The organism is Hymenobacter edaphi, from assembly GCF_003258365.1.
Lineage (GTDB): Bacteria > Bacteroidota > Bacteroidia > Cytophagales > Hymenobacteraceae > Solirubrum > Solirubrum edaphi.
On the sequence record NZ_QHKM01000002.1, the window covers coordinates 1 to 115343 of the forward strand.

Here is a 115343-nt window from a genome sequence, read left to right on the forward strand (position 1 = left end):
AAGCCCCGGAGCGCCTATGGTACTGCCTTCGCCGGCGGGAGAGTCGGTCGCCGCCAACCTTATCACGCCTGCAGCCCCGCTGGTCCCTTACCCGGACCGCGGGGCTGCTCGCGTTTACAGCCCCCCCCCGCGGCCCGCCTGCCGGCGTAGCGCCCCGGGCCCCGCCGGCGGGCGGCCCGCCTACGCGCACTCCTCCCGCGTCAGTTGCTCGTTGCAGCTGATGCCCGCCTGCGCCCCTTCCGCTGCCGCAATTATGGCTTGTTGGGCGGCGGGGGTGGTATCACCGGCGGCGTATACGCCTGCTACGGAGGTCTGAATGCGCTTATCGACCCAAACGGCACCGCTACGCTGGAGCAGGCGACAACCTAGCTGTGTGGCCAAGTCGCTTCGCTGCTTTTGGCTGGAGTGAATAAAAAGGGCAGCACTGGGCAGAGTACTAGCATCTTTGAATTCGATGTGGTGCAGCTGGTGGTTGCGGCGGCCTACCAGCTCCCGGATGGGCTGCTCGTAGATAGCAATGCCGTGGCGTTTGAGGCGGTGGCGGGCGTGCTCCGACATGCCGGTCCAGCCATCGGTGCAGACGGTGACGTCTTTGGACCAGCGACTGATCAGTAGCGCGAAACCGGCAACGGACTTATCGGTGCCGTAGACGGCGACGGGCTGGTCGCAGATTTCGAAGCCGTGGCAGTAGGGGCAATGCAACACGCCGCGGCCCCAGAGCTCGTGCATGCCTTTGATGGGTGGAAGGATATCGATGACGCCGGTGGCGAGGATAATCTTGCGCGTGGTGAGTGCACGACCGGAGTCGAGGGTGAGGTGAAAGATGCCGGTTTCGGGGTCTTTCGTAGCCGTAGAGACGCAATTTTGCCGTTGCTCGACGGTGGGATAGGGTTTGAGCTGCTCGTGGCCGATGGCCAGCAATTCGTGGGGCCTGATTCCGTCGCGGGAAAGGAAGCCGTGGACGGCGGGGGAAAAGTGGTTGCGCGGGCGGCCGCCGTCGCAGAGCAGAACGCGGCGCCGGCAGCGGCCCAGGAGCAGGGCCGCACTCAGACCCGCCGCTCCGGCCCCGACAATGACCACTTCGTAGTCGGTGGCAGGGACGTGGCGCGGGCGTTTGAAAGGGCGGCGTTTGGATACGGGCATCAGCAAAGCAGTAAGGGTAGCTCAGGAATACCGCTGGCAGGGGCGTAGGGTTGTGCCAGCGGCTGAGGGGTAGTTGAAGGAGTTCAGGATTTTCTGGTACTTGGCCTTCCAACCTTTCCCCACTGCCTATGCGACACCTTATACTTCTGCTGGCGGCCTGCGGCCTCAGCACCGGAGCCCTGGCCCAACTGACGGGTACCAAAACGATTGATCCGGCGGGCTCGGGCCCGAACAACTACCTCACGTTTGCGGCGGCCGTGCAGGCGCTGAACGCGGGCGGGGTGGGCGCCGGCGGCGTCACGTTCCAGGTAAAGGCGGGGGCCACGTTCACCGAAACTATTCCCGCCATTACCGCTTCGGGCACGACGGCCAACTCGATTCGCTTCAGCAAGAGCGGCCGCGGGGCCAACCCGGTGCTGCAGCTGGTGGGGGCCGGCGCCAATGACGCCGTGCTGACCCTGGACGGGGCCGATTACGTGCGCCTCGACAGCCTGACGCTGCGGGAAAACCTGGCCAATACCACGGCGGCGGAAATGACGGAGTACGGCCTGTGGCTGAAGAACGGTGCCAGCAACAACACCGTGCAGGGCTGCAGCATCGAGCTGAGCCGCAGCAACGCCAATAAATCGTACGGGGTATACCTGCTGGATGGGAACAACAGCGCCAACCGGTTTTACAACGACGCGGTGAGCAATTGCACCAGCGCCTATTACCTGGCGGGCGCCACCGCGACCTACGACGCGGACAACGAAATCGGGACGCTGCCGGGCGGGCGCAGCCGGGTAACGCAGATCGGGCTGTCGGCGACGGGCGGGCCGCCTACGACCACCATTGTGTACGCGGTGTATCTGAAGTCGCAGCAGCGGGTGAAGGTATTCGGGCTGGAGCTGACGGACGTGCAGGGACCGGGCAGCGTGTACGGGCTGTACTCAACGGGCACCAGCAACTCGGCGGACCTGACCGACAACACGCTGCGCAACGTGGTGAGCAACGCCACGGGCACGGGCATCGTGGAAGCCATTTACATCGACGGCGGCACGACCTCGAACATCTTTCGCAACCGGCTGGACGGGGTGCGGGCGGGTGGCTCGACGGCGTTTGCCGTAGGCATCGACGTAACGGGCGGCTCCACCAGCAACGTGGTGAACAACTTCGTGCAGAACGTGGCGGCGCCGGCCAGCACGGCGGGCACGGCGGTGCGGGCCCTGAGTTTGCGCGGCGGCACCAATAACAACGTGTTTCACAACACGGTGCTGGTGGAGTACGCCGCCACGGTGGCCAGCAACAAGAGCGGGGCCTTCTTTATGTCGGGAGCCAACACGCCGGCGTATCTGGTCAACAACATCTTCGTGAACCGCGTGACGGGCCTGGGCACGGGCGGCATCGGAGCGGCTTTCTTCAAGGCCACGAACACGCTGACGACGCTGTCGGCCGGCTCGGGCAACAACCTGTACTACGCCGGCGCGCCTTCGGCCGAGCACCCGATTTTTTACGGGGCCAATGCCACGGCGCCCGCGCTGGCCGTGACGCTGACCGACTTCAAGCAGCTGGCTGCGCCGGCCGAGCAGGCTTCGGTGACGGAAAATCCGCCCTTCGTGAGCAGCACCGACCTGCACCTCAGCGCGACGACGCCGACCCAGGTGGAAAGCGGCGGGCAGAGCCTGGTGGGCGGTACCGGCGTGGGCACCGACATCGACGGGGAGGCGCGCAACGTGGGCACGCCGGATATCGGGGCCGACGAGGGCAGCTTTCAGCGCAGCGACCTGGCCGGGCCGGCCATTGTGCTGACGCCGCTGGGCAACACCAGCAGCCTGACGAGCCGCCCGCTGACTGGGGTGGCCATTACCGACGCCAGCGGGGTGAACGTGGCGGCGGGCACCAAGCCGCGGCTGTACTACAAGAAAGCTACCGACGCCAGCAGCTTCGCGGCCGCCAACGACGCCACCGGCAACGGCTGGAAATGGACCGAGGCCACCAACGCTGCCTCGCCCTTCAGCTTCCTGCTCGACGTGGCAAAGCTGCGCACGGCCCCGGCGGCCGGCGACTCCATTCAGTACTTCGTGGTGGCCCAGGACCTGGCCGCGACGCCCAACGTGACGGCCAGCCCCGGCGTGGGCTTTGCGGGCACTTCGGTGGCCGCCATCAGCAGCGCCCCCACGCGGCCCTACGTGTACCGGGTGCTGGGCTTTATCAGCGGGGTGAAGACGGTGGGCACTTCGGCCGCGGCCGACTACCCCACGCTGACGGCCGCCGTGGCCGACCTGAACCGCTCGGAGCTCAGCGGCAACCTGACCTTCCGCCTCATCGACGCCAGCTACGCGGGCGAGACGTTCCCGATAACCATCAACGCCAACCCCGGCACCCGGCCGACTCCGGCCACCGTGCCGCGGGCGGTGCTGATTCAGCCGGCGCCGGGTACGGGCCCGGTGCTGCTGCGCGGCACGGCCACCACGCCGCTGCTCATCATCAACGCCAGCTACGTGGGCATCGACGGGGGCACGGCGCAGAACCGGCGCCTGCGGCTGCGCAACGACGGGACGGGCGCGGCCAGCGGCGTGGTTTTCGCCTCGGGGCGCAACGTGGCCATCAGCAACACCGAGCTGGTAGCGGGCAGCAGCACGACGGGCTACGGCGCGGCGTTTGACGCCGTGGTGGCGGGCCGGCTGGCCAACTGCCTGGTGCAGCGCGCCAACGTGGGCGTGCAGCTGCAGAACAACTGCGACTCGGTGCAGGTGGTCGGTAACGTCATCGGGGCTACCGCCGCGGCCGAGAAAATCGGGACGACGGGCGTGGTAGTGCTCAGCAGCCAGCACTTCGACGTGCGCGGCAACACCGTGGCGGGCGTGACGCGGGCCAGCAGCCCGGCCGTGACGGGCGTGCAGGTGAGCGGCACCTCCCGGGAGGGCTTCGTGCGCGGCAACAGCATCAGCGACATCACCCACACCGGCAGCACCACGGCCACCGCGTACGGCGCCGTGGGCATCCGCCTGGCTTCGTCGGATGCGGCTGCGGCCATTCGGGTCGATAACAACATGGTCCGGGGCGTGCTCAGCTACGGCGACGACGGCTTCAGTTTTGCGCCGCACGGCATCCTGGCCAGCAGCGGCGGGGGCTACGCCATTGTATACAACACGGTGGCGTTGAGCGGCACGATGAGCGGCGGCGCGACGCCCCAGACGTCGGCCCTGCTGCTGAACACCGGCGTGACCAACGCGGCGGTACTCAACAACATTCTGGTCAACAACATCACCAGCACCCCGGCCGGCGGCAAAACCTACGCGATGCTGGTGGCGGGCCCGGCCGCCAGCACGCTGCTGACGAGCAACAGCAACGACTACTCCGTGAGTGGCCCGCAGACCGCGCTGGCCAGCATCGGCGGGACGGACGCGGCTACCCTGCCCGCCCTGCGCACCGCCACCGGGCAGGACGCCCGCAGCGTGTCGGTGGCCCCGGCCTTTGTCGCCGCCACCGACCTGCACCTGACCACCCAGAACTGCGCCCTGGTGGGGGTGGGCACGCCGCTGCCCAACGTGCTGACGGACATCGACGGCGACGGGCGCAGCACCACGGCGCCCGTCATCGGGGCCGACGAGGCCAGCATCTGCATCACGGCGGTGGCCCAGGCCCAGGCTGGCTGGCAGACCAGCGTGTACCCGAACCCTTCCGCCGGCCTGCTGACCGTGGCCGTGCGCGGCGCCCAGGGCGCGCTGACGCTGGAAGTGGTGGATGTGCTGGGCCGGCCCGTACACCGACAGCTGCTGCCCGCTGGATCGGAGGTCAGCCAGCCGGTGGACCTGCGCGGGCAGGCAGCGGGCGTGTACCTGCTGCGCCTGAGCAACGGGCGGGAAGTGAGCAGCAGCCGCTTGGTGCTGCGGTAGGCGCCTCGCCCTCCGGCCCCCTCTCCCTTGGAGAGGGGGAGCCGGACGATTCGTTTGTAAGCAACAAGCGCGGCGTCCCGGATGTGGGGCGCCGCGCTTGTTTGTTTCTGCCAGCTGCGTCGGTTAGTGCACCGGGCCGCGGCCGCTTTGCTCGACCAGCTCTTTGATCTGCTGGTTGAACGCTGACTCCTGCTTCAAGTCTTCGAGCGGGATGTGGAAGCGGTACTTCCAGAAGTGCTCAGGGTTGGCGGGCACGTTGATCTGCTCGTCCTGCGGGTTCGGGCGGCGCAGGGCCGGGTCGAGGGCCACCAGGTCCTGCAGGGGGAAGATGGCCCACATGGCGGGCGAGTAAAGGTGTTGCACCGTCATTTCCTTGGCCACCCAGGGCTCGGCGAAGTAGGGCGCCGTCTGGCCGCGGTGGCCCAGCAGCTGCTCGAAGAAGCGCTGGGTCCGCTCGTGGTCTTCTTCCCACCAGCCGCGCACGGTGCTCATGTCGTGGCACGAAGGGGACACCACGGAGAGGTAGGCCGCGTCGTTGGGGTGCGAGAATTCGATGCCGGTGGCGGCGGGCATGCGCTGGATGTTCAGGCCGAGCATGCCGAGCTGGCGCATCACCCCGGGCACCGAGGCGGGCACCATGCCCAGGTCTTCGCCGCAGATGAGCATGTCGGTGGCGTAGCGCACGGCGGGCAGCTTCACCAGGCCCTGCTCGCGCCAGAACTCGTCGTGGCGGCGGAAGAAGAAGTCGACGTAGAGGTCGTTCATGCGCTGGCGGGTGTGGTCGTCCAACTCGCGGAAGCTGCGCGACTTGTCCACCGTGATGCGCGGGTGCCAGAACTCCCCGTTCGAGCCCTCGGCCTCCACGAACAGCACTTCGGTGAGCAGGCGGTAGAGGCCGGTGCGCTGGCGCGTGAGCCGCTCCAGCTCGGCGCCCTCCGCAAATTCCAGGCGCGCCTCAAACACGGCTTCCACCTTGCGCTGGGTACTGACGGCCTCCTTCAGGCGGAAGGCCCCGTGGCCGATTTCGTCCAGGAATTCCTCGCGCACGGCGTGGGCGTCGGCCCCGAACAGCTCCTCCAGGATGTGCCAGCGGATGTAGGGTTGCGTCAGGCGCTGCCAGTCCCACCAGCCCAGCCGGTCGCGGATTTCGTCGCGGTGCAGGGGCAGGGCGGGCGAGAAGTGACCAAGCAGGCCCTCGACGGCGTGGTTGGGAATTTCCCAGATGCGGAAGAAGCCCAGGATATGGTCGATGCGCAGGGCATCGAAGTAGCGGCTGAGGTGGCCCATGCGCTGCTGCCACCACTGGTAGCCGTCCTCGGCCATCTTCTCCCAGTTGTAGGTGGGGAAGCGCCAGTTCTGGCCCGTCACCGAGAAGTCATCCGGCGGGGCGCCGGCCTGCTGGTCGAGGTGGTAGAGCTCGGGCTGGGTCCAGGCCTCCACCGAGTGGCGGTAGATGCCGATGGGCAGGTCGCCCTTGAGCACTACGCCGCGCTGCCGGGCGTACGCCACGGCCTCGCGCAGCTGCTTGTCGAGGTGAAACTGAATGAAGAGGTGTAGGCCGAACTCGTCAAACTCCTTGTGCTTGGGGTCGAGCAGGGCATCGAGCCAGGCGCCGGGCTGCTGAAACTCCTGGGGCCACTGGCGGAAGTCGACGGTGCGAAACCGGTCGCGCAGGCCGCTGAACACGGCGTAGGGCGCCAGCCAAGCCTGCTGCTCCTGGTAGAACTGCTGATATTCCTTGTCGGCCAGGAAGGCTTTCTTTTCCTGCTTATAGAGGGCGCGCAGGAACTTCCACTTAGCCTCCGTCACCGGCTGGTAGTCCACGAAGTCGCGCGTGTTGAGCAGCTCACGGGTTTCGTCCAGCTCCTTCTGCAGCGCAGCGTCCTGGAGTCGGGCAATGCGGTCGAGGTTGACGTACTGCGGGTGCAGCGCGAAAACGGAAATGGCCGCGTAGGGGTAGGAGTCGACCCAGGTGTGGGTGGCGGTGGTGTCGTTGATGGGCAGCACCTGCACCAGCTGTAAGCCGGTTTCGACGGCCCAATCGACCAGCAGCTTCAGGTCGGGAAATTCGCCCACGCCCAGGCCCTGCTTGCTGCGCAGGGCAAACACCGGCAGGGCCACGCCCGCGCCGTGCCAAGCGCCCTCGGGGTGGCGGTACAGCTCGTCGTGGCGCCAGCGTAGGGTGTCGCGGCCCTGCAAGGGCGGCAGCACGCGGTCGGGGCCGCCTTCCAGGTCGATGCACTGCTTTTTCGCCGGGTCGTAGAGGCCGTACTTGTAGATGACGGGCTTCTCGGCGTCCGCCAGCACCACGTCGGCCGACCAGGTGGGGAAGGTGGCGTCGGAGAGGACGAGCGGCCGGCGGTTGTCCCAGGCGCCGAGGGCTTCGTCGGAGCCGAGCACGCACAGGCACTGCCCGGGCGCGATGCGCGGGGCCGTGAGCGAAAAGCGCGTGGTGGCGTCGGCGGTGCGGGCCCGGGCCTTCGTGGGCTGGTGGCAGGGCGACTCGGCCGGGCGGCGGAAAATGGCCTGGGTGAAGGCGTTGGTTTGCAGCTCGTACTCGGGCAGCTCGGGCTGGTGCCAGAACTCGTCGACCACCACTGTGGTGTAGGCTTCGCCGGCGAGGCTGAGCGTACGGTCGGGGCCGCCCTCCCAGGTCACGGCGCCCGTGGTGTCGTCCACCAGCACGTATTTGTAGCGCAGCGCCGCGGGGTCGGCGGGCAGCTCCGTTTCGCCTTCCCAGGTGTTGGTGCCGGGGTAGTAGGTCAGGCGCAGGGCGTGGGCGGGGTGCCAGTCGCCGAGGGCGGGGCCGGTGCCGCGCACTTCGAGGCGCTGGCCCCAGGTCGTGAAATAGGGAATGCGGAAACGGAGGCGCATAAAAAAACGATGCAAGAAATCGGAGGGCAAAAGTCGGATATTTAGCCGATTCTACCGCAGATTAGAGGCAGAAGGTTTGCGCGGGCGAGTGAGGGTTTACTATACGCCCGGCCAAGGGCCCGGAACGGGCTCAGCGGGGCTTTTTACGCCGCGGGCCCGGGCGGCACGGAAGAAAGTCGAGCGGCCGCGGGAAGGTTTAGGGCAGCGCAGAAAGCCCGCAACAAATCGGGGCGCCGCCCAAGCCGGCGGGCCCACAAAAAAGGGGCCGATGTAACATTCTGGCTTCGTTGTTCGTCCGAAAGGGCTCAGTAGCCGTTCTGCTTTCGGGCGCACGGCACTCAGCCCTTCTCTCTCGCTTGGCAAACTCTACGAATACTACTCCACCCGCGGCGCCGGCTCCCCAGCCCGCGCCGCGCCACCGGCTGCCCGGGCCCCTGCGCTGGCTGCTCTGGGGCCTGCTGGGCCTCGTAGGTCTGATTGTCCTCGTGGCCATCGGGCTGTATTTCGCACTGCAGGTGCCCTCGGTGCAGGACTGGGCCGCCCAGAAAGCGGCCGGCTACCTGCAGGGCAAAATCGGCACCGAAGTGCGCATCAATAAATTCCGCACCGACTGGCGCCACGGCGTGGCCCTGGAAGGCGTGTACCTGGAAGACCAGAAGGGCGACACCCTGCTGTCGGTGGGCAAGCTGGCCGCCGGCATCGACCTGTGGGCCCTGGCCAAGTCGCAGATCAACGTGAGCAACGTGGAGCTGACCGACGGCACCGTCCACATTGCGCGCACCCTGCCCGACTCCACCTACAACTTCGACTACATCCTGGCGGCCTTCGCCACCGGCGACACCACCACCGCCACCCCGGCCGACTCCACCGGCGGCTTCAAGTACGACATCGGCGAGGCCCACCTGGCTCGCGTGTACCTGACCTACGACGACCAGGTGGACGGCATGAACGTGCGCGGCCGCGTGGGCGACCTGGCCGTGGCCATGAAGGAAGTGGACGTGGACCGCAGCATCTACCGGGTGGAAACGGCCAGCCTGAAGAACACCGGCATCAACATCCGGCAAACCAAGGTGCCGCCGGACACGCCCGCCGAGCCGCTCACGCTCACCTTTGGGCTGGGCCAGGCCACCCTCGACAACGTGGCCCTGAACTACGCCAATGACCCCTCCAAGCAGTACATCAAGACGCGCATCGGGCAGGCGCGGGTGACGGCCGACAACATCGACCTGATCCGGCAGCGCATCAACCTCAACTCGCTGGTGCTGCGCAACTCCGATATCAGCTACGCCCAGAACTCCACGGTGCCGGTGGAGCAGCGCGTGGTGAACCCGGCCGAAGCGGTGCAGAAAGTGGATTCGGCGGTGGCCCAGACCACCGGCGCGCCCACCAGCTGGCGGGTGGCCCTGCGCAACTCCGACATCAGCGGGGTGCGCTTCGCCTTCGACAACCTGGACGAGAAGCGGCAGCGCACCCGCCTGCCGGCCATGGACTACAACCACTTGCTGTTCGACTCGCTGGCCCTGCGCACCCGCGACCTGCTCTACACTGAAAACCGCACCACCGGCCGCATCGACCTGCTGCGGGGCCGGGAGCAGAGCGGCTTCCGGGTGGATAAGGCCCAGGCTGACGTGGTGTACGACTCGGTGCAGATCCGCCTCGACAACCTCGACCTCATCACGCCGCACACCCGCATCCGCCGCACCCTGGCCATCGGCTTCGACTCGCTGGGCGCGCTGGCTGACTCGCGTACCCTCGGCAAGACGCGCATCGAGGCCAACCTGCAGAACACCCGCCTGGGCTTCCGCGACATTCTGTACCTGGCGCCCGACCTGATTACCGAAAAGCCCTTTACCAGCGGCCCGAACCAGTCGGTGCTGCTGAGCGGGCAGGTAAACGGCCGCCTCGACAACTTCGCGCTCAACAACGTGGAAATCGTGGGGCTGCGCAACACCATCGTGAAGGCCTCGGGCCGCATCCAGGGCCTGCCGAATACCGACCGCCGCCTCTACACCGACCTGAACATCCGGCAGCTGACCACCACCCGCCGCGACCTGAACGACATCCTACCCGCCGGCACCATTCCGCAGGACGTTATCGAGCTGCCGGAGCGGGCCACACTTAGCGGTACCATCAAGGGGCGGCCCACGGCCAACGACCTCGCGCTGAACCTGAAGGCCAATACTTCCTTCGGCGGGGCTACCATTGCGGCCAATCTGCGGCCGGGGCCCACGGGCAAGGAGCCCATTGATGCCCGCTTCAACCTGCAGAACTTCCAGCTCGGCCGCTTGCTCAAGCAGCCCGACATCGGGCCGGTGACGGGCTCGGGCACGTACAAGGGCGTCGGCTTCGACCCCGAGACCATGCGCGGGCAGCTGACGGCCAAGCTGCAGCGGGCCCGCTACGGCAACTACACCTACCAGAACATCGACGCCAACGTGGGCATCACCGGGCAGCGCTACGACATTGCGGCGCGCAGCACCGGCGACTCGAACGCGGCCTTCAACATCAAGGGGGTGGTCGATCTGAGCAACCCGAATGCCCCGCAGTACTCCTTCGGCGGCTCCTTGCAGGGGCTGAACCTGACGGCGCTGGGCTTCTACTCGGGCGGGCAGCTCAGCCTGAAGGGCGACCTGGACGCCAACCTGCGCGGCTCCGACCTGAACTCTCTCAACGGCACGGTGAAGGGCGACAACGTGGTCATCAACCTCAACGGGCAGAGCATTCCGCTTGACTCGCTCGACGCCCGCATCCTGCAGCAGCCCGGCCGCACCGAGGTGGACTTCACCTCGCGCATCCTGCAGGCCACGCTGCGCGGCGACACCCGCCTCGGCGACATTGCCACCGAGCTGCAGCGCCACATCGACCGGTACTTCGACCTGCCGGACGTGCAGTACCGGCCCTCGGCGGTGGCGCGGCAGTTTACCTTCGACGTGAACGTGCCCAAGACCGGCGCGCTGCTGCTGCCGCGCTTCGTGCCGGGGCTCACCCGGATTTCGCCCTTCAAGCTGGCCGGCAGCTACGACAGCCGCGCCGCCAACCTGACGGTGCGCACCGACATTGCCCGCCTGCGCTACTCCGGCACCACCGTCGACTCGCTGAAGCTGCGCGTGACCTCCGACCCGCAGAAGCTGGACTACGGCCTGCTGATCGACCAGGTGCGCCAGGATACCACGCTGCGCATTCCGAACCCCTCGCTGACCGGTAGCATTGCCAACAACCAGATTGGCACCCGCCTGCGCATTGCCGAGTCGGACTCGGTGCAGCGGCTGAGCCTGGGCGGCACCTTGCAGGTGCTCAACGGGGCGCAGACCTACCAGTTCAGCTTTGCGCCCGACATCGTGCTCGACAACAAGCAGTGGACCGCCGCTCCCGGCGGGGTGGTGCGCTACACGCTGTCGACCGGCAACATCGATGCCCAAAACGTGCGCATCTCGCGCAGCCAGGGCGCCGCCGACCGGTTTCTGGCCCTGCAGACGCTGCCCGGCCCGCGCAACCCGCTGCAGGTGCAGCTCGGCAACCTCGACCTGAACGGCCTGGGCCGGGCCGCCGGCCTGCAGGATTCGCTGGTAGGCGGCACCCTCAACGGCCAGGCGGTGGGCTACAACCTGGGCCGCACCGGCCAAGCCTTTACGGCCGACCTGACGCTGGGCGGCTTTGCCTACAACAAATACGTGCTCGGCGACCTGCGCGCCCAGGTGCAAAACAATGTGGCCGACCGCTACGACCTGAACGCTCAGCTGACCAAGGACGACGGCACCGACGTGCGCGTGACCGGTAATTACCGCACCAGCGGCGCCATCGACGTGGTGGCTAACATCGCGCAGTTCAATCTGAAAGCCATTGAGCCCTTCTCGGCCGGACAGATTCAGGAGGCGACGGGCGCCCTGACCGGCCGCTTCACGGTGACGGGCACCACCGCCAACCCGCAGCTGCGCGGGGCGGCCCGCTTCCGCGACGGGGGCTTTACCCTGACGCAGCTCGGGGCCCCGTTCCGCCTTTCTGACCAGGAACTGACCCTAACCGACCGCGGCCTGCACTTCGACCAGTTTGCCATCATCGACTCCTTGGGCAGCCGCGCCATTGTGGATGGTTACATCGTGCCGGCGCGCCAGTTGGCGCAAGTGGGCCAGTACCGCCTGCAGCTCGACGTGAATACCGACCACTTCCTGGCCGTGCAGAGCACCCGCCGCGACAATCCGCTGTACTACGGCAAGCTGTTCGTGGACTCGGACAGCCAGGTGCGCGGCAACCTGCAGCGGCCCAACGTGCGCACCCGCGCCACCGTGGCCGAGGGCTCGAACCTGACCGTGGTGGTGCCCACCGACGAGGCCGTGGCCGTGGAGCGCGAGGGCATCGTGGTGTTCGTGGACAAGGACGCGCCCAAGCCCAACGCCGACTCGCTGCTGACGGCCATGGCCGACGACATCGACAGCGCGGCCGTGGCCACCGGCTACGACGTGCGCGCCAACATCACCGTCAACGACAACACGCCCTTCACCATCGTCATCGACGAGGCGGCCGGCGACAACCTGAAAGTGCGGGCCGACGGCACCCTGAACGCCACCCTCGACGAGCGGGGCGCCCAGACGCTTACCGGCCGGCTCGACGTAACCCAGGGCCAGTACGTGCTGAGCCTCTACGATTTGGCCGAGCGCAAATTCGATATTGCGCCGGGCTCGTTCATTACCTGGAGCGGCGACCCGTACAATGCCCAGCTCAACGTATCGGCCATTTACCGGGTGCGGGCCGTGGCCGCCGACCTCATTGCCAATCAGCTCGACGCGGGCTCGGAGCTGAGCAACCTCTCGCGCAACCGCCTGCCCTTCGAGGTGTACCTGAACGTGACCGACCAGCTGCTCAAGCCCACCATCGGCTTCGACATTCGGGTGCCCGAGGGCACGACCAGCCCGGTGGCCGAGCCGGTGCGCGCCAAGCTGGAGCAGCTGCGCCAGCCCAGCAACGTGAACGAGCTGAACAAGCAGGTCTTCTCCTTGCTGGCCCTGAACCGCTTCATCGCCGAAAACCCCTTCCAAAGCACCGCCGGCCCGGGCACCTTCGTGGGCAACCAGCTGCGCGGCTCGGCCAGCCAGGTGCTCACGGACCAGCTCAACAACCTCACCGGCGAGTACCTGGCCGGTCTGGGTCTGGAGCTGGGCGTCGACTCGTACACGGCCGTGACGGGCACCGGGGCCCAGCAAAACCGCACTGACCTGAACGTGGCCATGCGCCGGCAGCTGTTCAACGACCGTCTCTCGGTCCGCCTCGGCACCGACGTGCCGCTGGGCGGGGGCAGCAACGGCACCCAGGCCACCTCGGGCACGGCCGCCGCCAGCCAGTTTGCCGGCGACGTGAGCATCGAGTACAACATCCTGCCCGACGGCCGCCTGCGCCTGCGCGCCTTCCGCAACAACGCCTACGAGGACATCGACGGCCAATTCATCCGCACCGGCACCGCGCTCATCTTCCAGCGCGACTACAACTCCCTGCAGGAGCTGTTCCAGAAAGTGGCGCCGGAGGTGAAGCAGGCCGTGAAAACGGACCGCAAGGAGCGCAAAGCCGAAAAGGCCGCCGCCCAGGATACGCTTAAAAACAACGCCCTGAACTAGGACCGCAGATGTCAGAACCTACCCCGACGACGCCGATGCGGACGACTCACCCGGTGCTGCGCGCCGCCACGCTAGCGGGCTTGCTGCTGCTGGCCGGCTGCAGCGGCACGCGCTTCATTCCCGAAAACGACAAGCTCTACACCGGCTCCGCGGTGAAGGTGACTTCGCCTTACCCCATTGCCGACGAAGCTGCCCTGACCACGGAGCTGGAGTCGATGCTGACGCCCAAGCCCAACGCCTCCATCCTGGGGCTGCGGCCCAAGCTGTATTTCTGGCACATGGGCGCGGGCAAAACCAAGGGCCTGGGCAAGTGGCTGGCCGACAAGTACGGCGAAGCCCCGGTGCTGCTCAGCCAGGTGGACACGCAGAAGGTGAAAAACCTGATGCTCAACCGCCTCTACAACAACGGCTTCTTTGCCAATCCGGTGGTGCAGAGCAAGGTGACGGCCAAGGGGCGCACCGCCACCGTCGACTACACGGCGCGGGTGCAGAAGGCCTATACCATCAAGGAAATCCACTTCCCGGACCGCGACACGCTCATCGACCGCGACATCCGCAAGACCCAGGCCGGCTCCCTGCTGAAAGTGGGCGACCCGTACAACCTCAACCGCCTAATCGACGAGCGCACGCGCATCGACAACGAGCTGAAGCAGACCGGGTATTACTACTTCGCCCCCGATTACCTGCTCTACGAAGTCGACAGCACCGAGCACAACACGGTGGACGTGTACCTGCGGGTGAAGGGCAGCATTCCGAAGCGCGCCAGCAAGCCCTACGTGCTCAACCGGGTGACGCTGAACACGCGCTTCGGCCTGACGGACACCACCGAGAGCATCAAGCCCATCATCTACCAGAAGTTTCGCTACGTGCCTGATGAGGAGGTGTTCAAGGCCAAGGCCATTACCCGGGCCACCTTCCTCTACCCCGACTCGCTGTACCGCCGCCACCGCCAGGACCAGACCCTGAGCCGCCTGATGAGCCTGGGCACGTTCAAGTTCGTCGACATTCAGTTCCGGCCGGCGCGGCAGAAGCCCGACTCGGCCGGCTACGGCTTCCTGAACGCGCAGGTGCGCATGACGCAGCTGAAGAAGAAGTCCCTCCGGGCCGAAATTCAGCTGGTGCAGAAAACCAACGGCTTTACCGGGCCCGGCTTCACGGCGCAGTTTCGCAACCGCTCGGCCCTGCGCGGCGCGGAGCAGCTGATTCTGAACTTCGTGGGCACCTTCGAAACGCGCTCGGCCCCGCCCAAAGCCACGCCCGACGCGCCGGTGCTCGGCCTCTCGTCGGTGGAAGTGGGCGTGAACGGGCAGCTGCTGGTGCCGCGCTTCATCGCGCCCTTCGACATCCGGCTGCGCGAGTCGGACTTTCAACCGCGCACCACCTTCGGGGCGGGCTACCGCTACGTGGAGCGGCGGGAGTTTTTTCAGGAAGACTTCTTCAACCTGAACTACGGCTACAGCTGGAAAACCAAGATTACCAACGAGCACGAGTTCCGGCCCGTCGATCTGCAGTACATCCGCCTGGCCAACACCGAGCAGGCGTTCCGGGACCTGCTGGTGCAGCGACCCTTCCTGCGCCTGAGCTTCGAGCAGCAGTTCATCCCGGCCTCCTCGTACCGCTACACCTACAACACGCAGGTGTATGAGAAGCGCCGCGAGCAGGTGTATTTCAGCGGCGGGCTGGAGCTGGCCGGCAACCTGGCCAGCGCCGTGAGCCGGCAGAGCAGCACCACCGCCGACGGCCGCACCCAAAAGGAAATCTTCGGGCAGGCGTTTTCGCAGTATTCCAAGCTCGACCTGGAGTTTCGCAACTACTACCGCATCACCCAGAACCCGACCAGCGGCAACAAAATAGCCACCCGCGTGCTGCTGGGCCTGGGCACGCCCTACGGCAACTCCCGCGTGCTGCCCTACCTGAAGCAGTACGGCATCGGCGGGCCCAACAGCGTGCGGGCCTTCGGGGCGCGCTACGTGGGGCCGGGCACCTACCGCCCCACCGGCGCCAATCAGATCAACAACCGCTTCTACGACCAGGTCGGCGACATTCGCTTCGAGGTCAACGCCGAGTACCGGCAGGATCTGTTTCCCTACGTGAAGGGCGCCGTGTTCGTGGATGCGGGCAACATCTGGCTGGCCAACCCCGACCCGAGCCGCACCACCTTCGACAGCAACGGCAACCCCGACGGCAAAAACGGGCAGTTCCAGCTGAACTCCTTCTTCAAGGAGCTGGCCGTGGGCGCCGGCGCCGGCATCCGCGTCGACGTGCAGTTCCTCGTCATCCGCCTCGATTACGCCGTGCCCATGCGCGTGCCCTACTCTACCACCAACATTCCCTCGGGCGAAGAAGACACCATCCCGCGCGTCGGCAGCTTCGCCGACGGCCGCCTGAACCTGGCCATCGGCTACCCCTTCTAAGCGGTGAAATGGCGAGATGGTGAGTTTAACGTTCTGGCTGCCCTGAATGCACAAACGGCCCCGGCAACATCTGCTGCCGGGGCCGTTTGGCTTTCTTGATTTGAGCAGGTGAAATGGTGAGGTGCCGCTGGCACGTCAACTCACCAGTTCACCATCTCGCCATTTCACTGTTCCTCCGCTTCCGTCTTGCTGTGGCCGAGGAAGCGTTTGGCGCGGGTGGCTTTTAGAAAGTCCTCCAGGCCGGCGGTGATGCGCTCGGCCATCTGCTGCTGAAAGGCCGGGTCGAGCAGGCGTTTTTCGTCGTCGGGGTTGGATATGAACGCGGTTTCGACCAGCGCGTTGGGGTATTCGGTGGGGCCGTTCAGGCCAAAGTTGAACGAGCCCACGTTGCCCCAGGGCGCCAGGCCGGTCTGCTGCATCTGCGCGTAGATGGCCGACGACAGCGGCCGGAATGCCACGTAGCGGTAAAAGGCCGCCGTGCCCTTGGCCTCGGCCGAGCCGGTGCTATTGACGTGCACGCTCACCAGCAGCTGCGGCATCAGCTTGCGCAGGCGGCGGATGCGCAGCTCATTGCCCACGCTCACGTCGGCGTCGCGGGTCATGAGCACGGTGGCACCGGCCTTTTCCAGCTCGGCGCGCAGCTTCTGGGCAATGCTCAGCGTGAGCGTCTTCTCCATCACCCCGGCGCTGCCCACGGCGCCCTGGTTGTCGCCGCCGTGGCCGGCGTCCACGGCCACGGTGAGGCCCTTTAGCTCCAGCCGGGCCGGCGGGCGCCGCACCCGGATGGTCAGCACGTTGTTCTGGTAGCCGATGGCGTAGCCCCAGCTCTGGCGGTGCTTCAGGTCGATGACGATGCGGAACACGTCGGGCTGGGGCTGCTCGTAGTACACGTTGGTGATTTCGCGCAGGCCCGTCCGCTGGGTTATCCAGTTGGTATTCGAGGTGGCCCCGAATACGTCGACCACCAGCCGCGTGGGCTCCAGTTGCAGCTGCGAGCGGTAGGGCAGGCGCTCCTGCAAGGGCACGCGCACGTAGTCGTACTGCTCGTCGCCGCTCACGCTCCACGAGCCGGTGAGCGACTGGGGCACAAAGCCGCCGGGCGGCAGCAGGCGCACGGTTTCGTCGGGCACCCAGGCGGTCTGGTTTTCGGCCAGGCGCACGCGCAGGTACTCGCCCACGCGGCCGGTCACGTGCAGCAACACCAGGGAGTCGAGGTAGCCGATTTTGGCCCCGCCCAGGCGGTCCTCGCCCAGGCCGTAGTTCAAGTAAGCCAGCGAAGTACTGGTGCGTGCCAGCTGCGGCAGGGCCGGGTTGAGCAGGCGCACGGTGGTCTTGGTGAGCAGCGAGTCGCGGCGGCCGTCGGGCAGCTTCAGGCGCACCAGCAGCGGCCGGCCGGCGGCGGTGCCCAGCGTGGTATCGGTAGCCTGCACCACGTAGCTGAGCTGGTAGACGCTGCTGCCGCGCTTGCCGTCGGCGGCGGGCAGCTCGGTCAGCGGCACCTCGCGCAGCACTTTGGTGGGCTTGCCGTCGGGGCCGGGTAGGCCGGGCATCAGGGTTTGCAGCACGCTCACGCGGGCGCCGGGCTGGGCCTTCACGCGCAGCTGCAGCCGGTCGCCGGGCTGCAGCCACTGGTCGCGGGCCGGCACCGTCTCCGCCGATTCGAGTAGGCGCTGGGCCGCGGCGGGCAGCGCAGCGAGCAGGGCAACGAGCAACAGCAGCGGGCCAACAAGCCGGCGCGGGCGAAACCAGGGAGCATTCATGCTGCAAAGAAACGGCCCCGGCCGCGCCAGGATGCGCCGGGAGGCTACAAATGCAGCACGCGACGCAGCTGCAGGCCCGCCGTCAGGCTGGCCATGCGCGAGTACACCTGCACCGGCACTTGTTCCGCGCCGTTGTGGTACCAGCTCACCGTCAGCTGATCGGCCCCGCGGCGCCCCACCGGCCGGGCGGCGTAGACCAGCTGCAGGCCCAGCAGGGTGCGCCGGCTGATGCGCGCCTCGATTTCGCCTTCCGCCTGCATCAGTACCCGCCAGCGCCGGGGCAGGCGGTAGCTCAGCGAGAATTCGGAGTAGTCGTCGGTTGGGGTGGAGCTCATCAGGGTCACCCGGTCGCCAAACGACTCGGGGCCGGTGTAGTGGTGCAGCACCGCGCCGGCCTTGGCCGCGAGGTAGAGGCGGTCGGGGCGCAGGGCCCAGCGGCGGCCGCCCAGCAGCGCCCAGGCCGTATTGGCCGGAAAGCCCGACAGCTCGGTGGTGTGCTGCGGCGCCACCATGAAGCGCGACTGGTTGCGGGCGCCCCGGGTGGCCGGGGCCGCCACCGTGGGGTCGATGCTGAAAAACAGCGGCACCCAGGCCGTTTGCGGACCGGCTTCGGCCAGCCAGCCGGGCGCCCACTGGTAGCCCAGGCGGGCCGAAAACACGGGTAGGGCCACGTTGGCCGCGGTGCTTTGCTGCGCCGGGTCGCCGCGCTCCTGCCGGGCCAGCGCCACGCCCATGCGCAGGCCGGTGCTCAGGTACAGGCCGTGCGCGGGCAGCGGCTGCCACGCCTGGCGCGCTGCCCGCCGGGACTCGTAGGGCGCCAGGCCCAGCTCCTTTTTCCGCAGCTGCCAGTGGTAGCCCAGGCTGATTTCGGTGAAGCTGGCGCGGGTGTCGTAGCTGGCGCCCAGGCGCAGCGGGCCGCCCGGCGCGGCAAAATCCGCCTCGCTGGTGGTACGGTACACCGAACCCAGGCCGTACTGGTGGCCCACTTCCAGGCTGAGCACGTTGTGGCGGCGCAGCTCCCGCGTCAGGCCCAGGCGCAGGCTCAGCAGCCCATTCACCTTGTGCAGGCGGGTCAGGGATTGGGTGGTGGCGCCCCAGGCTGGGCGGTCCGACAGCGTATCGGCCGGGCCGCTGTACAGCTGACTGGGCGAGCGGGCCAGCAGCAGGCCCAGGCCGGCGGCGCCCAGCACGCGGGTGCGGCCATTGGCGCCCAGCGGCCAACTGCGGCCGCCTTCCAGGCGCAGCACGGTGGTGCGGGCCACCGGCCCCGAGCGGTAATGCCAGGTGGTATCGGCGCGGCGGGCCCGGAAGCCCACCGCGGCCGAAAGCGGCAGGCGGTTGAGCGAGGCGCGGGCCAGCCAGCCGCCGGCGAAGGTGCGCTGCACCAGCAGCGTGGGCACGAGGCGGCCGGTGCGCGGCCCCCGGTAGTCGATGCCGGGCAGCTCGGCGGCGCTCCGCTGCTGCCAGGACGTGGTGGTGTGGCCCAGGCGCAGGCCGATTTGCCAGCCGGGCGTTTGTTGGGCCCGGGCGGGCAAGGTGGCAAGGCAGAGCCCGGCGAAGAGGATGTAGCAACAACGCATAGCAGCGGAAAAACGAAGTGGGTAGCCCCGGGCCGCTGATGGCGCAAAAAAAGCCGGCAACGCCCGCTAAAGAGGAGCGTTGCCGGCAGGCAAACGTTGTATGAGGCGGGCGCCGGGCGGCTAGCGCGCGTTGGCAGGCTTGTCGCGCACGGCCTCGCCGAGGTCTTTCAGGTCGCGGGTGGTTTCCAGGGTTTCAAACTCGGCCTGCAGGGCCTTGATGTGAATTTCCTGGCGGGCCGGCAGGTCCAGGCGCAGGGCGCGGTAGCGGGCGTTCAGCCGGTCGAAGATGCCGGTGGCGTAGTCCCAGTCGCGCTGCGTCCACTCCCGGCGCTTGGCGCGCGTCTGGCGCAGCAGCTGGGTGTAGGCCGGGTCGAGGTTGGTCACCGTCAGCGTGCTCACGCTGGCGTAGGGCCCCAGCAGCTCCTGGGCAAACGCGGCCGAAGCCACCGTGTCGAGGGCCTGGCCGTTGCGCACGCGCGAGGCAGAATCCCAGCGGGCGGCGCGGTGGCCGATGCGCTCAATGGCGGTGCCGGCTTTATCGGCTAGGCTATCGATTTCGCGGGCACTGTTCTTCACGGCGTCCTGCCGCTCGCGCGGGGTGGAGTCGCAGGCGGTGAGGAGCAGGCTCAGGGCGGGGGCGGCCAGCAGCGTGGTTGCCAAACGGCGGCGAAAAGCGGCGGTAGGTTTCATGGCAGCAGTTTACGCAAGCCGGCGCACACAAGATGCTCCGGCTTGCGGCTACTGCCGGGCAATGCGGAACGTGAAGGGCAGCTCGTACTCCACCGGCACGGCGCGCCCGCCCTTGCGGCCCGGAATCCAGTCGGGCGGGATGGTGCGGGCCACGCGCAGGGCTTCCTCGTCGCAGCCCGCCCCGATGCCGGTCAGCACCTTGTGGTTCTGGGCCACGCCCAGGGTGTCGACCACGAAGCTGACCACCACCCGGCCCTGCACGTTCTTCTGGCGGGCCTGCTCGGGATAATTCAACTGCCGCATGTAGGCCGAGAGCATGGGCTCGCCGCCCACGTACAGCGGCGGGCGGTCGAGGTAGCCCACCTGCCAGTCGGCGCCCTGCTGGTGGCGGTAGGGGTGCTCGTCGGGCTTGCGGTAATAGAGCAGCTTTTTCTGGTCGTAGTCGTAGCGCTGCACCAGCACCTTGCGGCCGCTGGCCGTCATGGCGTAATACGACCAAGGGCCGAGTTTGCGGCCTTTTTCCACGCGGCCACTGTCGAGGTCGGTTTGGCGCACCTTGCCTTGGGCGTGCAGCGTGAGGGGCGCGCAACAGCAGGCGCCGCAAAGGAGCAGTAGAGGTAGTCGCATGGGGGGAATGCAGCCGGAGCGGGCGTGGGGATGCCGTTCCGGGGGGATTGGTGGACAGTCGGACGAGAGCAGTATGCGACTGGATTACCGGGATAATCCAATCACAAACATAAACTTACGAAAATATCTTGCGAAGTTCTTCGTGTTTTTCTCCGAAAATTCCAGCAGCCCTATCTATTGTGCATCCGAGTCGTCGAGGCGGCGCTGCAGGTCGTGCAGCTGGGTTTGCAGGCCCGGCAGGTGGGGGCAGAGCTGGCTGAGGCGGCGCAGCGTGCGCAGCGCGCCCCGGTCGTCACCCACCATGCGCAGGATGGTAGCCCGGCCCGACAGCGCCCCGAAGTGCCGCGGCTCCAGGCGCAGCGTGCGGGCAATGTCGAGCAGGGAGGCGCGGTACTCGCCGCGCAGGTAGTGGGCGGTGGCGCGCTTGTTCCAGCCCTCGGCGTAGGCGGGGTGCTGCGCCACAATCCAGCCAAAATCGGCAATGGCGCGGGTGTAGTCCTCCGCCGAGAGGGCGCGCATGCCGCTTTCCAGGTGCTTGTTCAGCGCCACGTCGTCGGTTTCCAGCCACAGCTGCCAGATGCCTTGCTGCAAGGCCTCGATTTCGAGCGGGGCCGTGGCCGTCTGCAGGCGCTGAAAGAGCTCATCAAGCTGTTGAGGACGGTCAGGCATGGAGGAAAGCGGTTGGCAACGCATCATTAAACGAACCGCAGCAGGCAACGGACAAGGTACGCCAATAAAAACGGCAGCCGACGACCCGAAGGCTGCCGGCTGCCGTTGCGCCTGGTGGCTGGTGGGCCTAAAACAGGGCCGCCGCCACCCGCCGCACGCTCTCGGCCTTGCCCATGCTGTAGTAGTGGAGCACGGGCACGCCGTGGGCCATCAGCTCCCGGCTCTGGTTGATGCACCACTCGATGCCGATTTCGCGGGCCGCTGCGTTGTCGGGGGCCAGGTGAATGGCGTCGACCAGCTCGTCGGGCAGGTTCAGGAAAAAGGAGCGGGGCAGGGCTGTCAGCTGGGCCTTGGTGGTGATGGGCTTCAGGCCGGGAATGATGGGCACGTTGATGCCGGCCTCGCGGCAGCGCTTTTCGAAGCTAAAGAACTGCTCGTTGTCGAAAAACATCTGCGTGACGATGTAGTCGGCGCCGCGGTCCACCTTGTGCTTGAGGTAGCGCAGGTCGGCGGCGTGGCTGGGGGCCTCGAAGTGCTTTTCGGGGTAGCCGGCCGTGCCGATGCAGAAGTTGGTGGCCCAGGTATCGTCCTGCTCCTCGTCGAGGTAGGCGCCCTTATTCAGGTCCGAGACCTGCCCGATTAGGTCGCAGGCGTAGGCGTGGCCGTCGGGCTCGGCCACGAAGCGGCCCTCCGACTTGATCGGGTCGCCGCGCAGGGCCAGCACGTTGTCGATGCCGAGGAAGTGCAGGTCGATGAGGGCGTTTTCCGTTTCCTCCTTCGAGAAGCCGCCGCAGATCAGGTGGGGCACGGTGTCCACGTCGAAGCGGTTTTTGATGGCGGCGCAGATGCCGACGGTGCCGGGGCGGCGGCGCACGGTTTTCTTTTCCAGCAGGCCGTTGGGGTGCTGCCGGTACACGTACTCCTCGCGGTGGTAGGTCACGTCGATGAAGGGCGGCTTGAATTCCATCAGCGGCTCGATGTTGGAAAACAGCGTCTGAATGTTCTCGCCCTTCTTGGGCGGCAGCACTTCAAAGGAAAACAGCGTACGGCCGGTGGCGCGGGCCAGGTGCTCGGTAACTTTCATGGGTAGCGCAAGCCGTGAGGCTGCGTGTCGGGGCTCGTGAGGAGCTAGAATGATTGGAGTGTATGGGCCCGGTCATTCGGCACGTCATTCCGAGCGCAGTCGAGGAATGACGTGCCGAATCAATTGTTCTGGTCACCCGGCTGCTACCGTTGCCGGCTCGGCCGAGGGTTCGTAGTTCAGGTTCGGCGACAACCACCGCTCTAGCTCCGCAAACGGCATCCCCTTGCGCCGGGCCAGGTCCTGCACCTGGTCTTTGCCGATGCGGCCGAGGCCGAAGTAGCGGGCGTCGGGGTGGGCGTAGTAGAAGCCGCTGACGGCGGCGGTGGGGTACATGGCCAGGTTTTCGGTGAGCGTGATGCCCGTTTGCCCGGGGCCGCCCAGCAGCTCAAACAGCACGATTTTCTCGGTGTGGTCGGGGCAGCCGGGGTAGCCGGGCGCCGGGCGGATGCCGCGGTACTCCTCCTTGATCAGGTCCTCGTTGGAGAAATGCTCCTGCGGCGCGTAGCCCCACAGCTCCCGGCGCACCCGCTCGTGCAGGCGCTCGGCCAGGGCTTCGGCGAGGCGGTCGGCCAGGGCCTTGGCCAGGATGCCGGAGTAGTCGTCGTGCTGGGCGTCGAACTCGGCCACCAGCTCATCCAGCCCGATGCCGGCCGTGACGGCGAAGCCGCCCAAGTAGTCGGCGCGGCCCGAGTCTTTGGGGGCCAGGAAATCGGAGAAGGAGAGATAGGGCAGGCCGGCGGCTTTCAGGCTCTGCTGGCGCAGGGTGAAGGTTTCGGCCCGCAGCTGCCGGCGGGTGTCGTCCTGGTAGATTTCGATGGTGTCGGAATCCACCGTGTTGGCCGGCCAGAAGCCCACCGTGGCGCGGGCCGTCAGCAGCTTTTCGTCGATGATGCGCTGCAGCAGCGCCTGCCCGTCCTCGAACAGCTTGGTGGCCGCTTCGCCGTACGTCGCGTCGTCGAGGATGCGCGGGTAGCGGCCCTTCAGCTCCCAGGCGTGGAAAAAGGGCGTCCAGTCGATGTAGGGCAGCAGCTCGGGCAGGGGGTAGTCCTCGAATACCCGGGCGCCGAGGAAGCTGGGCTTCACCAAGTCGGCGGCGGCCCAGTCGGCTTGGAATTTCTGGCGGCGGGCTTCCTCGATGGGCACGTAGTCCTTGTTGCGCTGCCGGCCGGCGTGGTCGTCGCGCAGCTGCAGGTATTCCTGGGCTACGTCGTTGGCAAAGGCGTCGCGGCCCAGCCCCAGCAGCTGCGAGGCCACCGGCACGGCGCGGGAGGCGTCGTTGACGTGAATTACCGGCCCGTTGTAAGCCGGCGCGATGCGCACGGCCGTGTGCAGGCGGGAGGTGGTGGCCCCGCCGATGAGCAGGGGCACGCGCAGCCGGCGCTTTTCCAGGGCCTGGGCCACGTACACCATTTCATCGAGCGAGGGCGTAATCAGCCCGCTCAGCCCCACGATGTCGGCCTGCAGCCGCTCGGCTTCGCTGACAATCTTTTCCAGCGGCACCATCACGCCCAGGTCGATGACCTCGTAGTTGTTGCAGGCCAGCACCACGCCCACGATGTTCTTGCCGATGTCGTGCACGTCGCCCTTCACGGTGGCCAGCAGCACCCGGCCGGCCGTCTGCCGGGCCTCGGTGCCGCCCGACAGGGCCGCCGCGTCGCGCTCGGCCTGCATGTAGGGCTCCAGCCAGGCCACGGCCCGCTTCATCACCCGGGCCGATTTCACCACCTGGGGCAAGAACATCTTGCCCGCCCCGAACAGGTCGCCGACCACCGTCATGCCGGCCATCAGCGGGCCTTCGATGACGGCCAGCGGGCGGCCCAGGCGCTTAAGCGTTTCCTCCGTGTCGGCCTCGATGTGGTCGGTAATGCCCTTCACCAGCGCGTGTTCCAGGCGCTTTTCCACCGGCCAGCTGCGCCACTCTTCGGCCTCCACTTTCTTGGCCGCCGCGCCGCCCTTGGTCAGGCTCAGCATTTCGCCCAGCTGCACCAGCCGCTCGGTGGCGTCGTCGCGGCGGTCGAAGAGCACATCCTCCACGGCTTCGAGCAGGAGCTTGGGCACCTCGTCGTACACGGCCAGCTGGCTGGGGTTGACAATGCCCATGTCCAAGCCGGCCTGAATGGCGTGGTAAAGGAAGGCCGCGTGCATGGCCTCGCGCACCACGTCCTGGCCCCGGAAGGCGAAGCTGATGTTGCTGACGCCGCCGCTGGTGAGCGTGCCGGGCAGGTGCTGCTTGATCCAGCGCACGGCCTCGATAAAGTCGATGGCGTAGCGGCGGTGCTCCTCGATGCCGGTGCCCACGGTGAGGATGTTCGGGTCGAAGATGATGTCCTCGGCCGGAAAGCCCACTTCCTCGGTCAGGATGCGGTAGGCCCGCTGGCAGATGTCGATGCGGCGCTGGTAGCTGTCGGCCTGGCCCTGCTCGTCGAAGGCCATGACGATGACGGCCGCCCCGTAGGCGCGCACCAGCCGGGCGTGGTGCCGGAACACGTCCTCGCCCTCTTTCAGCGAAATGGAGTTGACGATGCTCTTGCCCTGGGTGCATTTCAGGCCGGCTTCGAGCACCTCCCACTTCGAGGAGTCAATCATGATGGGCAGCCGGGCCACGTCGGGCTCGGAGGCCAGCAGGTTCAGGAAGGTGGTCATGGCCTCCACCGAATCGAGCAGGCCCTCGTCCATGTTCACGTCGAGCACCTGGGCCCCGCCTTCCACCTGGGCGCGGGCCACGGCCACGGCCTCATCAAACTGCCCGGCCCGGATCAGGCGGGCAAAGGCGCGGGAGCCGGTCACGTTGCACCGCTCCCCCACGTTCACGAACAAACTTTCGGGGTGGATATTCACCGGCTCCAGCCCGGCCAGGCGCGTGGCCTGGGGCCGCGTTGGCAGCTGGCGCGGGGCGTACCGGTCCGTTAGCTTCGAGGCCTCGGCAATGTGCAGCGGGGTGGTGCCGCAGCAGCCGCCCACGATGTTCACCAGGCCTTCCTGCAGGTACTCCTCCAGCACCGCCGCGAATTCCTGGGCCGATTCATCGTAGCCCCCGAAGGCGTTGGGCAGGCCCGCGTTGGGGTAAGCCGACACGTAGCAGTCGGCCAGGCGGCTCAGCTCCTGCAGGTACACCTTAAGCTGCTTGGCCCCGAGGGCGCAGTTCAGGCCGATGCTCAGGATGGGCAAATGGCGCATGGAGTTCCAGAACGCCTCCACTGTCTGCCCGCTCAGCGTGCGGCCCGAGGCGTCGGTAATGGTGCCCGAAATCATGATGGGCACCACCCGGCCGCCCTCGTCAAAGAAGCGCTGGGCCGCGAACAGGGCCGCTTTGGCGTTGAGCGTGTCGAAGATGGTTTCGATCAGCAGCGCGTCGGAGCCGCCGTCGATGAGGCCGCGCACCTGCTCGTGGTAGGCCTCGGCCAGCTCGTCGAAGGTAATGGCGCGGAAGCCGGGCCGGTTTACGTCGGGCGAGAGGGAGGCGGTACGGTTGGTGGGCCCGATGGCCCCGGCCACGAAGCGCGGCCGCTCCGGCGTGCTGTACTCATCCGCCGCTGAGCGGGCCAGGCGGGCGGCCTCGTAGTTCAGCTCGTACACGATGTGCTCCAGGGCGTAGTCGGCCTGGGCCACGGTGGTGCCCGAGAACGTGTTGGTTTCGACGATGTCCGCGCCCGCGGCGAAGTACTCGGCGTGAATGCCGCGCACCACGTCGGGGCGCGTCAGACACAGCAGGTCGTTGTTGCCGCGCAGGGGCTTGGGGTGGTCAGCAAACCGGGCGCCGCGGAAGTCTTCCTCGGTGAGCTGGTGGCGCTGAATCATGGTGCCCATGGCGCCGTCGAGCACGAGGACGCGCTGGCGGAGCAGGTCGGCGAGGGGAGAAGCGGGCAGAGTCGGCATGTGGCTTTCGGAGTCTAGAGGTGCGCAAGGCGCTATCCAGAAAGCCCCGGCTACTTCGGAAAGTGCCGGTTTCGCTCATCTTTTCCGAACGCGGGCACGCCGCCTCGGATGGGAGTTAGCACCTCTGCCGCAATGGCCGGTTGCTAAGACGTCACAGGGCCCAGTCCCTCGGTCTTTCTGGATAAGCAGTAGCGAAGATAAATCAGCGGGCACGGAATAACAAACCAGAACAATAATCTATGAAAAAAATCATATGGGCATAACCGGCTTACTACTTCAGCCCCACTACATTTGTGCGATTTTGGGCGGGCTTGCACCGTGCCGGGAAGCCGCTCTTCAGCCCCAACTAACGCTTCCGTTTATGACGATACTTCGACGCGCCATCAGTTCGCTTCTGCTCACCGCGGCCGGCCTGGCGCCGCTGGCCGCCGCCCACGCGCAGGCCGGCAAAAACGGCGCCCTGGCCGTCGGCACGGCCAACGTGGTGGTGAACCAGTATACCCCGCTGGGCGCCAACGCCGCCGCCGGCAGCACCGCCGTCAGCGTGGCCAGCGCCGCGGGCCTGGGCGCCGGCGACCTGGTGCTCCTTATTCAGATGCGGGGCGCGCTGATCAACAACTCCAACACGGCGGCCTACGGCGACATCGTGAATCTGCGCAACGCGGGCAATTACGAGCTGGCCGTGGTGCAGGCCGTCAGCGGCACCACGCTGAGCCTGAGCCAGCCGCTGGCCCGCGCCTACACGGCCGCCGACGGCGCGCAGGTGGTGCGCATCCCGCGCTACACCACGGTTACCGTCGGCAACGGCGGCTCCATCACGGGGCAGGCCTGGGATGGCAGCAGCGGCGGGGTGGTGGCGCTGGAAGCCCAGGGCAGCATCACCGTCAACGGCAGCATCTCGGCCACCGGGCTGGGCTTCCGCGGCGGGGCTTTCGTCAACAACGGCGTGGACAACAACGCCAACTACCTCGGCTCGGGCAGTACCGGCGGGGAAAAGGGCGAAGGCGTGGCCGGCTACGGCAGCAGCTACACGGGCGGCAGCCGCGGGCGCGGGGCCGCGGCCAACGGCGGCGGCGGGGGCAACTCCGTCAACGCCGGCGGGGGCGGCGGGGCCAACGGCGGCAACCCGGCCGTGTGGACCGGCACCGGGCGCCCCAACGTGAGCACGCCCGGCTGGGCCACCGCCTGGAACCTGGAGGGCGCGGGCTTCGCCAACAGCGCCTCGACCGGCGGCGGGCGCGGCGGCTACGGCGTGTCCGACAACGACCTGGATGCCCTCAGCGTCGGGCCCGGGCAGGGCAGCTGGGGCTCGTACAGCCGGCCCAACACCGGCGGCATCGGCGGGCGGCCGCTCAGCTACGACGCCGGACGCCTCTTCCTGGGCGGCGGCGGCGGCAGCGGCGACGGCAACACGGCCGTATCGGGCGCGGGCGGCAACGGCGGCGGGCTGGTTTACCTGCTCGGGGCGGCCATCGGCGGCAGCGGCAGCGTGGTGGCCGACGGCGCGGCCGGCGCCACCTCCAACGGCGGCAGCTCCTTTGCCGACGGGGCCGGCGGCGGGGGCGGTGGCGGGGCCATCGTGCTGGCGGCCGGCACCGTGAGCGTGGCCGCAAGCGCCAACGGGGGGGCCGGCGGCAATACCATCAACACCGTCATCAAGGCCTACGGGCCGGGCGGCGGCGGCGGCGCGGGCTACATCGGCGTAACCAGCGGAGCCGAGCTGACGGGCTTCAGCTACAGCCTCAGCGGGGGCCGCGGCGGCGTATCGACTTCGCCGGGCCTGGCCGAGTTTCCGCCCAACGGCGCCACCGACGGGGGCGTGAACACGCTGGTGTTTCGCACCAGCGGCACGGCGGCCCCGCTGCCCGTCAGCTGGGCGCGCTTCGGGGCGGTATACGCCGGTTCGCGCGTCGTGCTGAGCTGGACTACGGCCCAGGAGAAAAACAACGCGTACTTCCAGCCCGAGCGCAGCCTCGACGGCCGCCGCTTCACGGCCTGCGGTGAGCGGGTGGCGGGGGCCGGCCACAGCAGCAGCGCCCGCCGCTACGTGGCCTACGACGCGCAGCCGCCCGGCGGCACGGTGTACTACCGCGTGCGGCAGGTCGACTTCGACGGGCAGTCGGCCACCACGGCGGCCGCGGCCGTGCGCTGCGGCGCCACCAGCCCGGCGGCTTACCCCAACCCCGTGCGCCGCGGGGAGCTGCTGCGCACCGCCCTGCCCGCCGGCACCGCCGTGCAGCTGTTCGACCTGCTGGGGCGCCCGGTGGCTGCCCCCACCGCGGCGGCTGAAAGCGGGCTGACCATCGATACGCATCAGCTGCCGGCGGGCCAGTACTGGCTGCGCGTGGCCGGCGGCAAGGCCCTGCGCCTCGTGGTGCAGGACTAGCAACGGCCTGGCCGATATCAAAAAAAGCCCTTGCCGCGACTGGCAAGGGCTTTTTTTTGATCTGAACAGGACCGGATTACGGAATCAGCAGGCGGCGGTGCAGCTGCAGGCCGTTCTGGCCGCGGCATTCGAGCAGGTACACCCCGGCGGGCAGCCGGTGCAGGTCGAGCGGACGTTTGGCGGCCTGCACCTGCGCGAGGGTAGTTTGGTGCACCAACTGGCCCGTCACGCTGCGCACCTGCACGCGCACGTCCTGGCGGGCGGGCAGGTTCAGATCCAGAGTGAAGCGGCCGTCCTGGGCGGGGTTGGGGTACACGTCGAGGGCGGCCAGGGCGCGGGCGGGGGCGGCGGCCAGGGCCTGCGTCACCGAGAAGCGCAGCTGGGCCTGGCAGCCGAAGTCGCCGCTGATGGTGCTGAGCACCGCGTTGTTCAGGCCCAGCAGGCGCATGCTGCCGTTGCCGGCGTTGGGGTTGGCCCACCACGCCAGCCCGTCGCAGCCGGTATCGTTGATGCTCAGCGTGTAGCAGCCCGGGGCCAGGCGCAGCGTGTCGGCGTAGGCCGTGCTGGGCAGCGCGCCGGTGCGGCTGGCCACGGGCTGGCCGTTGGCGTCGGTCACCGTCCACGAGGTCTGGCTCAGGCCGCCGGCAATGGTCGAGCCGTTGGTGGTCATGTTCACCACGAAGCTCGGCGGCAGCACGCTCACCGGGGTAAAGCGGGTGCTCAGCGTGTCGTTGTAATGGTTCTGATCGGGCTGGCCGTTGGGCGTCATCACGTAGACCTTAAACACCGACTGGCCCGCAAAATCGGCCGGCACGGGCGGCAGCGTCACGTCGGTCTGGGCCAGGAAGGCGAGGCTGCCGGTCCACTGGTAGGTGCGCCAGGGGCTGCTGCCCACCCGGTAGCGGATGGTGGCCGCCGTGAGCGGGGCCGAGCCGGTGTTGCGCAGCGTCACCCGCGGGGCGTCGCAGATGGGGTTGTCGCGGCGGAAGTTCGGGTCGGTGCTGGGGGCAATGATGCGCTCCAGGGCTGCATCGGCGGTGAAGTTGGGGGCGCTGTAGCTCACGGCCTGGGTTTGCCAGATCCAGCGCGCACTCACGTTGTTCTGGTTGGAAATCAAGTAATTGGCCATGTCGATGTCGACGGTGCCCGCGCCGCCGCTCAGCCCGGCGGTGATGTCGTGGTAGAGCGGGGCCACGGCGCTGCCGGGGCACCAGTTGCTGCGGTTGTACACCCAGGTGCCCGTCTGCGGCGACACCGGGTTCAGCCCGCAGTCGGCCCGCCAGAGGTCGGTGGTGGCCACGGCCGTGCCGTTGAGCTTCAGGGTGTAGTTTTTGCGGCAGAACTCGGCGCAGTTGCGCACGTCGGCCCCGTGGCCGGTGATAAAGCTTTTGAGCAGGGTGCGGCTGCTGCCGGCGGGCGCCGTCACGGTCTTGGCCGAGAGGTGGCTTTCCAGCAGGTCGGTGGCGCTGCCGTAGACGAAGTTGCCGTCGTACACGTTCTTCACCGCCAGGGCATCCTGCGGCGGTACGCCCTCGATAAACTCCAGGTACAGCGTGAGGGTGAAGCCCCAGGAGTAGCCGTCGTAGAGGAAGCGCAGGCCGCGCTGGCCCTTGAGCAGCGGGGCGTAGTCGGTCACGTCCTGCACGAAGTCGTGGCGGCGGTTCTGGGCCAGCCAGTCGGTGGCGTAAGGCGTGATGATGCGGGCCAGCTCCACAGTATCGTTGGCCGGCGGCATCAGCAGCACGCGGGTGGTGTAGTCCCAGGAGCCGCAGTACTGGGTACCGGGCGGGCAGGCGTAGCGTCCGAGCACGTAGTGCAGCAGGATTTTGCGGTAGCGCCCGGCCGCGGGCAAGGTGGCCGTGGTGTCGTAGTTGCCGTAGCGCGTGAGCGGGCGGTTGCTGAAGAGCAGCACCCGGGTGGTGTCGCCGGTGGCCGCGCGGGCGGCGGGCAGGGCCGCCAGGCCGCCCAGCAGCAGCGCCAAAAACAGGAGTAGACGTTTACCCATTCGGTAGTGAGGGGGTTGAGGTGGAAGGAATTAACCAGTGGGTGGGAGGTCGTGGGGGCTAAAGTACAAGCGGCGGCCCGCCGCGCCGCTTCGGCGCGCTTTCTTTAGGGAAATTCAGGCACAGAGCGGCCGCCCGGCGGCCCGGCCGGCCGCCGGACACGGCAAAAGCCCCGCCGGAAAATCCGACGGGGCCAGGCGTGGGTCCGGTAGCAGAACGCGCTTCTACTGCTCGCGCTTCACCGTGATGTTCTCGGTGCGCTGATTGGTCACCAGCTTCACCACGTAGCTGCCCTGGGGCAGGCTCTGCCGGGGCTGCCAGCTCAGCACCTGCGTGGTAGCCTGCTGGCCGGGCACCTTCACGTGGTCGACGACGCGGCCCAGCAAATCCACCACGGTCAGCTGCTGCACCGTTTCGCCCTTGCGCAGGTGCAGGTTGAAGTTCACGGCCGACGACGAGGGGTTGGGGTAGGCCTGAATCACGCCGTTCGGGCTGATGCTCGGCAGCGGAGTGCCGGCCGGGCGCTGCAGGGGCCCGTCGCCCGCCTGCGCGCTGGAATGGCGGAAGGAAAGCTGCGGAATGGTCTTGTCGTAGAACAGGTAGGCCGTGGCCCGGTTCTCGCCGGAGTAGCGGCCGGCTACGCTGGGAATGATCTGCTCGCCGTCGGCCTGCTCGTTTACCCGGCTGTAGCTGTTGCCGAACGTTAAGCTGCCGGCCTTGAGCGTGGTGCTCCACACATCGATTTCCTTGCCTTCGTCGGGGTAGTTCAGGCCTTCCCACGCCACCACGTATTCGTTCGAGAATTCATCGCCCTCGGTGCCGACAAAGGCCACTACGGGATTGGCCACGGCGTAGCCGTTATCGGTGGCCACCGTCGGAATGCTCACCACCGTCGGGCTGGGGCGCCAGGCGCCACCGCTGCGGCCCCAGTTGTGGATTTCGTAGTAGGCGCGCGTGCCGATGCCTTCCAGGCAGGCCCCGCCCGACCAGGCCATCACCACCTCCACGTCGGATGCCTGGTCATTGGCCGGATTGCCGGTTGCCGCAATGCGCGGTGCGCCGTGGTTGCCGGGCAGGCTCCAGCTGTAAGTGGGCAGGGAAAAGCCCGGGCCGAACGCGCCGCAGTCGGCCACGTACTGCTTCACCACCAGGCTGGTGCCCGAGGTAACGGGGGTGCTGGTCGGGTCGGCCGACGAGGAAATGTAGCAGAAGGAAAGCACGCCGTTGGGCGACACGGCAATGTCCGGCAGCAGGGTCTGGTTGAACAGAATGGGCGGGTTGGGGTTGGAAGGCGCGGCAATGCGGGCGGCGTTGGTCCCGCGGGGCACCGTGCAGGGAATGTTGGTGCCGTCGATGTTGCCGCTCAGCACGTAGCTTTCCGCGAAGCGCACATCCTGGGTGAACGTGTAGCCGCTAGGCCCCGGATACGACGGCGAAATCACGCGGATCTGGGCCGTTTCCACGCTGGTTTCCTGCCACACGACGCCCATGGTGCCGTTGGCGTTGGCGTCGATGTTGGGCGAGGAATGAATGCGGTTGGCCGTGCCCGTGCTGTTGCTGATGCCGGCCACGCCCAGCGCCAGCGGATTACCGCTATTCTGCGGGTTGTCGCGCTGGAAGGAGCTGCCGTCCCAACGGTAAATATCGAGGTAGGTGCGCACCGTCGCGTTGGCACCCAGGTTGACGTTTTTGGCCAGGTATACGACGGCCGCGTACAGTTCGTCGTTGTAGTACGCCGTAGTGACGTCCGGGTCGCTCAGTACCTGCGTGCCGGTAGGCGGCTGCACTTCCAGAAAGTCAGTGGAAGAGGGCGCCGAGTTGAAGCTCCAGGCCAGGTAGATTTTGCCCGTGCTGGCGTTGTCCCACACCATGGTCTGCAGCCGACCTTTTTTGCGTTCCACTATCACGTCGGTGCCGGTGTGCTCCGTTGCGCTGGCAGTAGTGCCGTTGGAGCCGGGCGCCGCGAGGTCGGTGCTGGAAGGCGGGAAATACTGTGCAAAAGCCGGGGAAGACAGGGCCAGGGCGGCCGCAAGACTCAGAATACGGTACTTTTTCATGAAACTGGCAGAAAAGAAAGAGGCCGTGGATGGTTTAAACCGTGTTCCGGGAACGGCTGCCCGGCACGGATTAGCTGGCGGTGGTTGGGTGGGCTGAGCGGATCGGCCCGCTGCTTAGTAGGACTTTTTACATAGGCAAAAGTGGGGTAGGCGCTGCCAGCAACCCCGGCGGCTGCAAAATCAGCCGGGGCGCTGGCGGGCAGTGAGAAATGGGAGGTGGTCGACGGTAAAAGCCTCAGGCAGAGCTCGGGCAGATATGGGGCCCGGAGAAAATATGCGCTGAAGGGTGCGCTAACGGCCGCATAGCGCGGAATTGCCATGGACGCACGGCGAGGCCGCACCTCGGGGCCTTAAAAATTGGCTTATGCCGATAAAGCCGGGCTCTTCAGGCCGAGTTGCCGGAACATCGGCTGCCGGGAGCCGCTACGGGCCAACTGGTCCGCACGCGCCGCAAAGCCCCGATAGCCTTGTTTTTTTGATCCGACAAGATTGTCAAGCGCCTGGCTTTAAGAAGCTTGCTGTGCGGCGTGGCGGCCCTGCCAAGAGTAGTAGGGAAGGCTGCAGTTTCGGCGCCGGCCAGCAAATGCGGCCGGTTGAGCGGGTCGGTGGCGGCCATTGCCGCCAAGCCAACGAGCCCGGGGCGCCCGCCCGGGGCCAGCAGCCCCGCAGACAGCAGGCCGAGAAGCCGCCAGATGGCAATAAGTAGTGGTTGGGTCATAGCTGGTGAACAGAACGGAAGACACGAATAACCCGGGACTGGACACGACGAGGCGCGCCAGCCGGCCCGGCGTAAGCCGGGCGGACGGGGCAGGGCACGAAATGCCCTGGCAGGATGCAATAGGTAGGTGTGGATGGCGGAGCGGCTAAAAGGCCGAGGCGCCGGGGGCGGGGTGGAGCGGGTATTCAGGGCCGGCGCGGGCGGTAGGGGCTTAGCACCCCGGGCCGCCGGAATTCACCGGAAAGAAAGCTGAATCACAGTAAAACCACGGGATGTGCACCGTGGGCCCGGCCAGAACAGCAGGGCGGGGCAACAAACTACGTACGAAACGAAACCGGACGGTCCAAAACGGAGCAGCGCCGGCTGGTTGCGGTTATTGGTCGGTAAGTAAAGCAACAACTTGTAATTCCCAAAAGAGAAACTGAAAAAAATAGCCGGCAAGCCGACGTCGGGCCCACCCAACAAATCCAATCTTCTGTTCAAAAGCCAATGCCGCTTCGCGTCTGCCAGTGGTCCGCCGGATCCAGCTGCGCGGCCGCGCGTGGAGCTCCCGCCGGTCCGCCGAATCTTTGCCCAAAAGCCGGCGGGGCGCTGGAGCGCCGGGGATGTGCCCGCTGCCCGGGCGCTCTAGTTTTTTACCCGCCGGATCATCCAATATTGTCGTTTGATGCCGTTGTTTGGGCATGAAACGTTTTGGGCTGTTACTGGTATGCTGCAGCGGCGTTTGGGCGGGCCTGGCTCATGCCCAGACGCCCGGCCGGGCCCGGCCCGCCGGTACCGGGCTGCAGGCGGCGTATTACAACGGCACCAACTTCGAGCAGCTGGTACTGCGCCGTCAGGACGCCAACATCGACTTCGACTGGAAAAAGAAGCCGCCCGTTGAGGGGCTGGGGCCGGAGTTTTTCTCGGTGCGCTGGGAGGGCTACCTGCTGGCGCCCACTACGGGCGAGTATGAGTTTTCGACGGTGATGGACGACGGGCTGCGCGTGTGGGTGGGCGGCAAGCGCATCATTGATGCCTGGCGCGAGCAGGACCACGTGCCCGCCACCGTGCGCCTGCGCCTGGAGGCCGGCCGCTACTACCGCCTGCGCGTCGATTATTTCCAGACCATCCTCGACAGCCGTGCCGTGCTGCGCTGGCGCCTGCCCGCCGCAGCCGCCCTGCAGCCCGTCGGAGCCACCTATATGTTTGCGGCGCTGCCGGCCTCGGCCAAGCCGGTGCCGCCGCCCGCCGCCCGCCCGGTCACGCCGCCCGTCACCGCCGCGGCACCGCCACCCGTGCCCGCGGCCCGCCCGGTCGTGGCCGCCGCTACGCCGCGGACCGGGCGCTCCGCCCCCGCCCCGCGCCCAGCAGTGGCCCGGCCGGCGGCCCGTCGCCCCGAACCCGCCGGGCGCCGGGCCGCAGTGCCGGCGGTAGTGGGCCTCGGCGACTCTTTGCCCGATCTGACCAAGCTGCGCCGGGGCGAGGCGGTGGCGCTGAAGCACATCTATTTCGTGCAGAGCCAGGCCCGGCTGCTGCCCAGCTCCGGCCCGGAGCTGGCCCGGCTGGTGCGCGTGCTGCGCGAAAAGCCGGCCCTGCAGTTTGAAATTGCCGGCCACACCGACAACGTGGGCGACCCGCAGAAAAACCAGCAGCTCTCGGAGCAGCGCGCCCGGCTGGTGCGGGCCTACCTGGTGCAGCGCGGCATCGACTCGGTGCGCCTGACGGCCGTGGGCTACGGCGGCACCCGCCCCGTGGCCGACAACCGCGACCCGCACCAGCGCCCGCGCAACCGCCGCGTGGAGCTGGTAGCGCGGTGAGTCAGCGAGTTAGCGACTTAGTGATGTAGTGAGTTCTTGAACCTCAATTCACTGAAAGCTTCTACCTAAACCTCTGCACAGCTTTGCATCAAGAACCTGGATCTGCTTTCTGAAAGCCGGAAGCAGGTTTTGTCAGGGACTCTAAGTCGCTAGCTCACTACATCACCCCCTGCCGGTTTCACGGAGTATACCGAGCAATGTGGGCCGAAGTCATAACCGGGAAGGGGAATCAGGGGTTAGACAGCCATTGCGCCCAAAGCCGGGCGGCAATCAACCCAGAAAAAACGCCATTTGCTGGCGCCAACCCTCTTTTTTGCCATGAGCAACATCACTCCGAAGCTGTTTTCGCCCTTCACGCTGGGCGCCATTGAGCTGCCCAATCGCCTCGTCATGGCCCCGATGACGCGCAGCCGCGCCACCAACCCCGAAACCACCGCCACCGACTCGGTGGTCAAGTACTACGTGCAGCGCGCCACGGCGGGCCTCATCATCACCGAGGGCACCCAGGTGTCGCCGCAGGGCGTGGGCTACATCAACACGCCCGGCATCTACTCCGAGGCGCAGGTAGCCGCCTGGAAAAAAGTGACTGAGGCCGTGCACGAGGCCGGCGGGCGCATCTTCGCCCAGCTCTGGCACGTGGGCCGGGTGTCGCACCCCTTCTTCCACAACGGCGAGCTGCCGGTGGGACCGTCGGCCATCAAGCCCGAGGGCGCCAAGGCCTTCACCGGCCAGGGCTTCGAGGAAATACCCACGCCGCGGGCCCTGGAGCTGAGCGAAATTCCGGGCGTGGTGGACCAGTTCCGCCAGGCTGCCCGCAACGCCAAGGCCGCTGGCTTCGACGGCGTGGAAATCCACGGCGCCAACGGCTACCTGCTCGACCAGTTTCTGCAGGACGGCGCCAACCAGCGCACCGACGCGTACGGCGGCTCGGTGGAAAACCGCAGCCGCTTCGTGCTGGAAGTGGTGCAGGCCGTGGTGGATGAGCTGGGCGCCGACCGCGTGGGCATCCGCCTCTCGCCCCAGGGCAGCGCCAGCATTCAGGACTCCGATGCGCTGGGCGCGTTCAGCTACGTCACCGAGCAGCTGAACCGCTTCGGGCTGGCCTACCTGCACGTGCTGGAGGCCCTGCCCGGCCACCCGATGGCCCGCCCGGAAGGCAAGCCCGCCATCGGACCCGCGCTGCGCCGGATTTTCAAGGGCACCCTCATCCTGAACGGGGGCTACACCCAGGAAACCGCCGAGCTGGCCCTGGCAAACAACGAAGCCGACCTGATTGCCTTCGGCGTGCCCTTCATTGCCAACCCCGACCTGGTGGCCCGCTTCGAGCAGGGCGCGGCCCTGAACCAGCCCGACTTCGCCACTTTCTACGTGCCCGGCGACAAGGGCTACACCGACTACCCCACGCTGCACGAAGCGGCGCAGGAGCAGGCTGCCGAGTACCAGAGCAACTAAGCCCCGACGGCCCGCCCCGGCCCGCGCAGCCCCGGTTCCGTACGACGGAGCCGGGGCTTTTTGCGGGCGGCCCGGCGGCCCGGTATGCTGAACGTCACTGGCCAAGCTCGGCTTTTCGCGGCGCTTTTGCGTAAGGCCTAGAGCATCACCACCACCGACGCCCGTTCGCTATGGCCGCCAAGAAACCCGCCACCAAAGCCGCTCCCGCCCGCCCCGCTCCCCCGACCCCCGACGAGCCGAAACCGGCCAAAAAGACCGCGCCCAAGGCGGCCGCCACGAAAGCCCCGGTGCCCAAGCGCGAAAAGCGCCCCACGGCCGCCCAGATGAAGGAGCACGCCCAGAAGCTGCCCTACCCGGCCAAGCAGGCCGACATGAAGCTGCAGCCCGACTCGAACCTCTCGGGCTACCTGCCCGCCGGTAAGCTCAAGGGCAAAATCGCGCTGATTACCGGCGCCGACTCGGGCATCGGGCGGGCCGTGGCGCTGGCCTTTGCCATGGAGGGCGCCGACGTGGCCGTGCTCTACAACGAAAACGACGTGGACGCGCGCGAAACCCAGCGCTTGGTGGAAGGCCAGAAGCGCCGCTGCCTGCTGCTGAAGCTGGACGTGCGCGACCCGGAACAGTGCAAGCAGGCCGTGCGCCGCACCACCAAGGAGCTGGGCGGCCTGAACGTGCTGGTCAACAACGCCGCCTTCCAGATGGCGCAGGAGAAGTTCGAGGACATTTCGGAAGAGCAGATCCGCCGCACCTTCGACACCAACATTCTGGGCTACATCTGGATGGCCCAGGCCGCCATTCCGCACCTGCGCAAGGGCGACAGTATCATCAACACCGGCAGCATCGTGGGCCTGACGGGCATTCCGCTGCTGATTGACTACGCCAGCACCAAGTCGGCCATTCACGCCTTCACCAAAAGCCTGGCGCAGTACCTGGGCGAGAAGGGCATCCGCGTGAACTGCGTGGTGCCCGGCCCGGTGTGGACGCCCAACATCCCCGGCACCATGCCGCGCGAGGAAATCGAGAAGTTCGGCCACGAAGTAGCCCTCAAGCGCCCCGGTCAGCCCGAAGAAATAGCTCCCGCCTACGTGCTGCTGGCCTCCCAGGACGGCTCTTTCATGACCGGCTCCCTGGTCCACGTAACGGGCGGTAAAATGAGCAGCGACCAGTAGGTGAGATGGTGAGGTGGTGAACTGGTGAGTGCCGTTCTGCTTGCGCAAGCTGCGCAGTTCCGCGCCTCCCGAACATCAAACTCACCAGTTCACCACCTCACCATCTCACCACATGAAATATCCCCCCGGTACCGTGCGGGCCCTGCTCGATACGCCCCACGTGAGCGACGTCACCCGCGCCGCTTTGCAAGCGCGCCTTGATGCCCCGGCCTACGAGCCGCAGTTTTTCGATGCCGACAGCTACCGCCTGCTCGGGGCCGTGTGCCAGCGCCTGTTGCCCCAGACCGAGCGCGGCGCCGAGGCCATCGACCTGCCCGCCGGCATCGACCGGCGCCTGTTCAGCGGCCAGGCCGACGGCTGGCGCTACGATGTGCTGCCGCCCGACCGCGAAGCCTACCGCCTCGGCCTCGGAGGCGTTCAACAGACGGCGCAGGCACAGTTTCAGCAGGATTTTCTGCTGCTGAGTGCCGCGCAGCAGGACCAGGTGCTGGCCGCCGTGCAGGCCGGCACGGCCCCCGGCGACCTGTGGCTGAAAGTTGATGCCCGGCGCTTCTTCGAAGAGCTGCTGGCCGAAGCTACCATCCTCTACTATTCCCACCCGCTGGCCCAGGAAGAAATCGGCTACGTCGGCATGGCCGACCTGCCCGCCTGGACGCGCATCGGCCTCGATGAACGCGAAGAGCGGGAGCCGCAAGAAGTGAAATAGTGAGATGGTGAAATGGTTAGTTTGGCGTTCTGGCGCCACTCCATTTTACCATGCTGCCGCTCACTAGTTCACCATTTCACCATTTTACCATCTCACCACACCGTGCCCGACGAAGAAGAACTCATTGAAGAAGGCGTGGTCAGCCCCGTGCAGCCCGAGGTGCAGGACCCGCTGCTGCGGCAACTGCTGCAGGACGCGCCCGCCGCGGCTGATACGCCCGAGCCCCAGCCCGCCAAGCTGCCCGAGCCGACCGACGTGGTCGACTGCGTGGTAATCGGGACCGGGGCGGGCGGGGCGCCGCTGCTGGCCCGGCTGGCTTTGGCCGGGCTGCGGGTGGTGGCCCTGGAGGCCGGCCCGCGCCACGAGCCGCGCCGCGACTTCGCCACCGACGAGCAGGCCCAGGCGTTTCTGTTCTGGAACGACGAGCGGCTCTCGGCCGGAAAGCACCCTCTTTCCTTCGGCAACAATAACTCCGGCACAGGCGTGGGCGGCAGCACCCTGCACTACACCGCCTACACTCCCCGCGTGCAGCCCGACGACCTGCGCCTGCGCACCGAGTTCGGCCGGGGCCAGGACTGGCCCCTGAGCTACGACGACCTGGCGCCCTACTACGACGAGCTGGAGTGGCTGCTGGGCGTGTCGGGTCCCTCGCCCTACCCCTGGGGGCCCGAGCGGCAACGTGGCTACCCGCTGCCGCCGCTGCCGCTCAACGGGGCTGCCCAGCTGATGCAGCGGGCCTGCGAAAAGCTCGGCATCCGCACCTCGCCGGCGGCCAACGCGGCGTTGTCGGCGCGCTACTACCAGGAGGGCATCGGCTGGCGCGAGGCCTGCACCAACCGCGGCTTCTGCCAGGCCGGCTGCTCCAACGGGGCCAAGGCCAGCATGGACGTCACTTTCATCCCCCTGGCCGAAGCTCACGGCGCCGAGGTGCGCGCCGACTGCTTCGTGACGGAAATCGAGCGCGACGCCCAGGGCCGCGTGACGGGCGTGGTGTACCAGCAGCACGGGCAGGAGCAGCGCCAGCGGTGCCGCACGCTGTTTCTGTGCGCCGGCGCGGTGGAAACGCCCCGCCTGCTGCTGCTCAACGAGCTGGCGCTAAGCAGCGGGCACGTGGGCCGCAACCTGATGGCCCACCCCGGCCTGCAGCTCTGGGGCACTTTCGACGAGCTGGTGCGGCCCAACAAGGGCATTCCCGGCGGGCTGATTTCCGAGGACACCCACCGGCCCAGGGACGCCGACTTTGCTGGCGGCTACCTGCTGCAGAGCATCGGCGTGATGCCCGTGACCTTCGCCAGCCAGGTGGCCCGGGGCCGCGGCCTGTGGGGCCCGCAGCTGCGCGAGTACATGAGCCAGTACAACCACGTGGCCGGCATCAACATCCTCGGCGACTGCCTGCCCCACGCCGACAACTACCTCGAACTCTCCGACGAAAAGGACGCGCGCGGGCTGCCCAAGCCGCGCATCTACTTCACCAACCAGGAAAACGAGCTGCGCATGAACGCCCACGCCGAGCGCGTGATGCGCCGGATCTGGGACGCCGCCGGCGCCCGCGACGTGTGGGCCTTCCCGCGCTCCGCCCACGTTATCGGCACCTGCCGCATGGGGCTGAGCGGCGACGACGCGGTGGTCGACGCCGACGGCCGCTGCTTCGACGTGCCCAACCTCTACATCTGCGACAACTCCGTGTTTCCCAGTGCCCTGAGCGTCAATCCGGCCCTGACCATCATGGCCCTCAGCCTGCGCACCGCCGATAGATTCCTGGAAAAGCAGCGCCGCCGCGACCTGTAGCCACTCCACCTGTCATCTGGTGTACGGGCAGCCGAAGGCCCTTGCCACGCGTGAACGACTAGCCTTAGGGACTGCTGCCTGAGGTGATAAGGGCCTTTGCTCCGCTTTGCCGCGCTCCGGATGACAGGATAAACTGCCGCCACCCCAACCACACCACATGCCCCAGAACTTTCTCTCTCACATCAAAGCCAGCTTCGGCGACGGGCACTACGCCGGCGACGAATTCGGCGGGGCAGCCGGCCACGACGGCCGCGGCCTGCCCACCGGTTCGCCCAGCAACTTCATGTTTGCCACCGGTATCGAGTGCTCCTACCCCACCATCGACCACGGCCGCACCCGCCGCGACCAGCTGGCCGAAAGCTACCACTACGAGCGGTACCAGGAGGATCTGGGCCTGGTGCGGGAGCTGGGCCTGAAAGTGCTGCGCTACAACCTGCCGTACTACAAAATTCACCAGGGGCCGGGCCGCTACGACTGGGAGTTTGCCGACCTGGCCATGGCCGAAATCCAGCGCCTGGGCCTCACGCCCATCCTGGACCTGATGCACTTCGGCGTGCCCGACTGGGTGGGCAACTTCCAGAACCCCGAGCTGCCGGTGCACTTCGCCGAGTACTGCGGCGCGGTGGCCCGGCGCTACCCCTGGGTGCGCTTTTACACGCCCGTCAACGAGATTTACGTGACGGCCCGCGCCTCGGCCAAGGACGGCATCTGGAACGAGCAGCTCAAGGACGACCGCGCCTTCATTACCGCCATGAAGCACATCACGGCGGCCAGCATCATGGGCAACCAGCAGATTGCCAAGTACCGGCCCGACTGCGTCATCGTGCAGAGCGAGTCGGCCGAGTACATCCACGAGATGCGCGCCGTGCAAAGCCCCGACATCCGGCTCACCAACAAGCTGCGCTTTCTCTCGCTGGATTTGCTCTACGCCCACACCATCGACGCGGAAGTGCTGCTTTACTGCCTCGACAACGGCATGACTCGGGAGGAGCTGCAGTGGTTTATGGCCGGCGAGCCGCCCGGCTACCAGATCATGGGCAACGACTACTACGGCCGCAATGAGCGCATCATCAAGCCCGACGGCAACTGGTGCTCGGCCGAGGACGTGCTGGGCTGGTACACCATGACCAAGCAGTACTACGAGCGGTACCGCAAGCCCGTCTTTCACACCGAAACCAACAGCTTCAACGCCAAGGAGGCCGAATGCTGGCTCTGGAAGCAATGGGTCAACGTCACGCGCATCCGGCAGGACGGCGTGCCCGTCGTCGGCTTCACCTGGTACTCCCTGCTCGATCAGCTCGACTGGGACATCAGCCTGGCCGAAAAGCGCCTCGCCGTGAACCCCTGCGGCCTCTACGACCTCGACCGGAAAATCCGCCCGGTGGGGGAAAGCTACAAGATGATGATCCGCGAGTTCGGGCAGATTACCATGGTGCCCCACGGCGAGCTGTTCGAAATATCCCCGCGGCCGGCCTCGCTGAAAGTGGATATCTGAGCCTGGCCCCGCGCACCGCGCACAAAAAAAGCCTGCCTCCGGACGGAGGCAGGCTTTTTTGTGGGGCGGAAATCCGCCGGTCTTACTTGGTCAGCGAGAGTTGACGAATGGTGTAGTCGTTGCCCACTTTCACTTTCAGCGTGTACACGCCGGCCGAGAGGTGCGAGAGGTCCAGCTTGTTCTCGAAGTTGTCGCGCAGCTGGGTGTTGGTGTACACCGTCTGGCCCAGCGTGTTGGTTACCTGCACCTGCAGGCCGCCCTGGGCGTTGGCGCCGCGCACGTCCAGCGTTACCACGCCGTTGGTGCTCGGGTTCGGGTACAGGCTGATGGCGCGGTTCAGTGCGGCCGAGGTGCCGGTGGCAACGTCCGCCGTGGCTTCCACCACGAAGATGCCGAAGCCTTGGGAAGCCGCATCGGTGAGGGTGCCGCCGGTGGTAGCCGAGAAGGGGCTGATGGTGTAGAACGTGCCCGGGCGCGTGGGCGTCTGCGGCACGTAGCTCATCGGGAAGTACTGGGTGCTGATCGAGGGGGTTTGCACCAGGCCCACGAAGAAGTCGCCGACAGCCACGTTCACCGGGGTGGTGAGGGGGAAGGTACGGCGCTGGTTGACGTCAGCCGTGGTCACTACGTAGTTGGCCGAGCGGCCCAGCACGGCGCCGGTCGAGCTTACCACTACCCCGTATACGGTGTTGCCCACGGAAGCCGGGTCGCCGATGTTGGCAACTACCGACGTGAGCCGGCGCGCAACGGTGGTGTTGTAGCGCACCACGAAGGCGGCCGTAGCCGTGGCGCCGAAGCCCACGCTGTTGTTGGCGTTGATCGTGGCCGTATTGCTGACGTAGCTGAACGAGTTGGTCGTGATGAGCTGGCTGTACGTCTGCGTGTTGTTGGTCAGGTTGTCGTCGGCCAGCAGCGAAACCGTCAGCGTGTTGGTGCCCGTGGCCGCAGCCGGAATCGTGTAGTTGGTGAACGTTACGGTTGCCGTGCCGCCCACGGGAATGTTGCCCGTCAGCTGCGAGTTGTTGAAGGTGGTGGCGCCGGTTACGGCCAGCGTCACCGGTACGCCGGACAGGGGCGTGGAGCCGGCGTTGCGGATAACGGCTTGCACCGTCTGCGGCGTGCCGGCCGGGGTCTTGCCCAGGGCGTAGATGGCCTGCACTTCCGCGTCATTGGCTGCCAGCGCCGTTACGCAGGCGGTGATGGCGCCGTTGGTCGGGGCCGCGCTGCCGTAGGCGTAGTAGCGGGCGTAGTAGGTGCTGCCAATCGTGAGGCCGGAAAGCGTGATGGATTCCGAGCTGTTGCTCACGTTGTCGTCGGCGCAGCCCATGCTGGCCAGCGTGGTGCAGGAGCCGCTGAAGGCTTCCAGCACGCCGTCGAAGGCGCTGCCGATGGTGATGGTGTGGGCGGCGCTGGTGGCAGTGAACTTGTACCACACGTCCCGGGCCGTCGACGAGGTAAAGCCGTTGCAGGCAATGGGCGCCTGGCTTTGCGTGGCGCTGGCCACCGTACCGGCCACGGTGGTGCAGGTGAAGGCCGGCGTCAGGGTCACGGCCCCGGCGCAGTCATCGTTGGCGGGGGCCTGGGCCCAGGCGGCGGGCGCCAGCAGCACGGCGGCGGCCAGGGTCGTCAGGCGTGCCCAGGCTTTTTTCGACAGCCCGGAAGCGGAAGAGTAGTTGTTTGGGTGCATGTAGCAAAAGTTGGAGTGGAAAGAATGTGCAGGAGTAAGGCGGGAAAACCCCAGCCCAAGGTAGCAAGGTTTTGGGAAGCGTTTGGCTTCCCGGTGGCTAATAGTTGGGCTTGATAGACGTAATCCGGCGGCGGGCGTTGTCCGTTTACGAAAAAAGCCGGCCCCTCACGGAGCCGGCTTAACATGCGCCGGGGCGCCTTGCGGTGCTTCTACCCTACACGGCGGCGGCCGGGGCGTGGTGCGTGGGCACGGTCACATCCAGGCCCAGCCCTTTGGCAATGGCCAGGCCCAGGCCGATGTCGGCGCGGAACCAGTGGCAGAGCTGGCGCTGCAGAATTTCCTCGCGCTTGGGGCCGCTCACCCCGCTCATGGCCCCCACGATATTCTGCACGGTGCTCTGCTGGGCCGCGGGCGTCAGCAGCCGGAACAGCGCGCCGGGCTGGGAGTAATGGTCGTTTTCGCCGGGGGCGTTGCGGTCGTAGCGGTCGGCTAGGCCGTGCAGGGCCTCGGCCGGTTCGCCCACCGTCGGGTCTTCCTGCGGGCCGGCAAAGGAATTGGGGAAGTAGTTCGGCCCGCTGCCGCCGTTGTCGCCCAGGGCCATCTGCCCGTCGCGCTGGTAGTTCGAGAAGCCGAAGGGGCAGCGGTTTACGGGCAGGTGCTCGTAGTTGGTGCCCAGGCGGTAGCGCTGCGCGTCGGGGTAGCCCAGCAGGCGGCCCTGCAGCATCTTGTCGGGCGAGTAGCCGATGCCGTCGACCACGTGGGCCGGGGCGAAGGCGGCCTGCTCCACGTGGGCGTGGTAGTTCACCGGGTTTTCGTTCAGCTCCAGCACGCCCAGCTCCTGCAGCGGGTAGTCGGCATGGGGCCACACCTTGGTCAGGTCGAAGGGGTTCAGGTGGTAGGTGGCCGCGTCGGCCTCCGGCATGAGCTGCACCTTCAGCGTCCAGCGCGGGAAGTTGCCCTGCTCAATGGCCTCGAACAGGTCGCGCTGGGCGAAGTCCGGATCGATGCCCTTCATTTCGGTGGCTTCCTCGGCGGTAAAGTTCTTGATGCCCTGCTCGGTGAGGAAGTGGAACTTCACGTAGAACCGCTCGTTCGCGGCGTTGATCAACGAGAAGGTGTGGGAGCCGAAGCCGTGCATGTGGCGGTAGCCGTAGGGCGTGCCGCGGTCCGACATCAGGATCAGCACCTGGTGCAGGCTTTCGGGGTTCAGGCTCCAGAAGTCCCACATGGCCGTGGCCGACTTGCAGTTGGTCTGCGGGTCGCGCTTCTGGGTGTGGATGAAGTCGGGAAACTTCACCGGGTCCTTCACGAAGAACACCGGCGTGTTATTGCCCACCAGGTCCCAGTTGCCATCCTCGGTGTAAAACTTCACCGCGAAGCCGCGCGGGTCGCGCTCCGTGTCGGCCGAGCCTTTCTCGCCGCCCACGGTGCTGAAGCGCAGAAACACCCGCGTCTGCTTACCGACGGCTGAAAATACCTTGGCGCGGCTGAACTGCGTCAAATCGTGCGTCACGGTGAAGGTGCCGTATGCCCCCGAGCCCTTGGCGTGCACCACGCGCTCCGGAATCCGCTCCCGGTTGAAGTGGGCCAGCTTTTCGTGCAGCAGGTAGTCCTGCAGCAGGACCGGACCGCGCGGCCCGGCGGTTTGCGAGTTCTGGTTGTCCCAGATGGGGCGGCCGGCGGCCGTGGTCAGGCGGTTGGGGTGCTGTTGTTCAGACATCGTAGGCAGCAGTTGGTTCTGTTGAGGTGCTGCAAAGGTGGGCGTTCGGGGATTATCAGTAAAATCGATAATTTTGATGGTAGTATTGATGATGTCTATATGACCCTGCAGCAACTCGAATATCTCGTCGCCCTCGACACCCACCGGCAGTTCGTGCTGGCGGCCGATCGGTGTTTTGTCACCCAGCCTACGCTCAGCATGCAGATGCAGAAGCTGGAAGACGAGCTGGGCGTGCTGCTGTTTCACCGCACCAAAAGCGGCATCGAGCCCACGGCCACGGGCGCCAAAGTGGTGCAGCGCGCCCGGGAGGTGCTGCGCTCGGTGAAGCAGCTGCGCGAGGTGGTGCAGCTGGAAAAGGGGGAGCTGGTGGGCGAGCTGCGCCTGGGCATCATTCCCACGCTGGCGCCCTACCTGGTGCCGCTGTTCTTGCTGGAGCTAGTGCAGCAGCATCCGCAGCTGCGCGTGCAGGTGGAAGAGCTGCAGACCGAGCACATCGTGCAGCGTCTGAAAGCCAATCAGCTCGACGTGGGCCTGCTCGTCACCCCCCTCGACGACCGCGCCCTGCAGGAAATTCCGCTGCTGGAAGAGCCTTTTCTGGCCTACGTGGCCGACGACCACCCCCTGCGCGCGCAGCCTGCCCTGCGCCCCACCGACCTGCAGGCCCACGATAATATGTGGCTGCTGCAGCAGGGCCACTGCTTTCGGCAGCAGACGCTCAATATCTGCACCGCCGCCGCGGCCAACGAAGCCCGGCCCTTCACCTACGAAAGCGGCTCCATCGAAACGCTCAAGCAGCTGGTGCGCCAAAACCACGGCTACACCCTGGTGCCCGAGCTGTCGGTGCTCGACGAGCTGGACCGCAACCCGATGATCAAGCGCTTCGAGGCGCCCGAGCCGGTGCGCGAAGTCAGCCTGGTGGTGCACCACAGCTTTGTGCGCCGGCCCCTGCTCACCCTGCTGCGCGACACGATTCTGCGGCGCACGCCCGAGCGGCTGCACGCCCGCGGTGCGGGGCAGAAAATTCGCTGGAAGTAAGCCGGCGGGCCTAGTGCCGCTCCAGGTGGCGCCGGTCCCAACGGGCCAGGTTGGCGGCGGCCTCGTAGCTGCTCTGCAGAAAGTCGAGCACCAGCCGGCGCGGATCAGCGGCGGTGCGCACGGCCTCGTAGGGCAGCAGAAACTCGCCCAACTGCTCGCTGAAGGCCGCTTCGGCGGGCCGGATGGGCGCCTGCGCGAAGCCCGGCGGGGTGGGGTAGGCGTAGCTGTAGAAGGCGGCTTCCTGCCCGTTGCCGCCGGGCCACCAGCCGGCGCTGCTCACCTCGGCCGAGTAAGCTTCGCGCGTCACCCAGTCGGCCAGGTTGGGCACGCCGCCGGGGTGCGCCGGCGCCGGCCGGCCCGAAAAGCGCGTGACGGCCAGATCAAACGAGCCCCAGAAGAAATGCACCGGGCTGGCCTTACCGGTGAAGTGCCCGCGAAACTCGCCCAGCAGCTGATCGGCGCGCAGCAGAATCTGCCAGAAGCGCTGCACGGCGTCGGGGTCGTAGCTGTGGTGGTGCTGGTCTTGGGAGAAAGGCGTGGCATCCTCCACTTCCACCGGCACCGGCCAGATGGGGGCCGCCACGCCCGCCGCGCGCAGCAGGCTGCGGTATTCGTGGTAAAAATCGGCCACGGTGCGCGGGGCCAGCGCCATGCGGCGCACTTCCCCGTCGCTGGTGTAGAGCTGCAGCTCGTGGTGGTGAAAGTCGAACACGACCTCGCAGGCGCCGGCGGCGTAGGGCATCGAGCCGGTGGAGAGGCCGCGGGGCGTCACGTACAGCGGCACCTGCCACCAGTGGTTCAGCATGGGGCACAGCGCCAGCCGCGTCTTGCCCACTATCTGCGTCCACATGTGCAGGGTTTGGCGGGTGGCGGTCCAGGAGTCGGCCGGCAGGGCGGGCCAGGGCGAAGGGGCGAGTGGGGTGGACATCGGTGTGCGGGCAACGGGTGAGACTAATGATAATCAGAATTACAGTACCGGGCTTGCCGGAGACGCTGTTGGCTGAAGCGCAAGGCAGAAAAATGGCCTCACAGCATCCGAAAGCGCATTTCGCAACGAGGAGTCAGCTGGCTGGTAATAAAGCTATTCAGGACGGGGCATCCTTCGCTGCGCGTCTGCCAGGCGAAGCATGACTGGCGCTCAACCCGAACCTGACTGCCTACGCAACGGCAATACCGCCCTGGCTCCCAGCCACTCCGGAGCCGCTTTCCCGTAAGCAAGTCGGTGTTGTTCACCGCGTCTCCGCTTATGTCCGCTGCTCCTGCGCCCGTTACCCTGATTTTTCTGCACTACTGGGCCGGCTCCGGCCGCGAGTGGTCGGCCGTCGTTGAGGCGCTGGGGCCCGACTACCATTGCCTCACGCCCGACCTCGGCGGCTTCGGCGACGCACCCGCCCCCAGCCGCGGCTACTCCGTGGAGGCCTACGCCAGCGAGGTGGAAGCCCTCATCAACCGCCAGCAGCTCGCCGATTACGTGCTCGTGGGCCACAGCATGGGCGGCAAGATTGCGCTGGACGTGGCCGCCCGGCAGCCGCCTGGCCTGCGCGGCGTGGCCTTGCTCACGCCCTCGCCGCCCACCCCCGAGCCCATGCGCGAGGAGGAGCGGCAGGCCAGCCTGCGCAGCTACGGCGACCCGGCCGCCGCCGAAGCCACCTTCGAGCACATCACGGCCCGGGCCCTGCCCGATGCGCTGCGCCAGCAGGTCATTGCCGACAACCTGCGCACCAGCAAAGCTGCCTGGGACGCGTGGCTGCTGCAGGGCAGCAAGGAAGACATCTGCGCCCTGATGCCCCGCGTGCAGGTGCCCGTGTTCCTCCTTGCCGGCACCGCCGACGCCGTGCTGCCCCCGCAGGTGCACCAGCGCGAGCTGCTGCCCTGCCTGGCCGAAGCCACCACCTTCCACTTCATCGAAGGCGCCGGCCATCTGCTGCCCCTCGAAGCGCCCGGCGAAGTGGCCAGCGCCCTGCGGCAGTTTCTGGCCGAGCTAGCGGTGGGGTAAAGCAAAATGTATATGTGTATAAAAGGTCAAAGACTACTTTTAGCCACTTCAACTCAACCCCATTATCATGGCTTTTTTAACTCTTAACCAAGTAGCAGCCGAAGGCACACACGCTACTTCTGGTGTCGGAACTACCGATGCTGTATTTGATGTGGTTACGGCCAACGGCATAGAGTGCATTCGTTTGCGAACCTACGCGGAGGGTCAGGGCGTCGCCGGAGGGGTAAAACAGACGGTGCACCTTACGGCAAGGCAGTTGAGCGAAATGCTCCACACAATGCTGTCCGCCGTATAAGCATCTTGACGAGAAGCCTCGCTGCAGAAAGCGAGGCTTTCTTTTACCAGTTCTCCTCTTATGTGCGGCCGTTACACCATCATCACTCCCGATTCGGGCCTGGCCAAGCGCTTTGATGCCAAACCGGCCGCCCCCACGGCGGCCAACTACAACGCCGCGCCTTCGCAGCGCATGCCCATTATCACCAACCTCGCCCCGCACGACATTCAGGCGGTGCAGTGGGGGCTGATTCCGGGCTGGGTGAAGGACGTGAAGCAAGCGCCCAAGCCCATCAACGCCCGCGCCGAGACGCTGCCCGAAAAGCCCTCGTTTCGGCAGCTGCTGCAGCGCCGCCGCTGCCTGGTGCTGGCCGACAGCTTCTACGAGTGGCAGCAGACGGGCCGCGGCAAGATTCCGCACCGCATCCTGCGCCAGGACGAAGCGCCCTTCGCCTTTGCCGGCCTCTGGGACGAATGGACCGACCGCGACACCGGCGAAGTGGTGCCCACGTTCACCATCGTCACCACCGAGCCCAACGCCCTGATGGCGCAGCTGCACAACCGCATGCCCGTCATCCTGCCCGACCGCGCCGCCGAGCTGGCCTGGCTCGATGACCGCACAACGGCCGCCGAACACCAGGCGTTGCTGCGCCCGCTGCCCGACGGCCTGCTGAAGGAGTATGCGGTGACCACCCTGGTCAACTCGCCGGCCCACAACGACCCGGCGGTGCTGCAGCCCGCCGCGGCCTAGCGTGGGCAGTTAGCGGCCCAAGCCGAACAGGCCGTGGCGCTTGCTGCGACGCATGCCGCCACGGTTCTTCTTCCGCTTTTTGCGCTTGAACTTATACCCGCCGCCGAACGCGTCGTGGCCGGCCGGGGTGAGTGAGGTGGTTTCGGCCACGGGCGCACCAGCGAAGGCAGCCTCGAAAGGGGCGCTGGCCAGCACGGCAAGCAGCAGGGAACAGCAGAGCGTTTTCATAGCGGTGGAGCAAGAAGAAGTGGAGAAATCCTAGAATCGTTTGACGATGCAATTCTACGTCGACTATGCGGCTGCCCAAAAAAAACGGCCTCACATGAAGATGTGAAGCCGTCGGCTGACGTAGCTCAGGGCCGCGTCGAGAGAACGAAGATGGGTGATATTAGGGCTTGATTGGCAGATTTTTACGCCGAAAAAGCCGGAATTTTACTGCCCCAAAGATGCGAGGCTAGCGCCGACGCCGGCCAGCGCGGCGCTTCTTGCGCTTTTTGCGTTTGGCCACGCTGCTGGCGTGACTCGCGTCGTCTGCTTTCAGAATGGCGGTGGTCGAGGCTGCCGGGGCTATGGACTCGGCGTAACTCTCGTCGGGTACGGCCGCGCCGCCCAGAATCAGTGCGGCCAGGGCATAGTAAAGCTGCTTACGCATAGGGGTAAGTGATTGTGTTGGTGGAAAAGAAACGAGCGAGTTGAGTGGCAATAATAATTGAAATGTACCGAATTATGCAATAAATAATACGATTTATCATAGTTAATAGTATTCAGCAAAACGCAGTCCGTCTCAGGTAGAAACGGACTGCGTCGGCTGGTAGGGTCCGGAAAGCGCGGCTATTTGCCGGCCGGCTTGGCGTCCTTGGCGGGCTCCGGGGCGTCGTCGCCGTCGGTGAAGTCCTCAATGGCGTCCTGAATCTGGTCGGAGTACTTGGTCAGCACCAGCACGGCGCCGGCGGCCAGCACGGCAATGCCGAGTACGAGCTGGGTGGGGGTGAGGCGCTGGCTGGCCTTGCGCAGCAGGGCGCCGCCGTGGCGGAGCAGGTCTTCAACGTGCTCGTTGTCGCCCTTAATCACGTGGTAGGCGCTTTCGAAGGTGCGCGCAATGTCCTCCGGGAGAATGTCTTCCAGCTGTTTTTGGATCTGGTTGTCCATGACGGAACGGATGAGGTAGTTAGGGGGTCGGAACAAACGCCCGCTGGCGGAGGCCGGCGGGCGTGTTTGGGCATTACGCAAAACTCCCCGCCAAGGCTACGCCCGAGCGGGGAGTTTTTCAAGTTTTGATGGTAACGGTTGAGGTTGGCCGGCAAATTCGGCGGGCCAAACCCTTACTCCACCACCACCAGCCGGGTGCTCAGGCGCGAGCCTTCCTGCACGTGGCAGTAGTAAGTGCCCGCCGCCAGCGCCGTGGCATCGAGCGGGAGCTGCTGCGGGCCGCGGGGCAGGGCGCGGTCCGCCAGGCGACTGATTTCGCGGCCGGTGCCGTCGAAGAGCAATACCTGCACGTGGCCGCCGTCGGCGTCGAAGGTGATGGTGGCCCGCTCGCGCACGGGGTTGGGGTACACGCTGAAGTTGGGCACGTTCACGTCGGCGGCCGCGGTGGTGCCGGTGGCCACGCCGGCGCGCAATACGGGCACGTAGGGGAAAGCGCGGCCGAACAGCGCGCTGAGCGTGGCGGCGGGTACCGAGAACCAGTCCTGCAGAATGGAGGCGTACACCGAGCGGAAATCGTACTGCATCGGCACGTTGTCGTTGACGCCCGCGTTGGCCGGCACCTGCACGTTCTGGCCGTGGATGCGCGGGTTCACGCTGGTGCCGAACACCAGCAGCGGAGCCGCCGCGCCGTGGTCGGTGCCCTTGCCCGAGTTGGCCTTGATGCGCCGCCCGAACTCGGAAAACGTCAGGCCCACCACGCGGTCCTGCACGCCGAGGCGGCGCAAATCGTCCTGGAAAGCCTCGACGGCCTGCGACACCTTGCCCAGCAGCGTGGCGTGGGTGCCGGTGGCGGTGCTGCCGGTGGCCGGCACCTGCAGGGCGTGGGTGTCGAAGCCGCCGAGGTTGACGCAGTAGATGCGCGTCTGCAGCCCGCCGGCAATCAGCTGGGCCACGATTTTGAGCTGGTCGGCCAGGGCATTCTGGCCGGCGGTGGGCCACATGGGCGAGAGGTTGCTGGCCGCCCGCGCCGCCCGCTGAATGGCCGTGGTGTACACCTGTGTCTGCTGCACCACCTGCCGGATAAACGTCAGCTCGTGGCCCGCCGGCGTGTTCGGGGCGGTATCGACGGTGCCGGTGAGCAGCTGGTAGAACGAGCTGGTGCTGGCAATGGCCATGCCCATGTTCACGGCGGGGCCCTGCACGCAGTTGCTCACCACCGAGCCGACGGTAATGGCCAGCGGGTCGGGGTTTTGGGTGCTGGGGTAGCCGGTGGGAAAGCCCGGAAACTCGCCGTCGAGGTAGCGGCCGGCCCAGCCGGTGTTCCAGGTCACGTTGGAGTCGGAGGCCGAGGTCCAGATGTCGGTGGCGCGGAAGTGCGAGAAGTTGGGGTTGGGGTAGCCCACGCTCTGCACCACGCCGATTTTGCCGTTGTCGTAGAGCGACTTGACGCCCGTCATGGCCGGGTGCAGGCCGGTGAGCGTGGTCAGCGGCAGCACCTGGGCCTGCGGAATGGCAATGTCGGGCCGGGCCGTCATCAGCCCGCTGTACTGGTCCAGCGGAATGACCATGTTCAGCCCGTCGTTGCCGCCGTTGAGCTGCACGAGCACCAGCACGCGGTCGGTCTGAATGGAAGTGTTGACCAACGCCGCCAGCACCGCGTTTTCCTGGCCATAAGCCGCCACCGGGAAGCCGTTCAGCAGCACCGGCAGCACCGCCCCCGCCGCCGCGGTCTGGATAAATTCTCTGCGTTTCATCAGAAGATGGTCAAATGGTGAGGTGGTGATTGGTGAGGTTGATGTTCCGGAGGCCAGCACTGCGCAGCTTGCGCAATCAGCACGGCACTCACCAGTTCACCACCTCACCATTTCACCACTTAGCTGAGTTGGTATTCGGCCTGGCTGAGCATGGCCTTGAGCAGCGCGCGGAGCTTGGTGGCCACGGCGTTTTTCTTGGCCGTGTTGGTGGGCGCGGCCAGGTACTGGTTCCACTCGTCGGTCCACTCGAAGTCGGGCAGGCCGGGCAGCAGCGTGTCGTTGAGGTAGGCCAGCTGGCTGGTGGTCAGCGCGAAGGGCATCAGCACGTCGACAAAGGCCTGGATGAGCAGGTTCGGGTCCTGGGCGGTGGCGGCGGGCAGGCTCTGGGCCCAGGCCACCGGGTCGACGATGAGCTGGAAGCCCGAGCGGGTGACGCCGGTGCTGGTGAGCAGCGCGTCGGATACCTGGGTGCGGCGCGGCAGCGTCACGGCGTTGATCCACAGTTCGTTGAACTGCGGGGTCTGCCAATAGGCGGGCCAGCCGGCCACGTTGGGCGGGTCGCCCAGGTACTGCTGCTGCAGGTTGGTCAGCCCGTTGAAGTAGTCCCACACCGCGTACTGCTGAGCCACGTTGGCGGAAGTGGGCTGGGCTACTTCCAGCTGGCGCAGCAGGCCCAGGCTGAAGTCGAGCGGGCTTTTGATGTAGCAGCCCACGTTCACCGCGTCGAAGAAGTGCTCGGAGGCCAGCAGCGTGCGCAGCACCGGCCCGATGTTGTAGCCGTTTTGCTGCAGCTGGGTGGCCAGGGGCTGGATGATGTTCTGCTCGGTTGTCGCGTCGATGACGTAGTACACAAACCAGCGGTAGAGCTTGCGCACGAGGTGGCGGGCGGTTTCGGCCTGCCCGAAAATCATGTCGACCAGCGTCTTGTACTCCTGGTCGCCGCCGTTCGGAATGGCCTGGTTCTGAAACGCGCCGCTGAACTGCTTGACCGTCGTGTCGTGGCGCGAAGCGGTGTAGTAGCCGGCAATGGTGGTGGCGTTGTCGCGCCAGCCGGTAAGCACCTTGGCGGCGGCCTGCACGTCGGCCTCGGTGTAATTGGTGTAGTTGCCGGTGCCGATGAGCGGGCCTTTGCCCACCGTAAACAGTTCCAGCAGCTCGCGGCCGTAGTTTTCGTTGGGGGCGGTGGCGGTGCTCTGGTTGCCGTTGAGGTAGCGCAGCATGGCCGGGGCCACGGTCACGTCCTTGCACAGCTGCTTCACGTTGCCCAGGGCCTGCCCGCGCAGCAGCTCGGCGTAGTGGTAGCCGTAGCGCGCGTCGTTGATGTCGGCCAGCTCAACGACGAAGTGGTTGTGCCAGAACAGCCACATCTTGCCCTGCAGGGTACTGCCCTGCAGCAGCTGGCCCAGCCACCAGGCCCGCAGCGCGGAGCGTCGCACGCCCTCGAAGTTCTGGTCGAAAGCCTGCGTCACCCAAGTCTGCCCGATGGCCACGCTCGTGTCGGTGGCCGAGACGTTGACCGGCGGCGCGGGCGTCGCGGGGGCCGTCAGCAGCGTGGTCAGCACCTGCGAGAGGGTGGAGCTGGCCGCCGCCGCCAGTTGCGCCCGCGTGGGCCCGAACAGGCAGCGCCGCAGCAGGTGCGCCGCCTGCGCCGTACCCCAGGGGCCGGCATAGGCCGCCAGGCCCGCGTTGGTGCGCGGCAGCACCGGCAGCGTTTTGTTGGCGTAGGGGCTGAGGGTTTCGCCGGGCGGATCGGTTTGCGGCACTAAAGGCCCGGCCGGCACTGCCGCCGGGGCCGTCAGTGCCGAAGCCGGTTTGCGGAGAAAAGCTCTACGGTCCATAGGCAGGGGTTTTGGTCGGAAGAGGCCGGTTGACCGGCGCGTGGTTGACTTGCGGGCCGGTTGTAACCCCTAAGATGCGTAGGAATAGTGAAAGTTTAATGATGGGTATACTTCAATTTTAATTTTATTTTAAGCTGACTGCCGTGGTCCTGCGCCAGCGTTCCGGGTGAAGTGTCGAAACGGGCACCCGACGATGGCCGGCGCCGAGGCTGTACCAGCGGAAGCACGGCCCGGCTTCAAACCGGAAGCCGCGTCAAATGCAACAGGCCGCCGTGCTACGCGCAGCACGGCGGCCTATTGGCTTACTGTTGTCTCAGGCCGGAGCCGGCAGTTGTTGCGGCTTCCGGGGCTGCAGCGGTAGGACTTACTCCACAATCAGCCGCTGGCTGGCCGGGCCGCAGCGCAGCACGTACACGCCGGCCGGCAGCCCGCGCAGGTCCAGCGTGGTTTCGGCCTTACCGCTCACCGCGGGGTAATGGCGCACGGCGCGGCCCAGGGCATCGAGCAGGACGGGCTGGGCGCCGGCGGCCGGGCGGTGCAGGATGACGTGGGTGCGGGCCGGGTTAGGGTACAGGGCCAGGGCTGCGCGGCTGCGGCCCGGGGTCGTGGCCAGCAGCAGCGGATCGGAGAGGACGCCCAGGGCCGCCACGGCGACACCCTCGGGGCTGCTGACCACGAGGCTGCCAAAACCGGCCAGCGGCGTGACGCTGCCGCCCACCACCACCTGCCCGCCGGCGTCCAGCGCCAGCGCCCGGAAGCTGTCGGGGCCGAGGCCCCCGGCGGCCCGGGCCCAGCGTACGCTGGCGGTGCTGCCGTTGTCGTCGAGGCGCAGCACCAGGCCATCGGAGCTGCCGGCGCTGCGCAGGGGCGTGCCGGCGTAGGTTTCGGTGCCGGCCAGGGACGTCGCGGCGTACAGGCCCGTGCCGTTCACGGCGGTCTGGTACACCGTGCTGTTGAGCAGCTGCACCCAGCCGAAGCTCAGGTTGCCGCCGGTGTCGATGACTTTCGCCACGAAGCCGAGGCCGGTGCCGGCAACGGTCGCGCCCGTCCAGGCGGCCGCGCTGCCGTTGCGCCCCGCCACGTAGAGTGTGCCGCCGGGGCCGGCCGTCAGCCCGAACACAAACTCGCTGCCGGTGCCGCCCGCCCGGATGGCGCCCGTAAAGCTGGCCGAGGTGCCGTTGTCGATCAGGCGGGCCACGGCCACGTCGCCGGGGCCGTTGGCGCCGCCGGCCGCCGATACGGTGGTGCTGCCGAAGGTGACGTTGCCGTAGAGCACGCCGCTCACGTACACCGTCGAGCCGCTGACGCTCAGGCCATACACGTTGACGGTGCTCAGGTTGCTCGCGTTGGCATTGCCGATGCCCTTGATCCAGTTGCAGGTGCTGGTGCTGCCGTTGTCGGTGAGGCGGGCCACGTAGCCGTCATCGAGGCTGTTGTTGACGCCCAGCGTCTGGTTGCCAATGGTGAGGGCCGCCCCGAGAAAGTCGCCGCCCACGTACACGTTGTTGCCGCTGGCCGCCAGGGCCTCCACGTACACGCCGGAGCCGTCGTCGAGCATCTGGGCCCAGGTGAAGCTGCCCGAGGTGCCCGCGTCGGTGAGCTTGGCCACGTAGCCGTTCAGAAACGACTGCCCGGCCGTCAGGGTCGTGCCGCCAAACGTGGCCGTCTGCGTGTAGAACTGGCCCGCCACGTAGATGTTGTTGCCGCTCACCACCAGGCCGCCGTAGGTGTCGTCGGTGCTGGTGCCGCCGGCCCGTACGGCCCAGCTGTAGGTGGCCGTGGCCGGGTCGAACTTGGCCACGAACACGTCGGTGCCGCCCGCGCTGGTGAGCGTGGTGCTGCCCAGCGTGAGGCTGCCGCTGAATTCGCCGGCTACCACCACCGAGCCGTTGGCCATGGGCGCGGCCCAGCGCACGAGGCTGGCCGTATTTGCCGTCGACGCGCGCTGCCAGGCCGGGGCGGAGTTGTTGGCGGTCAGCACGGTGTAGCTCACCAGGCCGTTGCTGGTGCCGCTGGCCGTGGTCACGTTCACGGGGCCCGACTGCGCCCCCGCTGGCACCACCACGCCGCTGATCTGCGTGCCGCTGGCGTTGACGGTGAAGCCCGACGTGACCACGTTGTTGGCGCTGCCGCTGAAGGCAACGGCCGTCGTGCCGGTCAGGCCCTGGCCGTAGAGCGTCACGGTCGAGCCCGTCAGCCCGGCGTTGGGCGCCGCCAGGGTCAGCAGCGGGGCCGGGTCAGACAGGGTGGCCACGTAGCCGGGGCGCACCCCGGCGTTGGTGCCGATGCTGAAGCCGGTGCCGAAGGCGGCGGGCGTCGTTACCTGCCCGGCCGCGTACCAGGTGCGGGTATCGAGGCGCCCCACGCTGCTGGCGTAGTCGGCCCCGGTGCCTCCGGCCTGCTGCGCCCCCACGAAGCTGCCCGTGCTGCCCGCGTCGGCCACCTTGGCCACCAGCACGTCGCTGCTGCCGGCGCTGGTGAGCGTGCGGCTGCCGAAGCTGGCCGTGCCCCCGAAGGTGCCGGCCGCGTACAGGCTGGTGCCGTAGAGGCCCAGGCCGTTGATGCTGTTCGAGGCATCGGTGCTGGTGCCGCCGTTTTGCAGGGCCCAGGCAAAGCTAGCCGAGCTGCCCGCGTCGGTGAGCTTGCTCACGAACAGGTTGGCCACGCCGCTGTTGGTGAGCGTGGTGCTGCCGAAAGCGGCGCTGCTGCTGCGGTAGCTGCCGCCCACGTACACGCTGCTGCCGGCAGCCAGCAGGCTGCGGGCGTAGTCGTCGCCCGGGCCGCCGGCCTGCTGGGCCCAGAGCTGGGTGGTGAGGTTGAGGTAGTCCAGCTTCAGCACAAACGCGTCGCGGCCGCCGGCACTGGCCAGGGGGCCGCCGGGCATGGTATTCGCGGCGTTGCTGAAGATGCCCGCCGCGTACACGGCCCCGTTCAGGTACTGCAGGGCCGTTACTTCTTCGCCCGCCGGCACCACCGGCGCCGGGCTGGCGGGCATGGTCAGGTTGACGGGGTAGTAGCGGGCCACGAAGCCGCCCGCGTCGGGCAGCGTGTAGTTGTCGAAGGTGGCGCTGCCGCCGCTGGTGCCGCCCAGGTAGAGGTAAGTGGTGGCAAAGTTGCTCAGGGCGTTGGCGTAGTCGTTGGCGGTGCCGCCGGCCCGCTTGGCCCAGTTCACCGAGACCGTGTTGCCCGTTTCGATCAGGCGCATCAGAAAGATGTCGCTGTTGCCGGCCTGGGCGTTGATCAGGGCCGGGCGGGTGCCCAGCGTCAGGCTCTGGCTCACGAAGTTGCCGGCCACGTACACGTTGGTGCCCGATAGGGCAATGGCCGTGGCCAGGTTGCGGCCGGTGGTCGTGGTGCTGGTGCCCTTCAGCGCCCAGGCAAAGCCGCTGTTCGGGTTCCACTTGGCCACGAACAGCTCCTGGCCGTTGGGCGTGTTCAGGGTGGTGCTGCCCAGCACCACCGTGCCGGCAAAGCCGCCGGCGAGGTATACGTTGCCGGCCGCGTCGGCGGCGGTGGCCTGCACCTGCACGTCGCCGGCCAGGGCTACGGCGGTCTGCCAGTCAGGAGTTTGGGCCCGGGCGGCGCTGGCCAGCAGGCACAGCAGCGCGGCCAGCAGGTTGTTGAGGTTGAACCGTAAAGGGTGTCGCATAAAATGAAAAAAGGATTGAGGACGCAAATTAATTAGCCAGTCGGGTAGTATCGACCGCCCAACGCGGCGCCGGGGGCCGGGCAGCGGTCCGGCCAGGCGGCCGGTGCGCCTCCGACGCCACGCGGCCGGTCTTCAGCGCTGAAGACCGGCCGCGTGGCGTCGGGGCAGGAAGCGGAAATCTTATCGGCCCTGAAACGCGGGCTTGCGCTTTTCGCTGAAGGCCAGCACGCCCTCCTTGTAGTCGGCGCTTTCGCCCGCTATCTGCTGGCAGTAGGCTTCGTAATCGAGCATTTCGTCGAGCGAGGCGGCCCCCGACTTGTTCAGCATCTGCTTGATGAGGCCGATGGCCTTGGTGGGCGCGGCGGCGTAGCGGGCCGCCAGGCCGTAGGCGGCTTCGTCGAGCTGCTCGGGCGCCACCACTTGGTTCACCAGGCCCAGGCGCAGGGCCTCGTCGGCGGGCACCTTCGAGCCGAGGGCACACAGCTCGAAGGCCTTCAGGCTGCCCACGAGGCGCGGCAGGAAGTACGAGGAGCCCGAGTCGGGCACCAGGCCAATGTTGATGAACACCTCGATCAGCGAGGCGTCGGTGGAGGCCACAATGGCGTCGCAGGCCAGGGCCAGGGAGCAGCCGGCGCCGGCCGCCACGCCGTTGAGGCGGCAGATGATGGGCTTGGGCAGCCCGCGCATGGCCCGGATGATGGGGTTGTAGCGCTTGTGCAGCGAGTCGTAGAAGGAGCGGCTGCCGCCGTCGGCCTCGGCCTGCTGCGAGGCCTTCAGGTCCTGGCCCGAGCAGAAGGCGCGGCCGGCGCCGGTCAGCACCACGGCCCGCACCTGCGCGTCGCGGGCCACCTGCTTGAAGGCGTCCTGCAGCTCGTAGCTCTGCGCGTCGTTGAAGGCGTTGAACACCTCGGGGCGGTTCAGGGTGATGGTGGCCACGCCGTCGGGGCGCACCTCGTAGAGCAGGCTGGAGTATTCGGGCATTTCCAGTAGATGAGTGGGTGAGTGGATGCGGAAGCGTAAAAGTAGCTACGGCAGCTCACCCTGCCGTCATGGCGAGCGGAGCGAGGCAACCGCGGGAAGGCGCAGCCAATCCTTCCCCTCGCGGCACGACGGCACAACTGGCAATAACCGAAACCAGCACCGCCCGAACCGGTAGATGCCCGTTTCGGCCGGGCTCCTGGTACGGTTAGCTCGTTAGCCGGAGCCGATTGACGACGCCTTCCGGCGGGTGCTTGGGCCACGCCTCGCCATGTCAACCGGCAGCACCGCCAGCCGGTGCTACCCCAGCAGCGCTTCGGCCAGCAACAGGTCCTCCGGCGTGGTGATTTTCAGGTTGCGGTAGTCGCCCGGCACCAGCTGAATCGGGTGCAGGTCTTCCACCACGCTGGCGTCGTCGGTGAAGGTGGGCAGCTCGGGCAACTGGTAAGCGCGGCGCAGCAGCTCCAGCTCGAAGCACTGCGGCGTCTGCACCAGCCGCAGGCGCGCGCGGTCCAGGGCGTAGGAACCCGTCGCCGAGAGGCCGCGCACCGAGTCCTTGGGCGCCACGGCGGCCACGGCGGCCCCGTGCCGGGCGGCGGCCGCGTAGGTGTTTTCGATAACGCTGGTGGGGGTGAGGGGCCGCACGCCGTCGTGCACGGCCACCACGCCGGCACCGTAGTCCTTGAGCTGCGCCAGCCCCTGCCGCACCGAGGCCCAGCGCGTGGCGCCGCCCGTGGCCACCGTGAGGGCCAGCTCCGGCGCGTAGCGGGCGTGCAGCTCCTGCCACACGCTCAGCTGATCGGCGGGCAGCACCAGCACGAGGCGCGCCACCTTCAGACTCGGCTCGGCGAAGCGCCGCAGCGTGTGTACCAGCACCGGCTCCCCGCGCAGCTCCAGGAACTGCTTGGGGCGGTCGGCGCCCATGCGCGTGCCGCTGCCCCCGGCTACGATGATGGCCAGGCGGGTATCGGGGGAGGAAGTGATGGAAGCGGGAGCGGAGGACACGGGGAAGAAGGCTAAGCTGGCAAACAAAGGAGGCGTAAAAGTAAGCCCCCAGCGGCCACGAATCGGCCCGCAACCTCGGCGCCGGGGCTGCGTCTTAACGAGTTCAGGTTTTTCACCTTACGCTTTTCGTCATGAAACGAGCCGCTGAACATGGCGCCGGCGAAGCCGCCGGCACCACTCGCATACGCCGTCAGGCCATCGGGGCGCAGGCTACGGGCGCTTCGGCCATTGGCGCGCAGGCCACCGGTGCCGGGGCACGCGGGGCCCTGGCCATCGGGGCAGCGGCCATTGGGGCGCTGGCCGTCGGGGCCTTGGCGGTGGGTGTGGTAGCCATTCGGCGGCTGAGCGTGGCCCAGGCCCGGCTGCAGCGGCTGGAAGTCGGGGAGCTGACCATCCGGCGGCTGCAGGTCGACGAGCTGGTTGTGCGTAAAACCCTGAGCGTCCCCGGCTCATCGGCCGAGCGTAACCCGGCCGAATAACCAGGCAGGCGCCCACAAAAAAGCCCGGCTGCGGTTGGCTGCCGGGCTTTTGGGTAGAAGATAAGGCTACCGTGACTTGTTACGGGTCACCTGTTGCCTCATCACCTGCTTACAGAATCAGCATGGCGTCGCCGTAGCTGAAAAACTTATACTTCTCCTTGATGGCCGTCTGGTACGCCTCGATGAGCAGGTCGTAGCCGGCGAAGGCCGAGGCCAGCATCATCAGCGTGCTTTCCGGCATGTGGAAGTTGGTCAGCAGGCAGTTGGCAATCTTGAACTCGTAGGGCGGGAAGATAAACTTGTCCGTCCAACCCTCCGTGGGCTTCAGGCGGGCGTTGGCCGACACCGACGACTCCATGGCGCGCATGGAGGTGGTGCCCACCGCGCACACGCGCTTTTTCTGGTCGAGGGCCCGGTTCACCACCGTCGCCGACTCGGCCGGCACGATGAAGTTTTCCGAGTCCATCTTGTGCTTGGTCAGGTCCTCCACGTCGACGGGGCGGAACGTGCCCAGGCCCACGTGCATGGTCACCGGTACCATTTCCACGCCTTTGATTTCCAGGCGCTTGATAACCTCGCGGGTGAAGTGCAGCCCGGCCGACGGCGCGGCCACGGCACCCGTGTGCTTGGCGTAGATGGTCTGGTAGCGCTCCTTGTCGGCCGTTTCCGGCTCGCGGGTAATGACCTCCTTGGGCAGCGGTGTCTCGCCCAGGTCGTGCAGGGCTTTGTAGAAGTCCTCCTCCGGGCCGTCGAACAGGAACTTGATGGTCCGGCCGCGCGAGGTGGTGTTGTCGATGACCTCGGCCACCATCACGCCGTCGTCGTCGAAGTACAGCTTGTTGCCGACGCGGATTTTGCGGGCCGGGTCCACCAGCACGTCCCAGAGGTGGAGTTCCTTGTTCAGCTCGCGCAGCAGGAACACTTCAATCTTGGCGCCGGTTTTTTCTTTGTTGCCGTAGAGGCGGGCGGGAAATACCTTCGTGTCATTTACCACGAATACGTCGCCGTCGTCGAAGTATTCAATGATATCTTTGAAGGTGCGGTGCTCGATGCGGCCACTGTCGCGGTGCACCACCATCAGGCGCGACTCGTCGCGTTGCTTGGCGGGGTGCTGCGCTACCAGGGACTCGGGCAGTTCAAACTTAAACTCAGAAAGCTTCATGGCCGGCGTTGGGGACAGGCAACAATGCGGGGAGAATACGCATTTTTTTCGAGTTGCAAAAGTACGGAACCCGCCCGGATATATCGTTACCTTCCGCCCGAAAAAGGTGAAATGGTGAGATAGTGAACTAGTGAGTGCTGTTCCGAATGCCCGAACGTCAAACCTACCAATTCACCAACTCGCTAAGTCACTAAGCCACTAAGTCTCTGCTGCTATGAAAACCCTGCGCCTCACCTTTGAAAGCTTCCGGTTTGCCTGGCAGGCCCTGCAGGCCGATTTGCTGCGCACCATTCTTTCCCTGCTGGGCGTCACCATCGGCATCTTCGCCATCATTGCCGTCTTCACCGTGGTCGACTCACTCGAGGCCAGCATCCGGCAGAGCATGAGCTTCGTGGGCGACAAGGTGATATACGTGGCCAAGTGGCCCTGGGCCTTCGGCGGCGACTATCCCTGGTGGAAGTACTTCAACCGCCCCAGCCCTACCACCCGCGACTTCCGCCAGCTGCAGCGCCTGCTCACGCCGGAAAACCACCGGGGCATTGCCCTGTTTGCGGCCCGGGGCGGCAACACGCTCAAGGCCGGCTCCAATAGCCTGGAAAGCATCGCCCTGCAGGGCGTCACCTTCGATTACCGCCTGGTGTCCGACGTACCGGTGCAGGAAGGCCGCTATTTCACGCCTCAGGAGGTGGAGGCGGCCCGCAACGTGGCCGTGGTCGGCTACGACATTGCCCACAGCCTCTACCCCAACGGCTCGGCGGTGGGCCGCGAGTTTCAGACGCACGGCCGGCGCTTCGTCATCATCGGCGTGATGGAGCGCGAGGGCAAAAAGCTGATCGACACGCCCAGCAACGACACCAACTGCCTGTTGCCGCTGGGCGCCTTCACCAAGATTTACGCCCTGAGCACCGGCGGCATGGGTGGAGCGCAGGGTACCATCGGCATCAAGGGCTCCGACGACGACCCGGGCCTGCTCAACCTCGAAGCGGAGGTGCAGGGGGCCATGCGCACCATCCGCGGCCTGAAGCCCCGCGAGGAAGACGACTTCGCCCTGAACCGTCCCGAAATGCTGGCCGACGCCATTACCAAGCTGTTCAGCGTCATCGGCGTGGCCGGGGCGCTGATCGGCGGGCTGGCCACGCTGGTGGGCGGCTTCGGCATTGCCAACATTATGTTCGTGTCGGTGAAGGAGCGCACCAGTCTGATCGGGATTCAGAAGTCGCTCGGCGCCAAGAACTACTTTATTCTCTCGCAGTTTCTGTTCGAGGCCGTGTTTCTGTGCCTGCTCGGCGGGGCCGCCGGCCTGTTCCTAGTGTGGCTGGTCACGCTGATTCCCCAGGATTCCTTCCGCATCTTCATGACGCTGAACCGCATCATCCTGGGCCTGGGCCTGTCGGTGCTCATCGGCATCATCTCGGGCATCGTGCCGGCCGTGGTGGCGGCCATGATGGACCCCGTGGACGCCATCCGGGCGAAGTAAGAACGAACTGTTATGTCGAGCAACGCAAGACATCTGAGTAGACTCGTCCAACGAAGTCAACCCAGATGTCTCGCGTTGCTCGACATGACAGGCATGGGTAACCATAACAAATTCGCCATACTCGCTGGCTGGATGTTAACAAATTGTTAACTTGGGCGCCCATACTTTTGGTCGTTCCGCCGCGCAGGCGTCGAACGGCCTTTCTTTTGCCCCCTCATACATTCCCATTTCTCACTTCCCGGCCCGCCGTGCCTGAACCTGTGCGGTAGCATCAGCCCTTGACGACGAAGGCGGCCCGGCCCATTACCATCAGCGCGGCTATGACCAAACTGAAGAAAACCAGCAAAACCAAGCTTCAAGAAGAAGCCCACAACGTCGGCAGCGGCAAGACCATCGTGCAGCCCGACGTCAACGACAACAAGATTACCACCATCAGCGACCTGCGCGAGCAGGCCCACGGCGAGCGGACCACCCAGCTCGACGACGAGCACCGCATCCGCAAGGCCTTCGTTGACAAGGACTGGAACGAGATTAAGATTGCCGACTCCTGGCAGATCTTCAAGGTCATGGCCGAGTTCGTGGAGGGCTTCGAGAAGATGGCCAAAATCGGACCCTGCGTATCGGTGTTCGGCTCGGCCCGCACCAAGCCCGACAACCCCTACTACCAGCTGGCCGAGGAAATTGCGGCCAAGCTGGTGCGCCACGGCTACGGTGTTATCACCGGCGGCGGCCCCGGCATCATGGAAGCCGGCAACAAAGGTGCCCGCTCCGAGGGCGGTAAGTCGGTGGGCCTCAACATCGAGCTGCCCTTCGAGCAGACCCATAACATCTACATCGACCCGGACAAAGTCATCAACTTCGATTACTTCTTCGTGCGCAAGGTGATGTTCGTGAAGTACTCGCAGGGCTTCATCGGCATGCCCGGCGGCTTCGGCACCCTCGACGAGCTGTTCGAAGCCATTACCCTGATTCAGACCCGCAAAATCGGCCGTTTCCCCATCGTGCTGGTGGGCTCGGCCTACTGGAACGGGCTGTTTAAGTGGATCGAGGAGGTGATGCTGCACGAGGAGCACAACATCTCGGCCGAGGACATGCAACTGGTGCAAATCGTGGACGACGCGGCCTCGGCCGTGAAAATCATCGACGACTTCTACCAGAAGTACCTGCTCTCGCCGAACTTCTAACCGACTGCGGCGCAGCTGCGCAAAGCCTCCGGCCCGGCCGGAGGTTTTTTTAGTTTCTGCCGGGTCCAGGTTTGGTTATATGATATTATTTCAGTTATATGAAGTCGTGTTATTGTGCCGAAACGGATTTCGGCCGTTTTTCCTCACCCACCCTTCCTTATGAATCCCACCAAACACGTCTACATCATTCCGCGCTGGGGTGGTAACTCGGGCAGCGACTGGTACCCCTGGCTGAAGCAGCAGCTGGAACAAGCGGCGGCTGAGGATGGCTACCGCTACGAAGTGCATCCGCTGGACATGCCCGCCTGGGACGTGCCCGTTATCAGCCAGGCCGTGGAGCACCTGGCCCAGCTACTGCCGCCCGCCAAGCTGGCCGGGCAGGAGGTGTACTTGGTGGGCCACAGCGTGGGCTGCCTGGCTATTCTGCACTACCTGGCCGACATCAACCGGCAGGCCCCCGGCGCCCGGGTGGGCGGGGTGCTGTGTGTGGCCGGCTGGTTTATGGTCGATAGCCCCTGGCAGGACATCCTGCACTGGATGAACGCGCCCATCGACTACGAGCAGGCCCGCCAGGCTATTCCCGAAGACAAGCTGATGGTGCTGCTCTCGGATGATGACCCGTACACTTCGGCGTACCAGCAAAACGAAAAGCTGTGGCTGGAGCGGCTACAGGCCCGCGTGAGCATTCTGCCCGGTCGGCAGCACTTCAGCTCCCAGCTGGACCTGGACGTACGCGACGCCGTGCGCGACCTGGCCGGTGCCTTCGACCACACCGAAACGCTGCGGCAGTAGCCGCCCAAACCCTGCGCCGCCCGGCTTAAGCGCCGCCTTTCAAAGCAAGCCGGTGCAGGTACTTTGGCTGTTGATTATCAGTGCTTAGCGCAGCAGATGGTATTGTCTCAAAATGAGAAACCCCGGTACCTGCCGGGGTTTCTCATTTTGAGAAACTAAGACCATTTTGAGAAGATGTAAGTAAATAAGGCTCCGGCGTTTATACTTAGCCAATAATCAATGGGCCGGCAGAGCAGGCGCCGGGCCGGGCACGCAAATTATCTGGCATGGTTCCCGTCAAACACGTCTACATCATTCCGCGCTGGGGCGGCAATTCGGGCAGCGACTGGTACCCCTGGCTGAAACAGCAACTGGAAGCCTCCTCCGCAGAAGACCAGTGCTACTACGAAGTGAAGCCGCTGGACATGCCCGCCTGGCAGATTCCCACCGTCAGCAATGCCATCGACTACCTGGCGGAAATGCTGCCGGCGGAGCGGCTGCGCCAGGAGGAAACCTACTTGGTGGGTCACAGCGTGGGCTGCCTGGCTATTCTGCACCACCTGGCCGAAATAAACAAGCAGGACCCGCAGCTGCAGGTGGGCGGGGTGCTGTGCGTGGCCGGCTGGTTTCTCATCGACAACCCCTGGCAGGATATTCTGAACTGGATGAACGCCCCGGTGGACTACGACCGGGCCCGCTGCGCCATTCCGGCCGATAAGCTGGTGGTCATGCTCTCCGACGACGACCCCTACACCACTGGCTACCAGCAGAATGAAAAGCTGTGGCTGGAGCGCCTGAAGGCCCGCGTCAATATCCTGCCGGGGCGGCAGCACTTCAGCAACGCCCTCGACCCGGACGTGTGCGACGCCATCCGCGACATGACCGGGGCTTTTCTGCCGCCCTGGCTGGCTCGCGCGTAGCCCCGCCGGCCCGGAATCCGTAGCTTGGGGCGGGGCCGGAACGTCGAGGTCCCGTCACGCTACGTTTCCACCGATTGGAGCCCGAATACGATTACTTACTGGCCGGCAGCGGCGCGGCCGGCCTGAGCCTGGCTTACCACCTCAGCCAGGAACCCCGCCTGCAAGGCAAGCGGGTGCTGCTGCTGGAGCCCGCGGCCAAAGACCAGAACGACCGGACCTGGTCGTTCTGGACCGACCAGCCCACGCCCTACGACGCGGTGCTGGCGGCCGAGTGGCGGCAGCTGGTGTTTCGCAGCCCGCAGTTTGCGGCCGTGCTGCCGCTGCGGCGCTACCGCTACTGCACCCTGCGCGGCCTTGATTTTTACCGCTTCGTGCAGGCGGCCCTGGCAGCCCGGCCGGCGCAGTTTACGCGGGTGCCGGCCCACGTCGAAGAGCTGACGAACACGCCCGGCGGCGTGCGGGCCCGCACCTCGGCCGGCGAGTTTACGGCCCGCTACGCCTTCGACAGCCGCCCGCCCCAGCCCGTGCCGCGGCCCGACCGGCGCTACCTCTGGCAGCACTTTCTGGGCTGGGAGGTGGAAGCCGACTTCGACGCCTTCGACGCGGCCACGCCGGTGTTCATGGACTTCACCGTCGAGCAGCGGCAAGAATGCCGCTTCGTGTACGTGCTGCCCTTTGGCCCGCGCCGGGCGCTGGTGGAGTACACGCTGTTTTCGGGCCAGCTGCTGCCGCCGGCCGAATACGAGGCCGCATTACGGGACTACCTGGCCACGATGCTCAGCGGCCGGCCCTACCGCGTGGTGGAAACGGAAACCGGCGCCATCCCGATGACCGACCACCCTTTTGCGGCCCGCGACGGGGCCAATATCGTGAACCTGGGCACCCGCGGCGGGCGCGTGAAGGCCAGCACCGGCTACGCCTTTCTGCGCATGCAGCAGCAGGCCGCCCGTCTCACCGCGGCCCTGGCCGCTACCGGCGCCCTGCCCGCCGACCTGACCGGGGACCAGTGGCAGTTCCGCTTTTTCGACACCCTGCTGCTCGACATTATGCAGCGCCGGGGCGAGCAGACGCGCGACATTTTCGCCGAGCTGTTTCAGCGCAACCCGGTGGAGCGCATCCTGGATTTCCTGGACGAGCGCACCTCCTGGCCCGAAAATCTGCAGGTGATGAACTCGGTGACGCCCTGGCCGTTTCTGCGCTCCATCGGGCAGGTTTTGATTGGGCAGCCGGGAAAGCGGGCAGACAGGTAAGCAGATGAGCCAAAACAACGTCATCCTAAGCCTTAGCCAAGGACCTTCGGTTCGCTGCGCTCAGGATGACGTCCTTTTCTATTCACCTACCCCTCTACCTGCCTACTCCATCCTCGCCAGGCTCGCCTCGTCCTCCAGCCACGCGCGGGCGGCGTCGACAGAGGCGCGGCTGAGGGGCTGGAGCTGCGGCTCGGGAGCCGACATGTTCAGCAGGTAGCCGGGCATGGCGGGCAGCTGCTCCAGGTCGTGGGTGATGCAGAGGATGGTTTTGCGGTATTCTTGGCCCCAGCGGCGCAGCAGGCTGAACACGCGGCGGCGGTAGTACACGTCGAGCTGCTGGGTGGGCTCGTCGAGCAGCCAGAGGGCGGCGTCCTGCAGCCGCAGCTGGGCCAGCCACACGAGCTGCTGCTCGCCGCCGGAGAGCAGCGTGAAGTCGCGGTGGGCGAGGTGGGCGGCGCCCACCTCCCGCAGGGCCGCATCGGCCTGGGCGTAGTCGGCGGAGGTGTAGCCGGCCAGCAGGCCGCGGTGCTGCCGAAAGCGGCCCATCACCACCAGCTCGCGCACCTCGATGGGGAAGCCGACCACGTTGCGCTGCGGCAGGTGCGCCAGCAGGCCCTCCACGGCCGGACGGCGCACCGTGCGCAGGTCGCGCCCGGCTATTTCAACGGTGCCCTGGTAAGGCAGCTGGCCCGTCAGCACCCGGAACAGGGTGGTCTTGCCGGCGCCGTTGTGCCCCACGATGGCCACGAACGCGCCTTCGGGTACCGACAAAAAAAGGTTGCGGAGCAGAACGCGTCGTTCGTACCCCGCAACCAGATCGTCCGCGCGCAGCGCGAGAGGAGAATTGGCAGTTGTCAGTTGCGAGTTGTCAGTCGATAGACTCATCAGGCAGGCGGCTTGGGCCGGTAAAGATCCTGACAACTACTAACTGGCTCCTAATACTCGTCTTCGTTGAACATGAAGTCCTCCTTGGTCGGGTAGTCCGGCCATACTTCCTCGATGCTTTCGTAGGGCTGGCCGTCGTCTTCGAGGGCTTGCAGGTTTTCCACGACTTCCATCGGGGCGCCCGAGCGGATCGAGTAGTCGATCAGTTCGTCTTTGGTGGCCGGCCAGGGAGCGTCTTCCAGGTACGAGGCAAGTTCCAGAGTCCAGTACATAGTCAGGGTGTGCGTAAAAGGGGGGAAGTTGAGAAAGGGTATCGGGCGCGCCGCCCGCAAAAATCCGGCCGAGGGGTGGCCGGGCGACAAGGCGTCAGGAGAGGGCCGCGTATTGGGCTGACAACGCAAATGCGGCCGAAATGTTGGCTACTGCTGGTAGCGCAGGCGCAGGAACTCGATGAGGTCGTTTTTGGTGCGGATTTTCCGTTCGAACGCCCGGATTTTGCTCTGCAGCATGCTGCGGAATGCTTCGTTGCCGGGCGTGTCGGTGAGCTTGCCCAGGTTTTCTTCCAGCACCGATTGTTCCTGCCGGTCGTACTTGATGAAATCCTTGAGCGCGGCCACGCGCTGCGCGTACTGCTCGTCGGCCGGGGGCTTGGGGCCTTCCTGGGGCTGGCGCTTCCGGATGTAGTGCTCCAGCGAGCTGAGCTCGAACACCCGGTCGCAGGCGGAGAGGAACTGCTCCCACACCCGGTCCGACTCGGGGCCGCGCACGGGGCCGACCTTTTTCCAGGCCGTCTGCAGCTCCTTGGCGCGGGCCACGGCCTCGTGCATGGGGCGCTCCACCAGGGCTTCGGCCTCCTTCACCAGGTCGCGCTTGCGGGTGAGGTTGTCGTCCATGTAGTGGTCCTTGGCCTCGCTGCGCTTGGAGCTGATGTGCTCCTTCAGGCGGTCGAAAAAGCGGTTGTGGGCGGCGCGGAAGCGCGTCCACAGGTCGTTGGCCGTCTTGCGGGGCAAGGAGCCGCCCACTTCCTTCCACTGCTGCTGTAGCTCTTTGAGCTGGGCCGTGACGCCTTCCCAGTCGTCGGAGTTCTGCAGGGCTTCGGATTTGTGAATGAGCGACTTGTACTTCTCAAACGCCCGGTTGGTCATGGCCTTTTTATCGGCCTGGAACGCTTTCTTGCGGGTGTAGAAGTCTTCGACGGCAGCCTGGAAACGGTTTTCCATGTCGTCGGTCAGCTCCTTGGCCACCGGGCCGGTCTTGATCCAGGCCTGGCGCAAATCCTTGAGCACCTCGGCGCCGCCCTGCCAGTCCACGCTGGTGTGCAGGGCCTCGGCTTCCTCGATGATTTTGGCTTTGGTGGCGAGGTTTTTCTCGCGGTTGCGCGAGACGAGGGTGCGAATCTGCTCCTCGGCCTCGGTGAGGCGCTCGTGCAGGGCGGTGAAGTCGCCGAGGCCGTCGTAGGCCCCGATCTGCTCCTTCAGGTGCAGGGCCTTCATCAGGAACGAGCCCTTGTTCTCGGATTCGGTGATGCGCGCCAGCAGGTCGTCGACCTTGGTGCGGAAGCTCTCGAAGCGCTGGGCGAAGTAGATGAGGGCGGCGTCCTCGGTGTCTTTGACCTGCCCAACCTGGCGGGCCGGAAATTCCATGAAGGGACGCAACCAGACCTGGTCGCCTTCAATGTAGCCAAACTGACGGGCTTGGGTGAGCAGCTGGGTTTGCTGTTCCATACGGATACTAACCTACTGAATAGGTGCGGGGTGGTGGGTGGCGGAAAACGTCAAACGCACAAGTTTACGGGTTTCGTAACGACTTGGCGGTACGTAGGCGGACGAGCTTGGTTAGGCAATAAAACGAATGCGCGGCAGTCGGCGCCGGCATCCGCTGCCGGAAGTTGCATTATAACCTATATATGACGCAAGTAAACTTGTCAGGCTGTTTTCTGTAGCGCGGCTGGCGTAGCTTTGCGGAGGCGGGCGGCAAGGCGGCAGAACCAAGCCAGCCGTTTCGCCAGAACGTCATGTCAAGCGCAGCCGCAGCCTCTCGCGGGCGTCGTTTGCCTCACATTGAACGTCGTTCCGAGCTTGTCGAGGAATCTCGCGTGCTGACGTCCAGGCGTAACCTGCTCGTTGAGTTTACTCTTCAGCATCAGCACGCAAGATGTCTCGACTTCGCTCGACATGACGAACGCACGAAGCGGTAGAGCTGCTTCGGTAAGGTTCGCATGACGTTCTACAATTCCCTTTTGACTCCAACCCACAAGTTCTCTGCATGAGCGACCAGCCCACCATTATTTTCTCCATGGCGGGGGTAACCAAGGTGTACCCGCCCCAGAAACAGGTTCTCAAGAACATCTACCTCTCGTTTTTCTACGGCGCCAAAATCGGCGTGCTCGGCCTCAACGGCTCGGGTAAGTCCTCGCTGCTGAAGGTCATTGCCGGCGTCGACAAGCAGATCCAGGGCGAAGTCGTCTGGTCGCCGGGCTACTCGGTGGGCTACCTGGAGCAGGAGCCCCAGCTCGACCCGGCCAAGACGGTGCGCCAGGTGATTGAGGAGGGCGTGGCCGAAACGGTGGCCCTGCTCAAGGAGTTCGAGGAAATCAACGAAGCCTTCGGCGGCGAAGACCCCGACTTCGACAAGCTGCTGGAGCGCCAGGGCGTGGTGCAGGAGCGCCTCGACCAGCTCGACGCCTGGAACCTCGACAACAAGCTGGAGCGCGCCATGGACGCGCTGCGCACGCCCCCCGAAGACGCCCTCATCGGCAACCTCTCGGGCGGGGAGAAGCGCCGCGTGGCCCTGTGCCGCCTGCTGCTGCAGGAGCCCGACGTGCTGCTGCTCGACGAACCCACCAACCACCTGGACGCCGAATCGGTGCTGTGGCTGGAGCAGCACCTGCAGCAGTACAAAGGCACCGTCATTGCCGTAACCCACGACCGGTACTTCCTCGACAACGTGGCCGGCTGGATCCTGGAGCTGGACCGCGGCGAGGGTATTCCGTGGAAGGGCAACTACTCCTCGTGGCTGGAGCAGAAGTCCAACCGCCTGGCCCAGGAGGAGAAAACCGAGAGCAAGCGCCAGAAGACGCTGCAGCGCGAGCTGGAATGGGTGCGTATGGCCCCGAAAGCGCGTCAGGCCAAGAGCAAGGCCCGCCTCGCCGGCTACGACAAGATGGTGACGGCCGACGCCAAGGAAAAGGAGCAGAAGCTGGAGCTGTTTATCCCCGACGGCCCGCGCCTGGGCGCCCAGGTGATTGAGGCCGAAGGGCTGAGCAAGGCCTTCGGCGACAAGCTGCTGTTCGAGAACCTCTCGTTTGCGCTGCCCCAGGGCGGCATCGTGGGCATCATCGGGCCGAACGGCGCCGGCAAAACCACGCTGTTCCGCCTTATCACCGACCAGATGCAGCCCGACGCGGGCACCTTCGTGGTGGGCCCCACCGTGCAGACGGCCTACGTGGACCAGCAGCACGACACGCTGGACCCCAACAAGTCGGTATTTGAAACCATCTCGGGCGGCACCGAAACCATGCTGCTGGCCGGCCGGCAGGTGAACTCGCGCGCCTACGTGAGCAACTTCAACTTCCGCGGCGGCGACCAGGAAAAGAAAGTCGGCTCGCTCTCGGGCGGGGAGCGGAACCGCGTGCACCTGGCCACCACCCTCAAGCAGGGCGCCAACCTGCTGCTGCTCGACGAACCGACCAACGACCTGGACGTTAACGCCATCCGCGCCCTGGAAGACGCACTGGAAAACTTCGCCGGCTGCGCCGTCATCATCAGCCACGACCGGTGGTTCCTCGACCGCCTGGCCACCCACATCCTCGCTTTCGAGGGCGACTCGCAGGTGGTGTGGTTCGAGGGCAACTTCTCGGATTACGAGGAGGCCAAGAAGAAGCGCCTGGGGGACGTGGAGCCCAAGCGGGTGCGGTACCGGAGCTTGGGGTAATACCCGATATGTAAATGCAAAGCGGCTTTTGCTTTGCAGATGCTCGGCCTTATGTAAAGAAGACGCATGTTTTCTCTACATAAGGCCGTTTTGCTAGTATTAATATTCTTCGCTTTACGCCTACTACCTCTGCTCGTACCAGTGTATTTATCAGCTATAGGCACGCCGACAGCCAATGGCTCCGCCTGCTGAACACTCACCTCAAACCCTTGGTTCGGGACCAGAAGCTGGAAATCTGGAGCGACAAGGATTTGCGCAAAGGGGAGCGGTGGCGTGACCGTACAATGGCAACTAGGATGCGAACAACTCGGAGGTTGATGGCGACAACTCAGAGCACGGCGGCGACGACTCGGAGATTGATGGCGACGTACTGGAGCAGCGTGGACTGTCACCGAATGCTTGCTCTCTGCCCCGGGCGCGCACCGCTCCAATCCCGCCTTTACTGCTTGGCCTGCGCCGTCGTCGGCACGGCGAAGCGCGGCGGCCGGGAGCCCCGCCCCGGCGGCTGCCCCCGGAAACGTCGCCGCCCGACCAGGCGTGAAACCTGGTCGGGCGGCGGCTGGGGGCTACCCGGAAGGTGCTAGCGAATCTTGCCCGTGTTGCTGGTCTTCTTGATGCGCCCGTCCGACTTGAACTTGGTGCCGGGCAGCGGTTCCAGGGTCACGTCCAGGGGCTGGCAGTTGGCCAGGGGTTGCTCCAGGCTGGTGTAGCCGGCGGCGGTGATGAGCAGCACCACGTCGCGCGGAATGGGCTTCTTGGAGGTGACGAGGTAGCGCCCCTCGGCGTTGGTGCTGAAGGCGTCGGTGACGAAAGCTTTGTCGCGGCTGCGCAGCATCACGGTGGCCCCGGTCAGGGGGTAGGCAAAGGCATCGGTGACGCGGCCGGTGAGCGTGGCGCATTCCAGCGTAGCGGGTGCCGCCGGCGCGGCGACGGTCTGGCTGCTGTCGGCGCGGGTAACGGTCGGCGGGGTTTGGGCCGCGGCGGCCAGGGGAAGCAAGCCGAGAACAAGAGTAGCTAGTTGTTTCATAGCAGGGGCAACATGCGGAGTAAGTGGTCGGGCCGGGGGCGGGCCCGGCCGGGGCTCAAGCGGTGCTTTCAGAGGGAAACAGGGTTGGAAGAACCGGCAAGCATCGGTGAAGATAACGAACAATTGGATTGGGTGTTGCGGCCCGGTGGAAAGATGATTGTAAGATAATTTGTATAACGCCGCCAGGCGCGGAGTCAGGGCGGGTATTAATTGCACTATTTATTAAGCGCCTGCGGGCTAGCTAGGGCTGTTTTTTGGATATTACCTGCAGGACTTTGGAAAGTGGCCGGGCCGGGCGCGTGGGAGCCGGAGGCTGGGGCCGGGCCGCGTCAGGGCGAAACCCAGCCCTTGCGTACCGCCTGGGCCACCAGGCCAATCAGGCTGCGGGCCCCGGTTTTCTGGAGCAGGGCCCGGCGGTGGCTTTCCACGGTGCGCACGCTCAGGCACAGCTGTTCGGCAATCTGCTGGTTGTTGCAGTCGCCCACTACCAGGCGCAGCACCTCCAGCTCCCGGGGGCTGAAAGGCGTAGGCGGGCCTGCAGGCTGGGCGGCCGCGCCCGGCAAACCGGGGCCGGCGCCAGCGGGGCTAAGCCAGGGGTGAATGGTTTGCACCAGCTCCTGCGGCGACGAATGCCGGGGCAGCAGGGTAGTGGCGCCGTGCAAAATCTTTTGTCGGCTGCGGGACGCGGGGCCTTGGGCCGTGAGCACCAGTACCGGCTGCTGGGGCCGGAAAGCGCGCATCTGGGCAATAAGTGTCAGCAGATCCTGACTGACGGCCGAACTGTCGAGCACGACGAGGGTGAATGCCTGCCGGTGAACCAGGGCCGGCACCTGGGCGGCGTCGAGGGCAAGGGTTAGCTCCAGCGCGGGCCAGGTGGTTTGCAGGGTAGCAAGCAGGCCTTGGCGGTAAAGGGTCGGGGGCGCCCCCACCAGAACCGAGCCCGGGGCGGCACTTGTGCAGGAAAGCATACGGGTAGCGGTAGGGTCATACGGAGGGGAAAAGCGTGAAACAATAGGTGCGTACGAAGCAGAAGGGCGGCAGCGGGGTGCCTGGAGCGAGTGACAACAATATGCAGGATATATACGATGGATACAATATAAATTATGATAAAACATCAACCGAGAACCGCGGGCTGGCCGGGCGCCGTGCGGTTGGGGCGCGGGCGTGCCGCCGGGCCCGGCCGGCGGCCGGGCGGGCGAAGCCGTCGGGGCTTTTGGGCTGATGCGTTACCTTGCGGCCTCGACGTGCTATTGCCATGCTGTTATTGCCCTCGCCGGAGTTCCTGCAGATTGTTTACCGGGTTGAGCTGAACGTGCTCGTTGGGCGCTGGATGCAACCCGTGACGGCCGACGAGCTGCGGGGCGGCTACCTGGCCTTGCTGGAAGCGGCCAGCACGCGCCAGTGCCGGTGGTGGCTGGTTGATGGCCGGCGGCGGCTGCACTCCCACAAGGCCGACTCGCGCTGGATGATGGACGAGTTCTTCCCGCAGCTGGCGCCGCGTCTGGGCGGCAAGGTGTACCTGGCCTACCTCTTCACGCCCACGCACCTGGAGGAGCTGCAGGCCGATGCCAGCGTGCCGAAGCTCACCTATTTCGATGACCGGCCCTACCAGGTGCAGCGCTTCATCGAGGAGCAGGCGGCGATGCGCTGGCTGGCCCAGCAGCAGACACCGCCGATAACCAGCGCCTAGGCTGTGCGGGCTGGCTAAACGCTTACCCAAGCTGCTACTGTCCACACACCCTGGAGGACGGGTGCTGTGCCAGCCACGCTGCCTGGCCGCATCGGCCAGCCGCCCCACGCCGCGTGACGAGCCGGCAAGCAGCAGGACATCATTTTGAGGTTAATGCCGGTCCGGCGCCTGGCGCGGCTATTCCTCTGCCCGTCCGACGGCCAGCAGCTTGCCGTTGTGGCGGCCGCCGTGCTTGATGCGGGTGCCGGGCAGCAGCTGTAGCGTCACGGCGTTGGGAGTGCCCGGGCGCACGGCCAGCTCCGCCTCGGTGTAGCCGAGCAGGCTCACGCGCACCTGCTCGGTGGGGCGCGTGCTGGGCAGCGAGAACAGACCGTCGGCGTTGGTGCTGCACACGTGCCGAGTGCCCTTGATGATGATGGTGGCGCCGGGCAGCGGCTGACCGTCTTCGTTGATAACCTGCCCTCGGATAACCTGGTCCGCCTGGTTGGCGGGTAGGCCCGGGGCCACGGGGCTGGCGGGTAGCGAGGGCGCGGTTTGGGCAAAGGCAGCCGCCAGCGGAAAAGCCAGGGCCAGGGCGGTCAGAGCGAGGGTGGGGCGCATGATAATATGGTGTTTGTGGTTTATTGTTGAATAAAACTAATCTTAATAACTATTATATACAAATAAAAATTAGATAAAGTAAAAAAGTGCAGTTCTGCGTTTTTCCTGAGCCGGCCCTTGGCCCGGGGTTTTTCGGCAACGGCAGCGCTTGGCCCGTCAGCCAGGCCAAGCGCCCGGGCCGGTCGGGCGGAACTCATCAGGTACGGAAACGCGCCTTGCCAAAGGGACAGCAGCGGTCATCCGCCGGCGGCCCGTCCCGCCGAACGCGCAACCGCCCCGGCCGGTGGGGCGCCCGGGGCGGCTGATTACACGATGGCTTTTTCGGTAGTGGCCTCCACTGGCACGGGCTCCCGGGTGCGGCCGATGATGTAGCGCCGGCCCTTGTCGAAGGTGAAGTAGCTCCACGTCCAGTTCAGAAACACGAACAGGCGGTTGCGGAAGCTGATGAGCGACATCAGGTGGACGAACATCCAGATAAACCAGGCGAAAAAGCCCTGGGTCTTGAGGTCCTTGCCGAGCAGCTTGATGTCGGCCACGGCGTGGTTGCGGCCGATGGTGGCCAGGGAGCCTTTGTCGTCGTAGCGGAAGGGCTGCAGGGGCTGGCCGGCCAGCAGGCGCTCCAGGTTGTGGGCCAGCAGGCGGCCCTGCTGCAGGGCGGGCTGGGCCAGCATGGGGTGCCCGTCGGGGTACTCGGCCGACTCCATGGCGGCAATGTCGCCGATGGCGAAGATGTTGGGGTGGTCCTGCACCCGGTTGCAGGCGTCGACGGCGTAGCGGCCGCCCTTGCGCAGGCACGCGGGCGGCAGGCCCGCCACCGGGGCGCCGGCCACGCCCGCGGCCCAGATGAGCGTGCGCGTGACGAGCGTTTCGCCGGTGCTGAGCGTGACGGTGTAGCCGTCGTAGGATTTCACGCGCTTGTTCAAGTGCACCTGCACGCCGAAGCGCTCCAGGTATTCCAGCGACTTGCGCGAGGCCTCGGCCGACATGCCCTTCAGCAGCAGGTCGCCGCTCTGGATCAGGTGAATGTCCATCTGCCGGAAGTCCAGCTCGCGGTAGTCCTTCGGGAAGACGTGCTTGCGCAGCTCGCTCAGGGCCCCCGCAATTTCGACGCCGGTGGGTCCGCCGCCCACGATGACGAAGTCGAGCAGGGAGTTGAGCTGGTCTTCGTCGCCGAGCTGCAGGGCTTTTTCGAAGTTCGACAGCACCGTGTTGCGCAGCTCGATGGCGTCCTCCACGCTTTTCATGGCAATGGCGTTGCGCTCCATCTGCGCGTCGCCGAAGTAATTGGTGGTGGCGCCGGTGGCCAGCACCAGGTAGTCGTAGCGCACCAGCCCGATGGAGGTTTCGACCACCTGCCGGGCCGCGTCGATGCGCTGCACCTCGGCCAGGCGGAAGTAGAAGTTGTCCTGCTCGTCGAGGATTTTGCGGAAGGGCGACACCACCGTGTCGACCTCCAGGCTGGCCGTGGCCACCTGGTAGAGCAGGGGCTGAAAGGTGTGGTAGTTCTGCTTGTCGATGAGCACCACCTGCACCGGGGCGTGGCGCAGGGCCTTGGCCAGCTCCAGGCCGCCAAAGCCGCCGCCCACGATAACCACGCGGGGTTTGCCAAGGTCTTCGATTCGGGCCAGGCCTTCCATAAGCAGCGGGGGAGTAAGTGGTGAGGTGGGCAATGATACGGCCCGGCCGCGGGAAGGGCTGCACCGGCGCGGCTTCGGCCGCCGAATGCGGGCGAAATGAACCGGAAATCATGCAAGCGCCTTACAGTAGTACAATGGCCGGCTGACAGGTGTGCCGGCCGGCCGCTACCTTTACCAGCGGCCGCTTCGGCCGCTTTGCTCCCGCCCATGCGCTTTCTGGTTGATACTCCCGGGCTGGTCATCAGCCACGACGCCGCCAACGACTGGCTGTACTGCGACTGGCGCGGGCAGCACGATCAGGAGTCGTCGCAGGCGGCGTGCCTGCTGATGCTGGAGGCGCTGCGCGGGCAGCCCTGCCGCAAGATTCTCAACGACAACTCCGGCGTGACGCGGCAGACCATGCAGCTCACGCTCTGGGGCGCGTGGTGGCTGGAGGAAATGACCGCCGCCGGGTTGCAGTACCTGGCCTGGGTGTTTCCGCGCGACTTTATGATGCGGCAGCACACCGAGCAGGCCCTGCAGCACATGCAGCGGCCGGTGGTGGTGGCCTTCGACGACGTGGCCTCGGCCTACGTGTGGCTGCAGCAGCGCCCGTAGCGGACCGCCCACCTCGGCCGGAACCCCGCCCGGGCACGTACTGCTAAGCCTGCACCCACGCCGCTTTGCCATGCCCCTTGCTCCCGGCCGCTACCGCAACCCCGTCCTCGACGCCGACTTCCCGGACCCGACCATCATCCGCGCCGATGACGGCTGGTACTACGCCTACGCCACGCAGACCAAGCGGTTTGGGGGGCGCATCGTGAACCTGCAGGTGGCCCGCTCCCGCGACCTGGTGCGCTGGGACTACCTGGGCGAAGGCCTGCCCGAAAAACCCCGCTGGGCGCATACCACGCAGGAAATCTGGGCCCCGCACGTGAGTGCGCACGACGGCCGCTACTACCTCTACTACTCCGCCGAGCCCGACCACGGCCCCGGCCTGTGCCTGGCCGTGGCTACCGCCGCGGCGCCCGCCGGCCCGTTCGTGGACAGCGGCCGGCCCTTGCGGCAAACCGGGCTGCCGGGCTTTGCCGACATCGACCCGATGGCCTTCGACGACCCCGCCACCGGCCGCCGCTGGCTGTACTGGGGCTCGGGCTTCGGGCCGCTGCGGGTGCAGGAGCTGGCCCCCGACCGCGTGAGCTTCCTCGTCGGCAGCCAGCCCCTGGAGGTGCTGCCCGCCCGCCCCGACGACGCGCACCACTACCAGCGCCTGATCGAGGGCAGCTGGGTGATACGGCGCCACGACTGGTACTACCTGTTTTACTCCGGCGACAACTGCTGCGGCCCCGACGCGCACTACGGCGTGCTGGTGGCCCGCGCCCGCACGGCCACCGGCCCGTTCGAAACGCTGGCCGAGGCCACCGGCGGCCCGGGCACCATCCTCGAAGGCTCCCGCGACTGGCACGCCCCCGGCCACAACTGCGTGGTGACGGACGCGGCCGGGCAGGACTGGCTGGCCTACCACGCCATCGACCCGGCCCAGCCCACCTTCAACGCCATCGATGCCGACCAGGGCTACTCGCGCCGCGTGATGCTTCTCGACCGGCTGGAGTACTCGGCCGACGGCTGGCCGCGGCTGAGCACCGGCGGCGTGGCCTCGCGCTGGCCCGTGGCCGGGCCGGCGCCCGCGGCGTAGCGCGAACTTGCCGTTTGCGTATCGTTGCTGATGTGGTTATGCCTGGCGTCCGGTCGACTGTCGTTCGAGGATACGCGAACGGCAAGTTCGCGCTACGACGCGGGCGGCTCTGACCCCGTATTCCTGTCTTATGACCCGACTCGCTCTTTCCTGCCTGACCCTGCTGCTGACCGCGCGAGTGGCCCTGGCGCAGCCTTCGCCGCGGCAGCTGTACCCCACCCTGTTCGAGGCCGTGCAGCTCGGCGGCGTGTTTGCCGACAGCAAAACCTTCGTGGATGCGCGGCCGAAGCTGGCGCCGGCCGATATCGAGCGGGCCTTTGAGCAGCAGCGCGGGCAGCCGGGCTTTCAGCTGCGGCGCTTCGTGGAGCAGCATTTCGCGCTGCCCACCGCGCCCACCGACGCCTACCGCAGCCGCCCGCAGGCCGGCCTGCGCCACCACCTCGACACGCTCTGGACGGTGCTTACGCGCCAGCCCCAGGACTCGGTGGGGCGCTACAGTTCGCTGCTGCCGCTGCCGCGGCCCTACGTGGTGCCGGGCGGGCGCTTCCGGGAGGTGTACTACTGGGACTCGTACTTCACCATGCTGGGCCTGCGCGAAAGCGGCCGCACGGCGCTGATTCGCGGCATGGTCGACAACTTCGCCAGCCTGATCGACCGGCAGGGCTTCATCCCGAACGGCAACCGCACCTACTACCTCACCCGCGCGCAGCCGCCGTTTTTCGCCTCGATGGTGGAGCTGCTGGCCCAGGTGCAGGGCGACTCGGTGCGCCTGCGCTACCAGCCCCGGCTGCTGCGCGAGTACCAGTACTGGATGGCCGGGGCCGACTCGCTGCGGCCCGGTGAGGCCGCGCGCTGCGCCGTGCGCCTGCCCGGCGGCGAGGTGCTGAACCGCTACTGGGACGCCGGCGACTACGCCCGCGAGGAATCCTACGCCGAGGACGTGGCCACCGCCCGCCAGAGTCCGCAGCCCGCGCCGCAGTTCTACCGCAACGTGCGCGCCGCCGCCGCCTCGGGCTGGGATTTCAGCACCCGCTGGTTTGGGGCGGGCGCCGCGCTGGCCGGCATCCGCACCACCGAGCTGGTGCCCGTCGACCTGAACTGCCTGCTCTACGGCCTCGAAACGACGCTGGCCGCGGGCTACCGCCGGCAGGGCGACCCGGCGCAGGCCCGGGCTTTCGAGCAGCGGGCCGTGGCGCGCAAAAAAGCCATTCGGCGCTACTGCTGGGACGCCCGGCAGCAATGGTTTGTCGACTACGACCTGGCGGCCCGCCGGCCGGCGCCGGTGCGGACCCTGGCGGCCGCGTTTCCGCTGTACTACGGCCTGGCTTCCCCGAAACAGGCCCGGCAGGTGGCCGCCGGCCTGCAGCGCGACTTTCTGAAGCCCGGCGGCCTGGTGACAACGCTCACGCGCAGCGGGCAGCAGTGGGACGCTCCCAACGGCTGGGCCCCGTTGCAGTACGTGGCCATCGAGGGGCTGGAGCGGTACCGGCAGCGGGAGCTGGCGCGCACCGTAGCCACGCGCTGGGTGGCGCTGAACGTGCGCGTGTTCGGGCAAACGGGCAAGCTGCTGGAGAAATACAACGTGGAGGATGCGGCCCTGACGGCCGGCGGCGGCGAGTACCCCACCCAGGACGGCTTCGGCTGGACCAACGGCGTACTGCTCACCCTGATGAATCGGTACCACATCGGGCCGGCAAAGTAGCCCTGCAGGCCGCGGCGGGTGTGGGTTGGGGCCGGGTTAGGCGGTCCTTCACCCGAGCGTCAGGCCTACCGCCCGGCGGCGGCCGGCGCCCAGCGGCGGCCGGGCCAGTTGGCAGGGCGGACCGGGGTGCAGCGCCGAAATTCGATGGCGGCCGAACTGTCGCCGGCCACGGTGGTGGTCAGCGCGCCGCCGGGCACCTGGAACTGCACGCGGTCGAACAGCACCTGGCGGGTGTCGAGCAGGCTGAGGCGTGCGTCGGTGGTCTGGATGCGGGCGCGGCGCACGGTGAAGCCGCGCACGTCGGCGGCGGTAAAGAGCTTCTGGGCGCGGATGTCGAGGTTTTCGAGCAGCACGTCGCGCAGCGGCGTTTCGGGAATGGCTTCCACCTTCACAAACTGGCTGGCCTGCTCCACGAGGATGTCGCGGGCGGTGATGTGGGCGAAGTGCGGCGTGAGGGCCGTGACGGGGCGGGCGGGCAGGCGGCTGGCCAGGCCGCCCACGTGCGTCGCGCTACCGAGCATGTCCCAGTGGAAGGCGGTGGCCTTCAGGTTCATGCGGATTCGCTCGTAGGTCAGGTTTTCGCCGCCGCCGCCGCGGGGCCGGCGCGTCTTGAAGCGGATGCCCACGCCGGTGTTGTCGAATACGCAGTCGTGCACGTAGAGGTTGCGGATCATGGCGGCCGTTTCGCTGCCGCAGGTGATGCCGCCGTGGCCTTCGCGGGCCAGGCAGTGGCGCACCACCACGTTTTCGGTGGGCCGGTTCACGCGCAGCCCGTCCTCGCCCCGGCCGGCCTTGAGGGTGAAGCAGTCGTCGCCGGCGCTGAGGGTGCAGTACTCGATGAGCACGTTGCGCGAGGATTCCACGTCGATGCCGTCGCCGCGCTGAATGCCCACGGAGTTGACCGTCACGCCCCGGATGATGACCCCGTCGCAGTACACCGGCACGATGTTCCAGAAAGCCGTATTTTCCAAGGACACGCCCTCGATGTACACGTCCCGGCAGTTGATGGGCGAAATGAACATGGGCGGGAAGATGATGCCGCCGTCGTGGCCTTCGTACACGCGCTGGGCCACCGGCGTGCGGGCCAGCACCACGTTTTCCACCACGTCGTGGGTCATCGTCTGCCGGCGCACCGAGCCGCCCTGAGCCGGCCCGATCAGCCGGCCCCGGCCGGTCACGGCAATGTTCTGCTGGCCGTTGGCGTAGAGGCACGCGCCCAGCGACATCACCTCCACGCCCTCGGTGCGGGTAAACACGGCCGGGCGGTAATCTTCCACGGCGCCGCTGAAATACAGCTCGGCGCCGTCCTCGAAGTGCAGGTTGACGTTGCTTTTCAGGCTGATACGGCCGGTGTGCCACTGGCCGGCCGGCACCACCACCGTGCCGCCCCCGCGCCGGCTCACCTCGTCGAGGCAGGCCTGAATCTGCGCGGTGACTTGGCCGCCGGGTTGAGCGCCGCGCTCGGTGATGCGCAGGGTGTAGGCCGGAAACGTGGGCTTGCGGAACGGCGGCATGGCAAACGGCGCCTTCACCGGGGCAATGTCGGCGGGCAGCCGGGCGGCGCCCACCTGCTCCCGGGTGGGAATGGTGGCGGAGAGGCCGGCGGGCGGGCCGGGGCGCAGTGCGGCGCAGGAAGCGGCCAGCAGCAGCCCGGCGAGGCAGACGACCAGGGAGGGGAGCCGGCAAAGCCGGGGCGGGTGGGAAGACATGCGGTGGGGCGTGGGCGCCGCGCCCCGGCTGCCCGGCCCCGAAGGAGCAGCCGGACGAGCAGGGGCGGGGCGGCGGTGGGAATACGCACGAAGCGGCGCGGAAGTAAACCAACGGCCCCGGCGGGGCAATACCGTCCTGCACCATCCTGACGCCCGCCCGCGAAAAGCATGCGGGCCGCGCTCCGCCGCCACGTGGTGCAGGAGCGCGGCCCGAATCAGCCGGCCGAGAGGGGCGGCTGGCTTACAGGTTTTTCAGCCAGGCCTGGCGCAGGGCCAGTTGCTGGGGCGTGGCCTGCGGATCGACGGCGAAGTAGAAGCGCTTGGTTTCGTCGCGCTCCACCGTGCGGCAGCGCACTTTCTTTTCCTTGCCCTCGCGGCTGATGGTCAGCTCCACTTCCTCGCCGGGCTTGCCCGACTGCATGGCCATGATGGTCTGGCGGAACGTTTCCAGGGTAAGCGGCGCGCCGTTGTAGGCCACGAACTGGTCGCCCGGGGCCACGCCGCAGGCCTGCAGCGTGGCACTGACCTGGGCAAACGCCAGCCCGCCGTTCTTGGGAGCGTAGCCGTTCAGGCCGAGGGAGCCCAGCTTGCGGCCGGTGCGGTACACGGGGGCGTACTGCACGCCCACCTTGCTGTAGTACTCCTGCAGGGGCAGCGGCTCGGCGTTTTCCACGTAGCGGCGGAAAAAGTCGCGGATTTCGGGGTAGGTCAGCTTGGTGAAGTCGTCGAAGAAGTTCTGCTCGCTCACCGGCTTGCTCGGGCCGTACTGCTTGGCCAGCTCCAACAGCACCTCGCGCAGCCCGCGCTTGCCGCCCGACAGCTCCAGCAGGCGCAGGTCGAGCAGGGCGGCCGTCATGGCCCCGCGCTGGTAGATGTTGCCGTACTGCTGCTGGCCTTCGTCGGAGAAGGAGTTCAGGCCCAGCTTTTTCAGCGAGTAGGTGGTGTCGGCGCGCAGGTGGTCGTAGGCCACTTTTTCCTGCAGCGTCCGCAGGTAGTCATCCAGGGAAATCAGCCCGCCGCGCAGCTGCATCATGTGGGCGGCCCACTCGGTGGTGCCCTCGTACAGCCACAGGTGCTGCGAGCCGGTGGGCTGCACGAAGTTGAACTGCTCGATGATTTCGGAGTGGATGTTGAGCGGCGTCACGATGTGGAAAAACTCGTGCGCGGCCATGTCGGTGATGCTCTGCGCGTACTCGGGCGTGAGCGGCTGCTCCTTCAGGGTGTACTCCGAGCTGTAGGAATGCTCCCAGGCGCCCTGGCTCTGGTCCTCGAAGTGGTAGAGGAAGGCGTAGCGCTTCACCGGCAGCTGCACCAGGAAGCTCTGGGCGGCGCCCAGCATCTTCTGCATGGCGCCCAGCAGCGGCTCGGCCTTGATCTGGTCGGTTTTGGAGTAGCAGTACAGGGCCACTTCCGCGTCGCCGAGCTTGGTGGTGGCCTGCGTGAGGCGGCCCAGCAGAATGGGCGAGTCCACCGCGTGGTCGTAGTTGTTGGCGTGGTAGTAGCCCTGCGCGTCGGGCGTGAGGGCCGAGCCGGCCTGCCAGCCGCTGGGGTAGTTGATTTTCAGCCGCAGCGGGGCGCTCTGCATGCCCTGCGGGTAGCCCAGGATGGTCTGCCCGTTGAGTAGGGCGTGGTCGGCTTCGAGCGAGGAGCCGCACATGCGGTAGATGCGGTGCTCCTTGACCGGCGTATCCCAGGTTTCGGCAATGGTGTAGCGGATTTCGCGGGTTTTGTCGGGCTGGGCCAGCTGCCACTGGTTGGTGCTGAGCTGCTTGCTTTCCAGGGGTTTGCCCTTGGCGTCGAAGGCCTGGAAATTGCGCACAAAGCGGCCCATGTCCATCACCTGGTAAGTGCCGGGCGCGGTGGAGGCAAACTGGTAGATGGTCTGGTCCTTTTTGAGCTTCTGGGGCAGCTGCAGCGTCACCTGAAACTCGTCGGTGGATTTGGCCGGGTCGATGGTCACGGTGTAGGTCAGCTCCTTCGGGGCGGCCTGGGCCGCGAGGCCGGTGGAAAGCAAAGTGGCCAGCAGGCCGGCGCGCAGCGCGTGTTGCATGAGCAGGGGAAGAATGGGAAACGGGTGCAAGGATGCAAATTCGGCGGCAATGTTGCGCCGAAGCGGGCCCGCGCGCAGACGGAGCCTGCCGCTGGGCCTGGCCAAGCCGGATTCGGCCCGGCTCCGGCCGCCCGCCCTCCGGCATGCCCCTGCTTCGCCCGCGGCTAACCGGCGTCCGGCCGCCCGGCCGCCCGGCGCCTTTGCAACGCCCGCGGCGGAACGTCGAACGGGCCGTGGCACCGGTAAAAGCCCCTGGAATAAGCCGGCATGCTGCCCAAACTGCCGCGGCTGCTCTGCTGGTCAGTAGCTTATCGTGATTTTGTAACTATCGGAAGAATGAGGGGGCGCGGGTGTGAAAGCAGTAAAAATGGTTGAGTACAAAAAAATGGCCTGGTCAGGGCTGCTGTTTATTTTTCGAGACAGCACCTGAATCGTAGGCCTTAACCAGTAAAATGAATGATATAGCAAGGAATATGGGTAGATAATAGGGTTTTTACAAGAAAGTCGTAGGATGTGCTATTGCGCGTGCTGAGCCCGGTTATCTACATTTCGGTGCAAATCTGATTTGCCTACTCGCGCCACTCCTTTCCTGCACTGCTATGAAAACAACTTGTACTCTTGCGGCCCTGGCCGCCGGGCTGAAACGTGCCCATGCCTTAGCGTTATTGGGTTTCTTAAGCAGCACGGCGGCCCTGGCCCAAACTACCCCCGCCTTTCCCCGCAACGAGCCCTTCAAAGGCAGCGCGGCCACCAGCTTCACCTTCGGCGGCGCGGCCCGCCTGACCGGCACCGGCGGCACCGGCAACGACGCCGTGGGCCAGGGCTACCTGCGCCTGACCGACGCGCTGACCAACCAGGCCGGCTACGCCATCGACAACATCGGCTTCCCGGCCGGGGCGGGCTTCACCATCTCGTTTGAGTTCTTCAGCTACGGCCGCACCACCGCCGACGGCGCCGACGGCTTCAGCGTGTTCCTCGTCGATGCCAACCAGCCCAGCGGCGGCTTCCGCATCGGGGCCTCGGGCGGCTCGCTGGGCTACGCGCAGAAAACCATCGACCCGGTGTCGGCCGGCGTGACCAAAGGCTACATCGGCATCGGCATCGACGAGTTCGGCAACTACTCGGCCGGCACCGAAGGCCGCTCGGGCGGCAGCCCCGCCGTCGACGCCAGCGGGCGGGTGCCCAACGGCGTGGCCATCCGCGGCGCCGGCAACGGCTCGGCCGGCACCGACTACCCCTACCTGACCGGCACCGCGCCCGGCGCCCTGGGCTTCGCGCTGGATGTGCCCACTGCCCGCGCCCAGGCCGGCTCGGCCGACTACCGCCGCGCCTACATCGACGTGGTGCCCACCACCGCAGGCAGCACCACCACCTACCGCATCACGGTGCGCATTCAGCACGGCGGCGCGGTGCGCACGGCCATCGAAAACTTCCAGGTGGCCACGCCCCCGCAAAACCTGCGCCTGGGCTTCGCCGGCTCCACCGGCGGCAGCACCAACGTGCACGAAATCCGCAACCTGAACCTGGTGCAGGTGCCCTTCGCCGCCGACGACGCGGCCACCACGGCCTACAACGCGGCCGTGACGGTGCCCATCCTGAGCAACGACGTGGCGCCCGGCAGCAACATCGACCCGGCCACCGTGGACCTGGACCCCAACACGGCCGGCGTGCAAGCCTCGCTGGCGGTGCCGGGCAAGGGCACCTTCGCCGTCAATGCCCAGGGCGTGGTCACGTTTACGCCCAGCGGCAGCTTTGCCGGCACGGTGGTGGCGCCCTACACGGTGCAGTCGGTGCTGCGCGGCGACTACACCTCCAGCCCGGCCAACATCAGCGTGACGGTGCAGGGCGCCGACGTGGCCACCACCGTGAGCGGCCCGACCGCGGCCACGGCCGGCAGCCTGATTACCTACGCCATGCGCACGGCCAATGCCGGCGGGCTGACGGCCACCAGCGTGGTGCCCAAGCTGCAGCTGCCCGCCGGCCTGCCCGCCGCCAACGTCACGGCCACCGGCGGTACCTACGACCCGGGCAGCGGCTGGGTCACGTTCGGGCCGATCAGCTCCCTGAGCGCCACGGCCGCGCCCGTCGACAACACGGTGACGTTCCGGGCGCCCACCACCGGCCCGGTCGACGGGCTGGCTACGGCGGCCTCCTCGGCCGTCCCCGACCCCATCGATACCAACAACTCGGCCACCGTCACCACGGCCATCGGCGCGGCCCCGCTGCCCGTCACGCTGACCGACTTCACGGCCCGCGCCCAGGGCGCCGACGCGCTGCTGACCTGGCACACGGCCCAGGAGAAAAACAACGACCGGTTTGAGGTGGAACGCTCCCGCACCGGCCGCGAATTTGAGCGCGTGGGCACGCTGCCCGGCCGCGGCAATGCCACCACCGTGAGCGAGTACCGCCACACCGACCCGGGCGCCGCCCGCGCCGGCGCCGGCACGGTGTACTACCGCCTGCGCCAGGTGGATTTCGACGGCACCGCCACCTACTCCGAAGTACGCGCCGTGCAGTTCGACGCCCAGGCCGCGCCCGCTGCCGTGACGCTCTACCCCAACCCGGCCGCCGAACAGGCTACGCTGGACCTAAGCCGCCTGCCCGCCGCCCGTTACGCCGTGCGCATCCTCGACCTGACGGGCCGCCTGGTGCAGGAGCAAGCGGTGAGTGGGGGCAGCCAGCCGGCCCTGTCGCTGCGCGGGCTGCGGCCCGGGGCCTACGTGGTGCAGGTGCGCGGGGCGGGCCGGGTGGTGTCGTTGCCGCTGGTGCGCTACTAAGCATGCGGGCCGCCGCTTGGTGCACCGTACGGCATCGGGCGGCTGACGTCGGCGGGAACTGCCCGCCGACACCCTGCCACTTTCCCGCCACCCCGCCGATGCCGCCGTGGCCGGTGACGAATGAGTGAGCGGCCCGGTGCGGCCGCCGCGCCGGCCACCGCCGCATCAGCGGGTTTTCAAGCAAAAAGCCCCGGTTACGTGCAGTAACCGGGGCTTTTGCGTGGGGGCCGTTGGCGCGGCCGCAGCTTATTCCACTACCAGGCGCTGGGCCTGGCTGCCGGCGCGCACCACGTACACGCCCGTCGGCAGCGTGTCGGGCAGCGTCAGCTGGGCGGCGCCGCTGGCATCGGCGCGGGTGCTCAGGACGAGGCGGCCCACGGCGTCAAACACCTGAATGCCGGTGCCGGCGCCGGCGCCCGTCAGCTTGACGGCGGTGCGGGCGGGGTTCGGGTACAGGGCCAGCTGCGGTTTCACCGGGCCGGGCACGCGCACCGTGCGCAGGTCCGAGTAGGTGGTCGTGCCGTCGAAATCCACCTGGCGCAGGCGGTAGTACACCAGGGCCGCGCCGTAGCGGCTCAGGTTGCGGTCCGTCACCTGGTAGTCGTGGCGGGAGGTGCTGTTGCCCTGCCCGGTGCGGCGCTCCACCACGCTGAACTCGCGGCCATCCACGCTGCTTTCCACGGCGAAGTAGGCGTTGTTTTTCTCCTGCGAGGTGGCCCACTTGATCAGCGCGTCTTCGCCCTGGCGCTCGGCCGTGAAGTCGACCAGCGTCACCGGCAGCGGCGAGGTGCCGAGGGTGCCGATAACCGTCTGGCTGAACGAGGTCAGGTTAAACGTCACCGTACCCGAGGCGTTGGCAGCCGTGGCCGCAATGGGCGCGTCGAAAGCTCCGTCGCTGTTGCTGGCGCGCTTGAGCAGGCGCAGCGTGGTCGTCGGGCTGGCCGCGTCGGCCGGGCTGATATCAGTGGCGCTGAGCGTGTACGTCACGGCCGCGTTGGCGAAGCTGCCGGTGCCGTACTGGTTGATAATCCAGTACGCGGGCGTGTAGTAGTGCGCCAGGCCGCTCGGCTGGATGCCCTGGGGCCGCCCGTCGAGGCGGGCTACCGTCACTTCGAAGCTCCCCGACACGCCGGTGAAGTTGATGGCGGCGTTGGTGCCCGGGAAGGTGACGGTGCCGTTGGCACTGACCGCCTGCAGGCTGCTGGTGCCGAAGCCCACCGGGGCGGTGCTCGTCACGCGGGTGGCGCCCGTCAGCGCCCCCACTGCGCCGCTGACGACGTCGGTGGTCGAGGGGCCGCTGTCGTTGAACTGCAGGTACGATACCAGACCGTCTTCTGCGCCGCTGAGCGTCAGGTGGCGCAGCAGCCGCGCTTCCGTCTGGGTCAGGGTCTTGGTCCACTGGCTCACCTCGTCGATGTCGCCGGGGAAGTTATTGGCCGTCGTGCTCGTGCCTACGTTGCCGATGAAGTTGACGCGGTTGGCGGCCGGGCCGTTGCCCGTAGCGAAGTTGATTTCCGGCACCCCGTTGAGGTATACAATCAGCGCGCTGCCGGTGTACGTGGCCACCACGTGGTGCCACTGGTTGGCCGTTACGAGCTGCGGACTCGTCTGGCGGTTCACCGTGGCGCTGCCCGTGCCGAAGCCTGCGCCCAGGCGGCCGTTGCCCGTCACGTAGATGTAGGGCGCGGCTCCGTTGCCGGTGCCGTTGCCCAGCACGTAGTACGTCTCGCTGCCCGTGCCGATGGCCGGCTTAATCCACACCGACTGCGTGTAGGCGCCGCTCAGGGTCGGGGCCTGAGTGGGGCTGCTGCTGAAGTTCACGTAGCCGGCCGTGTTGTCGCCCGCAAAGCGTAGGGCCGTACCCGCCACGCGGTCGGTTTTGATGATGCGACGGTTGCCGGCCGGGTTGGTAACGGTGGGTGCGTACGCGGTGCCGCCGACGGTCAGGCTGGGCACGGTGGCGTCCAGCAGGTTGCCATTGGTGGCATTGGCCGCCACGTCGTACACCAGGAAGAAGTAGTTCGTGCCCAGCGCCAGTTGCTGCGTGCCCGCAATGGTAAAGCTGCCGTTCGGGTTGCTTACGGCGCTGCCGAACTGCGTGGTAGTTGCAAACGTGCCGCTGGTGCCGGTGTAGTACACCCGGGCCGCCGCAATGTCGGCCGGAGTGGTGCTGCCGCCGGTGGTGAACGAGAAGGATTGCGCGCTCAGCGGGTTATCGTTGCCGCCACCGATGACCACGGCCACGCGCAGAATCTCCTGGTTGGTGCTGCCCGCCGCCACGCGGTCGGTGTTGAGCTGATCAGTGGTGCTGCTGGTGTAGGTAGCCGGGTTCGGTACTACGAAGTTGTTGGTGTTGCTGTTCAGGCTGACGCCCTGCCCGCTGAGCTGAGCCGTGGCGTACACCGTGTGGCCGCCCACGGCCAAGGGCTGGTTGGAGGGATGAACCAAAGTCCAGTTACCGCTGCCATCGGCCGTAGTCGTGCCGCGGCTGGTGGCGTCCACGTACACCGTGACCGTGCTGCCGGCCGGGGCCGTGCCGCTGTAAGTAGGCAGGTTGCTGGCAACGGTGGTGCCGTTGGCGGGAGCTACCACCGTCGGCGCCGCCGTGCGAACGAACGTGACGCTGTACGAGTTGCTGGCCGAGTTCAGGGTGTTGTTGGCATCCTGGGCCACGCCCGCGCCCACGCTCACCGTGGTGGCCGAGCCGGGCGTGGCGGGCGTCACGTTGAAGGTGTAGGGGCCGGCGCCGCTGCCGCTGAAGCTGGCGCTGACCACGCTGCCGCCCGTCACCGTCACGTCGGCGGCGGTGAAGCTCGTGCCCACGCTCTGCGAGAAACTCACCGAGAAGGGAATCGGCGAAGTGCCGGTGGTGCCGCCCGAGGCGGCGGCCGAGGAGCTGACGGTGGCCGTCAGGGCCGGGGCCGTCACGCTGAACGAGGCCGAGGTAAAGGACTCGTACGTGGCGGTGTTATTGGGCTGAATGCTGCCCACGAACACATCGTTGACGAATACGTTCAGTCGCTGGTCGACCGCGGTGTAGTAACGCTGGGCCGTCTGGAAGTTCACCTGGTAGCTGCCCGTGGGCACGGCCAGGTTCTGCGAGATGCTGGCGTTGTTGTCGCCAGCACTCTGTATCAGGGCCACCGCGTCGCCGTTAGGCGGCAGGGGCTGGGTATGGCCAGCGACTTGGGAGTCGAAGAGGCTGCCATAGCGCGCCACGCCGGACGTGCCGGTGAAGCTCCAGGGCGCGGCCACCACGGCTACCGCGTCGGACGCCTTCCTGAAGCCGTTAGCCGGTACGTTGTTAGTTTCAAAGCTGCCGTTTTGCAAGCCGTTGGCCACCACCGTGCTCGTGCCGCTTTGCAGCACCTGCACCACGTCCACGAAGGCCGTCACGTCGCCGTTGCCGCTGGCGCTGCCGGCCGCCTGAATGCGCAGGGTAGGAGCCGCCGCAAAGTTCTTGGTGATGCTGTACTGCTCGCCGCTGGTGTAAGGTACGTTGGTGACCGTGGGCGAAATGCCGGAGCTGTTCTGCACGTTCAGCGTGAGCACGCCGTTGCCGGTGCCCGTATTCACCACCACCGTATAGGCGGTGCCCGAGCCCGAGACGCTGCTGACGCTGGCGCCGGTGTTGCTGGTCACGGAGAAGTTGCTGGTCGTCACGCCCGTCACGCTGCTGGCGAAGACCACCCGGTAGCTCACGGTAGCGGTGGCTGTGGGGTTAGGCGTCAGGCGCGTCACCGACACCACCGTGGTGTTGGGTTGGTTGTAGGTGATGCTGTACGGCGCGGGGGCGGCGGTGTTGAAGTTGCTGGCCGCGTCCTGGGCCACGTTGGCCGGCACGTTCACCGTGGTAGCCGTGCCGGGCGTGGTGGGCGTCACCGTGAAGGTGAAGACAGTGCCGGGGCTGGCGCCGTTGACCACGCCGCCGGTAATCGAGCCGTTGCTCACCGTCACGTCGCCGGCCACGAAGCCGCTCACGTTTTCGGAGAAGGTCACCGTGAAGGGAATGGGCGAAGTCGTGGTGGTGCTGCCCGAGGCGCCGGCCGTCGAGCTGATGGCCACCGCTGGGCGCGTGGTATCCACCACGAAGGTGTTGGTGTTGCTGCTGGGGCTGACGTTGCCGGATACATCCGTCGCGGTGGCGCGTACCGTGTGGCCGCCCTGAGCCAGGGCCGTGGGCTGCGTCAGGCTCCAGCTGCCACCCGCAGTAGCGGTGGTCGTGCCGATGCTGCTGCCGTCGACAATCACCGTCACCGTCGAGTTAGCCTCGGCCGTGCCGCTGTAGGTCGGCGTAGTGCTGCTGGTGCTGCTGCCGTTGGCCGGCGCCGTTACCACCGGGGCCGCCGGCGGCGTCGTGTCGACGATGAACGTGTTGGTGTTGCTGCTGGCACTTTGGGCCGAGCCGTTGATACTGGCCGTGGCCCGTACCGTATGGGAGCCTTCAGCCAGGGGCGTAGTTGGGGTAAAGCTCCAGTTGCCCGCTGCCGTAGCCGTGGCCGTACCCGCGGAGGTACCATCCACGATTACCGCCACCGTGCTGTTGGCCAGGGCCGTGCCGCTGTAGATCGGGGTGTTGTCGTTGGTCAGCGCGCCGTTGGGCGGCGTTAGCACCACCGGCGCGTTCGGGGTGGTCACGAACTGCAACACGCTGCCGTAGCTGGTGCCCACGCTGTTGGTGGCGTAGGCCGCTACGTAGTAGCGGGTGCCGGGAGTCAGGCCGGAAATAGCTTCGGAGAAAGTACCGGTGCCGTTGCCGTTGGTGTCCTGCGTGACGCCGCCTTCGCCGATGGTGGGCGTGTTATCGGTGCTGCTGTACACCACGCCGCGGCCAGTCACCGTGGCTCCGCCGTCGGCCGTTACGTCACCGCCCAGCACGGCGCTGGTGGTCGTCACGCTGCCGGGAGTGGCCGTCGTTACGGTGGGGGCTACTACCGGCGTACCGGTCAGTTGCAGGTTGTCGAAGGCAATGACTTCGCCCACTCCGTCGGACGAGACGGAAGTGGCATCGATGCGGAAATCCACCAGCTGGCCGTTGGCTGAAGCCGGCAGCGCGGCCGAGTACGTAGTCAGCGCCGGAGTCAGCTGCGCGCCGGCCGGAGCGCCCGTCGTGGTGTTGGGGTCGGCGTCGCGGGCCAGGTTGCCGGTGGTGCTGTTGCTGGTAGTGCTTTGGTCAGTGCTGCGGAACGAAATCAGCGGCACCCAGGTGCCGCTGCTGCCGCCGAGGCGGTAATACACCTTGACCAGCCCGTTACGCTCCCACACGTTGTTGGAGGCGGCCAGCTTCACCGAGAAATTCAGGTTGATGTAGCCGGCGGTGTTGGTTTGCCGGGTGATGAAGGTGCCCGTCCCGCCGCTGTAGATGCTGGTGCCGCTGACCCACCAGTAGTAGCTGTTGTTGATGCCCGTGATGGTAGTGGCCGGAAATCCGCTGGCGTGCCACTGCCCGTTTGGCTCCGAGGCCACGTTGGTGCGGATAAAAGCCCGGCCGTTGGCCATCAACCCGTCGTTGCTGGTATAGCGGGTGCCTTCGCCGTCGGTTTCCAGGTCCTCTTGGTACGGCATGCTCGCCGTCAGCAGTGTTGGAATTACGTCGATGGTGCGTTCCACCGGGGTGCTGGTGGCGCCTGCCGGGTCCGTTACCGTAAACCGGATTTTTCGGGCCCCTCCGATCGGGTCCACGTTGTCGATGTTCTGGTAGCGCACCGACTTCAGCACGGTTTCGTACTGCGCTTTCGTGGCCGTACCCGTCAGATTCAAAACGCCGGTCGCATTGTCGGGGGTACCGGTAATGCCGAACTGGCTGGTGTAAGTCAGGCGGTCCTCAGACGGAATAAAGTTTTGGGAAATGCTGACTTGGGCGCTGGCCATATTGGCGTCGTTAGCATCCGTTACAGTCAGCGAGGTGGTAACAGCAGTGGCCGGGTCACCTTCGGTGTAAACAAGATTCGCCGATTCGATCGAAAGTACCGGTATAGAGTTGTTGCTCAATACACCACTTACCCGGATGTTGTCGAAGGCAAACTCTTCACTCCCATTGTACTGCGCGGCAACAATGCGAGTTTGCATTGTCGAACCTGACCCTATCACATCAAAAGAGTACTCCGTTAAGGTGCTGCCGACAGTTGGCGAGCTAGCATCAGAGGCATCGTAGATGGCCGGCTCATTGGTATTATCCTGCCCTGTAAATCCGTTGCGGTTGGCGTCCTGACGCCAGTAGCCTCCGCTAATCTTGTCGCCCACAAACTGGCCTATCGTCGTCCAGGCACCAGTGTTGTTGAACCGCACTTGTACTTGGAGAGTGTCGTCCCGTTCCATACGGTCAAACAAGCGCGTACTGCGGCCCAGCATGAGGGTGAAGGCGACCTTCAGACTGCCGTAGCCGGCGACACTCACTGGCAGTAGTGTGACTTTACCAGACTTCCTAGGAGTAGCGTTGCGGTTTGATAAAGGGTTTGGAACTCCTTGCACGTCTTCTCCTATCCAGTAGAATGTGCCGTCGATACCGCTAGGATTAACGATGCCAGTACCCGTCCAGCCAGGCGCATCGCCCGTTAGCGTGCTATTGGAGGAACGCCGAAAGTAAGCTTCGTTGCTGCCCGTGGTGGCGGTTGTATAAATAGTCGTATTGGCCACATCCACCTGCGAACCAGTCGGCCAGTTGGTGCCCTCGAACGACTCCTTTTGAAGCTCATCGCGCGTCTGCGCCTGGCTACTCCAGCCGGCCAGCAGCAGCGGCAGCAGCAATAAGTAGCGTAAGAATGTTTGCATGTGTTAGGGAAAAGAAGTGAGACGTAGGCAGCTGCCAAGCAATGCAAGGCAGGTATTGTGCAAAAATATCCGGTTATATTCGGATAGTCAGCTATATAGCTTGCTGACGATGCAAAGGGCCGCTGTCAAGGCGGCGCCTACCGGGGTGCGAGGGCGCCGGCTAGGCCGGCTGCATCAGGAGCAGCGTGCCCAGCGGTTCGCCCACCTGCACGCCCATGCCGGCCAGCTGCCCGCCCGTGAAGTAGCCTTCTTCCAGGCACACGATGTCGAGCTGCAGCACCTGCCCGCTGCCGCAGGCCACCAGCAGCGCCTGTCCGGGCGCAGCCAGTACCACGGTGCCGGGCGGCGCCGCCACGGTTTCGGGGCGGAGGCTAACGGCCAGTACCCGCAACTCCTGCCCGCGTAGGGTCGCCAGGGCGCCGCGGTTCCAGGGGTTGGCGGCCCGTACCAGCCGGGCAATGCTGTCGGCCGGTTCCTGCCAGTCGATGCAGAGGTCGGCCAGGGTGGGGCGGGGCCAGTAGCGGGCCGCGGCTTCGTCCTGGGGCTGCTCGGGCAGCGGCGTGTCGCCGCGCAGGCCCGCCAGCAGCTGGCGGCCGGCGCCCACGCCGGCCAGGGCCAGCTGGCCGCGGTGCAGCCCGTGCGTGTCGTGCGGCCCGATGGGAACGGGCACGGCCACCAGCACCGGGCCGGTGTCGAAGTCGGCATCCATGCGGTGCGCCGTCACGGCCCCGGCCGCTTCGCCCCGCCGAATCTGCCAGAACGTAGGCTCGGGGCCCCGGTAGCCGGGCAGCGCCGCAAAGTGAAAGTTGATAAAGCCCTGCGGCGGCAGGCCCAGCACGGCCGCCGGAATCCGCCACGGGAACGTGAGAACCAGCACGGCCGTGGGTTGCTCCTCGGCCAGCCAGGTGGTTAATTGCGGGCCCAGGCCGGGGCGCTGCAGCACTAGCGGCGCCACGCCGGCCTGCCCGAGGGCCTGGGCCAGCCGCTCCGCCTCCGGGGTGCCGGTAGCGGGCACGGCTACGCCCGCTACCACGCCCTGGCTGAGCAGGTCGTGCAGCAGGGGCCAGCCCAGCAGGCTGCTGATGATAACGGCAACGCGCATCGTAATCAGAATTGAAACGCCCCCGCGGGGAGGCGTAGGTAAGCCAATAACCGTCAGTCACGGCTGGCTCCGGAAAGCAGCCGCGACTGACGGTCGATAGTAGGCGCGCTTAGCTGCGCGAGGGGTACACCCCCGTCAAGGCAATGACGAAGTAGGTAGCCAAGTAGGGCTGGCGGTTTTCGTGGGGCTGGTTGCCGCCCTGCGCAGACGTTTGGCCTTTCACCGAGTTGGCGGTGCCCAGCGTCGCGTTTTTGGGGCCGCTGGAGTACATGTTCAGGTTGCCGCCGCCGGGGAAGTTGCCCACCGGGCTGGACTCATCGGCCGACGTCGCTGCTTGCACGGTGCCGCTGACCACGTGCGCGTGCGGCGGCATCTGGTCCAGGGTGAGGGCTACCGTTTCGTTGCCGCCCATCTGGCCGAGCGCGTAGTTCTGCAGCCCCGGGCCCTGGCCCGAGCCCACCGCCACCCGCGACTGCAGATTGGGGAGCTTGAACGTAGTGACGCCGTCGCCGCCGTACGTGGTGCCCAGCAGCGAGAACAGGGCCTGGTTTTGGTTGATGGGCAGCGTCTGGCCGTTGCAGAATGCCCAGTTCTTCGGGGCGAAAGGAAAGCTGATGGCGCGGATTTCGCCGATGTATGGTTCGTCCATGGAAGCAATGCTGATAAAAGGGGAAACCTGGGACTACTGTTGCGACGGGTAAATGCCCTCGAAGCAGATAATGCAGTTCAGCGCCAGTACGGGCTGAATATTGGTGTGCGGCTGGTTGCCCCCGCTGGGCGCGGCCGTCCCGGTCACGTTAACCGCCGTCATGCTCGATTCCGAGGCGCTGGCGGAGTAAATGTTGCTGTTGGCATTGCCGGGGTATTTGCCGGTGGGGTCGTTGCTGGCGGTGCCGCCCGTGCTGGCGCCGACGGAGGCCACGTACTGGTGGCTGTGGGAGGGCATCTGCAGGGTGGTGAGCGTGACACTTTCGCTACCGGCCCGCTGGCCCGGCTCGTAGCTGGAGAGGCCGGTACCGGTGCCGGCGCCCACGTTCACGCGGCTGCGCAGATCCGGCAGGGCAAAGGTGTTCTGGCCGTCGCCGCCGTAGGTAGTGCCGATCAGGGCAAAAAGCGTGTCGTATTCGGAGATGCTGAGCAGCTGACCCTGGCACTGCAGCCAGCCGACGGGCGCAAAAGAGAAGCCCACGGTGCGGATTTCGCCGATGTAAGGAGTAGACATGCGGAGGGGGAGAAAGAATTAGGAACGCTGGGGGAAAACGCCTTGGATAGCAATGCAGTAGTTCATGACCAGGAACGGCATGCGGTTTTCGTGGGCTTTGCCGCTGCCGGCCGGCTCCGCCGTGCCGCTGAGCACGTCCGGGGCCATGTTCGCGCCGCCATCCAGGGCGTACTGATTGCTTTGGCCGGCCGGAACGGCCGCGTAGTAGCCGTTGCTCACCGTCGATTGGCCGGCCGGGTTGTTGTTGGCCGGCATGGCCGTGGGCGTCAGCGTATGTATATGCGCGGGCAGCTCGGTCAGCAGCAGGGTTTCCGTCTCAGACCCCAGCATGGCTCCCTGCGGATACGGGGAAAGCCCCGGGCCCTGACCAGCGCCCGCGTAAGTGCGGCCGCGCAGGTCCGGCAGGGCAAAGGTGGTTTTACCATCGCCGCCGTACTGAGTGCCCAGCAGGGAGAACAGGGCCGTGTTCCGGCTAATCTGCATGATCTGCCCCTGGCAGAGCATCCAGCCAGACGGGGCGAAGGAGTAGGGCATCAGGCGGATTTCGCCGACAAAAGGATCCATAGAAGAGTTGTTGAGGAGAAGGAGGTGAAGGGAAAAGAAGAAGGGTAAGCGGCAAGCCAAAAAACAGCAACACAAAGCCGGACGGGCTGGTAGAAACCAGTCGACGGCGCGTGGCAATAGGCGTTGGTAGGAAGCGGGGCGGGGGTGAGTCAGCGAACGGCCGCACAAGCAGCCCGTGAGCCGCTGCCAGGTTCCTGATTCGGCGCCAAGTTCGAAAAATAGCCTAAGCAAAGCACCCTTATTTCTTTATTTTTTCATAGCATTAGCGCTTTGTTTATGTTTGCTGTTGCTTAAAGACAAATATGGCTGGATTGGATTGTTCCCTTGCACGTAGAATTACGTGGTCGTGGACGGCGGCTACCAGGTAGTTTTACCTGGTTTTCGGGCCGCCTCGCCGGGCGCCGGGCCGGCCGGGCCCAAAAACAGCGCAGCCGCGAAACCACTCCGAAGAGCAGCTTCGCGGCTGCGGGGCCTGCCGGTAGCGACGGCCTAGTCCAGCGACCGGTCGCGGAAGAGCACGTACCCGATGTGGGCGAAAACGCCGAACTGGTGGTTTTTCTCGTCGTAGTGGACGAACTGCAGCGCCGCCGGGCCCACGGGCGTCTGGTACTGGAAGCCGGTCATCAGGGTGAGGTAGGGGCGGCTGAAGAGGTTGGTGCGCTGGGCGCGCAGCGGGTCGTCGGGGCGCCGGTCCCAGGGGCGCACGAAGGCGTGGGCGTAGGCCTCGGTGCGCCATTCCAGGCTGCCGGCCACGGCTTTCACGTAGCGCAGGCCGGCGGCGGCGTAGGCCGTGCCGCGGTAGTTGTCGAGGAAGATGGTGCGCGAATCGGGCAGGGGCAGGAAGGCCGGCGAGGTGGTGAGCGTGGAGCGGTACGTGGCGAAGGTGCCCTGGGTGCTGGCCACCAGCTCCGTCATGTAGCCCCAGGCGTGGGTGCGGGCCCCCACCGTATCGGATCTGTTGAGGCTGAAGTATTGCTCCGTAAACAGGCTGGCCTTCACCCACTGGTGGTTTTTTTCGCGGCCGGGCAGGCCCTCGGCCGTCGAGCCGGGCTCGTATTTTTCCTGGCCCGTCACGCCGCGGAAGCCAAACTCGGCGCGACGCCCTTTGGTGGCGTACTGGCGGCGGTTCAGCGAGTTGCGCTGAAAGGCCAGCGCGCCCGTGAAGCCCTGAAAGCGGTTCTGATCCAGCTCGTCGTCGGTCCGAATCTGGTCGGCGTTGGCAAACCGGTCGCGGTTGGTGAAGGCCCCGAAGCTGAGCACGTAGCGGCTGCGGTACTTCGGGCTGAAGCCCACCTGCAGGTAGGTTTTCAGGTCGCGCTGCTGCAGGGCCGTGTTCTGGGCCGCTTTGCCGTTGCCGATCAGCCCGCCGGTGTCCTGGAAGTTGAAGTTGTTGAAGGTGATGGTCGGCTCGACGTAGAGCGGCACGCGGCCCGGAATGCTGACGCGGAACGAGCCCTCGGCCCCGTTGTAGAAGCGCCCGATGGTGGCGTCGGCCTGAATGGTGTAGAGGTAGCGGTTGAGGTAGCGGTAAGCCGCGCCCAGGTAGAAGTTGCTCATCGAGCGGGTGGTGAGCAGCACGCCGAGGTCGGTGGTGAAGTTGGAGTTCTGGCGCGCGTCCACGCTCAGCACGTAGCCCTCCTGCTTGGCGTCGTAGCGCACCCGCGGGTACACGTTGTTGAAGAAGTCGTTGTTGACGAGCCGGTAGTAGCCCTCCTCGATGTCGGAAGGCGAATACGACGAGCCCGAGCGCCGGAAAAAGCGCGTGACGAACTTCTGCTGCATCTGCGGAATGCCCTGCACCCGCACTTCCTTGAACTCCGGCTTGGGCGCCCGCTCGGTAAAGGCGCGGCGGCGCTGCTGCAGGGCCAGCGTATCCTCGCGCCGCTGAATGCGGCGCAGCGCCAGCGGCAGCTTGTCGGTAGCGGCCTGCTCGCCCAGGGAAATAAACTTCTTCACCTTGGCAAAGTCGCCGGCCGTCATGCCCTCCAGGTTGGGCTGAATGAACACCCCGTTGCGGCCCACCGACAGCGTATCGGCCGCGTTCGAGCCGAGGAAGATGAGCGTGCCGGTGAGCAGCGCGTCGTCCTTGCCGGTGGGGTACTTGCCGAAGGCCACGTCGCCCACGTTCACGCCGATGATGACGTCGGGCTTGAACTCGTCGCGCATCACCCCGGTGGGGAAGTTGTCGACCACAGCCCCGTCGAAGAGGTAGCGGCCGTCGGGCTGGCGAATGGGGCGGAAGGCCAGCGGGTAGGCCATGGAGTTGCGCACGGCATCGGAGAGGGAACCGCTGCGCTGCACCACCCGCTCGCGGGTAAATACCTCGGAGGCCACGGCGCGGTAGGGCACCAGCAGCTTGTCGAAGTTGTAGCCCGAAATGGCGCCGGCCGGGGCCAGCATGGTGGCCAGCACGTAGTTCAGGGCCACGTCGTCGACGAGCTTGGGCGTCACGCGGGCCTTCAGCGTCGAGTCGAGGGCCAGGCGCAGGTGCAGCGCGGCGGGAGAGGGGTTGGCGTCGTAGTAGTTGAACACCTTGCCCTCCTGCGGGCGGCCCGACACCCAGTCCTGAAACTGCGGGCTGACGACAATTTCCTCGATTTCCTTGGGCGAGTAGCCGGCCGCGTACAGCCCGCCCACGATGGCGCCCATGCTCGTGCCCACGATGTAGTCGATGGGAATGCGGTTCTTCTCGAGCACTTTCAGCACCCCCACGTGGGCCAGGCCTTTGGCCCCGCCGCCGCTGAGCACCAGGCCCACTTTCTGGGCGCGGGCCGGCCGGCTCAGGCAGCAACAAATAACTAGCAGTAAGCCCAACGCGGGGCGGAAAAATCGGGTCATAAAGCGGGAGGGAAGCAGGCGTGCAACGCGCTAGGTACGCAGGGCCCGGAGCCGGGTTGTTCGGCGGCATCGGCTTGCGCATCAGATTCGTTCTGCGTAATCTGCGGCCGTATTTCTCCCGCTCATTTTCCTTGCTGCTATGAAACACCTGTACGCTTGCCTGGCCCTGGTCGGCCTCAGCCTCGGCGCCCGCGCCCAAAGCATCTACCGCCCGCTGCTGCGCCCCGGCGTGGTATACCAGTTCAGCGAAAGCGGCACCCCCGGCGACACCACCCACACCCTGCGCCTGAGTTACGCCAACTCGCCCGTGTCGCCCGACTCGGCCGGGCGATTCAACGGGCGCATCGTGCGGGTAGCCCCGCGGGCCGGCGGCTGCCCGTGGCTGGCGGCCGCGGTGCGCCCCGACGGGCTATTTGGGGCCACGGTAACCATCGGCTTCAACCGCCACGAATACCTGCTGCGCGCCGCCAACGGCCGCACCCTGCTGCTCAAAACCCAGGCGCCGCTCAACCAGGTATGGACGGCCACGACGGCCGGCCTGACGGCGCGCACTACCGCCCGCAGCGTCGGTACGGTGCTGGGGACCACCGACTCGCTCACCACCATCACGTTTTCCGACGGGCAAATCCTGGTGCTTAGCAAGCGCTACGGCTTCGTGGAAGGCCCGGCCCTGGGCAGCTACCTGACCGGGCAGCGCCCGCGCCGCCTCACGCTGACGGCCCTGAACGTGGCGGGCCGCTGGACGGGCCAGCCCGCCGTGGGTGCCCGGGCCATGTTCGACTACCAGCCCGGCGACGTATTTCTGCGCTACAACAAGCAGGAAAGCATGAACACGGGCATGATTTGCTCGGAAACCTGGACCCGGGACAGCGTGCTCACCCGCACGGCCAGCGCCGTCGGTGACTCCGTCCGCTACACCATCTGGCGGCGCACCCTCACGCGCACCAACGGCATGCCGGGTGCGCCGGGCGGCTTCTGCCAGAATACTCCCGGCACCGTGCTCAGCCCGGGCAGCAGCGTGCAGCTACTGGTGACGGCCGCCGATGAAAGCCAACTGGGCCGGCTCACCCACAACGTGCCGGGCACTCCTTCCGCCTCGGGAACCTTCGTCACGCAGCCCAGCGTGCGCAACAGTAGCAGCTACCTAGGCCGCCGCACGCAGCGCACCGACGCGTACCAGCTATGCCAGCCGGTGACGGGTGACAGCGTGCTGCTCAGCCTGATGCCCGACTACGGGGTAAACACGACCTACGCCTCTGGGCTGGGGATGGTAGCCAGCAGCTCGCAGGAAGTATATTTCTTACGCTCCACCACCCTGCTCGGCTACCGCAAGGTGAACCTGCCCACCGCCACGGGCGTGGAAACCTGGGGCGCCTTGCGCACTTTCGCCAACATCCTGAAGGCCGCCGATGTGCGTCCCGCCGCCAGCACGGCCGTCTTCCCCAGCCCCTTCGCCCACGAGCTGACGGTCCGCTTCGAAGCCCAGCGCACCCAGCCGGTGACGGTGCTGCTGCGCAACAGCCTGGGGCAGGTGGTGCACCAGCACACCTGGCCGGTGGGTGCCGGCCCGCAGCAGCTGGCCCTGGCCGTGCCCACGCTGGCCGCCGGCCTCTACACCGTGCAGCTGACGGTGGACGGCCGTAGCCAGGTGCTCAAGGCCGTAAAGCAGCCGTAATAGCTGCCCAGACTACAACAAAGCCCGCGTTGCCAAGGCAACGCGGGCTTTTTGCTGTTACGTGCCGGCGGCGGAAGGCCGGTGGGCCCGGCTTACCACTTCCGGAAAATCACGTAGACCGCCGCCACCAGCAGCCCGAAGCCCACGAGGTGGTTCCAGCGCAGCGTGTCGGACTTGAACACGAACACCGCGCACAGGGTGAAGACCGTCAGCGTGATGACTTCCTGGATAACCTTGAGCTGGAACAGGCTGAAGGGGCCGCCGTTTTCCTCGAAGCCGAGGCGGTTGGCCGGCACCTGAAACGCGTACTCGAACAGGGCCAGGCCCCAGCTCAGCAGAATCACGCCAATCAGGCCGGTTTTGGCAAACCACGGCAGCTTCTTGAAGTACAGGTGCCCGTACCAGGCGAAGGTCATGAACAGGTTGGAAACGCAGAGCAGGGCAATGGTGAGGAAGGCTTTCATGCGGGCAACGGGAAAAGAAAGGGCCGCCGTAGCTACGTAGAATGGCGCGGCGTGGTAAGCCGCGGCCGGTGGCCGCCCCCCCAAAGTACCGCGGTGCCGGCCCGTTAGCGGTAATACGTCAGGGCAAACGTGAGCTGGTCGAAGTCGTTGAGGTAAGAGCGGCCCCGCACCGGGTAGCCGTTGGTCGATTCGGCCCGGAAGCCGGCCCCCAGCAGCGCCTGGCGGTAGCGAAACAGCAGGCCGGCCTCGCCGTGCAGGCCCCGGCCCAGCCCGTTCATGGATTCGGTGATGGACACGCTGCGCAGGGGCGTGTTCGGATCGGGGTAGCTGGTCTGCATCCGGAGGCGGGAGCCGAGAATGTAGCTCATCTGAATGCCGCCCTGCACGTAGGGGCGCCACACGGTTTCGGGCCGGCGCAGCGTCACGCGCACCGCCAGCGGCCAGCGCACCACCGAGCCCTTGGTCTGGTAGCGGTACGTGCGGATGTAGTCGGTGCCAATCACCGGCCGCGCAAACGTGTCGGCGGAGCGGAAGCTGCTGTGGGTGAAGCCGGTATTGAAGGCCAGGTGGTTGGTGAGCGGCAGCGTCGTGAGCAGCCCGAACGTGGGCGTGAGCGGGCCCGTCGTGGGCTCCTCGCGGTCCGTGTAGGGGTAGTATATCGACAGCCGGGCCACGCCCACCTGCGCCCCCCAGCGCACCTGCTCCTTGATGGGGGCAATGTACGCGCTCTGCACCGTGGCCCGCGGGTAGCGGCAGCGGTTGTAGTTCACCACGTAGCGGCGCAGCTCGGAGGCGGCGTAGAGGTAGCGGCCCATGTAGGCCACCGTGGTAGTGGCCGTCGGGCAGTCGGCAAAGGTGGTCTGGAGCACCTGCACGAACTGCTCGCGCTTGAGCGGCATGGGCGCCTGCCCGGGCTTGTCGAGGTAAAACGTGGCGGGCAGCTTGCCGGTCGGGTCCTGGTAAAGACTAGCCGGGCCGGCCACCAGCACCTGCAGCATGGCCAGTACCTTGGTGTCGCCCCGGGGCACCTCGCAGCGGCGGTAGCGCAGGCCGCTCTCGTCGCCCGTGGCCCGCACCTCGCTCAGGTCGTAGGTGCGGGCGGGGCCCTGCGGCTGGCTGCGAAACTGCACCTGGGCCTGGGTGCGGCCGGCGCGGTACAGGTCCACTTCGCCGCGCAGCGTGTCGGCGGGGGCGGTGGCCAGCACCAGGTAGCCGGGCCGGAAAAAGCCCTGCTGCCCGAAGGCGGCCGGGGAAGTGGCTAGCACTAAAGCGAAGATGCCGACGACGCCCCCGCGTTTTTCCGGGGAGAAGAATGACCGCATGACTGAAGATTGATAATGAGAAACAAGCGTAACTAGGTAATCCGGGGGGCGAGGCTAATCCACGTGGCCGCGGGTTTCCACGGCGGGGGCAGCTTTTTCTTCCTTGTCCTGCAGGGCCAGCTCGCGCATCTGGGCCTCGGTGAGCTTGGGCAGGTTGTTGAGGTCGGGCTGGCCGGCATCCACCCAGCAGGTAAACCAGAACGCGCCCACCAGCCGCGTGGCCAGGCGCATCTGCCGCTCCACCTGCCCGCTGAGGCGCTGGTGGTACTCGCGGCTGAACTCCTGCGAGTACACCCGCACCGTGCCCCGGCCGCGCTCCTCAAAGCCGTATTTCTGATCCTCGGGCATCTTCTGCGTCAGCTCCCGCTCGAAGCGCAGCACCGAGTCGACGGCCGCACTGCTGCGGGCCACCGTGGCCCAGATGACGTCCGAAGGCTTCGTGAGGTAAGGCGCCGGGCCGGTGAAGAAGTCGTAGTTCTGGGCCAGCAGCTCGGGCAGCCGCGACTCCCACAGCCCGTGAATGCCGCGCTGCCCGGTGAGCTGCCCGTTGTAGTTGTGGGTGGTGTGCAGCGGCACGCAGGCATCGGCAATGTAGTGGCCCATATCGGCCGAAAGGCTGATGATGCGCTCCGCGTCGCGGGCGCGGAAGGCCTCGGTGAGCTGGTTTTTCATGCGCAGCACGTGCCAGGGCACGATGCCGTGGCGCTGCAGCGAGTCCTCGCCGAAGCGGGCCACGGCGTCGGCGTAGTTGCGCGGCAGCTTGTAGGCAGCCGAGTCGCCGTACACGTCCAGGTCGATGAAGTGGCGCGGGGCCTCGCCGGCCACCACGTTGCGGCGCGAGTCGGGCCGGGTGGCCTGCACCGTGAGGTACTCGATGCGGCCTTTGTAGAAGCCCACCATTTCGGGCGGCAGCGTAAACACGGCCAGCCGGTTGATGCTGCGGTGCCCGAAAAAGCCCCAGGCGCGGGAATCGGGGCGGGGCGGGGCCAGCCACAGCACGAGGGCCAGCAAACCAGCAAAGACGGGACGGCGGAGCATAAAGGTTGGGCAGGGCAGATTGGCCTACCCAAAGAAAGCAAAAACGCCCGGCTCGGCCGGGCGTTTTCGTAAGAAAATCAGGCGTCAATGGCGGGCTTAGCGCCCGCGCTGCCCGGCAAAGCGCATGCGGTAGTCGGCCTTGGCGTCGCCCTTGGCAATGCGGGCCAGCTTGCTTTTGATGATCTGCTTTTTGAAGGCCGAAATCTTGTCGGTAAACAGCACGCCTTCCAGGTGGTCGTACTCGTGCTGAATCACGCGGGCCGTCATGCCCGAGAAGCCTTCCTCGCGCACCTGCCGGTTTTCGTCCTCGTAGCGGATGATGATGTCGGGCTGGCGAAATACCCGCTCCCGAATGCCCGGAATGCTCAGGCAGCCTTCCTCGAAGGGCCATTCCTCGCCCGATTCCTTGAGGATAACGGGGTTGATGAAGGCCCGCTTCACACCCGCTTCGGCCGGGGCGTCGTCGTCCTCGTCGTCCTCGGTCATCGGGGCCGAGTCGATGACGAACAGGCGGATGCTCTTGCCGATCTGGGGGGCCGCGAGGCCCACGCCGTGGGCGTAGTACATGGTGTCGTACATGTCGGCAATGAGCTTCTGCAGCTCATCGGCCGCAAAGTCGGCGGGAATGTCCTTGGCGCGGGCTTTGAGCACCGGGTCGCCGTAGGCCACAATGGGGTAAATCATAACGGACGGGAGTCGAGGAAAGATTGCAGAATGATGGTGGCGCTGACGCGGTCCACCAGGGCTTTGTCGCGGCGGGCTTTCTGGCCCAGGCCGCCGTCGCGCATGGCCTGGTGCGCCATGCGCGAGGTAAACCGCTCGTCCACTTCGTGCACCGGCACTTCGGGCAGCTCGCGGCGCAGCTTGCGCACCACGCCCACCACGGCCGAGGTCGAGTCGGTGGCCTCGTTCATGAGCGTGCGCGGCATGCCGATAATGATGCCCGCCAGGCCGCCTTCCTGTTGGTGGTACTTCTTCACGAAGTCGAACAAGTCCTTGCTGTGAATGGTGTCGAGCGGGGTGGCAATGATTTGCAGCGGGTCCGTCACGGCCAGGCCCACGCGCTTGTTCCCGTAATCGATGGCGAGCAGGCGGGGCATAAGCGGGACGGGGGCAACAAGCGGACAATCAGCGGCGCCGACGCGGCGTCGCAGCCCGCAAAGATACGGCGACGGGCTTGCATCCGAGCGAAGCCGCTGGTCGGGGCGTGGGTTGTGGCCGCGCGGGTGGTGCAGCGAATAAAGGATGATGGGAAACAGGGGCATTGACTACACCACTGCGGCCGCTGTGGCCGCCTGAATATGTGATTGACGCCTAACAAGCGGCGGCCGAACTTTGCCGCTGCTGACTTCGGCGGACAGCGGCTTGTTCTATTCAAATATGCCGTTGGCTTTTTATTTGAAAATACTTCGCTGCCCGGCCGAAGCCCAAGCGTCTCGGAATAGTTGAAGTAAATTTGACTAGTATTCTGAGCCTCAGCCCCGCCGTATCGCCCACTTCTCCTCGCCCGCGCCGCCGATGACCCCTGCTCCCCGCCCCGACGCTTCGCAGCCGGAACCGGCCGCCGCGCGTGCGCCGCGCAGCCGCTGGCAGCGCTGGCGGCAGCCCGTGCTGCTGGGCGCGGCCCTGCTGAGCGGCATCCTGCTGGGCTCGAACCCGTTCCGGCCCTCCGACCAGAACCCCGACGCCACGGCCCGCGGCTACCTGAAGTTCAAGGAAATCCTGAGCTACGTCGACCGCGAATACGTGGACACGGTCAACGCCGAGGAGTTGTCGGATTACGCCATCAAGCGCATGCTGGAGAAGCTGGACCCGCACTCCGTCTACATTCCGGCCAAGGAACAGCAGCAGGCCGCCGCCTTTCTGCAGAGCGACTACGACGGGGTGGGCGTGGAATTCAACCTGTTCCGCGACACCGTCACGGTGGTGTCGCCGCTGAGCGGTGGCCCCGCCGAGCAGGCCGGCCTGCAGCCCGGCGACCGGGTGCTGGCCGTCGACGGGCAGAGCGTGTCGGGCCAGCACCTGACGACCGACCAGGTCTTCGCGCGGCTGCGCGGGCCCCGCGGCAGCACCGTGCGCGTGCTGGTGCTGCGCCGCGGCCAGACGCGCCCGCTCACCTTCGCCATGACGCGCAACCGCATTCCGAACACCTCGGTGGACGTGGCGGCGCTGCTGGCGGATGGCACCACGGGCTACGTCAAAATCAGCCGCTTTGCCGCCGGTACCTACGAGGAATTTAAGGAAGGCCTGAGCCGGCTGAAGCGCGAGGGCATGACGCGCCTGGTGCTGGATCTGCGCGGCAACCCCGGCGGCTACCTCGACCGCGCCACCAAGATTGCCGACGAGTTTATCGGCGGCACGCGCAAAATCGTGTACACCGACGGCAAGGGCGACCAATACGACACCCAGACGTTTTCGCGCGTGGCCGGCGAGTTTGAGGACGGCCCGCTGGTGGTCATCGTCGACGAGGGCTCGGCCTCGGCCTCCGAAGTGCTGGCCGGCGCCCTGCAGGACCAGGACCGTGCCCTGGTCGTCGGCCGCCGTTCCTTTGGCAAGGGCCTGGTGCAGCAGCCCATTACCCTTTCCGACGGCGCGGAGCTGCGCCTGACCATTGCGCGCTACTACACGCCCTCGGGCCGCTGCATTCAGAAGCCCTACCGCGACGGCGTGGCCGCCTACGACAAGGACCTGCAGGAGCGCTACAGCCGCGGCGAGGCCTTTCACGCCGACAGCGTGCACTTCGCGGCCAACCTGCGCTTCCGCACCGCCCACGGCCGCAGCGTATACGGCGGCGGCGGCATCATGCCCGACGTGTTCGTGCCGCGCGACAGTTCGGCCCAGAACCGCTACTACGCCCGCCTGCAGGGCGCCAACCTGGTGCGCGAGTTCGGCCTGCAGCTCTACCAGGACCACCGCGAGGAGCTGGAGCAGCTCACCTTCGAGCAGTTTCGTAAGGCTTTCGACATCAGCGACGTGCAGCTGCAGGCCCTGGCCGCCCGCGCCGCGCAGGAAAAAATCCGGCAGGATGCCGTGGCCCTGCGCCGCTGCACGCCGGCCCTGCGCAACCAGCTCAAGGCCCTGGTAGCCCGCAGCGCCTACGGCAAGGACGCGTACTTCGCCATCCTGCGCGACCAGGACCACGAGCTGATTCAGGCGCTGCAGTCTTTGCAGGACGCCAACGCCAAGCTGGCGCTCAGCGGCGAGACGAGCGGGCAGTAAGACGCCCGCGCCGGCCGCGTTCCGACACGGGCGGTACTGCCGGCTCGGCCGCATACGGGCGGGTGAAGCGGCTCTGTCGGCCGGGTAGGGCTTTTTCGTACCTTCACCGCCCCGGCCCGCGGGCCGCATTCCCACCCCGTTCCCCGTCTGATTATGCCGTATTACCACCGCCTCGGTCAGATTCCGCGCAAGCGCCACACCCAGTTCCGCCAGCCCGACGGCTCGCTCTACGCCGAGCAGCTGGTGGGCACCCTGGGCTTTCACGGCGTCTCGTCGCTGCTCTACCACCAGCACCCGCCCACCCAGATAAAGCGCGTGGGCACGCCCCAGCCCTACGCCCCGCAGCTGCTGAAGGACCGCCCGCTGCAGCCCACCCACCTGCGCACCCTCCCGCAGACCGTCACGGGCCCCGACTACCTGGCTGCCCGCCAGACCATGATGGGCAATGCCGACGTGATGCTGAGCATCTGCAACCCCGCGCCGGGCCGCATGGACTACTACTACAAAAACGCCCTGGCCGACGAGGTCGTCTTCGTGCACGAAGGCCGCGGCGAGCTGTGGAGCCAGCTGGGCAAAGTCGCCTTCGAGCCCGGCGACTACATCGTGATTCCGCGCACCATCATCCACCAGTTTCACTTCGAGGACGGGCCGGTGCGCCTGCTCATCATCGAGTCGTTCAGCCCGGTGGAAACCTGCCGGCGCTACCGCAACCACTTCGGGCAGCTGCTGGAACACTCGCCCTACTGCGAGCGGGACATCCGCCCGCCCCACGAGCTGGTGCAGGAAGACGACACGAAGGACGAGTACCGCGTGCTGGTGAAGCGCGAAGGCGCCCTGCACGAGCTGATTTACGCCCACACGCCCTTCGACGTGGTGGGCTGGGACGGGTTCTTTTTCCCCTACGCCATCAGCATCCACGACTTCGAGCCCATTACCGGCCGCATTCACCAGCCGCCGCCCGTGCACCAGCAGTTCGAGGCCCACAACTTCGTCATCTGCTCGTTCGTGCCGCGCCTGTTCGACTACCACCCCGAGGCCATTCCGGCGCCCTACAACCACTCCAACGTCGATTCCGACGAAGTGCTGTACTACGTGGCCGGCAACTTCATGTCGCGCCGCGGCGTCGACCTGGCTTCGTTCACGCTGCACCCCTCGGGCCTGCCGCACGGGCCGCACCCGGGCACCGTGGAGGCCAGCATCGGCAAGAAGGAGACGCACGAGCTGGCCGTGATGGTGGACACGTTTCGCCCGCTTTACCTCACCGACACGGCCCTGCAGTACGAGGACACCGGCTACCCCCTGAGCTGGAACCCCGACTACCCGCACGCCGGGCCCAAGCCGGCCGATATGATGGACTAAGCGGCGCCCGGCAGTACGGAAAGCGGGGCGGTGCCGGCAAATCGGATGCTGGTGCCGCCCCGCTTCGTTCTTGACAATTGTCAAGCGGCCGCCTCTGAGCCAGGGCTAGCTTTGCCCTGCATTGTCCAGCCTCCATTTTCCCGCGTATGCGCTCCGCCAAACTATTCTGCCTGCTGCTGTTGCTGTTGGCCAGCTTCGGCTGCCGGAAAAAAGAAGTGCCTCCGGTTGTCACCCTGGAGGTAGTCGACAACTGGGCCGCGCTGATGGATGTCACCGCCGTCCCCGGCGGGCCTGCGTCGCTGTTTATGCCCACCAGTCGGCTGCGGTCGGCCTGCGCGGATACCTGCCGGCGCAACAAAACGTCGCTGGAACAGCTGCAAAGCGCCGCGCTGAGCGAAGCCACGTTGACGGTAGACGCTCCGCCCGGCCAAAACTTTGATTTTCTGCGGCAGATGACTTTCCACATCATGTCGGAGACGGGTAACGACCTGATTCCGCTGGCTACGGCAACGAACATTCCGCGGGGCGCCACCCGGCTGACGCTCACGCCCACCGGGGCGCCCCTGCTGGCCTACCTGCGCAACCGGGAGTACTACCTCAAGCCGCAGGTGGAGTTGGTACAGCCGGGGCAGGTGGTGGCCCGCGTGCAGCTGCGGCTCCGCTTCCGCGTGCAGGCTCGCCAAACGCGGTGAACCGCCCGGCGGCGCTTTGCGCGGGGCGGAAAAGCGTGTAAGTACAATAATAAGCCCGTGCCTGCACTTAAGCTCCGTGCGGTAGGATTCTGGAACGAATCTGCGCGGTAAGGAAGTTAGAGCGAAACCAGGTGACTTGCGACTCCCGTAAGTTGCGTCAAACCTACGCCCGCTACTGATGAAAAAAGTCCTGTTTCTGTTCACGGCCCTGCTGCTCATCGGCGCGGCCGCCTGCAAGAAAGTCGACAAGCTGCTGACCTTCTACGTGGAGGATTCGCAGAACATTCGCATCTCGTCCAACTTCCCCCTGGGCATTGCCACCCAGCTGGCCCCGGTGGCCGTCACCACCAATTCGTCGCAGAGCTTCGCCAACAACGATACCCGCGCCGATCTGGTGAAGGACGTCAAGCTCGACAAGCTCACGCTGACCATCACCGACCCCTCGTCGCAGAACTTCGACTTCCTGCAGAGCATCGAAATCCGCATCAGCGCCGACGGGGCCGATGAAATCGTGCTGGCGTCGGCCTCCTCCATTCCGCAGGGCCAGCGCACCATCACGCTCACGCCCACCGCGGCCAAGCTCGACGCCTACCTCAAGGCCAGCCAGTACACGCTGAAAACCCGCGCCACCGTGGGCCGCAACGTGCCCCAGGACGTGACCGTGCGCGCCGACTCGCGCTTCAAAGTCACCGCCGACCCGCTCTAGGCGCCGATTAGGCAGCGGGTGGACCGCCGCCACCATCCATACAAGCCAAAAACGGCCCCGCCCGGCAACTGCAGACGCAGGTTCCGGGCGGGGCCGTTTTCAGTTGGTGCCAGTTGAGCCGTCGTGCCGCCAGAGAAAGGATTGGCTCGGCCTTGCTGCGGGTGCCGCGCTTCGCGCGCAATGAGGGCCAGTGAACCGTTGCACACTCACCAGTTCACAATTTCACCATCTCACCGGTTGCGGCCGTACTGCTCGTGCGAGCTGACCCAGTCGGAGCTGCTGATGGCCGAAGCCAGGCTCAGCTCGCCGGCCAGCACCACCCCGGCCACGATTTCGGCGAACTTGTGCACGGTGCCGCGGCCCACGCAGCCCAGCATGCGCAGGCACTCGTTCTGAGTAGCCAGGCCGGTGCCGCCGCCGTGCGTGGCCACGATGAGCGAGGGAATGGTGATGCTTATGTAAAGGTCCTTCTCGGCCGTCACCTCCGAGTAAATCACCGCGGCCGACGACTCCGACACGTTGGCCACGTCCTGCCCGGTGGCAATGAACATGGCCGTGATGCCGTTGGCCGAGTGCGCGCCGTTGTTGTTGGCCCCCGAGAGGAAGGCGCCCACGTTGCTCACCTGCCCGTGGTAGGCCAGCTGCTCGGGCGTCACGCGCATGCGCTGCTGCAGAATGTCGCGCTTGATGACGGCCTCGGCCACCACGCGCTTGCCCCGGGTGCGCATCACGTTGATCTGCGAGGCCTTTTTGTCGGTGGCGAAGTTCGACTCCAGGTAGAAGTGCCGGATGGGCGCGCCCTTGTAGTTTTCCAGAATCCAGGAGCAGGCCGCGAAGGTGGCCCGGCCCACCATGTTCTGCCCCGCCGCGTCGCCGGTCGAGTAGTTGAAGCGCAGGTAGGCAAACTTGTTGGCCAGGTAGGTGTCGATGTACTGCAGCTTGGCCACGCGCGAGGTGCACTCGGCCTCGGTGCGAATGGGCCCGATTTCCTGCTCGATCCACTTGGCAAAGTCGCGGGCGCCGCGGGCGTCGTCGAACACGAACACCGGGGCGCGCTGCATCGCGTCGCCGATGACGGTGCACTTCACCCCGCCGCAGAGGTTGAGCACCTGCATGCCGCGGTTGTAGCTGGCCACCAGCGTGCCTTCGGTGGTGGCCATCGGGATGAGGAAGTCGCCCTGGGCGTGCTCCCCGTTGACGCGCAGCGGCCCGGCCAGCCCGATGGGAATCTGGGCCACGCCGGTGAAATGCTCGCAGTTGCCCTGCAGCATGTGCGGGTCGAAGGAGTACTTGCCGATGTGCTCGAACTGCTGCCCGCTGAACTGCTCGGCGAAGCGCTGCCGGGCCTGAATGGCGGCCTCGGAATAGTCGTCCTGGTCCTGGCGCGGAATGCGCACCCGCGCGTTTTCCTGGTGCACGATGGCGTCTTCCACCTCCACGTTCAGCTCGCCGAAGGGCTCGGCCCGGAACTGCAGGTGGACCGGGTGCATGCCCTCGGGCAATGGGTCGGTGTGCAGCCGGATGGTGATGCTCTGGCCCACCGGAAAGCTCAGGCCGCCGCCCTCGCCCAGCTCGGTGGCCGGGCGCACGTTGCCGTCGCCCAGGTCCAGCGTTATCTGCTCGGGCCCGAGCGTGCGGCCGTCCACGCGCACCGAGCTGATGCCGGTGAGGTGCACCGTGTCGAGGCGGTTCTTGAGGGAGAAGGCGACGCCGCCGTGGTCGGGGAGGTTGTGCAGGCTGCCGCGGGTGTAGAGCAGCTTGAGCAGCATCGGGCTCGGGGAAAAGATCATGGCCGGGATGGGGTTCGGAAGGTGGCGCGGGAAAGTACGCAAAGGGCGCGGGCCCGGCCATAAGTTTAAGCGTTTCCGAGTGGAATGCTACCGGTCATCGGGCCGCATTGCAGTTCGGGGCCGGCGCTAGGGGGGCTTGCGGGACTTGGTTTCGCTCATCGGCGAGCCGAAGGTTATCGGCAGGGTATACCGCACGTCCACCGCCTGGCCATTCTGCTCCCCGGGCGTCCAGGGCGGCATCAGCTGAACCAGGCGCAGCACTTCGGCATCCAGCGGCGGTGTCAGCCCCCTGACGATGTGGGCCCCGGTAATCTGGCCGGTGCGCGTCACGGTGAAGCTTACGAATACCTTCCCCGCCAGCCCGCTGCGCAGCGCCTCAACTGGGTAGTGAGCTTCCTGCTGCAGAAACTTCATCAGGCCTTCCCAGCCGCCCTGCGGCTGGGGCATCTTCTCCGCTACCGCCCCGAACACCGCCTGCTCACGCTCCGTCGAGGGCCTCTTCGTCGTGTCAGCTGGCGCAGCTGCTGCTGGCATCGGCAAACTGCCCGGGAGCTGGTACAACGGCGCAGTGGGTTGCCGCACCTGCGCCCAGGCCTGCCCCGCCGTCAGGCCCCGCAACAGCACGAGCACCGCCGCCAGCAGAAACTGGCGCAGCCGGGGGCGTAACTGCGGGCGCATCGGGCGGCTTTCAGCGGTCAGCTGGCTGAGGCGGAACCGTCCGCACAACCGCCCATCGGGCGCGGTGGCGCGGGCCTGGGCCAACTCAGCGGCCGAGGCCTGGGTGAAATCATGGACGGTGCGCTGGCACTCGGCGCAGTAGTGCCCGCCCGCTACGGGCATCAGCTGGTCGGCCGCTACGTGGCAGGGGCTCAGGCGGACGTTGGCAACGGGCAGTTCGTGGAGCATGGTGGGCAGCCGCTTCAGATAAGAAGGATAGACAGTGCTAACGCGCAGGCCGGCCGGAATAGTGGCCGCCGCTACTGCTCCGCTACCGGCGGCGCTGGCGGCACCTCGCAGCGGGCCAGGGCCAGCAGCCAGTCCTCGCCGAAGCGGGTGAGGCGGTAGCGGCGGCGCGGCCCCGCGTAGTGCCAGCGCAGCAGGCCGCCGCGCACCAGCGCCCCCAGGGCCTGCCCGGCCGCCAGCCGCTGCACCCCGCCGAGGGCGGCCAGCTGGGCCGCCGTAGCTTCTTCCTGCTCCACGAAGGCGTAGCACATGCGGCTCATGGTGGCGTAGCCGCGCACGTTGCTGCCCGGCGCCAGGGCCGGCAGGGCCGCTGCCACGCGGGCCCGAATCCGCTCGGGCGTAAACCGCAGCGGGTCGAGCTGCTCACGGGGCTGGTCGCGGCGGGCAATGCGGGCCGCCAAATCATCGATGGCGGCCACGCCGGTAGGGGTCAAACCAGAATCGGACATAGCAAAGTAGACTAGCAGCGTATGCGCCGGGGAAGATAGGGCATCGGGGCAGCGCGGCCAACTGCCGGCCGCGCCCGCACCGGCTGCCTATACGCGCCACCGATGAGGCGCCGGCACCGGTGACTGTTGTGTAAGCCGCGGGCAATACGCTGCTGGCACCTGTGCTTGCTGCCTACCTGTCGGAAGCTGATTCGTTGCACATGGGATATGATGCTTTAGGCGCGGGCAATCAGGTGTTGGGTATAGTGCCTGCTGCTTATCCCGCAAATGATAATGTCTTACAGCCGGTGGTAGCTGCATAACCCGTATGCCATAAGCCATTGCAACCGGTTGCAGCGCTGTAATTCAGGGGCTGTGATGCGTTACAACCGGTTGGAGCTGCGTAACTCAGGCGCTATGATGCCTTACAACCAGTTGGGGCTACCTGCCTCCGGAGCGCTAATGCCTTACAACCGGTTGGGGCCGGGCAGCGGGCCGTCGGCCGGGCACTTCCACCGGCGGCAACCACTCGCCACCCCACTGACCGGGGCCGGCGGCGGGGGGCTTCACTCGAAGTACTCCCGCCCGTCGGTGTCGATGTAGCCCGTTTGGCCGGCGGCGGTGGTCACGCGGGCCACGCCGGCCACGAAGGGCTCGGCGGCGGCGTACTTGGGCGCCACCAGCAGCTTGCCATCGGCGCCGAGGTAGCCGAAGCGGCCCTGCTGCTCCACGATGGGAAACTGGTAGCCGTTCTGCTCCACGGCCGTAATGGCGTCGAACTGCGGCTCCAGGCGCAGGCGGCCGCGGTTGTCGACCACGCCCCACTTCGGGCCGCGGCGCACCAGCAGCAGGCCGTCGTGGTACAGGTCGCGCACTTCGTCGTACACGGGCGGCACCTCGGCGTGGCCCATGGTGAAGCGGAAGCCCACCTTGCCGCCCCGGCGCACCGGGTCGCCCTGGGCCATAAAGTCTTCTTCGAGCACCTCGGGCGGGGCCGTGAGGCGCTGCCCGCTGCTGTTGATGTCGAACGACTCGCCGCCGGGCAAGCTCACGCGGGCGCGGCCGCCGCGGAAGGTGCCGGCCCGCTCGAACTGCACCGGCGTGACGGGGTTGCCCGCGCCGTCGATGTAGCCGTAGCGCTGCCCCACGCGCACCCAGGCTATTTCATCCACGAAGGGCCCGGCCTCGTCGTAGCGCAGGGGCAGCACCAGTCGGCCGCGGCGGTCGGCGTAGCCCCACTGCGCCCCCTTGCGGTAAGGCACCAGCCGCGCCTCGGGCCCGGGCTGGGCGGCGGCGGGTGAGGGGGCGGACCACAGGCCCACGGCCAGCAGCAGCCAGGCGAAACGAATCATGCGGACGGGGTAGGGTGGAGGGCAAGCCCGGCAGTCAGGGCCTCCGAAATTACGCATTTCGCCGCGCCGGGGCAAGGTGAGCGGGGAACTGCCAGACGTCGGGCCGCGCGCAGGGGAAGCCTCGCTGGGCGGCATCGGAACAGCACGTCATGTCGAGCGAAGTCGAGACATCTCGCGTGGTGCTGGCCGGTAGCAACCTCAAGGAGGGAATTACCATCCAGCGAGATTGGCTAGCGCCTTCCTTCGGGTCCTCGACTTCGCCCGGAATGACGACCCATAAGCAGTTCCATCATCAAATGCAGAGCCAACCAACCTCCGGGGCCGCGGCGGTATCTTCCGGGTATCCGCTGCCCGCCGCTCTCATGTCGCTTTCTGCCGATTACCCGCGCTTCACCCTCGCCGCCGGCCTGACGCCCGCGCAGGTGGCGTTTTTCCGGCAGCACGGCTTCCTGCACTTTCGCGGCTTCGCCGGGCCCGCCGAGGTGGGGGCACTGCGGGCGGCCCTAGCGGAGCTGCAGGCCCGCTGGCTGCGCGAGGGCGTGCGGCAGGTCAACGGCATTCCGCTCAAGTTCGGCCGCGACGCCGCCGGCCGGCCCCTCATCCAGCGGCTGGCCTTTGCCGCCCAGCACAGCCCGGCGCTGGCCCGCTGGCTGCAGGACGCGCGCCTGCCGGCCCTGTTTGCCCTGCTCGACGCGCCCGATGTGCGCCTCGGCGTCGACGAAAAGAACGGCCTGGTGGTGGGCCAGTACCGGCACGCGCCCGGCTCCCGGTTCAGCCAGATGGGCTGGCACACCGATGCCCTGCGCGACGTGTTCGACGGCCGCCGCCCCGCCGCCATGCTCAACGTGGGCCTGCACCTGGACGCCTGCCCGGCCGCCCACGGCGGCCTGCGCCTGCTGCCCGGCACCCACCGCCAGGGCCTGGCGGGCCTGCTCTGGCGCAAGCGCTACTTCCTCGATACCAGCCCCGATCCGGCCGAGCTGGCCCTGGAAACCGAGGCCGGCGACCTGACCGTGCACGACGGGCGCCTGTGGCACCGCGTGGCCCGCGCCGCCACGCCCGGCGAAGCCTCGCTGCGCCGGGTGCTCTACGTGCCCATTCTCGGCGGGCCGCGCCAGCCCCGCCACGCCGGTAGCGCCACCCCGCTGTACCTGCGGTTCCTGGACTGGCTGCGTTGACGTTCGGTTTCTATCTTGCTTGCTATCCGTCCGCGTTGCTCCCTATGCATCACCTTATCTACCTCAGCACGCCCTCCCACGCCCTGACCGACGCCGAGCTGGGCGAGCTGCTGCGCAGCGCCC

80 protein-coding genes and 1 riboswitch (1 of these 81 running past the window's edge) are annotated in these 115343 nt (G+C 66.6%); of the genes, 33 read left to right on the forward strand and 47 right to left on the reverse strand.

Going from position 1 to position 115343, the window contains the following annotated elements; all coding sequences use genetic code 11:
• Nucleotides 1-180: 180 nt before the first annotated feature.
• Nucleotides 181-1143, reverse strand: a complete 963-nt coding sequence (locus DLM85_RS07725) for an NAD(P)/FAD-dependent oxidoreductase (RefSeq protein ID WP_111477540.1) — start codon at nt 1141-1143, stop codon at nt 181-183.
• 128 nt (nt 1144-1271) lie between these two features.
• Between DLM85_RS07725 and DLM85_RS07730 the strand changes: the two genes are divergently transcribed.
• Complete coding sequence (locus DLM85_RS07730; protein ID WP_111477541.1) at nt 1272-5021, forward strand: T9SS type A sorting domain-containing protein; 3750 nt, start codon at nt 1272-1274, stop codon at nt 5019-5021.
• Between the two features lie 123 nt (nt 5022-5144).
• Here the strand turns inward: DLM85_RS07730 and DLM85_RS07735 are convergent, their stop codons facing one another.
• The gene (locus DLM85_RS07735) at nt 5145-7895 is read right to left on the reverse strand and encodes a 4-alpha-glucanotransferase (protein WP_111477542.1); all 2751 of its coding nucleotides are present in this window, start codon (nt 7893-7895) and stop codon (nt 5145-5147) included.
• A gap of 356 nt (nt 7896-8251) precedes the next feature.
• Here DLM85_RS07735 and DLM85_RS07740 point away from each other — a divergent pair, with 356 nt between their 5' ends.
• Both DLM85_RS07740 and tamL read left to right on the forward strand, forming a co-directional pair.
• The gene (locus tag DLM85_RS07740) at nt 8252-13501 is read left to right on the forward strand and encodes a translocation/assembly module TamB domain-containing protein (protein ID WP_133256956.1); all 5250 of its coding nucleotides are present in this window, start codon (nt 8252-8254) and stop codon (nt 13499-13501) included.
• Nucleotides 13502-13536: 35 nt separating this feature from the next.
• Complete coding sequence (gene tamL, locus DLM85_RS07745; RefSeq protein WP_165822057.1) at nt 13537-15915, forward strand: translocation and assembly module lipoprotein TamL; 2379 nt, start codon at nt 13537-13539, stop codon at nt 15913-15915.
• A gap of 164 nt (nt 15916-16079) precedes the next feature.
• Here the strand turns inward: tamL and DLM85_RS07750 are convergent, their stop codons facing one another.
• The 7 genes from DLM85_RS07750 to metH all read right to left on the reverse strand — a co-directional run bounded on the left by DLM85_RS07750 (nt 16080) and on the right by metH (nt 26201).
• Nucleotides 16080-17675 carry an N-acetylmuramoyl-L-alanine amidase gene (locus DLM85_RS07750; protein ID WP_111477545.1) on the reverse strand — a complete coding sequence of 532 codons (1596 nt, stop codon included), beginning with the start codon at nt 17673-17675 and terminating at the stop codon, nt 16080-16082.
• A 44-nt stretch (nt 17676-17719) separates the two neighbouring features.
• Nucleotides 17720-19255: a hypothetical protein gene (locus DLM85_RS07755; protein WP_133256957.1), complete on the reverse strand. Its 1536-nt coding sequence runs from the start codon at nt 19253-19255 to the stop codon at nt 17720-17722.
• A gap of 120 nt (nt 19256-19375) precedes the next feature.
• Nucleotides 19376-19945: a hypothetical protein gene (locus tag DLM85_RS07760; protein ID WP_133256958.1), complete on the reverse strand. Its 570-nt coding sequence runs from the start codon at nt 19943-19945 to the stop codon at nt 19376-19378.
• 48 nt (nt 19946-19993) lie between these two features.
• Entirely contained in the window at nt 19994-20572 is a 579-nt protein-coding gene (locus tag DLM85_RS07765; RefSeq protein WP_111477548.1) for an energy transducer TonB, read from the reverse strand.
• 174 nt (nt 20573-20746) lie between these two features.
• Nucleotides 20747-21241, reverse strand: a complete 495-nt coding sequence (locus tag DLM85_RS07770; RefSeq protein ID WP_111477549.1) for a tetratricopeptide repeat protein — start codon at nt 21239-21241, stop codon at nt 20747-20749.
• A 127-nt stretch (nt 21242-21368) separates the two neighbouring features.
• A complete protein-coding gene (gene metF / locus DLM85_RS07775) occupies nt 21369-22325 on the reverse strand; it encodes a methylenetetrahydrofolate reductase [NAD(P)H] (protein ID WP_111477550.1) in 957 nt (318 codons plus the stop codon).
• 132 nt (nt 22326-22457) lie between these two features.
• On the reverse strand, nt 22458-26201 hold the full coding sequence (gene metH, locus DLM85_RS07780; RefSeq protein WP_111477551.1) for a methionine synthase: 3744 nt from the start codon (nt 26199-26201) through the stop codon (nt 22458-22460).
• A 72-nt stretch (nt 26202-26273) separates the two neighbouring features.
• Nucleotides 26274-26389: riboswitch (SAM riboswitch) on the reverse strand.
• Between the two features lie 173 nt (nt 26390-26562).
• Between metH and DLM85_RS26180 the strand changes: the two genes are divergently transcribed.
• Nucleotides 26563-28587: a T9SS type A sorting domain-containing protein gene (locus tag DLM85_RS26180; RefSeq protein ID WP_111477552.1), complete on the forward strand. Its 2025-nt coding sequence runs from the start codon at nt 26563-26565 to the stop codon at nt 28585-28587.
• 76 nt (nt 28588-28663) lie between these two features.
• On the opposite strand, the gene DLM85_RS07790 is transcribed toward DLM85_RS26180, so the two are convergent.
• A complete protein-coding gene (locus tag DLM85_RS07790; RefSeq protein ID WP_111477553.1) occupies nt 28664-30592 on the reverse strand; it encodes a peptide-N-glycosidase F-related protein in 1929 nt (642 codons plus the stop codon).
• A gap of 222 nt (nt 30593-30814) precedes the next feature.
• The gene (locus DLM85_RS07795) at nt 30815-32647 is read right to left on the reverse strand and encodes a T9SS type A sorting domain-containing protein (RefSeq protein WP_111477554.1); all 1833 of its coding nucleotides are present in this window, start codon (nt 32645-32647) and stop codon (nt 30815-30817) included.
• A 1401-nt stretch (nt 32648-34048) separates the two neighbouring features.
• Here DLM85_RS07795 and DLM85_RS07800 point away from each other — a divergent pair.
• From DLM85_RS07800 to DLM85_RS07825, 6 genes are all read left to right on the forward strand, one after another.
• Nucleotides 34049-35164, forward strand: coding sequence for a PA14 domain-containing protein (locus DLM85_RS07800; protein WP_111477555.1), 1116 nt, complete (start codon nt 34049-34051; stop codon nt 35162-35164).
• Between the two features lie 318 nt (nt 35165-35482).
• The gene (locus tag DLM85_RS07805; RefSeq protein ID WP_111477556.1) at nt 35483-36616 is read left to right on the forward strand and encodes an alkene reductase; all 1134 of its coding nucleotides are present in this window, start codon (nt 35483-35485) and stop codon (nt 36614-36616) included.
• Nucleotides 36617-36786: 170 nt separating this feature from the next.
• On the forward strand, nt 36787-37785 hold the full coding sequence (locus tag DLM85_RS07810) for an SDR family oxidoreductase (RefSeq protein WP_111477557.1): 999 nt from the start codon (nt 36787-36789) through the stop codon (nt 37783-37785).
• A 112-nt stretch (nt 37786-37897) separates the two neighbouring features.
• Nucleotides 37898-38491: a gluconate 2-dehydrogenase subunit 3 family protein gene (locus DLM85_RS07815; protein ID WP_111477558.1), complete on the forward strand. Its 594-nt coding sequence runs from the start codon at nt 37898-37900 to the stop codon at nt 38489-38491.
• Nucleotides 38492-38728: 237 nt separating this feature from the next.
• Nucleotides 38729-40279 carry a GMC family oxidoreductase gene (locus DLM85_RS07820; protein WP_243635921.1) on the forward strand — a complete coding sequence of 517 codons (1551 nt, stop codon included), beginning with the start codon at nt 38729-38731 and terminating at the stop codon, nt 40277-40279.
• Nucleotides 40280-40436: 157 nt separating this feature from the next.
• Nucleotides 40437-41774, forward strand: a complete 1338-nt coding sequence (locus DLM85_RS07825; protein WP_111477560.1) for a family 1 glycosylhydrolase — start codon at nt 40437-40439, stop codon at nt 41772-41774.
• A gap of 82 nt (nt 41775-41856) precedes the next feature.
• Here DLM85_RS07825 and DLM85_RS07830 read toward each other — a convergent pair whose 3' ends face one another.
• Nucleotides 41857-43461 (reverse strand): T9SS type A sorting domain-containing protein, encoded by a 1605-nt coding sequence (locus tag DLM85_RS07830; protein WP_111477561.1) that lies wholly within the window; start codon nt 43459-43461, stop codon nt 41857-41859.
• A 214-nt stretch (nt 43462-43675) separates the two neighbouring features.
• Nucleotides 43676-45181 (reverse strand): catalase, encoded by a 1506-nt coding sequence (locus tag DLM85_RS07835; protein ID WP_111477562.1) that lies wholly within the window; start codon nt 45179-45181, stop codon nt 43676-43678.
• Nucleotides 45182-45280: 99 nt separating this feature from the next.
• Here DLM85_RS07835 and DLM85_RS07840 point away from each other — a divergent pair, with 99 nt between their 5' ends.
• A complete protein-coding gene (locus DLM85_RS07840) occupies nt 45281-46216 on the forward strand; it encodes a LysR substrate-binding domain-containing protein (protein ID WP_111477563.1) in 936 nt (311 codons plus the stop codon).
• Nucleotides 46217-46226: 10 nt separating this feature from the next.
• On the opposite strand, the gene DLM85_RS07845 is transcribed toward DLM85_RS07840, so the two are convergent.
• The gene (locus DLM85_RS07845; protein ID WP_111477564.1) at nt 46227-47144 is read right to left on the reverse strand and encodes a DUF5996 family protein; all 918 of its coding nucleotides are present in this window, start codon (nt 47142-47144) and stop codon (nt 46227-46229) included.
• Between the two features lie 318 nt (nt 47145-47462).
• Here DLM85_RS07845 and DLM85_RS07850 point away from each other — a divergent pair, with 318 nt between their 5' ends.
• The 3 genes from DLM85_RS07850 (at nt 47463) to DLM85_RS07855 (ending at nt 49236) form a co-directional block, all read left to right on the forward strand.
• Nucleotides 47463-48212, forward strand: coding sequence for an alpha/beta fold hydrolase (locus DLM85_RS07850; RefSeq protein WP_111477565.1), 750 nt, complete (start codon nt 47463-47465; stop codon nt 48210-48212).
• Nucleotides 48213-48279: 67 nt separating this feature from the next.
• Nucleotides 48280-48507, forward strand: coding sequence for a hypothetical protein (locus tag DLM85_RS25015; protein WP_133256959.1), 228 nt, complete (start codon nt 48280-48282; stop codon nt 48505-48507).
• A gap of 60 nt (nt 48508-48567) precedes the next feature.
• Nucleotides 48568-49236, forward strand: a complete 669-nt coding sequence (locus tag DLM85_RS07855) for an SOS response-associated peptidase (RefSeq protein WP_111477566.1) — start codon at nt 48568-48570, stop codon at nt 49234-49236.
• A gap of 9 nt (nt 49237-49245) precedes the next feature.
• Here DLM85_RS07855 and DLM85_RS07860 read toward each other — a convergent pair whose 3' ends face one another.
• The 8 genes from DLM85_RS07860 to DLM85_RS07895 all read right to left on the reverse strand — a co-directional run bounded on the left by DLM85_RS07860 (nt 49246) and on the right by DLM85_RS07895 (nt 59609).
• Nucleotides 49246-49464: a hypothetical protein gene (locus DLM85_RS07860; RefSeq protein ID WP_111477567.1), complete on the reverse strand. Its 219-nt coding sequence runs from the start codon at nt 49462-49464 to the stop codon at nt 49246-49248.
• 226 nt (nt 49465-49690) lie between these two features.
• Nucleotides 49691-49888 carry a hypothetical protein gene (locus tag DLM85_RS07865; RefSeq protein WP_111477568.1) on the reverse strand — a complete coding sequence of 66 codons (198 nt, stop codon included), beginning with the start codon at nt 49886-49888 and terminating at the stop codon, nt 49691-49693.
• A 179-nt stretch (nt 49889-50067) separates the two neighbouring features.
• The gene (locus DLM85_RS07870; protein WP_111477569.1) at nt 50068-50385 is read right to left on the reverse strand and encodes a hypothetical protein; all 318 of its coding nucleotides are present in this window, start codon (nt 50383-50385) and stop codon (nt 50068-50070) included.
• Between the two features lie 173 nt (nt 50386-50558).
• The gene (locus tag DLM85_RS07875; protein ID WP_207890991.1) at nt 50559-52139 is read right to left on the reverse strand and encodes a DUF1501 domain-containing protein; all 1581 of its coding nucleotides are present in this window, start codon (nt 52137-52139) and stop codon (nt 50559-50561) included.
• Nucleotides 52140-52258: 119 nt separating this feature from the next.
• On the reverse strand, nt 52259-53977 hold the full coding sequence (locus tag DLM85_RS07880) for a DUF1800 domain-containing protein (RefSeq protein ID WP_111477570.1): 1719 nt from the start codon (nt 53975-53977) through the stop codon (nt 52259-52261).
• 364 nt (nt 53978-54341) lie between these two features.
• Complete coding sequence (locus DLM85_RS07885; RefSeq protein ID WP_111477571.1) at nt 54342-57626, reverse strand: T9SS type A sorting domain-containing protein; 3285 nt, start codon at nt 57624-57626, stop codon at nt 54342-54344.
• Nucleotides 57627-57806: 180 nt separating this feature from the next.
• Complete coding sequence (locus DLM85_RS07890; protein ID WP_111477572.1) at nt 57807-58607, reverse strand: enoyl-CoA hydratase-related protein; 801 nt, start codon at nt 58605-58607, stop codon at nt 57807-57809.
• A gap of 297 nt (nt 58608-58904) precedes the next feature.
• The gene (locus DLM85_RS07895; protein WP_243635899.1) at nt 58905-59609 is read right to left on the reverse strand and encodes a 2-C-methyl-D-erythritol 4-phosphate cytidylyltransferase; all 705 of its coding nucleotides are present in this window, start codon (nt 59607-59609) and stop codon (nt 58905-58907) included.
• Nucleotides 59610-59740: 131 nt separating this feature from the next.
• Here DLM85_RS07895 and DLM85_RS07900 point away from each other — a divergent pair, with 131 nt between their 5' ends.
• On the forward strand, nt 59741-60088 hold the full coding sequence (locus DLM85_RS07900) for a hypothetical protein (protein WP_207890992.1): 348 nt from the start codon (nt 59741-59743) through the stop codon (nt 60086-60088).
• Between the two features lie 109 nt (nt 60089-60197).
• Here DLM85_RS07900 and queA read toward each other — a convergent pair whose 3' ends face one another.
• Entirely contained in the window at nt 60198-61250 is a 1053-nt protein-coding gene (gene queA, locus DLM85_RS07905; protein WP_111477573.1) for a tRNA preQ1(34) S-adenosylmethionine ribosyltransferase-isomerase QueA, read from the reverse strand.
• 214 nt (nt 61251-61464) lie between these two features.
• Between queA and DLM85_RS07910 the strand changes: the two genes are divergently transcribed.
• From DLM85_RS07910 to DLM85_RS07930, 5 genes are all read left to right on the forward strand, one after another.
• Complete coding sequence (locus tag DLM85_RS07910; protein WP_111477574.1) at nt 61465-62727, forward strand: ABC transporter permease; 1263 nt, start codon at nt 61465-61467, stop codon at nt 62725-62727.
• Between the two features lie 320 nt (nt 62728-63047).
• Nucleotides 63048-63911: an LOG family protein gene (locus tag DLM85_RS07915; RefSeq protein ID WP_111477575.1), complete on the forward strand. Its 864-nt coding sequence runs from the start codon at nt 63048-63050 to the stop codon at nt 63909-63911.
• Nucleotides 63912-64070: 159 nt separating this feature from the next.
• Entirely contained in the window at nt 64071-64703 is a 633-nt protein-coding gene (locus DLM85_RS07920; RefSeq protein ID WP_111477576.1) for an RBBP9/YdeN family alpha/beta hydrolase, read from the forward strand.
• 266 nt (nt 64704-64969) lie between these two features.
• Nucleotides 64970-65602: an RBBP9/YdeN family alpha/beta hydrolase gene (locus tag DLM85_RS07925; RefSeq protein ID WP_111477577.1), complete on the forward strand. Its 633-nt coding sequence runs from the start codon at nt 64970-64972 to the stop codon at nt 65600-65602.
• A gap of 74 nt (nt 65603-65676) precedes the next feature.
• Nucleotides 65677-66852, forward strand: a complete 1176-nt coding sequence (locus DLM85_RS07930; RefSeq protein ID WP_111477578.1) for a lycopene cyclase family protein — start codon at nt 65677-65679, stop codon at nt 66850-66852.
• A 102-nt stretch (nt 66853-66954) separates the two neighbouring features.
• On the opposite strand, the gene DLM85_RS07935 is transcribed toward DLM85_RS07930, so the two are convergent.
• The 3 genes from DLM85_RS07935 to DLM85_RS07945 all read right to left on the reverse strand — a co-directional run bounded on the left by DLM85_RS07935 (nt 66955) and on the right by DLM85_RS07945 (nt 69461).
• A complete protein-coding gene (locus tag DLM85_RS07935; RefSeq protein WP_111477579.1) occupies nt 66955-67737 on the reverse strand; it encodes an ABC transporter ATP-binding protein in 783 nt (260 codons plus the stop codon).
• A gap of 50 nt (nt 67738-67787) precedes the next feature.
• A complete protein-coding gene (locus tag DLM85_RS07940; RefSeq protein WP_022821757.1) occupies nt 67788-68009 on the reverse strand; it encodes a DUF2795 domain-containing protein in 222 nt (73 codons plus the stop codon).
• Nucleotides 68010-68156: 147 nt separating this feature from the next.
• Nucleotides 68157-69461: a DUF349 domain-containing protein gene (locus tag DLM85_RS07945; protein WP_111477580.1), complete on the reverse strand. Its 1305-nt coding sequence runs from the start codon at nt 69459-69461 to the stop codon at nt 68157-68159.
• Between the two features lie 541 nt (nt 69462-70002).
• Here DLM85_RS07945 and ettA point away from each other — a divergent pair.
• Nucleotides 70003-71670: an energy-dependent translational throttle protein EttA gene (gene ettA / locus DLM85_RS07950; RefSeq protein WP_111477581.1), complete on the forward strand. Its 1668-nt coding sequence runs from the start codon at nt 70003-70005 to the stop codon at nt 71668-71670.
• 580 nt (nt 71671-72250) lie between these two features.
• Here the strand turns inward: ettA and DLM85_RS07960 are convergent.
• Together DLM85_RS07960 and DLM85_RS07965 are read right to left on the reverse strand one after the other, a co-directional pair.
• Nucleotides 72251-72697, reverse strand: a complete 447-nt coding sequence (locus DLM85_RS07960; RefSeq protein WP_111477583.1) for a carboxypeptidase-like regulatory domain-containing protein — start codon at nt 72695-72697, stop codon at nt 72251-72253.
• Nucleotides 72698-73026: 329 nt separating this feature from the next.
• On the reverse strand, nt 73027-73665 hold the full coding sequence (locus DLM85_RS07965) for a response regulator transcription factor (RefSeq protein ID WP_165822058.1): 639 nt from the start codon (nt 73663-73665) through the stop codon (nt 73027-73029).
• 287 nt (nt 73666-73952) lie between these two features.
• On the opposite strand from DLM85_RS07965, the gene DLM85_RS07970 reads away from it, so the two are divergent.
• A complete protein-coding gene (locus DLM85_RS07970; RefSeq protein ID WP_111477585.1) occupies nt 73953-74387 on the forward strand; it encodes a hypothetical protein in 435 nt (144 codons plus the stop codon).
• A gap of 177 nt (nt 74388-74564) precedes the next feature.
• Here the strand turns inward: DLM85_RS07970 and DLM85_RS07975 are convergent, their stop codons facing one another.
• The gene (locus DLM85_RS07975) at nt 74565-74987 is read right to left on the reverse strand and encodes a carboxypeptidase-like regulatory domain-containing protein (RefSeq protein WP_111477586.1); all 423 of its coding nucleotides are present in this window, start codon (nt 74985-74987) and stop codon (nt 74565-74567) included.
• 305 nt (nt 74988-75292) lie between these two features.
• Nucleotides 75293-76624, reverse strand: coding sequence for an NAD(P)/FAD-dependent oxidoreductase (locus DLM85_RS07980; protein ID WP_111477587.1), 1332 nt, complete (start codon nt 76622-76624; stop codon nt 75293-75295).
• Between the two features lie 207 nt (nt 76625-76831).
• Here DLM85_RS07980 and DLM85_RS07985 point away from each other — a divergent pair, with 207 nt between their 5' ends.
• The 3 genes from DLM85_RS07985 to treF all read left to right on the forward strand — a co-directional run bounded on the left by DLM85_RS07985 (nt 76832) and on the right by treF (nt 80001).
• On the forward strand, nt 76832-77221 hold the full coding sequence (locus tag DLM85_RS07985) for a hypothetical protein (protein ID WP_111477588.1): 390 nt from the start codon (nt 76832-76834) through the stop codon (nt 77219-77221).
• Between the two features lie 70 nt (nt 77222-77291).
• On the forward strand, nt 77292-78299 hold the full coding sequence (locus tag DLM85_RS07990; RefSeq protein ID WP_111477589.1) for a glycoside hydrolase family 43 protein: 1008 nt from the start codon (nt 77292-77294) through the stop codon (nt 78297-78299).
• A gap of 130 nt (nt 78300-78429) precedes the next feature.
• Nucleotides 78430-80001, forward strand: coding sequence for an alpha,alpha-trehalase TreF (gene treF, locus DLM85_RS07995; RefSeq protein ID WP_111477590.1), 1572 nt, complete (start codon nt 78430-78432; stop codon nt 79999-80001).
• Nucleotides 80002-80066: 65 nt separating this feature from the next.
• Here treF and DLM85_RS08000 read toward each other — a convergent pair whose 3' ends face one another.
• Nucleotides 80067-81710, reverse strand: a complete 1644-nt coding sequence (locus tag DLM85_RS08000) for a glycoside hydrolase family 28 protein (protein WP_111477591.1) — start codon at nt 81708-81710, stop codon at nt 80067-80069.
• 241 nt (nt 81711-81951) lie between these two features.
• The gene (locus DLM85_RS08005; RefSeq protein ID WP_111478034.1) at nt 81952-83760 is read right to left on the reverse strand and encodes a M61 family metallopeptidase; all 1809 of its coding nucleotides are present in this window, start codon (nt 83758-83760) and stop codon (nt 81952-81954) included.
• 599 nt (nt 83761-84359) lie between these two features.
• On the opposite strand from DLM85_RS08005, the gene DLM85_RS08010 reads away from it, so the two are divergent.
• On the forward strand, nt 84360-86537 hold the full coding sequence (locus tag DLM85_RS08010) for a T9SS type A sorting domain-containing protein (RefSeq protein ID WP_133256960.1): 2178 nt from the start codon (nt 84360-84362) through the stop codon (nt 86535-86537).
• A gap of 246 nt (nt 86538-86783) precedes the next feature.
• On the opposite strand, the gene DLM85_RS08015 is transcribed toward DLM85_RS08010, so the two are convergent.
• The 6 genes from DLM85_RS08015 to DLM85_RS08040 form a co-directional block, all read right to left on the reverse strand.
• Nucleotides 86784-92408 carry an Ig-like domain-containing protein gene (locus tag DLM85_RS08015; RefSeq protein ID WP_165822059.1) on the reverse strand — a complete coding sequence of 1875 codons (5625 nt, stop codon included), beginning with the start codon at nt 92406-92408 and terminating at the stop codon, nt 86784-86786.
• A 1060-nt stretch (nt 92409-93468) separates the two neighbouring features.
• Nucleotides 93469-94410 carry a methionyl-tRNA formyltransferase gene (locus DLM85_RS08020; protein ID WP_111477594.1) on the reverse strand — a complete coding sequence of 314 codons (942 nt, stop codon included), beginning with the start codon at nt 94408-94410 and terminating at the stop codon, nt 93469-93471.
• A 109-nt stretch (nt 94411-94519) separates the two neighbouring features.
• Nucleotides 94520-95059, reverse strand: coding sequence for a phage tail protein (locus DLM85_RS08025; RefSeq protein WP_111477595.1), 540 nt, complete (start codon nt 95057-95059; stop codon nt 94520-94522).
• A 33-nt stretch (nt 95060-95092) separates the two neighbouring features.
• Nucleotides 95093-95632, reverse strand: coding sequence for a phage tail protein (locus DLM85_RS08030; protein ID WP_111477596.1), 540 nt, complete (start codon nt 95630-95632; stop codon nt 95093-95095).
• An 18-nt stretch (nt 95633-95650) separates the two neighbouring features.
• On the reverse strand, nt 95651-96196 hold the full coding sequence (locus DLM85_RS08035; RefSeq protein WP_111477597.1) for a phage tail protein: 546 nt from the start codon (nt 96194-96196) through the stop codon (nt 95651-95653).
• A 489-nt stretch (nt 96197-96685) separates the two neighbouring features.
• Complete coding sequence (locus tag DLM85_RS08040; RefSeq protein WP_111477598.1) at nt 96686-99034, reverse strand: patatin-like phospholipase family protein; 2349 nt, start codon at nt 99032-99034, stop codon at nt 96686-96688.
• Between the two features lie 139 nt (nt 99035-99173).
• Between DLM85_RS08040 and DLM85_RS08045 the strand changes: the two genes are divergently transcribed.
• Nucleotides 99174-100709: a T9SS type A sorting domain-containing protein gene (locus tag DLM85_RS08045; protein ID WP_111477599.1), complete on the forward strand. Its 1536-nt coding sequence runs from the start codon at nt 99174-99176 to the stop codon at nt 100707-100709.
• Between the two features lie 92 nt (nt 100710-100801).
• Here DLM85_RS08045 and DLM85_RS08050 read toward each other — a convergent pair whose 3' ends face one another.
• The 5 genes from DLM85_RS08050 to ruvX all read right to left on the reverse strand — a co-directional run bounded on the left by DLM85_RS08050 (nt 100802) and on the right by ruvX (nt 104633).
• Complete coding sequence (locus tag DLM85_RS08050; RefSeq protein WP_111477600.1) at nt 100802-101173, reverse strand: DMT family protein; 372 nt, start codon at nt 101171-101173, stop codon at nt 100802-100804.
• A gap of 104 nt (nt 101174-101277) precedes the next feature.
• Nucleotides 101278-102438: an outer membrane beta-barrel protein gene (locus DLM85_RS08055; RefSeq protein ID WP_207890993.1), complete on the reverse strand. Its 1161-nt coding sequence runs from the start codon at nt 102436-102438 to the stop codon at nt 101278-101280.
• A gap of 111 nt (nt 102439-102549) precedes the next feature.
• A complete protein-coding gene (locus DLM85_RS08060) occupies nt 102550-103533 on the reverse strand; it encodes a zinc dependent phospholipase C family protein (RefSeq protein ID WP_111477602.1) in 984 nt (327 codons plus the stop codon).
• A 96-nt stretch (nt 103534-103629) separates the two neighbouring features.
• Nucleotides 103630-104217: a peptide deformylase gene (gene def, locus DLM85_RS08065; protein ID WP_111477603.1), complete on the reverse strand. Its 588-nt coding sequence runs from the start codon at nt 104215-104217 to the stop codon at nt 103630-103632.
• Nucleotides 104214-104633: a Holliday junction resolvase RuvX gene (gene ruvX, locus DLM85_RS08070; RefSeq protein WP_111477604.1), complete on the reverse strand. Its 420-nt coding sequence runs from the start codon at nt 104631-104633 to the stop codon at nt 104214-104216. Before ruvX ends, def begins: the two co-directional genes overlap by 4 nt.
• A 418-nt stretch (nt 104634-105051) precedes the next feature.
• Here ruvX and DLM85_RS08075 point away from each other — a divergent pair, with 418 nt between their 5' ends.
• The 4 genes from DLM85_RS08075 to DLM85_RS08090 all read left to right on the forward strand — a co-directional run bounded on the left by DLM85_RS08075 (nt 105052) and on the right by DLM85_RS08090 (nt 109509).
• Nucleotides 105052-106752: a S41 family peptidase gene (locus tag DLM85_RS08075; protein WP_111477605.1), complete on the forward strand. Its 1701-nt coding sequence runs from the start codon at nt 105052-105054 to the stop codon at nt 106750-106752.
• A 153-nt stretch (nt 106753-106905) separates the two neighbouring features.
• On the forward strand, nt 106906-108111 hold the full coding sequence (locus DLM85_RS08080; RefSeq protein ID WP_111477606.1) for a homogentisate 1,2-dioxygenase: 1206 nt from the start codon (nt 106906-106908) through the stop codon (nt 108109-108111).
• Nucleotides 108112-108257: 146 nt separating this feature from the next.
• On the forward strand, nt 108258-108803 hold the full coding sequence (locus DLM85_RS08085; protein WP_111477607.1) for a hypothetical protein: 546 nt from the start codon (nt 108258-108260) through the stop codon (nt 108801-108803).
• A 178-nt stretch (nt 108804-108981) separates the two neighbouring features.
• Entirely contained in the window at nt 108982-109509 is a 528-nt protein-coding gene (locus tag DLM85_RS08090; protein WP_111477608.1) for a hypothetical protein, read from the forward strand.
• Nucleotides 109510-109739: 230 nt separating this feature from the next.
• Here the strand turns inward: DLM85_RS08090 and DLM85_RS08095 are convergent, their stop codons facing one another.
• From DLM85_RS08095 to DLM85_RS08110, 4 genes are all read right to left on the reverse strand, one after another.
• Nucleotides 109740-111299, reverse strand: coding sequence for a hydroxymethylglutaryl-CoA reductase (locus DLM85_RS08095; RefSeq protein WP_207890994.1), 1560 nt, complete (start codon nt 111297-111299; stop codon nt 109740-109742).
• A gap of 126 nt (nt 111300-111425) precedes the next feature.
• Entirely contained in the window at nt 111426-112205 is a 780-nt protein-coding gene (locus DLM85_RS08100) for an energy transducer TonB (RefSeq protein ID WP_111477609.1), read from the reverse strand.
• A gap of 71 nt (nt 112206-112276) precedes the next feature.
• Nucleotides 112277-112711 carry a hypothetical protein gene (locus DLM85_RS08105; RefSeq protein WP_133256961.1) on the reverse strand — a complete coding sequence of 145 codons (435 nt, stop codon included), beginning with the start codon at nt 112709-112711 and terminating at the stop codon, nt 112277-112279.
• Nucleotides 112712-113256: 545 nt separating this feature from the next.
• Nucleotides 113257-114042, reverse strand: coding sequence for a WG repeat-containing protein (locus tag DLM85_RS08110; RefSeq protein ID WP_165822060.1), 786 nt, complete (start codon nt 114040-114042; stop codon nt 113257-113259).
• Nucleotides 114043-114404: 362 nt separating this feature from the next.
• Between DLM85_RS08110 and DLM85_RS08115 the strand changes: the two genes are divergently transcribed.
• A complete protein-coding gene (locus DLM85_RS08115) occupies nt 114405-115220 on the forward strand; it encodes a phytanoyl-CoA dioxygenase family protein (protein WP_111477612.1) in 816 nt (271 codons plus the stop codon).
• A gap of 44 nt (nt 115221-115264) precedes the next feature.
• Nucleotides 115265-115343, forward strand: partial view of a BLUF domain-containing protein gene (locus tag DLM85_RS08120; protein WP_111477613.1) — the 5' end (the start) only. 347 nt of this gene lie beyond the right edge of the window; 79 of the gene's 426 nt are visible here — the first part of the coding sequence; the start codon lies at nt 115265-115267; its stop codon lies beyond the right edge, outside the window.

Excerpts from the sequence above, each read along its gene's own strand:
- DLM85_RS07725 (WP_111477540.1), bottom strand. The coding sequence starts at position 1,143 with ATGCCCGTATCCAAACGCCGCCCTTTCAAACGCCCGCGCCACGTCCCT.
- DLM85_RS07730 (WP_111477541.1), top strand. The coding sequence starts at position 1,272 with ATGCGACACCTTATACTTCTGCTGGCGGCCTGCGGCCTCAGCACCGGA.
- DLM85_RS07735 (WP_111477542.1), bottom strand. The coding sequence starts at position 7,895 with ATGCGCCTCCGTTTCCGCATTCCCTATTTCACGACCTGGGGCCAGCGC.
- tamL (WP_165822057.1), top strand. The coding sequence starts at position 13,537 with ATGCGGACGACTCACCCGGTGCTGCGCGCCGCCACGCTAGCGGGCTTG.
- DLM85_RS07750 (WP_111477545.1), bottom strand. The coding sequence starts at position 17,675 with ATGAATGCTCCCTGGTTTCGCCCGCGCCGGCTTGTTGGCCCGCTGCTG.
- DLM85_RS07755 (WP_133256957.1), bottom strand. The coding sequence starts at position 19,255 with ATGCGTTGTTGCTACATCCTCTTCGCCGGGCTCTGCCTTGCCACCTTG.
- DLM85_RS07760 (WP_133256958.1), bottom strand. The coding sequence starts at position 19,945 with ATGAAACCTACCGCCGCTTTTCGCCGCCGTTTGGCAACCACGCTGCTG.
- DLM85_RS07765 (WP_111477548.1), bottom strand. The coding sequence starts at position 20,572 with ATGCGACTACCTCTACTGCTCCTTTGCGGCGCCTGCTGTTGCGCGCCC.
- DLM85_RS07770 (WP_111477549.1), bottom strand. The coding sequence starts at position 21,241 with ATGCCTGACCGTCCTCAACAGCTTGATGAGCTCTTTCAGCGCCTGCAG.
- metF (WP_111477550.1), bottom strand. The coding sequence starts at position 22,325 with ATGAAAGTTACCGAGCACCTGGCCCGCGCCACCGGCCGTACGCTGTTT.
- metH (WP_111477551.1), bottom strand. The coding sequence starts at position 26,201 with ATGCCGACTCTGCCCGCTTCTCCCCTCGCCGACCTGCTCCGCCAGCGC.
- DLM85_RS26180 (WP_111477552.1), top strand. The coding sequence starts at position 26,563 with ATGACGATACTTCGACGCGCCATCAGTTCGCTTCTGCTCACCGCGGCC.
- DLM85_RS07790 (WP_111477553.1), bottom strand. The coding sequence starts at position 30,592 with ATGGGTAAACGTCTACTCCTGTTTTTGGCGCTGCTGCTGGGCGGCCTG.
- DLM85_RS07795 (WP_111477554.1), bottom strand. The coding sequence starts at position 32,647 with ATGAAAAAGTACCGTATTCTGAGTCTTGCGGCCGCCCTGGCCCTGTCT.
- DLM85_RS07800 (WP_111477555.1), top strand. The coding sequence starts at position 34,049 with ATGAAACGTTTTGGGCTGTTACTGGTATGCTGCAGCGGCGTTTGGGCG.
- DLM85_RS07805 (WP_111477556.1), top strand. The coding sequence starts at position 35,483 with ATGAGCAACATCACTCCGAAGCTGTTTTCGCCCTTCACGCTGGGCGCC.
- DLM85_RS07810 (WP_111477557.1), top strand. The coding sequence starts at position 36,787 with ATGGCCGCCAAGAAACCCGCCACCAAAGCCGCTCCCGCCCGCCCCGCT.
- DLM85_RS07815 (WP_111477558.1), top strand. The coding sequence starts at position 37,898 with ATGAAATATCCCCCCGGTACCGTGCGGGCCCTGCTCGATACGCCCCAC.
- DLM85_RS07825 (WP_111477560.1), top strand. The coding sequence starts at position 40,437 with ATGCCCCAGAACTTTCTCTCTCACATCAAAGCCAGCTTCGGCGACGGG.
- DLM85_RS07830 (WP_111477561.1), bottom strand. The coding sequence starts at position 43,461 with ATGCACCCAAACAACTACTCTTCCGCTTCCGGGCTGTCGAAAAAAGCC.
- DLM85_RS07835 (WP_111477562.1), bottom strand. The coding sequence starts at position 45,181 with ATGTCTGAACAACAGCACCCCAACCGCCTGACCACGGCCGCCGGCCGC.
- DLM85_RS07840 (WP_111477563.1), top strand. The coding sequence starts at position 45,281 with ATGACCCTGCAGCAACTCGAATATCTCGTCGCCCTCGACACCCACCGG.
- DLM85_RS07845 (WP_111477564.1), bottom strand. The coding sequence starts at position 47,144 with ATGTCCACCCCACTCGCCCCTTCGCCCTGGCCCGCCCTGCCGGCCGAC.
- DLM85_RS07850 (WP_111477565.1), top strand. The coding sequence starts at position 47,463 with ATGTCCGCTGCTCCTGCGCCCGTTACCCTGATTTTTCTGCACTACTGG.
- DLM85_RS25015 (WP_133256959.1), top strand. The coding sequence starts at position 48,280 with ATGGCTTTTTTAACTCTTAACCAAGTAGCAGCCGAAGGCACACACGCT.
- DLM85_RS07855 (WP_111477566.1), top strand. The coding sequence starts at position 48,568 with ATGTGCGGCCGTTACACCATCATCACTCCCGATTCGGGCCTGGCCAAG.
- DLM85_RS07860 (WP_111477567.1), bottom strand. The coding sequence starts at position 49,464 with ATGAAAACGCTCTGCTGTTCCCTGCTGCTTGCCGTGCTGGCCAGCGCC.
- DLM85_RS07865 (WP_111477568.1), bottom strand. The coding sequence starts at position 49,888 with ATGCGTAAGCAGCTTTACTATGCCCTGGCCGCACTGATTCTGGGCGGC.
- DLM85_RS07870 (WP_111477569.1), bottom strand. The coding sequence starts at position 50,385 with ATGGACAACCAGATCCAAAAACAGCTGGAAGACATTCTCCCGGAGGAC.
- DLM85_RS07875 (WP_207890991.1), bottom strand. The coding sequence starts at position 52,139 with ATGAAACGCAGAGAATTTATCCAGACCGCGGCGGCGGGGGCGGTGCTG.
- DLM85_RS07880 (WP_111477570.1), bottom strand. The coding sequence starts at position 53,977 with ATGGACCGTAGAGCTTTTCTCCGCAAACCGGCTTCGGCACTGACGGCC.
- DLM85_RS07885 (WP_111477571.1), bottom strand. The coding sequence starts at position 57,626 with ATGCGACACCCTTTACGGTTCAACCTCAACAACCTGCTGGCCGCGCTG.
- DLM85_RS07890 (WP_111477572.1), bottom strand. The coding sequence starts at position 58,607 with ATGCCCGAATACTCCAGCCTGCTCTACGAGGTGCGCCCCGACGGCGTG.
- DLM85_RS07900 (WP_207890992.1), top strand. The coding sequence starts at position 59,741 with ATGAAACGAGCCGCTGAACATGGCGCCGGCGAAGCCGCCGGCACCACT.
- queA (WP_111477573.1), bottom strand. The coding sequence starts at position 61,250 with ATGAAGCTTTCTGAGTTTAAGTTTGAACTGCCCGAGTCCCTGGTAGCG.
- DLM85_RS07910 (WP_111477574.1), top strand. The coding sequence starts at position 61,465 with ATGAAAACCCTGCGCCTCACCTTTGAAAGCTTCCGGTTTGCCTGGCAG.
- DLM85_RS07915 (WP_111477575.1), top strand. The coding sequence starts at position 63,048 with ATGACCAAACTGAAGAAAACCAGCAAAACCAAGCTTCAAGAAGAAGCC.
- DLM85_RS07920 (WP_111477576.1), top strand. The coding sequence starts at position 64,071 with ATGAATCCCACCAAACACGTCTACATCATTCCGCGCTGGGGTGGTAAC.
- DLM85_RS07925 (WP_111477577.1), top strand. The coding sequence starts at position 64,970 with ATGGTTCCCGTCAAACACGTCTACATCATTCCGCGCTGGGGCGGCAAT.
- DLM85_RS07935 (WP_111477579.1), bottom strand. The coding sequence starts at position 67,737 with ATGAGTCTATCGACTGACAACTCGCAACTGACAACTGCCAATTCTCCT.
- DLM85_RS07940 (WP_022821757.1), bottom strand. The coding sequence starts at position 68,009 with ATGTACTGGACTCTGGAACTTGCCTCGTACCTGGAAGACGCTCCCTGG.
- DLM85_RS07945 (WP_111477580.1), bottom strand. The coding sequence starts at position 69,461 with ATGGAACAGCAAACCCAGCTGCTCACCCAAGCCCGTCAGTTTGGCTAC.
- ettA (WP_111477581.1), top strand. The coding sequence starts at position 70,003 with ATGAGCGACCAGCCCACCATTATTTTCTCCATGGCGGGGGTAACCAAG.
- DLM85_RS07960 (WP_111477583.1), bottom strand. The coding sequence starts at position 72,697 with ATGAAACAACTAGCTACTCTTGTTCTCGGCTTGCTTCCCCTGGCCGCC.
- DLM85_RS07965 (WP_165822058.1), bottom strand. The coding sequence starts at position 73,665 with ATGCTTTCCTGCACAAGTGCCGCCCCGGGCTCGGTTCTGGTGGGGGCG.
- DLM85_RS07970 (WP_111477585.1), top strand. The coding sequence starts at position 73,953 with ATGCTGTTATTGCCCTCGCCGGAGTTCCTGCAGATTGTTTACCGGGTT.
- DLM85_RS07975 (WP_111477586.1), bottom strand. The coding sequence starts at position 74,987 with ATGCGCCCCACCCTCGCTCTGACCGCCCTGGCCCTGGCTTTTCCGCTG.
- DLM85_RS07980 (WP_111477587.1), bottom strand. The coding sequence starts at position 76,624 with ATGGAAGGCCTGGCCCGAATCGAAGACCTTGGCAAACCCCGCGTGGTT.
- DLM85_RS07985 (WP_111477588.1), top strand. The coding sequence starts at position 76,832 with ATGCGCTTTCTGGTTGATACTCCCGGGCTGGTCATCAGCCACGACGCC.
- DLM85_RS07990 (WP_111477589.1), top strand. The coding sequence starts at position 77,292 with ATGCCCCTTGCTCCCGGCCGCTACCGCAACCCCGTCCTCGACGCCGAC.
- treF (WP_111477590.1), top strand. The coding sequence starts at position 78,430 with ATGACCCGACTCGCTCTTTCCTGCCTGACCCTGCTGCTGACCGCGCGA.
- DLM85_RS08000 (WP_111477591.1), bottom strand. The coding sequence starts at position 81,710 with ATGTCTTCCCACCCGCCCCGGCTTTGCCGGCTCCCCTCCCTGGTCGTC.
- DLM85_RS08005 (WP_111478034.1), bottom strand. The coding sequence starts at position 83,760 with ATGCAACACGCGCTGCGCGCCGGCCTGCTGGCCACTTTGCTTTCCACC.
- DLM85_RS08010 (WP_133256960.1), top strand. The coding sequence starts at position 84,360 with ATGAAAACAACTTGTACTCTTGCGGCCCTGGCCGCCGGGCTGAAACGT.
- DLM85_RS08015 (WP_165822059.1), bottom strand. The coding sequence starts at position 92,408 with ATGGCCAGCGCCCAAGTCAGCATTTCCCAAAACTTTATTCCGTCTGAG.
- DLM85_RS08020 (WP_111477594.1), bottom strand. The coding sequence starts at position 94,410 with ATGCGCGTTGCCGTTATCATCAGCAGCCTGCTGGGCTGGCCCCTGCTG.
- DLM85_RS08025 (WP_111477595.1), bottom strand. The coding sequence starts at position 95,059 with ATGGACGAACCATACATCGGCGAAATCCGCGCCATCAGCTTTCCTTTC.
- DLM85_RS08030 (WP_111477596.1), bottom strand. The coding sequence starts at position 95,632 with ATGTCTACTCCTTACATCGGCGAAATCCGCACCGTGGGCTTCTCTTTT.
- DLM85_RS08035 (WP_111477597.1), bottom strand. The coding sequence starts at position 96,196 with ATGGATCCTTTTGTCGGCGAAATCCGCCTGATGCCCTACTCCTTCGCC.
- DLM85_RS08040 (WP_111477598.1), bottom strand. The coding sequence starts at position 99,034 with ATGACCCGATTTTTCCGCCCCGCGTTGGGCTTACTGCTAGTTATTTGT.
- DLM85_RS08045 (WP_111477599.1), top strand. The coding sequence starts at position 99,174 with ATGAAACACCTGTACGCTTGCCTGGCCCTGGTCGGCCTCAGCCTCGGC.
- DLM85_RS08050 (WP_111477600.1), bottom strand. The coding sequence starts at position 101,173 with ATGAAAGCCTTCCTCACCATTGCCCTGCTCTGCGTTTCCAACCTGTTC.
- DLM85_RS08060 (WP_111477602.1), bottom strand. The coding sequence starts at position 103,533 with ATGCTCCGCCGTCCCGTCTTTGCTGGTTTGCTGGCCCTCGTGCTGTGG.
- def (WP_111477603.1), bottom strand. The coding sequence starts at position 104,217 with ATGATTTACCCCATTGTGGCCTACGGCGACCCGGTGCTCAAAGCCCGC.
- ruvX (WP_111477604.1), bottom strand. The coding sequence starts at position 104,633 with ATGCCCCGCCTGCTCGCCATCGATTACGGGAACAAGCGCGTGGGCCTG.
- DLM85_RS08075 (WP_111477605.1), top strand. The coding sequence starts at position 105,052 with ATGACCCCTGCTCCCCGCCCCGACGCTTCGCAGCCGGAACCGGCCGCC.
- DLM85_RS08080 (WP_111477606.1), top strand. The coding sequence starts at position 106,906 with ATGCCGTATTACCACCGCCTCGGTCAGATTCCGCGCAAGCGCCACACC.
- DLM85_RS08085 (WP_111477607.1), top strand. The coding sequence starts at position 108,258 with ATGCGCTCCGCCAAACTATTCTGCCTGCTGCTGTTGCTGTTGGCCAGC.
- DLM85_RS08090 (WP_111477608.1), top strand. The coding sequence starts at position 108,982 with ATGAAAAAAGTCCTGTTTCTGTTCACGGCCCTGCTGCTCATCGGCGCG.
- DLM85_RS08095 (WP_207890994.1), bottom strand. The coding sequence starts at position 111,299 with ATGATCTTTTCCCCGAGCCCGATGCTGCTCAAGCTGCTCTACACCCGC.
- DLM85_RS08100 (WP_111477609.1), bottom strand. The coding sequence starts at position 112,205 with ATGCTCCACGAACTGCCCGTTGCCAACGTCCGCCTGAGCCCCTGCCAC.
- DLM85_RS08105 (WP_133256961.1), bottom strand. The coding sequence starts at position 112,711 with ATGTCCGATTCTGGTTTGACCCCTACCGGCGTGGCCGCCATCGATGAT.
- DLM85_RS08110 (WP_165822060.1), bottom strand. The coding sequence starts at position 114,042 with ATGATTCGTTTCGCCTGGCTGCTGCTGGCCGTGGGCCTGTGGTCCGCC.
- DLM85_RS08115 (WP_111477612.1), top strand. The coding sequence starts at position 114,405 with ATGTCGCTTTCTGCCGATTACCCGCGCTTCACCCTCGCCGCCGGCCTG.